92 protein-coding genes and 1 tRNA gene (1 of these 93 running past the window's edge) are annotated in these 115,343 nt (G+C 35.6%); 44 read left to right on the top strand and 49 right to left on the bottom strand.

What is annotated here, in order from left to right:
• From N2Z72_02325 to N2Z72_02310, 4 genes are all read right to left on the bottom strand, one after another.
• On the bottom strand, positions 1–1,231 hold the 5' portion of the coding sequence (locus N2Z72_02325; protein ID MCX7696513.1) for a hypothetical protein. Its footprint begins 674 nt before the window's first position; 1,231 of the gene's 1,905 nt are visible here — the first part of the coding sequence; its start codon is at positions 1,229–1,231; its stop codon lies off the left edge, out of view.
• Entirely contained in the window at positions 1,206–1,829 is a 624-nt protein-coding gene (locus N2Z72_02320; GenBank protein MCX7696512.1) for an RNA polymerase sigma factor, read from the bottom strand. The genes N2Z72_02325 and N2Z72_02320 overlap by 26 nt, the downstream gene beginning before the upstream one ends.
• A 143-nt stretch (positions 1,830–1,972) precedes the next feature.
• A complete protein-coding gene (gene gdhA / locus N2Z72_02315) occupies positions 1,973–3,313 on the bottom strand; it encodes an NADP-specific glutamate dehydrogenase (protein MCX7696511.1) in 1,341 nt (446 codons plus the stop codon).
• 71 nt (positions 3,314–3,384) lie between these two features.
• On the bottom strand, positions 3,385–4,416 hold the full coding sequence (locus tag N2Z72_02310) for a TIGR04133 family radical SAM/SPASM protein (protein MCX7696510.1): 1,032 nt from the start codon (positions 4,414–4,416) through the stop codon (positions 3,385–3,387).
• 97 nt (positions 4,417–4,513) lie between these two features.
• On the opposite strand from N2Z72_02310, the gene N2Z72_02305 reads away from it, so the two are divergent.
• From N2Z72_02305 to N2Z72_02240, 14 genes are all read left to right on the top strand, one after another.
• Positions 4,514–5,275 (top strand): polysaccharide biosynthesis/export family protein, encoded by a 762-nt coding sequence (locus N2Z72_02305; protein ID MCX7696509.1) that lies wholly within the window; start codon positions 4,514–4,516, stop codon positions 5,273–5,275.
• 3 nt (positions 5,276–5,278) lie between these two features.
• On the top strand, positions 5,279–7,660 hold the full coding sequence (locus tag N2Z72_02300; protein ID MCX7696508.1) for a polysaccharide biosynthesis tyrosine autokinase: 2,382 nt from the start codon (positions 5,279–5,281) through the stop codon (positions 7,658–7,660).
• Entirely contained in the window at positions 7,657–8,202 is a 546-nt protein-coding gene (gene rfbC / locus N2Z72_02295) for a dTDP-4-dehydrorhamnose 3,5-epimerase (GenBank protein MCX7696507.1), read from the top strand. Before N2Z72_02300 ends, rfbC begins: the two co-directional genes overlap by 4 nt.
• 11 nt (positions 8,203–8,213) lie before the next feature.
• Positions 8,214–9,275: an undecaprenyl/decaprenyl-phosphate alpha-N-acetylglucosaminyl 1-phosphate transferase gene (locus N2Z72_02290; GenBank protein ID MCX7696506.1), complete on the top strand. Its 1,062-nt coding sequence runs from the start codon at positions 8,214–8,216 to the stop codon at positions 9,273–9,275.
• Positions 9,262–10,254, top strand: a complete 993-nt coding sequence (locus N2Z72_02285; GenBank protein MCX7696505.1) for a transglycosylase SLT domain-containing protein — start codon at positions 9,262–9,264, stop codon at positions 10,252–10,254. Before N2Z72_02290 ends, N2Z72_02285 begins: the two co-directional genes overlap by 14 nt.
• A gap of 24 nt (positions 10,255–10,278) precedes the next feature.
• Entirely contained in the window at positions 10,279–13,137 is a 2,859-nt protein-coding gene (uvrA, locus tag N2Z72_02280; protein ID MCX7696504.1) for an excinuclease ABC subunit UvrA, read from the top strand.
• Positions 13,124–13,855, top strand: a complete 732-nt coding sequence (locus N2Z72_02275) for a TIGR00730 family Rossman fold protein (GenBank protein MCX7696503.1) — start codon at positions 13,124–13,126, stop codon at positions 13,853–13,855. The genes uvrA and N2Z72_02275 overlap by 14 nt, the downstream gene beginning before the upstream one ends.
• A complete protein-coding gene (locus N2Z72_02270) occupies positions 13,855–14,313 on the top strand; it encodes a retropepsin-like domain-containing protein (GenBank protein MCX7696502.1) in 459 nt (152 codons plus the stop codon). Before N2Z72_02275 ends, N2Z72_02270 begins: the two co-directional genes overlap by 1 nt.
• Positions 14,314–14,400: 87 nt before the next feature.
• A complete protein-coding gene (gene secDF, locus N2Z72_02265; protein MCX7696501.1) occupies positions 14,401–17,463 on the top strand; it encodes a protein translocase subunit SecDF in 3,063 nt (1,020 codons plus the stop codon).
• Positions 17,464–17,516: 53 nt separating this feature from the next.
• A complete protein-coding gene (locus tag N2Z72_02260) occupies positions 17,517–19,628 on the top strand; it encodes an OmpA family protein (protein ID MCX7696500.1) in 2,112 nt (703 codons plus the stop codon).
• 36 nt (positions 19,629–19,664) lie between these two features.
• Entirely contained in the window at positions 19,665–20,822 is a 1,158-nt protein-coding gene (locus N2Z72_02255) for an AIR synthase-related protein (GenBank protein ID MCX7696499.1), read from the top strand.
• A complete protein-coding gene (gene prfA / locus N2Z72_02250) occupies positions 20,819–21,901 on the top strand; it encodes a peptide chain release factor 1 (protein ID MCX7696498.1) in 1,083 nt (360 codons plus the stop codon). The genes N2Z72_02255 and prfA overlap by 4 nt, the downstream gene beginning before the upstream one ends.
• Positions 21,894–22,712 carry an orotidine-5'-phosphate decarboxylase gene (gene pyrF, locus N2Z72_02245; protein ID MCX7696497.1) on the top strand — a complete coding sequence of 273 codons (819 nt, stop codon included), beginning with the start codon at positions 21,894–21,896 and terminating at the stop codon, positions 22,710–22,712. The genes prfA and pyrF overlap by 8 nt, the downstream gene beginning before the upstream one ends.
• Positions 22,709–23,422 (top strand): hypothetical protein, encoded by a 714-nt coding sequence (locus N2Z72_02240; protein MCX7696496.1) that lies wholly within the window; start codon positions 22,709–22,711, stop codon positions 23,420–23,422. The genes pyrF and N2Z72_02240 overlap by 4 nt, the downstream gene beginning before the upstream one ends.
• On the opposite strand, the gene ispG is transcribed toward N2Z72_02240, so the two are convergent.
• Both ispG and N2Z72_02230 read right to left on the bottom strand, forming a co-directional pair.
• Complete coding sequence (ispG, locus tag N2Z72_02235; GenBank protein ID MCX7696495.1) at positions 23,395–24,867, bottom strand: (E)-4-hydroxy-3-methylbut-2-enyl-diphosphate synthase; 1,473 nt, start codon at positions 24,865–24,867, stop codon at positions 23,395–23,397. The genes N2Z72_02240 and ispG overlap by 28 nt on opposite strands.
• Positions 24,868–24,883: 16 nt before the next feature.
• Positions 24,884–25,345, bottom strand: a complete 462-nt coding sequence (locus N2Z72_02230) for a hypothetical protein (GenBank protein ID MCX7696494.1) — start codon at positions 25,343–25,345, stop codon at positions 24,884–24,886.
• A gap of 97 nt (positions 25,346–25,442) precedes the next feature.
• On the opposite strand from N2Z72_02230, the gene N2Z72_02225 reads away from it, so the two are divergent.
• Positions 25,443–25,634 carry a hypothetical protein gene (locus N2Z72_02225; protein ID MCX7696493.1) on the top strand — a complete coding sequence of 64 codons (192 nt, stop codon included), beginning with the start codon at positions 25,443–25,445 and terminating at the stop codon, positions 25,632–25,634.
• On the opposite strand, the gene N2Z72_02220 is transcribed toward N2Z72_02225, so the two are convergent.
• Positions 25,628–26,308 carry a hypothetical protein gene (locus N2Z72_02220; protein ID MCX7696492.1) on the bottom strand — a complete coding sequence of 227 codons (681 nt, stop codon included), beginning with the start codon at positions 26,306–26,308 and terminating at the stop codon, positions 25,628–25,630. The genes N2Z72_02225 and N2Z72_02220 overlap by 7 nt on opposite strands.
• Positions 26,309–26,419: 111 nt before the next feature.
• Here N2Z72_02220 and N2Z72_02215 point away from each other — a divergent pair, with 111 nt between their 5' ends.
• Positions 26,420–27,241 (top strand): T9SS type A sorting domain-containing protein, encoded by an 822-nt coding sequence (locus tag N2Z72_02215; protein ID MCX7696491.1) that lies wholly within the window; start codon positions 26,420–26,422, stop codon positions 27,239–27,241.
• A 76-nt stretch (positions 27,242–27,317) separates the two neighbouring features.
• Here the strand turns inward: N2Z72_02215 and trxA (N2Z72_02210) are convergent, their stop codons facing one another.
• Together trxA (N2Z72_02210) and trxA (N2Z72_02205) are read right to left on the bottom strand one after the other, a co-directional pair.
• Positions 27,318–27,692, bottom strand: a complete 375-nt coding sequence (gene trxA / locus N2Z72_02210; protein ID MCX7696490.1) for a thioredoxin — start codon at positions 27,690–27,692, stop codon at positions 27,318–27,320.
• A gap of 4 nt (positions 27,693–27,696) precedes the next feature.
• The gene (gene trxA, locus N2Z72_02205; GenBank protein MCX7696489.1) at positions 27,697–28,203 is read right to left on the bottom strand and encodes a thioredoxin; all 507 of its coding nucleotides are present in this window, start codon (positions 28,201–28,203) and stop codon (positions 27,697–27,699) included.
• A 126-nt stretch (positions 28,204–28,329) separates the two neighbouring features.
• Here trxA (N2Z72_02205) and N2Z72_02200 point away from each other — a divergent pair, with 126 nt between their 5' ends.
• From N2Z72_02200 to N2Z72_02190, 3 genes are read left to right on the top strand one after another with little or no spacing between them, the layout of a single operon-like run.
• On the top strand, positions 28,330–29,778 hold the full coding sequence (locus N2Z72_02200; GenBank protein MCX7696488.1) for a lyase family protein: 1,449 nt from the start codon (positions 28,330–28,332) through the stop codon (positions 29,776–29,778).
• Positions 29,765–30,985 carry a [FeFe] hydrogenase H-cluster maturation GTPase HydF gene (gene hydF, locus N2Z72_02195; protein MCX7696487.1) on the top strand — a complete coding sequence of 407 codons (1,221 nt, stop codon included), beginning with the start codon at positions 29,765–29,767 and terminating at the stop codon, positions 30,983–30,985. The genes N2Z72_02200 and hydF overlap by 14 nt, the downstream gene beginning before the upstream one ends.
• Before the next feature lie 4 nt (positions 30,986–30,989).
• Positions 30,990–32,354 carry an MATE family efflux transporter gene (locus N2Z72_02190; protein MCX7696486.1) on the top strand — a complete coding sequence of 455 codons (1,365 nt, stop codon included), beginning with the start codon at positions 30,990–30,992 and terminating at the stop codon, positions 32,352–32,354.
• Here the strand turns inward: N2Z72_02190 and N2Z72_02185 are convergent.
• From N2Z72_02185 to dnaE, 7 genes are read right to left on the bottom strand one after another with little or no spacing between them, the layout of a single operon-like run.
• The gene (locus tag N2Z72_02185) at positions 32,347–32,820 is read right to left on the bottom strand and encodes a hypothetical protein (GenBank protein MCX7696485.1); all 474 of its coding nucleotides are present in this window, start codon (positions 32,818–32,820) and stop codon (positions 32,347–32,349) included. The genes N2Z72_02190 and N2Z72_02185 overlap by 8 nt on opposite strands.
• Positions 32,817–33,992 carry a M20 family metallopeptidase gene (locus N2Z72_02180; GenBank protein ID MCX7696484.1) on the bottom strand — a complete coding sequence of 392 codons (1,176 nt, stop codon included), beginning with the start codon at positions 33,990–33,992 and terminating at the stop codon, positions 32,817–32,819. The genes N2Z72_02185 and N2Z72_02180 overlap by 4 nt, the downstream gene beginning before the upstream one ends.
• A 16-nt stretch (positions 33,993–34,008) precedes the next feature.
• Positions 34,009–37,206 carry a hypothetical protein gene (locus tag N2Z72_02175; protein MCX7696483.1) on the bottom strand — a complete coding sequence of 1,066 codons (3,198 nt, stop codon included), beginning with the start codon at positions 37,204–37,206 and terminating at the stop codon, positions 34,009–34,011.
• Positions 37,196–38,569, bottom strand: a complete 1,374-nt coding sequence (locus N2Z72_02170) for a dipeptidase (GenBank protein ID MCX7696482.1) — start codon at positions 38,567–38,569, stop codon at positions 37,196–37,198. Before N2Z72_02170 ends, N2Z72_02175 begins: the two co-directional genes overlap by 11 nt.
• Positions 38,570–38,620: 51 nt before the next feature.
• Positions 38,621–41,158, bottom strand: a complete 2,538-nt coding sequence (locus N2Z72_02165; GenBank protein ID MCX7696481.1) for an alkaline phosphatase family protein — start codon at positions 41,156–41,158, stop codon at positions 38,621–38,623.
• A complete protein-coding gene (locus tag N2Z72_02160; GenBank protein MCX7696480.1) occupies positions 41,145–41,357 on the bottom strand; it encodes a hypothetical protein in 213 nt (70 codons plus the stop codon). The genes N2Z72_02165 and N2Z72_02160 overlap by 14 nt, the downstream gene beginning before the upstream one ends.
• Before the next feature lie 8 nt (positions 41,358–41,365).
• Positions 41,366–44,869, bottom strand: coding sequence for a DNA polymerase III subunit alpha (gene dnaE / locus N2Z72_02155; protein ID MCX7696479.1), 3,504 nt, complete (start codon positions 44,867–44,869; stop codon positions 41,366–41,368).
• A gap of 45 nt (positions 44,870–44,914) precedes the next feature.
• Here dnaE and N2Z72_02150 point away from each other — a divergent pair, with 45 nt between their 5' ends.
• On the top strand, positions 44,915–45,838 hold the full coding sequence (locus N2Z72_02150) for an alpha/beta hydrolase-fold protein (GenBank protein MCX7696478.1): 924 nt from the start codon (positions 44,915–44,917) through the stop codon (positions 45,836–45,838).
• A 2-nt stretch (positions 45,839–45,840) separates the two neighbouring features.
• Here the strand turns inward: N2Z72_02150 and N2Z72_02145 are convergent, their stop codons facing one another.
• The 13 genes from N2Z72_02145 to N2Z72_02085 form a co-directional block, all read right to left on the bottom strand.
• Positions 45,841–46,920, bottom strand: coding sequence for an LptF/LptG family permease (locus tag N2Z72_02145; protein ID MCX7696477.1), 1,080 nt, complete (start codon positions 46,918–46,920; stop codon positions 45,841–45,843).
• Between the two features lie 2 nt (positions 46,921–46,922).
• On the bottom strand, positions 46,923–48,050 hold the full coding sequence (tgt, locus tag N2Z72_02140; GenBank protein MCX7696476.1) for a tRNA guanosine(34) transglycosylase Tgt: 1,128 nt from the start codon (positions 48,048–48,050) through the stop codon (positions 46,923–46,925).
• Positions 48,051–48,071: 21 nt separating this feature from the next.
• Positions 48,072–49,412: a tRNA (N6-isopentenyl adenosine(37)-C2)-methylthiotransferase MiaB gene (gene miaB, locus N2Z72_02135; GenBank protein MCX7696475.1), complete on the bottom strand. Its 1,341-nt coding sequence runs from the start codon at positions 49,410–49,412 to the stop codon at positions 48,072–48,074.
• A 438-nt stretch (positions 49,413–49,850) separates the two neighbouring features.
• Positions 49,851–50,435 carry an HD domain-containing protein gene (locus N2Z72_02130; protein MCX7696474.1) on the bottom strand — a complete coding sequence of 195 codons (585 nt, stop codon included), beginning with the start codon at positions 50,433–50,435 and terminating at the stop codon, positions 49,851–49,853.
• Between the two features lie 2 nt (positions 50,436–50,437).
• Positions 50,438–53,578, bottom strand: coding sequence for a hypothetical protein (locus tag N2Z72_02125; GenBank protein ID MCX7696473.1), 3,141 nt, complete (start codon positions 53,576–53,578; stop codon positions 50,438–50,440).
• Complete coding sequence (locus N2Z72_02120) at positions 53,575–54,513, bottom strand: hydroxyacid dehydrogenase (GenBank protein ID MCX7696472.1); 939 nt, start codon at positions 54,511–54,513, stop codon at positions 53,575–53,577. Before N2Z72_02120 ends, N2Z72_02125 begins: the two co-directional genes overlap by 4 nt.
• The gene (locus N2Z72_02115; protein MCX7696471.1) at positions 54,510–55,724 is read right to left on the bottom strand and encodes a glycosyltransferase; all 1,215 of its coding nucleotides are present in this window, start codon (positions 55,722–55,724) and stop codon (positions 54,510–54,512) included. Before N2Z72_02115 ends, N2Z72_02120 begins: the two co-directional genes overlap by 4 nt.
• Complete coding sequence (gene asnB / locus N2Z72_02110) at positions 55,711–57,570, bottom strand: asparagine synthase (glutamine-hydrolyzing) (protein ID MCX7696470.1); 1,860 nt, start codon at positions 57,568–57,570, stop codon at positions 55,711–55,713. Before asnB ends, N2Z72_02115 begins: the two co-directional genes overlap by 14 nt.
• A 4-nt stretch (positions 57,571–57,574) precedes the next feature.
• Positions 57,575–58,966 carry a dihydrolipoyl dehydrogenase gene (gene lpdA / locus N2Z72_02105; protein MCX7696469.1) on the bottom strand — a complete coding sequence of 464 codons (1,392 nt, stop codon included), beginning with the start codon at positions 58,964–58,966 and terminating at the stop codon, positions 57,575–57,577.
• Between the two features lie 36 nt (positions 58,967–59,002).
• On the bottom strand, positions 59,003–59,695 hold the full coding sequence (locus N2Z72_02100) for a hypothetical protein (protein ID MCX7696468.1): 693 nt from the start codon (positions 59,693–59,695) through the stop codon (positions 59,003–59,005).
• On the bottom strand, positions 59,664–60,677 hold the full coding sequence (locus tag N2Z72_02095) for a radical SAM protein (GenBank protein ID MCX7696467.1): 1,014 nt from the start codon (positions 60,675–60,677) through the stop codon (positions 59,664–59,666). The genes N2Z72_02100 and N2Z72_02095 overlap by 32 nt, the downstream gene beginning before the upstream one ends.
• 30 nt (positions 60,678–60,707) lie before the next feature.
• Positions 60,708–61,340: a peroxiredoxin gene (locus N2Z72_02090; GenBank protein ID MCX7696466.1), complete on the bottom strand. Its 633-nt coding sequence runs from the start codon at positions 61,338–61,340 to the stop codon at positions 60,708–60,710.
• Positions 61,341–61,397: 57 nt separating this feature from the next.
• On the bottom strand, positions 61,398–62,270 hold the full coding sequence (locus N2Z72_02085; GenBank protein MCX7696465.1) for a universal stress protein: 873 nt from the start codon (positions 62,268–62,270) through the stop codon (positions 61,398–61,400).
• 31 nt (positions 62,271–62,301) lie between these two features.
• On the opposite strand from N2Z72_02085, the gene N2Z72_02080 reads away from it, so the two are divergent.
• Together N2Z72_02080 and N2Z72_02075 are read left to right on the top strand one after the other, a co-directional pair.
• Positions 62,302–63,168 (top strand): nucleoside phosphorylase, encoded by an 867-nt coding sequence (locus N2Z72_02080; protein MCX7696464.1) that lies wholly within the window; start codon positions 62,302–62,304, stop codon positions 63,166–63,168.
• Positions 63,149–64,219, top strand: a complete 1,071-nt coding sequence (locus N2Z72_02075) for a T9SS type A sorting domain-containing protein (protein ID MCX7696463.1) — start codon at positions 63,149–63,151, stop codon at positions 64,217–64,219. The genes N2Z72_02080 and N2Z72_02075 overlap by 20 nt, the downstream gene beginning before the upstream one ends.
• Here N2Z72_02075 and kdsA read toward each other — a convergent pair.
• Both kdsA and N2Z72_02065 read right to left on the bottom strand, forming a co-directional pair.
• The gene (gene kdsA / locus N2Z72_02070; protein MCX7696462.1) at positions 64,206–64,991 is read right to left on the bottom strand and encodes a 3-deoxy-8-phosphooctulonate synthase; all 786 of its coding nucleotides are present in this window, start codon (positions 64,989–64,991) and stop codon (positions 64,206–64,208) included. The two genes, N2Z72_02075 and kdsA, sit on opposite strands and share 14 nt — an antisense overlap.
• Before the next feature lie 12 nt (positions 64,992–65,003).
• Positions 65,004–65,606, bottom strand: coding sequence for an SIS domain-containing protein (locus N2Z72_02065; protein ID MCX7696461.1), 603 nt, complete (start codon positions 65,604–65,606; stop codon positions 65,004–65,006).
• A gap of 177 nt (positions 65,607–65,783) precedes the next feature.
• Between N2Z72_02065 and N2Z72_02060 the strand changes: the two genes are divergently transcribed.
• The 3 genes from N2Z72_02060 to N2Z72_02050 are packed head-to-tail and all read left to right on the top strand — an operon-like array spanning position 65,784 to position 70,582.
• Positions 65,784–67,370, top strand: coding sequence for a T9SS type A sorting domain-containing protein (locus N2Z72_02060; protein MCX7696460.1), 1,587 nt, complete (start codon positions 65,784–65,786; stop codon positions 67,368–67,370).
• A 4-nt stretch (positions 67,371–67,374) separates the two neighbouring features.
• The gene (locus tag N2Z72_02055) at positions 67,375–68,976 is read left to right on the top strand and encodes a hypothetical protein (protein MCX7696459.1); all 1,602 of its coding nucleotides are present in this window, start codon (positions 67,375–67,377) and stop codon (positions 68,974–68,976) included.
• A gap of 4 nt (positions 68,977–68,980) precedes the next feature.
• Positions 68,981–70,582: a T9SS type A sorting domain-containing protein gene (locus N2Z72_02050; protein ID MCX7696458.1), complete on the top strand. Its 1,602-nt coding sequence runs from the start codon at positions 68,981–68,983 to the stop codon at positions 70,580–70,582.
• A 320-nt stretch (positions 70,583–70,902) separates the two neighbouring features.
• On the opposite strand, the gene N2Z72_02045 is transcribed toward N2Z72_02050, so the two are convergent.
• Both N2Z72_02045 and N2Z72_02040 read right to left on the bottom strand, forming a co-directional pair.
• Positions 70,903–71,754, bottom strand: a complete 852-nt coding sequence (locus tag N2Z72_02045) for a hypothetical protein (GenBank protein MCX7696457.1) — start codon at positions 71,752–71,754, stop codon at positions 70,903–70,905.
• On the bottom strand, positions 71,751–76,160 hold the full coding sequence (locus tag N2Z72_02040; protein ID MCX7696456.1) for a translocation/assembly module TamB: 4,410 nt from the start codon (positions 76,158–76,160) through the stop codon (positions 71,751–71,753). The genes N2Z72_02045 and N2Z72_02040 overlap by 4 nt, the downstream gene beginning before the upstream one ends.
• A 15-nt stretch (positions 76,161–76,175) precedes the next feature.
• Here N2Z72_02040 and tsaD point away from each other — a divergent pair, with 15 nt between their 5' ends.
• From tsaD to N2Z72_02010, 6 genes are all read left to right on the top strand, one after another.
• On the top strand, positions 76,176–77,195 hold the full coding sequence (gene tsaD, locus N2Z72_02035; protein MCX7696455.1) for a tRNA (adenosine(37)-N6)-threonylcarbamoyltransferase complex transferase subunit TsaD: 1,020 nt from the start codon (positions 76,176–76,178) through the stop codon (positions 77,193–77,195).
• A gap of 121 nt (positions 77,196–77,316) precedes the next feature.
• Complete coding sequence (locus N2Z72_02030; GenBank protein MCX7696454.1) at positions 77,317–78,777, top strand: GWxTD domain-containing protein; 1,461 nt, start codon at positions 77,317–77,319, stop codon at positions 78,775–78,777.
• 72 nt (positions 78,778–78,849) lie between these two features.
• Positions 78,850–79,602, top strand: coding sequence for an ABC transporter permease (locus N2Z72_02025; protein MCX7696453.1), 753 nt, complete (start codon positions 78,850–78,852; stop codon positions 79,600–79,602).
• Positions 79,599–80,357: an ATP-binding cassette domain-containing protein gene (locus N2Z72_02020; protein MCX7696452.1), complete on the top strand. Its 759-nt coding sequence runs from the start codon at positions 79,599–79,601 to the stop codon at positions 80,355–80,357. Before N2Z72_02025 ends, N2Z72_02020 begins: the two co-directional genes overlap by 4 nt.
• Positions 80,344–80,892 (top strand): CvpA family protein, encoded by a 549-nt coding sequence (locus N2Z72_02015; protein MCX7696451.1) that lies wholly within the window; start codon positions 80,344–80,346, stop codon positions 80,890–80,892. The genes N2Z72_02020 and N2Z72_02015 overlap by 14 nt, the downstream gene beginning before the upstream one ends.
• Positions 80,893–81,056: 164 nt before the next feature.
• Positions 81,057–81,683, top strand: coding sequence for a hypothetical protein (locus tag N2Z72_02010; protein MCX7696450.1), 627 nt, complete (start codon positions 81,057–81,059; stop codon positions 81,681–81,683).
• Here the strand turns inward: N2Z72_02010 and N2Z72_02005 are convergent, their stop codons facing one another.
• The 3 genes from N2Z72_02005 to N2Z72_01995 all read right to left on the bottom strand — a co-directional run bounded on the left by N2Z72_02005 (position 81,684) and on the right by N2Z72_01995 (position 85,544).
• On the bottom strand, positions 81,684–82,211 hold the full coding sequence (locus N2Z72_02005) for a DUF4468 domain-containing protein (GenBank protein ID MCX7696449.1): 528 nt from the start codon (positions 82,209–82,211) through the stop codon (positions 81,684–81,686).
• A gap of 33 nt (positions 82,212–82,244) precedes the next feature.
• Positions 82,245–83,465, bottom strand: coding sequence for an FprA family A-type flavoprotein (locus N2Z72_02000; GenBank protein ID MCX7696448.1), 1,221 nt, complete (start codon positions 83,463–83,465; stop codon positions 82,245–82,247).
• A 66-nt stretch (positions 83,466–83,531) separates the two neighbouring features.
• Positions 83,532–85,544, bottom strand: a complete 2,013-nt coding sequence (locus N2Z72_01995) for a BatA and WFA domain-containing protein (protein ID MCX7696447.1) — start codon at positions 85,542–85,544, stop codon at positions 83,532–83,534.
• Positions 85,545–85,687: 143 nt separating this feature from the next.
• Between N2Z72_01995 and N2Z72_01990 the strand changes: the two genes are divergently transcribed.
• The 9 genes from N2Z72_01990 to N2Z72_01950 all read left to right on the top strand — a co-directional run bounded on the left by N2Z72_01990 (position 85,688) and on the right by N2Z72_01950 (position 95,525).
• Positions 85,688–87,466 (top strand): TIM44-like domain-containing protein, encoded by a 1,779-nt coding sequence (locus tag N2Z72_01990; protein ID MCX7696446.1) that lies wholly within the window; start codon positions 85,688–85,690, stop codon positions 87,464–87,466.
• A 61-nt stretch (positions 87,467–87,527) separates the two neighbouring features.
• Positions 87,528–89,105, top strand: a complete 1,578-nt coding sequence (locus N2Z72_01985) for a hypothetical protein (GenBank protein MCX7696445.1) — start codon at positions 87,528–87,530, stop codon at positions 89,103–89,105.
• Between the two features lie 10 nt (positions 89,106–89,115).
• Positions 89,116–89,826, top strand: coding sequence for a 3-oxoacid CoA-transferase subunit A (locus N2Z72_01980; GenBank protein MCX7696444.1), 711 nt, complete (start codon positions 89,116–89,118; stop codon positions 89,824–89,826).
• A complete protein-coding gene (locus N2Z72_01975) occupies positions 89,823–90,464 on the top strand; it encodes a 3-oxoacid CoA-transferase subunit B (GenBank protein MCX7696443.1) in 642 nt (213 codons plus the stop codon). The genes N2Z72_01980 and N2Z72_01975 overlap by 4 nt, the downstream gene beginning before the upstream one ends.
• A gap of 3 nt (positions 90,465–90,467) precedes the next feature.
• The gene (locus tag N2Z72_01970; GenBank protein ID MCX7696442.1) at positions 90,468–91,787 is read left to right on the top strand and encodes an aspartate aminotransferase family protein; all 1,320 of its coding nucleotides are present in this window, start codon (positions 90,468–90,470) and stop codon (positions 91,785–91,787) included.
• Positions 91,784–92,986, top strand: a complete 1,203-nt coding sequence (gene pcaF / locus N2Z72_01965; protein ID MCX7696441.1) for a 3-oxoadipyl-CoA thiolase — start codon at positions 91,784–91,786, stop codon at positions 92,984–92,986. The genes N2Z72_01970 and pcaF overlap by 4 nt, the downstream gene beginning before the upstream one ends.
• 24 nt (positions 92,987–93,010) lie before the next feature.
• Entirely contained in the window at positions 93,011–93,334 is a 324-nt protein-coding gene (locus N2Z72_01960) for an integration host factor subunit beta (protein MCX7696440.1), read from the top strand.
• Positions 93,335–93,477: 143 nt separating this feature from the next.
• Positions 93,478–95,022 carry an Rne/Rng family ribonuclease gene (locus N2Z72_01955; protein MCX7696439.1) on the top strand — a complete coding sequence of 515 codons (1,545 nt, stop codon included), beginning with the start codon at positions 93,478–93,480 and terminating at the stop codon, positions 95,020–95,022.
• A complete protein-coding gene (locus N2Z72_01950; protein ID MCX7696438.1) occupies positions 95,022–95,525 on the top strand; it encodes a RecX family transcriptional regulator in 504 nt (167 codons plus the stop codon). Before N2Z72_01955 ends, N2Z72_01950 begins: the two co-directional genes overlap by 1 nt.
• Here the strand turns inward: N2Z72_01950 and N2Z72_01945 are convergent.
• The 7 genes from N2Z72_01945 to N2Z72_01915 all read right to left on the bottom strand — a co-directional run bounded on the left by N2Z72_01945 (position 95,494) and on the right by N2Z72_01915 (position 102,512).
• A complete protein-coding gene (locus tag N2Z72_01945; protein ID MCX7696437.1) occupies positions 95,494–96,390 on the bottom strand; it encodes a M28 family peptidase in 897 nt (298 codons plus the stop codon). The two genes, N2Z72_01950 and N2Z72_01945, sit on opposite strands and share 32 nt — an antisense overlap.
• Positions 96,391–96,398: 8 nt before the next feature.
• The gene (locus N2Z72_01940; GenBank protein ID MCX7696436.1) at positions 96,399–98,045 is read right to left on the bottom strand and encodes a hypothetical protein; all 1,647 of its coding nucleotides are present in this window, start codon (positions 98,043–98,045) and stop codon (positions 96,399–96,401) included.
• A 107-nt stretch (positions 98,046–98,152) separates the two neighbouring features.
• On the bottom strand, positions 98,153–98,821 hold the full coding sequence (locus N2Z72_01935) for an endonuclease III (protein ID MCX7696435.1): 669 nt from the start codon (positions 98,819–98,821) through the stop codon (positions 98,153–98,155).
• Positions 98,808–99,239 carry an Rrf2 family transcriptional regulator gene (locus N2Z72_01930; protein MCX7696434.1) on the bottom strand — a complete coding sequence of 144 codons (432 nt, stop codon included), beginning with the start codon at positions 99,237–99,239 and terminating at the stop codon, positions 98,808–98,810. Before N2Z72_01930 ends, N2Z72_01935 begins: the two co-directional genes overlap by 14 nt.
• A gap of 96 nt (positions 99,240–99,335) precedes the next feature.
• Entirely contained in the window at positions 99,336–99,773 is a 438-nt protein-coding gene (locus N2Z72_01925; protein ID MCX7696433.1) for a DUF4625 domain-containing protein, read from the bottom strand.
• A gap of 28 nt (positions 99,774–99,801) precedes the next feature.
• Complete coding sequence (locus tag N2Z72_01920; protein ID MCX7696432.1) at positions 99,802–102,048, bottom strand: TonB-dependent receptor; 2,247 nt, start codon at positions 102,046–102,048, stop codon at positions 99,802–99,804.
• Between the two features lie 50 nt (positions 102,049–102,098).
• Positions 102,099–102,512, bottom strand: a complete 414-nt coding sequence (locus N2Z72_01915; protein MCX7696431.1) for a transcriptional repressor — start codon at positions 102,510–102,512, stop codon at positions 102,099–102,101.
• 105 nt (positions 102,513–102,617) lie between these two features.
• On the opposite strand from N2Z72_01915, the gene N2Z72_01910 reads away from it, so the two are divergent.
• Positions 102,618–102,701 (top strand) — tRNA-Leu (locus N2Z72_01910).
• Position 102,702: 1 nt separating this feature from the next.
• Here the strand turns inward: N2Z72_01910 and N2Z72_01905 are convergent.
• Genes N2Z72_01905 through N2Z72_01895 form a run of 3 tightly spaced genes read right to left on the bottom strand, consistent with a single transcriptional unit; the run spans position 102,703 to position 104,576 of the window.
• The gene (locus N2Z72_01905; protein MCX7696430.1) at positions 102,703–103,227 is read right to left on the bottom strand and encodes a dihydrofolate reductase; all 525 of its coding nucleotides are present in this window, start codon (positions 103,225–103,227) and stop codon (positions 102,703–102,705) included.
• On the bottom strand, positions 103,214–104,008 hold the full coding sequence (locus N2Z72_01900; protein MCX7696429.1) for a thymidylate synthase: 795 nt from the start codon (positions 104,006–104,008) through the stop codon (positions 103,214–103,216). The genes N2Z72_01905 and N2Z72_01900 overlap by 14 nt, the downstream gene beginning before the upstream one ends.
• A 40-nt stretch (positions 104,009–104,048) precedes the next feature.
• On the bottom strand, positions 104,049–104,576 hold the full coding sequence (locus N2Z72_01895) for a class I SAM-dependent methyltransferase (GenBank protein MCX7696428.1): 528 nt from the start codon (positions 104,574–104,576) through the stop codon (positions 104,049–104,051).
• Positions 104,577–104,829: 253 nt separating this feature from the next.
• Between N2Z72_01895 and glgP the strand changes: the two genes are divergently transcribed.
• Genes glgP through recF form a run of 3 tightly spaced genes read left to right on the top strand, consistent with a single transcriptional unit; the run spans position 104,830 to position 111,378 of the window.
• Positions 104,830–109,044, top strand: a complete 4,215-nt coding sequence (gene glgP, locus N2Z72_01890) for an alpha-glucan family phosphorylase (protein ID MCX7696427.1) — start codon at positions 104,830–104,832, stop codon at positions 109,042–109,044.
• A 1-nt stretch (position 109,045) separates the two neighbouring features.
• Positions 109,046–110,275 (top strand): CinA family nicotinamide mononucleotide deamidase-related protein, encoded by a 1,230-nt coding sequence (locus tag N2Z72_01885; protein MCX7696426.1) that lies wholly within the window; start codon positions 109,046–109,048, stop codon positions 110,273–110,275.
• Complete coding sequence (gene recF, locus N2Z72_01880) at positions 110,272–111,378, top strand: DNA replication and repair protein RecF (GenBank protein ID MCX7696425.1); 1,107 nt, start codon at positions 110,272–110,274, stop codon at positions 111,376–111,378. Before N2Z72_01885 ends, recF begins: the two co-directional genes overlap by 4 nt.
• Before the next feature lie 52 nt (positions 111,379–111,430).
• Here the strand turns inward: recF and N2Z72_01875 are convergent, their stop codons facing one another.
• From N2Z72_01875 to N2Z72_01865, 3 genes are all read right to left on the bottom strand, one after another.
• Positions 111,431–113,233 (bottom strand): gliding motility-associated C-terminal domain-containing protein, encoded by a 1,803-nt coding sequence (locus tag N2Z72_01875; GenBank protein ID MCX7696424.1) that lies wholly within the window; start codon positions 113,231–113,233, stop codon positions 111,431–111,433.
• Positions 113,234–113,272: 39 nt separating this feature from the next.
• Positions 113,273–114,301, bottom strand: coding sequence for a PorP/SprF family type IX secretion system membrane protein (locus N2Z72_01870; GenBank protein MCX7696423.1), 1,029 nt, complete (start codon positions 114,299–114,301; stop codon positions 113,273–113,275).
• Between the two features lie 10 nt (positions 114,302–114,311).
• On the bottom strand, positions 114,312–115,343 hold a 1,032-nt coding region (locus N2Z72_01865; GenBank protein MCX7696422.1), incomplete at its 5' end, for a gliding motility-associated C-terminal domain-containing protein.

Genomic DNA, 115,343 nt, shown 5'->3' with positions numbered 1-115,343 from the left:
TTTGATATAAATGTACGTTCTGGCGAGAGGTACCGGTTGAAAAATATGCAGTTTTTTCATCTGGTAATAAAACAAAATAAACATCATCGCCTGCAGAATTGACCAATTTTCCCATATTGATAGGTGTTGACCATACGCCGTCATTGAAAAGAGTAAAATATACATCATAACCACCAAAACCTTGATGACCATCAGAATGAAAGAAAAGGATATTTTTAGTGGGATGAAACGATATACCTTCCTCGTTTTGTGGTGTATTGATTTTCGATCCCATGTTAATAGGTTCTGACCATTTTCCATTGGATTGTTTGATACTGTACCATAGATCCAATCCACCAGAACCACCAGGTCGATCACTCGTAAAAACAACTAGGTTGCCATCTGGTGATAGAGCAAGGGAGGTTTCAAGATATTTTGAATTAAACGGATATGGTAATTTTTCAATTTTTCCCCATTCTTGATTTATTCGTTCAACCATGTAAATATCACCTTTCCCATGGCCATCATCTTGATAAAAAAGTAAATGAGTATTATCCCAAAATCCGATAGCAGATGTGTTATATTTTTTGGAATAAACGGGGGGAGGTAAAAGCACGGGAGTAGTCCAAGAATGATTAAGACTATCCCATCGAGAAAGAAAAATATTTTCCTTTTCTATTGTTCCATCACTTGAAAAATCCCCTCTTCTGGAGGTAAAAAACAATTCCTTATTATTAGGGCTTATCACAGCGGCATAACTAGTTGCTTGGACGAATGTGGGAATCAACTTTGTTTTGCTTACTCTAAACAGGCTCCATATATCTTCCCACGACTGAATAACAGCACAAGACTGCATAAACGAAGGTTGTTTAATAACAAAACTATCTTCACTTTGAGCTACTTCGGTAATCTTTCCGGTAAACAAAAAAGACTTATGAGTAGAATCTAGACGAAAGCTATCTTTTCTGGAAAAAGAAAAAGTATCAATGAAAGTAAAAGTAAATTTGTGAGTAAGGGGAGTCGAAATTGATTTTTCTTGCAAACTCAAGTCCTTAGAAAAAAATAAATAAATTATTAAAGCTATAAGCATTATTAGGCTAAACCAACCTATCGTTTTTAACAGAAATAATTTTTTCCTTTTTCTCCTCCAATTCGAAAAAATGACTTTATAGATCGGTATGGAGAACGAATACTCGTACTCTAATAACCTTTCACGAAACAGTGAATCAATATCTTTTAAATTTTTTTTCATTTGTACTTAATTTATCATACACCCATTTTTCAACTTTCTGTCTCAAAATTCTCCTAGCATTGAATAAGTGCCATTTTGAAGTCGACTCAGAAATTCCCAACATTTGAGCAATCTGTTTGTGTGTGTATTCATCAATTGCATATAAGTTAAAGACCATACGAGACACAGTAGGCAATTCATTAAGCATTTTCATCAACTCAGGAATGGAAAGCTCACATGCAACTTCCCAAAAATCTGAAATATCACCATCATCTTCTACGGGTTCGCCGTACTCGGGAAAATCTTCCATTCGAACAAAAAGTTTTTTATATCGATGATTTTTTCGAAGGTAATCAATGACTGTGTTAACAACAATTCTTCTCATCCAACTTTCCAAAGAAATTTCAGGTTTGAACGTTTTAATTTTTTGAAAAATTTTAAGAAAAGCATCATTTAACAAATCAAAAGCAATTTCTTCGTCATGAACATAACGCATGCAAATAGCCATCATTTTCTTAGAATATAGATCAAATAGTTTCTTCTGAGCTTCGACATCGTGATTTTGACATTTCTCCACCAATTGTTGTTCATTATCAATATTAAAAGTAAGTAACTTCACTTGCTAAGTTTTATTAAAACTCCTTGATATTAAATAAGACGCACGTTTTTTAAAAGGTTTGGTAAAAAACAATCATTTTTTAAAAAAAAACTGCCTTCTTTGCGAAGGCAGCAATTAAAGAAAAATTTTATTCATGCACTTTTTTATACACAACCCTGAGCTAACATAGCTTCAGCTACTTTGACAAAACCACCAATGTTAGCACCATCTACGTAATTAATGAAGCCATTGTCTTTTTTGCCATATTTTACACAGGTATTGTGAATGTTGATCATGATCTGATGTAGTCGTGAATCAACTTCTTCGCGGCTCCAACTCATGTGAAGGCTGTTTTGACTCATTTCGAGACCAGAAGTAGCAACTCCACCAGCATTGGCAGCTTTACCAGGCCCGTACAAAATACCTTTTTCAATGAAATGTTCTACAGCTTCCGGAGTAGAAGGCATGTTGGCACCTTCTCCAACACATATGCAACCATTGGAAACAAGCATTTTTGCATCTTCGCCGTTGAGCTCATTTTGGGTAGCACATGGCAAAGCTATATCACATTTAATACCCCAAGGTGTTTTACCTTCATAATATTCTACACCATACTTTTCAGCATATTCATAAATGCGTCCACGCTTAACATTCTTAAGCCACATTACATAATTGAGTTTTTCGCGATCAATGCCATTAGGATCATAGATGAAACCGTTAGAATCAGAGAAAGTTACAACTTTTCCGCCCATTTCCAAAACCTTTTCGGCAGCATATTGAGATACATTTCCAGAGCCTGAGATTACAACTGTCTTACCTTTTATTGACTGCCCCCTTGTTTTTAGCATTTCTTCGACAAAATACACCAAACCGTAACCAGTAGCTTCAGGACGAATCAAAGAACCTCCATATTCAAGCCCTTTACCAGTAAGAACACCGGTAAATTCATTTTTAATACGTTTGTACTGACCAAACATAAAACCAATTTCCCTTGCACCAACGCCAATATCTCCTGCAGGAACATCGGTGTTGGGTCCAATGTGACGGAAAAGCTCTGTCATAAAACTCTGACAGAACATCATAACTTCAACGTCTGTTTTACCTTTAGGATCAAAATCACTTCCACCCTTACCACCGCCCATGGGTATAGTCGTCAAAGAATTTTTAAATACCTGTTCAAAAGCAAGAAACTTCAAAATACTTAGATTAACTGTAGGATGGAAACGCAAACCTCCCTTGTAGGGTCCAATAGCACTATTCATTTCAATGCGATAACCACGATTGATCTGAATATTTCCATTTCTGTCAATCCAAGGTACCCTGAACATAATAACTCTCTCAGGCTCAACGATTCGCTCTAGAATGCCCTCGTAACGGGGATTCTCCATAATAAACGGCATCAGAGATTCAGTGACTTCTCTGACTGCCTGGTGAAATTCTACTTCACTCGGATTTTTGGCGATAACCTTCGCCATAAATGCATCTACTCTTTCCTTTACTGACATAATTCTTTAATTTTAGGGTTGCACAAACTTAAAAAAAAAATCAATTGTGCAAATTTTTCTTAAAAAAAATTTCACATAAACAAATACCTAAAATAACAAAAAACAGGGTTTTCATGTCCTGGAACATGAAGATGCATCCCATCACCTCTGCACCATGTCCAAACAGAACAATCTTTACAAATACCCTTTTTTTTCCTATTTCTGTAAATATCAAATTTTTTTTGCCAAACCTCAATAAAATTATCTCGATAAATGTTGCCTTGGACAAAACCACGATCTATGTTTGGGCAAGCACCTATATCGCCATTAGACAAAACAGATCCTACATGAATACCTGCTCGGCAAAAAAAGAAATAATCACGCACTTTAGCTTCATACTTTCCTAAAAAACCGTCACAACCGAAACTCACGTGTATTTTGCCTTTGTTTCTCTCTTTCTCGATAAAATCCAACAAGGAATGCAATTGAGATCTAGTAAGAAACAATTCTTCTTGTTCTTTCGCCCTCCCAATAGGATCGATAGCAAACAATCGCCAATACCTTACACGGATGTCAAAAAGAAAATTTCTAAAATTGGTTAATGTTTTAATATTACGTTGATTCACGCATGTAACCACATCATAGGTAAGTTGTGATGCTTGAGTTACGAGTTTGACAGCTTCCACAGCATGATCAAACGAACCGTTCACCCCTCTTAGCCATTCATGCTCATCTTTAAAACCATCCAGACTGATAGTAATGGAATTCAAACCAACATTCAGCAAGGAATTTAATCTCTCTGGGGTAAGCAAAAGGCCATTCGTAACCATTCCCCATGAAAACCCCATGTCTGTTACTTCTCTTCCAAACTCCTCCAGGTCACTTCTAAGCAAAGGCTCGCCCCCTGTTAGAACTATCATAACTTTACTTGGATGATAGTAAGATGCTACCTGTTTACATACATGGAGAAAATCTTGCAAAGGCATATCAGGACATGATGCATCCATCTTACAATCCGATCCACAATGCAGGCAAGCCATATTACACCTATTTGTACATTCCCAGAATAAATACTGAAGTTCGTGTAATCTGGATTGTTTTTTAACATACCATGCATGAAACATGAAGGCTAATTTTTCATACCCTTTATAGAACTTCTTCGAATTAAACATCATGTAGTTAAAAATTTCAATAAAATTAAATTATTAATTTTGTTTCGTGATGACTAGAATTCTTAGTAAATTAATTTTATCACTTGCTTGGTTATTACTCTTGACAGGGTGTAAATCTCGTTTGGCACCAGCAAGGCTTTTTGAAAGTCGAAATACTGAAATTCATAGTTCAGAAGAACTTTTAAACGTTCCTGACTACATATTACAACCTAACGACGTGATTGGTATGGAAATTTATACCAACAAGGGTTTACCTTTATTGCCATCAGGTGAAACTATGCAGCAGAGTAAAATCCAAGAAACAGATTATATCATCAACAAAGATGGTTTTGCAAATTTTCCCATCTTAGGATGGATAAAGGCAAGTGGCAAAACCCTTGATCAACTTAGGGACACATTATCTATGTGTTATGCTCAGTTTTTTGTTGATCCCTACGTAAATGTTTTTTTAAAAAACCGGTACATTCTTGTATTTAATGGTGTAAAAGATCAAAAAGCCATAGTCATACCTTATAACTCATCTGCTCTTACTCTCCTTCAGACTATAGCACAAGCAGGTGGATTAAACAACGCACGATCCAATAGCATTCAACTTATTCGAAAGATTTCAAAACAAGAATCAGCAAAAATTTATAGCATCGACTTATCTACGTCAAAAAACCTACCATATGCTTACATTAAATTACTTCCGGGAGATATCATAGTACTTAACGACCATAGTTGGAAACTATATGACTTTGTAACTCAGTTATCTCCATGGCTCACTGTCATAACCACTACATTACTTATTATTAGCTACTTTAAACCATGAAAAATGGAATCAAAAAAGTATTTTCTCAACGATGAATTCGATATAAGGCTTTTTATATACATTCTTAAAAAAAATGCTATCGTACTTCTTGTCTTTTTACTTGTATTATTTATAGCTACCTTCTTGTATTTAAGGTATACTCAACCTGAGTTTGAATCATATGCAATTATCCAGATTAAAACTGACGATAAAGCCAGTAAAATTTTTGAAACGCAATCCACCCCTTACATTGATAACACATTAAGCAAAAAAATTGAGATTATTCGCTCCCCCATGTTCATGAAGCGTGTTGTTAAAAATTTGCCATTAGATCTCACGATTTATTCTATTGGAGAAATTGGAAAATATGAATTTTACAATAATGCACCCATAAAAATATTTTATGAAATTACGGATACGACCAAATTCTCAAAAACACTGTATTTACTTGTAAAAAAAACCTCGATCGAAATAGAAGACCCTTTCCATAACATTAATAGAGAAATTCCCATCAACGAACCCTTGATTCTTCCAGGAATAGTCCTTTCTGTGCATTCTTCCGAAAATTTAGACTCTTTAACATTCTTTCAGAACTATGCTGGAAGTAAATTTATGCTTAAATTTATGCTAACCGAAGAATTAGCTATTCATTATTCTAACAAAATTCAAATTCAAGTACTTAATGAACAAGCCAAAACTTTAAAAATCTCTATCAGAGAAACTAACCCCACCAAGGCATTTGATATTATTCGTAAAGTGGTTGAAGAATATGACCGATACGATGTTGAATCACAGCAACAAAGTGCTCAGAGCATTCTTGAATTCATTGATAACCAACTTGAAAAAGTCGACAGTACCTTGGCCATTTTTTTGAATCAAGGAGTTTCACCTACAGATACTATTTTCGATTGGGAAACCATCAATAAAAATATTCAAGAAACTGAAGACAGAATTAACCAAATTCAAAAAGAAATTCTTTTTCTTAATAAACTTATTCAGAAAATGGACGAACATGCAAGCATTGTAGATATGTATTCCATTGTTAGTGGTACTCAGAGTTACTCCACATTATCTAGTTTTTTTCATACACTTCAACAATTAGAAATGAAAAAAAATGATGCTTTGCAAGGCCTAACTCCAGAATCACCTAATATCATTCATCTCAATCAACAAATAGAATTTCAACGACAACTTATAAAGAAAATGGCTGAAGGACTTAAACAAAACTACAATAGTGAACTTAATATCTTAAAACATAAAAAACAAATTTGGGAAAATAAAGGAATGATGAAAGGGAAAAGCTCCTCTGCACAAGGACTGAGAAGCAAAAAGTTATACTATACGAATGAACAAATATTCGATCAATTAATTCAGAAAAAAGTTGAATATAGTATTGCACTAGCAGGTTACGTGAGCCAGGTTGTTGTACTTCGTCCTCCTCTTATTTATAAGAATCCTGTTAAACCTAGAAAAAATTATTTATGGTTTATAAGTTTTTTTACATATTTAGTATTATCTCTGTTTTATCTTGGAATGAGATATTTGTTCTATAATAAAATCATTAGCCCTTCTGATATTAAAAATTTGTCAAATATTCCTGTCATAGGTGTAGTACCACGTTACCACCATTTTGTACCAGCAAGTCAGCTGATTGTAGATTCGAGGCCTAATTCCGTTATTGCTGAATCCCTCCGAGCCATACGAACACAATTCCAGTTTATTTCTAACAAAGAAGGAGCAAAAGTCATTGCCATTACAAGTACCATTTCAGGAGAAGGTAAAACTTTTATTGCTATTAATTTAGCCGGCGTTATAGCCTTTAGCGAAAGCAAAGTCTTAGTAGTTGATTTTGACCTACGTCGCCCACGCATTCATATTGGTTTAGGTGCTCTTAATGATAAAGGAGTAACAACCATTCTAACAGGTCAGGCAAGCGTGGAAGAATGTATTAAACAAAGCTCTATACCTAACCTACATTTTATTACTGCTGGCAAGCCACTGTTATTTCCTTCAGAACTTATCATGAGCTCAAAAATGGATGAATTTGTCAATTTCCTTAAAACTAAATATGATTTCATCATTTTTGACACTCCTCCCATTGGACTCATAAGTGATGCTCTTAAACCTTTGATGATAGCGGATTATCCTATATACATCATGCGGGCTCATTACTCCTATAAAAGTTTTCTCTTGAACGCACAAAAATTATTTCAAGAAAATCAAATCAAAAACATCACGATTATCATCAACAATATTAACCCCAAACTCTCTGGTGCATCCAAATATGAAGGGTATGTCTACGGCTATGCTTACGGCTATGGGTATGTTAGACATTCATATTATCATGAAGAAGAACCTCTCATACCATGGTACAAAAGAATATTTAAAAGAAAAAATCCAGTATGATAGTAGAAAATCTATTCATTAAGGGTGTTATCCTTATAAAGCCTAGAATTTTCAGTGATCAACGAGGTTATTTTTTCGAAGCTTTTCATGTTGAAAGATATAAGGAAGCTGGTATTGATGTCGAATTCGTTCAGGACAACGAGAGTTTTTCCATAAAAAATGTTATCAGAGGGTTGCATTTTCAGAAAAAACCTTATAGTCAAGCTAAACTCGTAAGAGTTATTCAAGGAAAGATTCTTGATGTAGTTGTTGATTTACGTCGTAATTCCCCTACTTTTGGTAAATACATCATGGTGGAACTTTCAGCTGAAAATAATTATCAACTTTTCATACCTTCTGGGATGGCTCATGGATTTGTAACCCTGGATGAATTCAACCGTGTTCATTACAAATGCTCCGCCTATTACCATCCTGAAGCTGAACGAACCATTCTCTGGAATGATCCAGAACTGGCTATTCCATGGCCTGTTTCTAATCCTATTATAAGCGAAAAAGATGCTAAAGGAATTTTATTTAATCAAGCATTTGATGACTATTTTTAAAAAAATACCTAATGAACACTTATTCTATTTTAGTATTCGGAGGTGTTATATTTTTATTATCAATTGTTTTATTTTATGCACTTTACAAATTTTCTGGAACCCTACGGATTCAGAATGATTTATCTGAGCAAAGATGGTCCTTACAATCTAAACCTACCGTAGGTGGGATCGGTTTTTTTATTATGTTTACAATTATTTTATTTTATTCTTATCTTTTTAAGGATAATTTTACAGTCTTTAGTTCACTTTCTTTCAACGGCTTCTTATTGGCTGCTTTTTTATCATTCGTAACTGGACTTGTTGATGATGCCAAAAAAATTAAACCTATTGTTAAGTTTCTCATGCAAACACTTATAGCTTTTGTTTTAGTTTTTTCCGGTAATATGATTCATTTCTTCGAAATCTATATTCTTGATTTCCTACTAACATACTTTTGGATAGTTGGGCTTATGAATGCAATTAATTTTTTGGATAATATGGATGGTGTTGCTTCTTTATTGACCATTGGTATTGTGTTATCGATCATTATACTTTCTTTATTTTCAACTCTAAACGAGTCCACAATTTTTATTTTTACTGGTGTTATTGGCTTTTTACTTGCTTTTCTGCTTTTTAACTTTCCACCTGCTAAATATTATATGGGCGATAACGGAAGTTTATTTCTTGGTTTATTAGTAAGTTATGCTGGTATTGAATACGTTTGGAATAATTTTAATTTAAAACAACTAGGTTTTTTTCCTCATCTTTCCATCATATGGCTTGTGTATCTTTGGCCTATCACAGATATTTTTCTTGTCACTATTCGTCGTCTTTTTCTCGGAAAAATGCCCTGGCATGGCGGTAAAGATCATACTAATCATCACTTGATTTATTTGGGGCTGAACGAAAAACAAGTAAATATCTTCATCATCTTTTATTTAATTCTCATCAATTTAATTTTACTTTTAATTACTCAATTAAAGGGATGGAATGCTTTTATCTGGCTTGGAATTTTATCTTTTTCTGGTGCTTTTACCTTGTTTTTCTTTGTTTTATTGTTTTTCATCGTAAAAAACGATAATGAAAAAAAGTAATTTTATCTTTATTTTTTTCATCGGGATTCTAATACTTACGAATATATTTCTTATTTCTACCAGAATTTTACCAGAAAATAAAAACATCAATGATCGTTATTTTGATGTCCAAAAACAAACCTATAAAATCTTCCAGCCTTATATTCCAGATTCCATCAAGATTTTCGATGAAAAAGTTCCCATCGAACACATCATGGTTCGTGAAAATTTAGAAAGAGAGCTCATGGCTGTTATGTATTGGCACAGTAGAACCATGCTTATCATAAAACGAACTTTTCGTTTTTTCCCTATCATTGAACCTATCCTCAAGGAAAATGGAATCCCAGATGATTTTAAGTATCTAGCTGTCACCGAAAGCGAACTTTCCACTCCAGTTTCACCAGCCGGAGCTACTGGATACTGGCAATTCATGAAAGAAACAGCCAAACAATATGGTCTTGAAGTCAATTCCTATTTAGATGAACGAAATCACATAATTTTTTCCACGCGAGCTGCTTGTCAATATATAAAAGACTTAAAAAAACAATATGGAAGCTATACCTTAGCCGCTTCAGTTTACAATGCTGGACCTAAGAAAATTCAGGAATATATCAATACTCAACAAACCAACAATTATTATTTTCTTTCTATGAATGAAGAAACATCACGCTACATATATCGTATCATTGCATATAAGCTCATCTGTGAAAACCCTACACGTTATGGTTTTTTTCTTCGACAAAAGGATGTTTATCAACCATGGCAAGGTACGTGGATAGAAATAGATTCCGCCATTACTGATCTTGTAAAATGGGGTCATCGTTATCATTTGACTTATGCAGAACTTAAATATTTCAATCCATGGATAAAAGGTTTTTCCCTTCCTGCACCTACAAATAAAAAATATTCTTTCTTTATTCCGTCTAAGCTAAATTTTGATAGTTATATATCTGATCTAAAAGAACCTGAAAAAATTGTAGGCGATACAATCAAATTTTAAATTTGCAGAAACCTACTTGACGCTATGCAATTTGATGACTGGATCATCGTCGAAGGAGCTCGGGAAAATAATTTAAAGAATATTTATGTTCGTATTCCACGTTATGCTTTAACTGTCATTACAGGTATTAGTGGAAGTGGCAAATCTTCTCTTGCCTTCAACACGCTTTACCAAGAAGGACAAAGACGCTATTTCGAAACTTTTGGGCTCTACACAAGACAATTCATTGGCGACATGTACAAGCCAGATGTAGATACTATTCAAGGACTTTCTCCAGTCATTGCCATCGAACAGAAAAATGTCATCAATAATCCGCGTTCTACCGTGGGAACCATTACTGAAATATACGACTTTCTTCGTCTTCTTTATGCACGTATTGCCACAGCTTATTCTCCCTATACAGGTAAACCAATGATAAAATACTCGCAAGAAGAACTACTTGAAAAACTTTTTAAAATCTACAAACAACAGAAAATTCTTCTTCTCGTACCGCTCGTTCGAAGTCGAAAAGGTCATTATGCCGAACTATTCAAAAGTTTTTTCGAAAAAGGCTATGAATTATGTAGAGTAGACGGAGAAATTGTCGAAATCCATCCAAGATTAAAACTTGATAGGTACAAAATTCATGATATCGAATTGGTGATCGATCGATTCACTTTGGAAGAAAAAAATTTGGAAAGACTTAAAAATTCACTCTCCCAAGCTTTAAAATTGGGAAAGGGAACAATAGCCATTTTCCACGAAGAAAAACAAGAATTAAAATATTTTAGCAAAGATTACATGTGTGAAGATACTGGCTATTCCTGTCCTGCCCCTGAACCCAACAATTTTTCTTTTAATAGTCCGTATGGTGCATGCCCTCGCTGCAATGGTCTTGGCTACATATATGATGTGGATTTAAAAAAATTAATTCCCGATCCTAGCAAATCCATAAAAAAAGGAGGAATTTCTCCTTTGGGAAATTATCAAAACAACTATCTTTTTTATATCATTGACAAAATTTTATATTACTTTAATGCATCACTTGACGATCCCATTGGCGAATTACCCCAAGAAGCAATCAACAGTCTTCTTTACGGTTTTGAAGGGATGGTAAACTATTTTTCTCCCACATCACAAGTCAATCATACAATTCCTATTCAATTTGAGGGGATTATTAATATTTTAAAAGATGAATCTCTTAAAGCTGAAGAAGCAAGGGCAAAACGGTGGACAAACGAATACATACAGCAAATCCAATGCCCCGAGTGCCTTGGAAAACGTCTGAAATCTGAAAATCTTATTTTTAAAATTTCAGGTTACGAGATTACTGAAGTAAGTGCATGGTCTTTAAAAAAATTTTTCAATTGGATTCAAAATCTGACTCAGGACCTAAGTCATTCTCAAAAACTTATTGCTCAAGAAATACTCAATGAAGTCCATAAAAGAACTAAACTTTTGCTTGAGATCGGGCTGGGATATCTTTCACTCGATAGGCCTACGTCAACGCTCTCAGGTGGTGAATCTCAACGTATACGTTTGGCTTCCCAATTAGGAAGTGGTCTCACCAACGTGATATACATCCTTGATGAACCAAGTATTGGCCTTCATGCTGCAGATAATCACAAACTCATCAAAAGCTTACATAATCTAAGAGACTTAGGCAATACTATTATTGTTGTTGAACATGATGAAACAATGATGAGATCTGCTGATTACATTATTGACATGGGTCCCGGTGCAGGAATAAAAGGGGGAAAAATTGTTGGATCTGGTACACCGAAAGAAATGCTCGAATGCAACACACTTACATGTCAGTATTTATCTGGTAAAAAGTGCATTCCTATTCCAACTAAACGACGCAAACCTGGTAAGGATTGGCTTATCATAGAACAAGCACATGGGCATAACTTGAAAAACATTGATCTTGCCATACCACTTGGTTTGTTTGTTTGCGTAACTGGTGTTTCTGGAAGTGGAAAAAGTTCTTTAATCATGGAAACACTCGTACCAGCTCTCGAACAAAAATTAAATCATTCCTCTCGGAAACCTCTTCCTTTTAAGTCGATTAAGGGAATAGAAAAACTCAAAAAACTTATTACCATCGATCAAACACCCATTGGGAGAACCCCTCGTAGCAATCCTGCTACCTACACTGGTGTATTCGATGAAATCAGAAAACTCTTTGCACAATTACCAACATCTATGGCTTATGGCTATAAACCAGGTCGTTTTTCGTTTAATATCCCAGGAGGAAGATGTGAACACTGCAAAGGAGCTGGAGAACTTACTATTGAAATGAATTTCCTACCTGATGTACATATAATATGTCCTGTATGCAACGGCAAAAAATACAATGACATGACATTGTCTATTAGATTTAAAGGTAAAAATATATACGATATTCTCAATATGACGATAGAAGAAGCTACCCATTTTTTTGAAAATCAACCTAATATTTTTCCCATTGTAAAAACCCTCAACGACGTGGGTCTTGGATATTTACGTCTAGGGCAACCAAGTACAACCCTTTCAGGAGGTGAAGCTCAACGTGTTAAACTGGCTACAGAACTTGCCAGAAAAAATCATGGAAATGCTCTCTATGTTTTAGACGAGCCCACAACAGGGTTACATTTTGAGGATATTCGCGTATTGTTAAAGTTATTAAATTCGCTTGTTGAAAAGGGTAACACAATTATTGTGATCGAACATCAAATGGACGTTATCGCATACGCTGATTATATTATTGATCTTGGACCAGAAGGTGGTGAAAACGGTGGCTATCTTATAGCTCAAGGGACCCCAGAAGAAATATGCAAAAGGACGGAATCACTGACTGGTATTTTTCTTTCCGAACATCTTAAATCAAAAAAAGCAAAAACGTTTTGTTATGAACAATTATGAAGATGAATTGAATTTTTCAGAAGAAGAAAAAATCCGAAAAGCCCTCGAACCCCGCGATTGGACGGAAATTAGGAGTTTTGACTCGTGGCAGATTTTCAAAATTATGTCTGAATTCGTAGAAGGTTTTGAAAAATTAGCAGCCATTGGACCATGTGTTACAATCTTTGGTTCAGCACGTACTCCTGAGAATCACAAATATTACAAGATGGCAAGCAAAATAGCCTATCTGTTGGTGAAGCGTGGTTTTGGTGTGATCACCGGTGGTGGACCAGGTATTATGGAAGCTGCAAACAAAGGGGCTAAAAAAGCTGGTGGAAAATCCGTTGGTTTGAACATCACTCTTCCGCACGAACAAGCTCCAAATCCTTACATAGATCCGGATAAACTTATCACTTTTAAATATTTTTTTGTTAGAAAAACCATGTTTACTAAATACAGTCAAGGTTTTATAGTACTTCCTGGCGGATTTGGTACATGTGATGAGCTTTTCGAATCACTAACCCTGATTCAAACTGGAAAGATTGCTCACTTTCCTATTGTCCTTATTAGTAAGGATTACTGGAAAGGGATGATAGACTGGCTAAAAAACACCGTCCTCAAAGAAAAGAATATTCACGAAAAAGATTTGCATTTATTCCATGTAGTAGATGAAGAAACTGAAGCAGTTGATATCATCGAAAGGTTCTATGTCAAATATGCTCTCAAACCTAACTTTTAATGAAAATATTTACCAAATTACATCAGATTGTTGTTGAAAAGAAGTTCTTGCACGTAGGTATTTACTGTAAAATCAATCAACAAAATGCTTTTTTTTTGCTAGATACCGGAGCATCAAGATCTGTCATCGATAATAGTAAACTTACGTATTTTCATCTTGAATATCTGCCCATCAAAGAAGATGAAAAAGTCCTAGGAATTGGTACTACCCCTCTTGAAATATCTTTGGCTCAAGCTAAATCTTTCTCCATCGAAGACTGTGAATTGAAGAATATAGTTTTTGTTACACTCGATTTATCTCATATTAATAACCAACTTATAACTATGGAATTGCAACCCATTGATGGGATTATGGGTAACGACTTCCTCATGTCAACGAAAGCTATTATTAATTATCGTAAACTCATGCTTGAATTAACCATAACTCCCAGGATACTTCGTACACTTTCTCAATTATAGTAGTATGAATCGTATTTTACAATTAAATTTTTTCAATTCGTTTCCTTGTTCTATTTTTGCAAATCATTTTCAGAAAAATAATTATCTATGCGATTAAAAGGAACTATTATCTTTTTCACGGTCCTATTCATCCTTGTTAGCTTATTCTCCTTGTCTTTTACCTGGTGCACTAGAAAAGTTGAAAAAGCTGCATTTAGGTATGCACACAGCGAAGAAACAAAAAGACAAGCAGAAGAGCTGAGCAAAAATGATCCTATAAAATTTCAGCTAATTTACGATTCCCTTGCTTTAGCTAAAGAATCTAAATATTTAGACTCAATGTCGAGCGAGGTCATTTATAATCTCCTCGTACGAAAATTTACTTACCGTGAATGCAAAGAACGTGAAATTAGCTTGGGCCTCGACCTTAAGGGTGGTATGAACGTCGTACTTGAAGTATCCGAAATTGATATTCTTAAAGCACTATCAGGACATAACAAAGATCCCAAATTTAACCAAGCACTTGAAAAAACGCAAAGGGATAAAATCAATTCTTCCGAATCATTTGTGGATATTTTTGTTAGAAATATTAAAGAACTTGAACCTCAGAAGCCGTTAGCTGTTTATTTTGCAACAATAGAAAACAGCAGTAAGATAAAGCCTACCTCAACTGATGAAGAAGTAATTACTTTTTTGAAAGATGAAGTTGCAAGTGCTATTGATCGCACCTACATTGTCCTTCGAAAGCGTATAGACAAGTTTGGTGTAGCTCAACCTAACATTCAAAAGCTTAGTGCTCAAAATCGTATCCTCATCGAGTTACCTGGCGTAAAGGATCCTACACGTGTTAGAAAAATATTACAAGGAACAGCAAAACTTGAATTTTGGGAAACTTGGGAATTCGGCGCTGATAAAATATATGATAAATTCGTAGAAGCAGACAAAGAAATTAAAGCTATACTAAAAAAACAACTTAATATACAAGACACCACACCACAAACAGATACTACTCAGGTTTCAAAAGAACCAACTACTCTTGAAGAAGCTCTTACTCCCGTTCAAACACCTAAAACTGATACATCATTAAAATCAACCATCAGTGAAAACCCCCTTTTAAGTCTTTTCAAAGGAGGATTAAACATTATCACTGATGAAAAAGGGCAATATTACCCTGGTAAAGGACCTCTCGTGGGGTATGTCGAAGGAAAAGATACATCACAAGTTATACGTTACCTAAAAATGGTTTCTCACATCTTCCCCAATACTAGATTTTTATGGGAAGCTAAACCTTTAACTACAAAGGAAAATAAAGAATTTTATGGCCTCATAGCTATTAAAATCACTACTCCTGATGGCAGACCTAAGCTTGAAGGTGATAAAGTCGTTGATGCATGGCAAGACTACGATCAAACTGGTAAAGTAGAAGTAAGTATGCTCATGAACTCTGAAGGAGCCAGAATCTGGAAAGACATGACAGGCAAAAACATTGGTAAATCTATTGCTATTGTACTTGATAACATAGTTTATTCATATCCTGTTGTTCAAACAGAAATTGCTGGAGGTCGTTCTCAAATTACGGGCAATTTTACGGTAGCTGAAGCCCAAGATCTTGCAAACGTACTTAAATCAGGAAAACTACCAGCCCCAGCAAGAATTATACAAGAATCCATCGTTGGGCCATCACTTGGAGCAGAAAGTATTCATTCGAGTATCATATCATTTATCATAGCTTTTATTGTCGTCCTCATTTACATGATTTTCTTTTATAATAAAGCTGGTGTTGCAGCTAATATTGCACTGTTTTTTAATGTCTTTCTCATTTTTGGAGTATTGACTTCTCTAGGTGCCACTCTGACATTACCTGGCATTGCTGGTATTATTCTGACCTTGGGTATGGCTGTTGATGCTAATGTTATTATTTACGAACGAATCAAAGAAGAATTACGAATAGGTAAAGGTATTCGACTTGCCATTGAAGATGGTTACAAAAATGCATACAGCGCTATCATTGACGGAAATGTAACAACACTTATAACTGGTATTATTCTTGCATATTTTGGAACTGGTCCTATTCAGGGTTTTGCCGTAACTCTAATTATCGGGATTCTTACTTCACTCTTTACATCTATTTTTATTTCTCGTCTTTTCTTTGAATACCTATTAGATTACAATAAAAAAATCTCATTTGGTTTTCCGTTTACATTAAACATTTTAACCAACACTAAAATTGACTTTATCAAATTAAGAAAATTCGGATATGTTTTCTCAGCCGGATTGATTACTCTTAGTTTAATTTCTCTTTTCACCAAAGGACTCGAAACCGGTGTCGATTTCGCTGGTGGGAGAAGTTATGTGGTTCGTTTTGATCAACCTGTTAAGGTAAATGAAATTAGGCAATCTTTGTTAAAAGTCATAAAAGAGGGAGTTGAAGTTAAATCTTTTGGCTCCACTAACCAAGTACGTATAACTACCAAGTACCTCATTAACGATAATTCAACGAAGGCTGATTCTTTGGTCGAAAAAGTCTTATATGAAGGTCTTAAAGGTTTTTATAAAACTCCGATTAAATTTGAAGACTTTGTTTCAGATAATCCAGACAAGGTTATTGGTCGTCTAAGCAGTGAAAAAGTGGGACCTACCATAGCAGCTGATATCAAAAGGGCTGGTATTTATGCTCTTATTTTAGCATTAATTGGAATTTTCATCTACATTGCTATACGATTCAAGCGCTGGACATTTGGTCTTGGTGGTGTCATAGCACTAGCACACGATTCTTTAATAACAGCCGGTATGTATTCACTCTTTAGTGGTATACTTCCATTTACACTTGAAGTAGATCAAAGTTTTATCGCTGCAATTCTTACTATAATTGGATATTCTATTAATGATACGGTTATCATTTTCGACAGAATTCGTGAGTTTTTAAAACTCTTTCCAAAACGTAACATGACAGAGAACATTAACGGAGCCATTAATTCAACTCTCATGAGAACATTAAACACAGCAGGAAGTACCATCGTCGTACTATTAGCTCTTCTGATTTTTGGTGGTGATTCAATTCGCGGATTTACATTTGCTCTTTTAATTGGAGTTCTTATTGGTACCTACTCTTCAATTTTTGTTGCTACACCTCTAGCTTACGATATCTCGAAAAGAAAAAAACAGCAGTAATGCTTTTTTATGTCTTTCATTTTTTTTTAATTTAGCAAAAATTATTTGAAAAAATGAAAAAATTATTTCACATGAATACCAAAATTGTTGTAGTGTATATTATCGCATTATGGAGTTTATTTTTAGCTGGACAACGTTCGTTTACTCAAATGGCAGATGAAAAATTCCAACTAAAAAAATACTTCGAAGCCATAGAACTTTATAAAAAAGCATACACGAAAGTAAGTGATAAGGTTGAAAAAAATCGAATTCTATACCAAATTGGTGTGAGTTACTATATGATGGGAGACATGAAAAATGCAGCTCAATACTTTAAAAGAGTTGTTAAAGCGAATTACCCTGAACCTAATGCTTTCTTTTTGTATGGTGAAGCTCTCAAAAGCATCGAAAAATACGAAGAAGCATTAATTGCTTTTCAAGAAATGAAACAAAAATTTCCAGAAGATAAAAGAGCTGACCGAGGTATTGAATCCTGTAAGCTTGCTAAAGCATGGATGGATAATCCTACTCAATATGAGGTAAATCCTGATAAAAAAATTAATTCCAAATATCTCGATTTTGCCCCTGCTTGGTATGATAAAAAACACCGATCAATTGTTTTCACAACTTCACGAGAAGAAGTTATGGGTAAGGGGACAGATGCGTGGACAGGACAAGCATTCACTGATCTTTTTGTTACTACCCAAGACAAAAAAGGCAATTGGTCAACTCCAGTCCCCATAGATGAGGAGGGCATCATCAACACACCCGATAACGAAGGAGCATGTGTCTTAAACTCAAAATATAATACCATTTATTTCACTCGTTGTAAAAAGGAAAAGAAGAAAATCCTTGGATGCCAAATCTATATCTCAACCAAAAAAGGAAAAGCATGGAGTGAGCCAGAACTTCTCCAAGTCACAACCGATTCATCAGCTAGTGTGCGGCATCCAGCTATCAACGATGACGAAACAATGATTATTTTTTCTAGTGATATGCCCAATGGTCAAGGTGGTTATGACCTCTGGATGATGACCCGTTCAAAGAAAAACAAACCTTTTGAAAATCCTGTTAACCTGGGTCCAATTATTAATACACCTGGTGACGAAGTATTTCCGACACTTCGCGAAGTTAACGGAAGAACTTTTCTCTATTTCTCTTCTAATGGTCACTTAGGAATGGGCGGGCTGGATATTTTTGTGAGTGAATACGTGAATGGTACTTGGACTGAACCAGTCAACATGAAATATCCTATCAACTCATCTGGAGATGACTTCCACATCGTTTTCAACGATGATCCTAACGACTTAGCTGCAGCTAAAGCTAAGGAAATGGGCTGGTTTACCACGAATCGTCGAGGAGGTAAAGGAAGTGATGATCTATGGGAATTCAAATTGCCTCCCATTCTTTTTACTTTATCTGGTATTGTTTACGACGATAGCACTAAACAAATCATTCCCGAAGCCGAAGTTACCATAGAAGGTTCCAACGGTACCATTTACAAAACAAAAACCGATAAGGCAGGAAAGTATAGTTTCGATAATAAGCAAATTCTTGAAAATACCACTTATGATATTTTCGTAAGCAAAGACAATTATTTCAACGACAAGAGCCGGATTACTACCATTGGCCTACAACAAAGCAAAGATCTAGTTCAAGACTTTTATCTTGTTCCTATTCCTAAGAAACCTATTGTTTTACCTGAAATACGCTACGATTTTGACGATTGGAAACTATTGCCTCAATATGAAGATAGTCTGAGAGGATTAGTTCAACTGATGAAAGAAAATCCTAACATCGTAGTAGAACTAGGATCTCACACAGATGCCCGTGGTTCTGATACCTACAATGATACTCTTTCTTATAAACGAGCCAAAAGTTGTGTGGATTTTATTATTTCACAAGGCATTGAATCAGATCGACTCATACCTAAGGGATATGGCAAAAGAGTCCCACGTGTACTAGAAAAAGATATTACCATTACTTTCAACAATAAAACTTTTACCTTTAAGAAAGGTACAGTCCTGACTGAAACTTATATTAACAGTTTGAGCTCAAAAGATGAACAAGAAGCAGCTCATCAACTTAATCGCCGTACAACTTTTCAAATTGTTCGCACAGATTACGTACCAAAAGGCGAAAAAAATAAACCCGTTACACCTCAAATCCAGATTATTAAAGAGTAAGAATTTCGTAAATTCGCAACAAATTATGTTGCGTAGATGACTTTTAATAAATATAAAGCAAGAGGTGTTTCTTCTGAAAAGGAAGAGGTTGAAAATGCTGTTAAGAATCTTCAAATAGGAATTCCTCATACCTTTTGTAGACTTTATGAATACTCCAGCAATGTTTTACTTTCACTGCATGCCGATGGAGCAGGCACCAAATCTTCCCTAGCCTATGTTTATTGGAAAACAACTGGTGATATTTCAGTTTGGCAAGGCTTAGCTCAAGATGCTATTGTGATGAATACCGACGATTTGATCTGTGTTGGAATGGCAGATAGATTTTTTATTAGTTCTACCATTGGACGCAATAAAAATCTTATCCCCAGCGAAGTTATAGAACAAATTATAGAAGGAAACATTCGTTTCAAAGAAAAAATGGCCAAGTTCGGCATAGAGATTATTTTAACTGGTGGAGAAACTGCAGATATTGGAGATTTGGTTCGTACCATCGTAGTAGATGCTAATGCTCTTGGCTTTATTGAAAAAACAAATATTATACAAAATTCTAACATCCAGGTAGGTGATGTTATCGTCGGACTTTCATCTTTCGGAAAATCAGCCTGGGAAGATGAGTACAATAGCGGCATCGGCAGTAACGGTCTTACCTCGGCCAGACATGATTTATTAAACAAAAGCATTGGAGAAATGTTTCCTGAATCTTACGATCCTTCTATAACTCCTTATGCATACAATGGTCATTACTTTCTCACTGATCCATCTCCAATCCCTGGGCTCAACATAGGAAAACTACTCTTATCCCCTACTCGTACCTATCTTCCACTTTTCAAAACTATTTTCCGTTATCATAGAAAAGATATACATGGCATGGTGCATTGCACAGGAGGAGGCCAATTCAAAACACTTAAATACATCCCATCCCTTATGGTCATCAAAGACAATCTCTTTCCAATTCCACCTGTTTTCCAGTTAATCATGGAAAGCGGAACAACACTTGAAGAAATGTATTCCACCTTCAATATGGGACATCGACTCGAAATTTTCTGCCAAGAACAAACTGCTCAACGCATTATTTCCATCTCACAAGATGTAGGCATTGATGCTCAAATTATTGGGTATTGTAAACCATTTGACAAACCTGCCATTTTGCTGAAAACTTGCAAAGGTGAAATATTTAAAGAAAAAAATCTATGAATTTACTTGACAAATTAGAAGACTTATACAAAAAATATCTAGCACTACAGGAAAAATTAAACGATCCCGTCATAATTCAGGATATTAAAAAATTCATTTCCATTAACAAAGAATATAAGGAACTTGAACCTATAGCAAATGCCTACCTCAACTACAAAAAAATTTTATCAGATCTCGCTGCTAGCAAAGACATTCTTATCAATGAAAAAGATGAGGAGCTCAGAATGCTTGCTCGAGCAGAAATAGATGAGCTCAGTCGTAAAAAAGAGATACTGGAAAACGAAATCAAAATCTTACTTCTCCCAGCAGACCCTCAAGACAAGAAAAATGCCATCATTGAAATTCGTGCTGGTACAGGGGGCGATGAAGCTAGTCTTTTCGCAGGAGACCTTTTTAGAATGTATACCAGGTATGCAGAAAAGAACAAATGGAAATATGAAGTGGTTGACTTTACTGAAGGTACTAAAGGAGGATTCAAAGAAATTATATTTAATATCATAGGAGACCATGCCTACGGCACGTTGAAGTTTGAGTCAGGTGTTCATCGTGTGCAACGCGTGCCTGAGACAGAAGCTCAAGGTCGTATTCATACTTCTGCAGCATCTGTTGTTGTTTTTCCCGAAGCCGATGAATTCGATGTTGAAATTAAGGAAAATGAAATAAAAAAAGAGACTTTCTGCTCGTCAGGTCACGGAGGTCAATCTGTCAATACGACCTACTCAGCCGTAAGACTAACTCACATTCCTACCGGCATCGTTGTGAGCTGTCAGGACGAACGAAGTCAAATTCGAAATTTTGAAAAAGCTCTCAAAATTCTTCGAAGCAGAGTTTTTGAATTAGAATACAAAAAATATCTTGACAACATAGCAAAGCAAAGAAAAACTATGGTTTCCACCGGAGACCGATCAGCAAAGATCCGTACTTATAATTTTCCTCAAAACAGAGTTACAGATCATAGAATAGGACTTACGATTTATAATTTGCAATCCATCATGGATGGAAATCTTGACGAACTTATAGATGCTCTTCAAATTGCAGAAAATGCAGAAAAATTAAAAACATTCGAAATCTATGAATAGAGAAACTCTTATAAAAAACATTTTTAATAAAAGATCCGTCCTTTGCGTAGGACTTGACGCTGATGTAACCAAACTACCACTATCCCTCAAAGGTGATGTCCTCGAATTTAATCGTCAGATCATTGATGCAACCATAGACCTTTCAGTTGCTTACAAAATTAATACTGCTTTTTACGAAGCACTTGGCAGTAAAGGATGGGATATTATGCAAAAAACAGTTTCATATATTCGTTCTCTTTCTTCAGATGTATTTATCATTGCCGATGCAAAGCGAGCTGACATTGGCAATACCTCTCAACAATATGCCAAAGCTTTTTTTGATAAATTAGGTTTAAATGTTGATGCCGTCACGGTTTCTCCATATCTTGGAAAAGATTCCATTGATCCTTTTTTTTCATATCCAGGTAAATGGGTAATCATACTAGCACTTACTTCCAATTCTGGTGCAGAAGATTTTCAATTAATACCTCTACAAAATGGAAAATTGCTTTTTGAAGTAGTAACAGAAAAAGCAATTAGTTGGGGCAATATAGATAACACCATGTTGGTCGTTGGTGCCACGCAAATAGAATACTTAGCAAAGATTCGTAAAATTGCCCCACATCATTTTCTCCTTATCCCTGGTATTGGAGCACAAGGTGGTGATCTTCAGAAAGTATTAGAAAAAACTTTTCATCCTGAACACGCTAATATCTTGATTAATATTTCAAGAAGCATTATATTTGCAAGTAATGAAAGTTCTTTTGCACTATCAGCAAGAAATAATGCTATGAAAATTGTTCAAGAAATGCGAAAAATTATAGACATATGAAATTTTTTCCTTTTGTTATAGTGTTTTCTATTTTCTTCATAAGCACTGCTCAAGTAGATGATTGGTTTGAAAACGTAGAAGAATACGAATGGCATGTAGAAGCTCCTATTTTCGAATATGAAAAATTTAACATTTACACAATAAATGACTCTATTCGTTTATGTGATAAAAAACCATGTAAGGGATGGATAAAAGATTATTATTCAAATGGTCAATTAAAACATAAAGGATTCTATGAAAATGGTAAAATTACTATGGGGTATGAAAACTACTATGAAAACGGACAATTAGAAAGAAAGTTTACTGTCATCTCCCCAACACGTACTGAACTTATTACCTACTACAAAGACGGCACATTACGTTCAAAGATAGAATTTAAGAAAAATCAACCTTTTAAATCCATAGAATATTATCCTAATGGAAATGTTGAATACATCGAAGAATATGATAATTCTCTAAAATACTACATAAAATTTAATTTTTATTATTCCAATGGATCTCCCCAAAGCATATTAGAAATTGTTGATCACAAAAAAAGAATATACCTTTCTAAAAAGTTTTACAAAAACGGTCAAGTGAAAGAAGAAGGACTGCGAATGTATAATGCTGCTGAAGGAAACTATAAGCGAATTAAAGAGTGGAAATTTTACGATGAAAAAGGTAATATCATTAAAACTGTTAACTACGACGAAGCAGTTGAAGAAGAATGATATTTTGTTTCACGATCAACAATTTCTTTTAATAATTTAACTGCTTCACGTTCGGGTACGTTTTTTATGATTATCTTTCCATGAGCATATAAATGAACATAGCCTGATTTAGAACCTAATATTCCATAATCGGCTCGAGAAATTTCACCAGGTCCGTTTACCACACAACCCATTACAGCAAATGTTAATCCTTTATAAGAAAAAAAAGTGTTTTTTACTTGCTTTGTCATAGTTTCAATATCAAAAGTCGTACGGCCGCAAGATGGACAGGATATGAATTCAGCACCATTAATATTTCTTCCAGTGACTTGAAAAAGTAAACGATAATAATCTGTCAAATTCTCTCTTTCATCTACTATGCAAGCAAGTGGGAATTTCATCAATACTTCACCGAGAACAATAGAAATATCAACTTCATTTTTCAAATCATTACTAACTCGAACTCCTTCGAGTGATGGATTATTCACTAAAAGCATTCGGATATCTTTTAATGAGGATACAAGAGGGACTTGTTCGTAATTGCTGCACAAATTTAACTCAGGCAAAGACTGATATGAATTTAAATTGAGATACTTCTGATTTAAACTGCTATCGATATAATTTTTTTGTGAGCTGCGAATAATTTCATACGCCACAGGTATTTCTTTTACCGGAGAACCTGTCAAAGATACTCGTATAGTATTACCAATCCCTTCAGCCAATAAGGTGCCAATTCCTATAGCAGATCTTATAATACCTTCTAGATCACTTCCTGCTTCAGTCACACCCAAATGAATGGGATAATCATAACCTGCCTTTATGAACTCACGAACCAACAATCGATTGGCATCTATAGTCTTTATAACATTGGAGTCCTTTATAGAAACAACCACATGATGAAAATCTTCTTGATGAGCCATAGAAACAAACTCAAGCATAGCTTGTACCATGGCCTGAGGAGTATGTCCGTATCTTTGAAGTATCCTGTTGGGTAATGACCCACCATTTACACCGATCCGGATAGCAGTTCCATGTCTGCGGCATTCTTGAATCAAACGAACAAATCTTTCACCAATAGCTTCTAACTCATTTTTATAGTCAGATTCTGAATATAATTCATCCTTCGATTTCAGAATGAAAAAATTCCCTGGATTTACACGTACTTTTTGTACATATGGAGCGGAAAGAATAGCAAGCTCATGATTAAAATGAATGTCAGCTACTAGAGGTATTTTAACACCCTTTTGTTTTAACTGTTCATGAATTTTAGGAAGAGCTTGAACATCCTTGGTATTTCTGATAGAGAGACGAACGAGTTTAGAACCAACTTTAGCAAGATCAATAATTTGCCTCGTTGTGGAAATTGCATCATCAGTAAAAGTATTAGTCATGGATTGAACAACAATCGAACGATTACCACCAATGACTATATCACCTACCTGCACTTCACGTGCATAGTAAATCATAAAAAATAAATAAGTCTTATTGGACTTCGAGCTTTTCAGAAAGAGGTTTTTCTGAAAGTTCTTTGTCGGAAAGAACGGGATTTTGCTTTAAGAAAGTATTGGCTTCATCATCAAGCTCACGATTGGTATTTTCATCCATGGGAACTCTCTCATCTGGCAAAATTTCGTAGCCCTGAGGAATTTGTTCATTATTGGTTAAAATATGTCTAATAGCTAATTCTCTTGCCCGGATGCTATGTGCAATGGCTTTCCCGTACTTCTCTTCAGTATACATTTTTATAGCTATCTTCTGATGAAGAAGTGCCCGCTGAAGATTTCCTGTATAAACCTTATGAGCTACAGTGGCTTTGTGAGCAGTATATATAACAAATGCCGTTCGATTAATAACATTCTTGGCTTTATCCCTCATGACTGACTGGGAATAAATTTGATTAGCAAAAAGCAAAAACGAAAAAAACCAGATAAAAATATTTTTCATATCCAATATTTTTTACAAATATAATTAAAATTAAAAACACGCTAGGAACAAATATCGTAAGTAAGCATTGCAAAAAAAATTATATTTTTGAGAAAAAATGAATAGGATAAGATATCTCCTCCTTTTGTTTGTATGCATCTCCTTTTTTTCTTGCAATGAAAGGGAAAAAGAACAAAAAGAAATTAAATTTTTTGAAGATAGTATCAAAAAAGAAGAACAAGATCTTACCCACAGCAAAAAAGCTGCAACTGAATTTATCACTCAATCAGATTCAACAACTTCTCACTGATCCCAAGGATATCCTTTCTCTTTTATTTCAGAACGCACAGCTTTATAAAGTTTTTTGAAATATTCATCTTTCCGCAAAGTCTTTATTCTTTTAGAAATAATACTTCTATTAATTTCATCATGGGTAATAGCAAGATAATATTGGTAATTCAATATTTCCTCATAATACATATTTAACTTATTTACCCATATTGCTTTCTGCAAATAACAATAATCACATCTGGGGTTTATGTATAAAAGTTCATTGATAGTATGAACGGCATTTCTGTAATCTCCCATTTTAGCATAAACAAGTGACATGAAATAAAGATTTTTCTCGTTTTTTTCCAAATTACATGCTATAGTGATATTTTCTAATGCATTTTGGTAATAACCCTTGAAGTAATAAATCATGCTTTTAGCATAATAATAATCATCTGAATTGCTATTGAGGTTAATAGCCATGTTTATATCATTGAGTGCTTTTTCATATTCGTTAAGCGAGAGATATATAAGTGATCTTTTATGGTATAGTTGATCATCTGATGGTTTTTTTGATATTTCATCATCTAACTTAAACAGACAATCGTAAGTTGAATGTACATTGTTTTCAGCAATAGTATACTTGTCTCCCTGTCCATAGAAATAATGGGTTAAGAAAAAGGCAATCAATAATATTATTATGTTGTACTTCACAAATATTTAGATCACTCATCACTTCAGAGTTTATAGTAGAAAATGCGTATTTTAATATTGCAAAAACTAAAAAAATTTTTTTATTATATTTGTCTCATGAAAATGTAAAATATGAAAAATTCTACATTGAAAAAGATGGCTGCTTATTCTGCAGCCGCATTGGCAAGTGCAAGTCTTGCAAATGCACAAATTGTTTACCACGACGTTAATCCTGATGTAACTTTTAATCCAAATGACAGTTTAGCACTTGATCTTGATAACAATGGAACAATGGACTATTACATGATGTTTCTTCGTTTTAATGGTTATCAAAATGATCAACTCTTCATTGCTCCACTGAATATAGGTAATATGGCTATTGGAGAAGCGGGTTGGGCAGCATGGAATTGGTATGGTATAGCATTAAATGCCGGTGATTCTATCAATGCTTCAGCAAACTGGGTTTGTCCTGGTGGTGTAGATCCTAGAAGTCGTGTATTTTTCGCCTCTACTTATAATGGCACCGAATACGGAAATTTTGCTGACGGACAAGATCATTACTTGGGAATTAAATTCCAGATTGGTGCTAATATTCACTACGGCTGGATCAGAGTTAATGTGAACGATGACGTAAGTGGCATGACACTGAAAGACTGGGCTTATCGTCAAACCCCTAACACAGGATTAAAGGCAGGACAAACTACTGTTACTCAAACTGATGATCAAGTGTTGCAAAATTCTAAAATTTACGGTTCTATGGGCAAAATCTACGTTCACTTATCTCAAATGATCGAAGGAACCATAACAGTGTACAATAATCTTGGTGAAAAGGTCATGGAGGAAACTATTTCTCAATTATCAACTATTCTTGATGCTTCTTCTCTTGAAAAAGGAATTTACAATGTGATCATCAATACAGGCAATTCACAGATAATGAAAAAGGTAATCTTGTAACGTGACCTATATCCTTTCAAATAAAAAAGCTGCCACAGTGGCAGCTTTTTTATTTAATTTTAGCGTAACTTATAGTTCAATCTGCAGTTGATGGTTTACTATTTAAAAGAAAACTTTCTATGACTTCTATGAATGTTTGTTTTGGCAATGCACCTACTGCTATTTGAGGATCGCCATCCTTAGGACAAAATAGAAGAGAGGGAATACTTTGAATTCCAAAAACATAAGCTAGTTCTTGTTGTTCTTCAGTATTAACCTTGTAAATACGAATCTTTCCTTCGTATTCTTTTGCTAATTCTTCAAGTATGGGAGATACCATTCTACATGGTGCACACCAATCAGCATAGAAATCAACGATACATGGCAAGTCGCCTTCAAATTTCCATTCACTGTTGGAATCATAATTGAAAACTTTTTGTTTAAAAGTTTCTGCTGTCAAATATTCAACCATAAATTTATTTTTTTGAATAAAAAACTTCTTCGATCATGCGAACGTATTCCTCTTTGGGATAAGCTCCTATGGCCATGACAGGCTTATCGTTAAGAGGGCAAAATAGAATAGAAGGAATGCTTTGGATACCAAAAACAGCTGCTAGTTCTCTTTCTTTGTCTGTATTTACTTTATAAAAATCGATTTTTCCTGCATATTCTACTGCCAATTCCTGCATGATTGGGGCCACCATCTTACAAGGTCTGCACCAATCGGCATAAAAGTCAATGACACAAGGTCGACTACCTTTAAATTTCCATTGCTTGTTGGTTCGATAATCAAAAATTTTGTCAATAAAGTCCTGTGTGGTCAGGTATATCACTTCACCTCCTTGCTTAGGAGTAGAAGTTTTATTTGATGATTTGCTTTCAGACCTCTCGCCGGATGGTTGAGAACTTGAGTAAGTTTGAGATTTTCCGCCACACGCAACCATGAACATGATCGTGGCCCATAAAAGAACTACTATCTTCATATCATTGATTTCTGCAAATATACAAAATTTTATTTAAATCAAATATAGTTATTAAAATTCGCACCAATTTCCTTTTGTATTCATAGCTATGTATATTTGAAAATTGAGTAAGTTTGCTTAAAAAAAGTGCGTAGAGAGCAAGACATTTTAGGTGAAATTGAATTACCTGACGATGCTCTATATGGAATTCATGCTTGGAGAGCCAAAAATAATTTTGGTGTTAACAGGTCATTTCCGCAAGAATGGTACAAAGCCATGGGAATGGTCAAACTGGCTTATTATGAACTCTACATTCAATACTTTGATGCTGTTAAGAAAAAATATCCTGAATTCGTCCGCAACCTGCGTGATCCGAGCAAATTCCATTATCTTATTGAGGCAGCTAAAGAAGTTTCTGAAGGAAAATGGTTTGATCATTTTATCGTCCCTGCCATTCAAGGTGGGGCAGGTACAAGTATTAACATGAACATTAATGAAATTATCACCAATCGTGCACTAATTCTCCTTGGTCATCGGGCTGGAGAATATCACATCATAGATCCTATCGAAGATGCTAATATTTTTCAAAGTACGAACGATGTAGTTCCTACCGCATTGAAGATTGCGTTAATGTTACTTCTTGAAAAACTAGAAAAAGCTATAAATCAACTTCGAACTATTGGAGAAGAGAAAGAAAAGCAATATAGGCATGTATTACGTATAGGCTATACACAATTGCAGGAAGCCATTCCATCAACATGGGGGCTATATTTTAGTACTTTTAACGATGCTCTTTCCAGGGATTGGTGGCGTGTAAGTAAAGTTTTTGAACGGATTAAAGTTGTCAATGCTGGTGGTGGTGCTATTGGAACTGGAGCGACTATTCCAACTTATTTTATTATGCTTCTTCCAAGTAAACTTAGGGAAATAAGTGGTGTTCCTCTCGCTCGAGGTGAGAACCTAACAGATGTAACATCAAACTGGGACTCATTGGTAGAAGGTCATGCTATCCTTAAATCATTGGCTATTAATCTTGAAAAATATGCTAATGATCTTCGCTTTTTTGCTTCAGATTTTCATGGCAAAGAAGTCCTTACCATACCTGCTCGACAAGTAGGATCATCTATTATGCCAGGGAAAATTAATCCCGTCATTGCTGAATATGTCATACTCATTAGTCAAGTAGTTCAGACCAATGACGTGCTAATTGGTCAACTTGCTAGTCGTGGCCATGCAGACCTTAATCCTTTTTTACCCTTGATGGGTAGTGTGGCTATAGAATCCGTAAATCTTCTCTGTGATGCATGCCAAGCATTCGCACAATTACTATTAAAAGACCTTAAAATTGAAGAAGAAATCTCTCATCATCAAGTCTTACATTCACCCACCATTGTAACACTTCTTATTCCATTGCTTGGATATAAAAAAGCTGGAGAGCTAGCCAAAATAATGAAGAAAGAAAAAATTAACGTTATCGAAGCTAATAAAAAATTGAATTACATAGATGAAAAGAGGTTATTAAATTTGCTAAGCCCATCTCAAATTGTTAAGGCTGGTTATCGAATAAAAGACATATTACCAGATGAAGAAAGGTAAAGATGCACAGCCACATATTGGCATTTATGGAAAAAGAAATTATGGAAAAAGCACGTTGATCAATACTCTAACCGGTCAAAATCTTGCTATTGTAAGTGATGTCCCTGGAACAACCACCGATCCTGTAAAAAAAAGTGTTGAAATCCAAGGAATAGGACCCTGCGTTCTTATTGATACAGCAGGAATTGACGATATTGGAGAACTGGGGCAAAAAAGAGTACAGAAAACTCTCGAAACACTTTCACAGGTAGATTTAGCAATTCTTGTCATTACGAATAATACTTTTGAAGAAGTAGAAGAAAGTTTTATAAAAAAATGTCAAGAAGAAGAGTTACCCTACATAATTGTGCATAACAAATCCGATATATCTCCTTTGTCTCCACAACTTAGAACAACTCTTGAATCTCAATGGAAAACGATAGTTATTGAACACAGTTATCAAAAAAATTCTATTACTGAAATCACGGACGCTATTGCTAAATTTTTACCCGAAAGTGCATATCGTTCAAGATCCCTTGTGGGCGATCTCATTAATTATGGAGATGTTGTTTTACTGATTACACCCATTGACATTGAAGCTCCTGAAGGAAGACTCATTCTACCCCAAGTCCAAGTAATTAGAGATGTCTTAGATCACGACGGAATAGCAGTCGTTTGCAAAGAAAGAGAAGTCGATGCATATATTCAAAAAATGGATCCTAAGCCTGTACTTGCCATCACAGACAGCCAAGCATTTCTAAAAGCAGATGCAGCTATTCCTCCGTCAATTAAATTAACTTCTTTTAGCATACTTCTTGCTCGTCAAAAGGGTGATTTTCAAAATTATCTTAAAGGTACTCCCTATATTTCAAAATTAAAAGACGGAGATCGTGTGCTCCTTTTGGAAGGATGCACCCATCAAGTTTCATGCGACGACATAGGTCGCGTCAAGATTCCCCGATGGATTAGTCAATTCACCGGAAAAAAGCTCGAATTCGAAGTAGTAAGTGGTCTAGATAAGCTACCTAGAGATATATGTGAGTATGCGCTTGTTATCCAATGCGGCGGTTGTGTCCTAACTCGCAGACAAATTATTGCCAGACTTCGACCTGCTGTCAAAGCTGGCATCCCTGTCACCAATTACGGTATGGCTATTTCCTACGTCCAAGGAATATACAATAGAGCCATTCAGCCTTTTGTAGAAGATATTGCAGAAGATTACATCTAAGATGATGAATAGTAACATAGATTTAACAACAGATAAAGAAATTAAATCCATACTTAGATACTCATACCCTCTTTTCTGGAGCAATATTATACAGCAAATTTATTTTCTGGTCAACGGTTTTCTCGTAGGTAATTATTTAGGCAAATATGCCCTAGCAGCAATTGGTGTTACCTACCCCATCATTTTTTTCTTGGTTTCATTTCTCATAGGTCTTACCATCGGACTTTCCATTATTGTAGCACAATACTATGGAAAAAAAGATTTCATAAAAATTCAAGAAGTCACCTACACAATTTTGTCCTTTTTATTGCTTTTTTCTATTTTTCTCTCAGCATGTGGTTGGCTTTTTAGTCATAAATTGCTAGAATTATTGAACACTCCCAAAGATATTTTTTCTGACGCAATTTCCTACTTTGTTTTGTTCTGTTTAAGTCTTCCGGTTATGTTCTTGTTTAACGCATTATCTGCTATTTTGCGCGGAATGGGTGATAGCAAAACACCCATGTATTTTCTTATCAGTCAAATAGTTTTAAACATTAGTTTTGATGTGGTGTTTATTTTGATTTTGCAGCTTCCTGTATACTGGCTTTCTCTTTCCATATTTTTAAGTACTCTATTATCTTTATGTATGCTGATTTTTTACTTAAATAAGCATCATGAAATTCTAAATCGTCGTATTTTTAAACTTTCTTTCAGGTGGGACTTATTAAAGCTAAATCTTAAATTAGGCATCCCCAGTGGGCTTCAACAAAGTTTTGTAGCACTAGGAAACATTGCCTTGTTACATCTTATCAACACATACGGTTCAGCTTCCACAGCTGCATATATGATCACTTCACGGATTGATGGATTCATTACCATACCAGCTTTTGTCTTGTCGGGAGGCTTATCCATTTTCGTTGCTCAAAACGGTGCCATCGGACTTTTTCATCGCATTAGAAAAGGCTATGTGGGTATGACGATAATTTCAGCATCTATTGCTCTAGTCCTATCCCTTTTTTGCTTTATTTTCCGAAATGAAGTGATGTCTTTTTTTAACTCTGACATAGAAGTGGTAAAAGTTGGAAGTGGATATTTTCTTATTGTATTTTCATTTTATGCTATTTTCTTCTTAATGTTTATGAACATCGCCATCCTACGAGGAGCTGGAGATACGATGACACCCATGTACATCACTATGATTTCGCTCTTGTTCGGTAGAATTCCCTTTGCCTACCTACTTCATCCATGGTTAGGGTTAGATGGTGTTTGGTGGAGTATTCCTCTAGGGTGGATCCTTGGCTTTATGATTTCAAGTTATTTTGTTTGGTCGAAAAAGTGGAAGCGCAAATTTATCGTACGCCCTACACTTCCCATCGACATTAGTTGAGTTTTTCACACCATACTTCTACTTTCTCCATCACATCATCCAAGCTTAAAGGCAAGGTGTGATAAATCATGAGAATATGCTCCCCAACATAAAAAATTTTTACTGTAGGTATCAATTCCACGCTTAGTTTCCAAGAATTATTGTTGATTCTTTCTCCCCGAAACATTGCATTTTCGCGAACTACGAGAATAGCCTCCTGATATTTGGTTGAACCATCTGGTACTTGAAGAACTACAGCCAAAGGAATGCGATTAGGAATAAATAAATTTTTCACATAAAAATTTCCAATGAATTTAAAGACACCTGTATCACGAATGTCAAATTTTAGCGTTATTCGATCATATGGCTCCCAAGTGTTGCTCGTGAAAATATACTGAATCACCTTTCCATGAGAAGTACTTATTTTACTAGGATTTGAACATCCTACAAAAAAAACTATAGAGAAAATTATGAAAAGCTTTTTCATAACATCCGAAGTAAATGCAACACCAAACTTGACATACTTAACATCCCTACATATAAAGCTTTTTCATCTGGGTTAAACGTTGGCGTATGCAAAGGATCACAGGAATTCGAATCAGAAGACGCAACACCAAGGCGATAAAATAACGAAGGAACATGTTGAGAAAAATAGGCAAAGTCTTCAGCCGTCAGACGAGGAGGTATTTCCCTAACAACAAAATGATCTGAAAAAGTTTGCCAAAATTCGCTGGCAAGATCGACAAGATCTTTGTCGTTCACCAACACTGGATAACCCGGGATATTCTTAAATTCAGCTTCGACTCCATATGCTTTTGCGATGTTATCAACAAGTAAAGGTAATTCTTTCCGAATGGTTTGACGGACTTGTTCATCAAAACATCTGAAAGTACCCTCGATTGAGACTTCATTTGAAATAATGTTTGTTCTCCCGTTAGATGTAATTTTCCCAGGTGTTATAACTGCACTTTGAAGAGGATCAATTAATCTGTGTTTTAGCCCATGTATAGCAAGCAAAATTTGAGCTGCGGCAGGTAGCGGATCGACGGCCTGCTGAGGTTGTGCAGCATGAGCACTTTTCCCTCGTAGTGTCAAATACCATTCATCTGTAGCAGCCATGAATCGCCCAGCTCGTACACCTATCGTAGTATAGGAGAGTTCAGGTATGACATGCAAACCTATAGCGTAGTGTACCTGTGGATTGCTAAGAATACCAGCTTCTATCATTGCAATAGCTCCACCGGGTAAAGTCTCCTCTGAAGGTTGAAAAACCAATTTCACCGATCCATAGAGCTGATCCTTTAGCTCGTTCAAAATACTAGCAACACCTAAAAGATTAGCCATATGCATATCGTGTCCGCAAGCATGCATTGCCCCTTTAAATTTGGAAGCATAAGTTAATCCTGTTTGCTCTTCAATTGGCAGTGCATCCATATCAGCCCGAAGTAAAACGCAAGGAGTATCTGCCCTGCCTTTAATGAGGCCAACTACCCCGTGACCTGCCACATTTTTTTCATGAGGAATCCCAAGCCGATGAAGAATTTCTGAAATTTTTTCAGCCGTTTTTGCTTCCTTACCGGATAATTCAGGATACTGATGAAACCATCTCCTCCAACTAACTACTTCTTCGTATCTGTTCTTAACTAATTCAACGAGCATATTCTTATCCATACTGTTAAAAATCTGTACCTAATGAAAAAAGATAAGCAGGTTTGGTAAATTGAAAATTGTCCCACCCCCAAGCCATATCAAAACGAATGAAATACCCCCATATCATTGTTCTCAGACCACTACCAAAACCGGCTACGATAGGGAAACGAAAATTTTTTATTTCAATTGTAAAAGGTTTTTGAACAACATATTCATTCCTATAAGTATTTTTTTCACTGAAAGGATTTAATCCAACGTATGCACTTCCTAGATCGAAAAAAGTTACAATTTGCAGATTATTCAACATGTTCGAAGCTAAGGGCCTTCTTAACAATACGTTTAAAAAAGGGAACCTCCACTCGTTATTCAGCACGAAAAACGTATTACCATTACGACAATTCAATGGTAATCCTCTAAGATTAGTGATGAATGTCATGAATTCATACCGGTAAGTTGTATCAAACGGAGTTCTAGAATTGAACTTTGCAAATATATTCTGATCCGTTCCCCCTAAGAAATGCATGAGCCTGGTTGATCCGATCGATGTCCCCCAGGCAAAACGATGAGCCAAAATCATGGTCTTGTGTATTCTTAAGTACGTGCGAAAATCCACACCAAACGTAACTAAATTCAATAGCTTATTATGAATTCCTTGGTAATATTCGCTAAATATTTTCCACCTCCAACCCACGAGAACATTAGGCATTTCCTGAATAGTATTGTCATATACAAGTTCAGACCGAAGGCTTCCCCAATACACTTTTTTTGCTGTATCTAACAAACTGGCATCATCATAGCCTAATTTTACAACATTGTCATAGCGAAGCATAAAAAAAGAACGGAAAGTCAGCAAATTGTAAAATGGATAAGACGATCCTACACTAAAATGGCTTACTTGATGTCGTTCAACTCCCTGCTCTTCGCTTCTAAAAAAATAATTGTAATACAAGAACGAAAAATGATAATCCCATCGTTTTTTAAAATTTTCGTAAGCAAGCAAATATTCATTTCCTTTCAATGATGGTTTGATCTTAACTCCACCAATGATACGATAATCCTCAAGTAAATCACTAGCAACAAATTTGATGAATCCATTAGTTTGAGGCAGCTGAACATCCAAATATGCTGGCGAAAAAGGTAAATATCCTTGCCCCAAATAATCGGAAGCAATTTGAGTAGTAACTCTGTTAAGCGAATATTCTACATTATAATTTTGTATTCTAGAAACAATGAAAGTATCCTTGTAAGTTGATAGATTGTTAAATGACGGAGAATTATCGGAAGGTTTAACATTTTTAGCTAGTGTTTTAAATTTAAAATCATAAATATTTACTTTATTGGTATCACTTGCCTGAGAAGAATCGGAATTAAATGGAGAAATTTTCTCTTTTTGATACGATGGTTCTTGGATGTGAGATTTATTAGAAGATTCACCAAAACGTTTGGAATACACATCATGTGAAGGAGTTTCCAGAAAAGACTTTATTTGCTGATGAGAGATTATGCGCTGTTCTTTGTTTTTAGGGGTTTGGATCAAAAACAAATGCTGAGGCATTTTAAAAGTCCATTCTAGCACAGGATAATTCCACCTCGAGACTGGTTTCTGAACAAAAAAATAACGATAATGAAAGACAGTATCTACAAACAAAATAGCACTATCTAGACGAGCTGAAAAAATATTCTGAAAGCCATATTCATCATTAAAAAAATATAAGATTTCATTTCCATTCCAGTTAGGTAAGATTTCGTTTGTATCCTGCGTAGTAGTAATTCTGTACATTAATTTTGAAGCAGGATTAAGTAAAAATAGATCATAGTTTTGCATTTGTAATTGGTTTGAAAATGAATCCAAAACTATAGGTTTGTTAGATGCATAGCAAATCCACCGATCATCGGGTGAAAACATAGCATATCGTTCGTCATACTGGTCATTAGTAAGTCTTTTGATAGCATTACTGCCTAAATAAAAGAGAAACAGGTCAACTTGCCCATCCAACAATGCAGTCATGACCAAAGTTGTACCCGTGGACGAAAACGAAATGTCTAACACTTTCTGAAATTGTTCAATATTTATTTTTTCATAACTTTTCTCAACAAGATCGTATAAATACAAATATCGTTTTTGTTTTTCCTCATTAATCCAAGCAACAATTCGAGAAGTGGGATGCCATGCCAGAACAGGATAAGAATAATCTTGGTTTAACACCCATTTTTTACCAGTATTAAAAATTTTTTCTTTCTTCCGAGAATCCAAATCCATGAGCCATATTTTCTTTTTATCCCATTTATCAGTTACAAACAGCAATTTCTTTCCATCAGGACTTAAATGATGTTGATATACGTGAAATTTGGGTTTAAAAGCTAGTACCTTTTGACTCACAGGTAATTCGTTTTTTTCTTCTTTCCAACGAGTTTTGTAGAAGGACATGCAATCATTGAGAAGTTGTCTAAAATTCTTTCCATAAACATATAATAATGCTGTAGTGTAGCTTCTCGATACTACCAGAAAGGTAAGAACTTTTGAAATTGTATTTTTGCCATAAGTAGTTAGAAGAAAATTCCAAAAAGCATGTCCCATCAGGGAAGATTCTTCTTCTTTGAATTGATTAATGGAAAAATATTTTTTCCGATGCAAAAGATTCTTTAATCGAAAATCTAGATCCATGTTCCATCCATTAACTATGTAGCTTACAAGGCCTTCGATAAACCAACGAGGAACAAAAAGAGATTGAGAACGTCTTACATTCATGTTAGGATCGTCACCAAAAAGAAATTGAAAAATCAAAGAACGAGCTATTCCTTCTTTAATTTGTCTTCTTAAATCTTCATGATTCCCGTTAAAGAAAAGAGCAATTTTGTTGCTAACGATTTGGGTCTTGCCCCCTGTGTTAATGGATTCATGCGATGAATAACCTACATTACTAGAAAAATAGTCATTTTTGTTTGAAAAAATTATAAAAAAAAATTTTTTTTCAGGTAGGTAATCGAGAAAGAAAGAAATATCCTTAATTTCTTGATAAGCTACTTGAATAACGTATTGAGCAAGTGAGCGTTCGCCTTGATAAAAAAGAACGTCAAAATGGGATGTTCGCCATTGACTCCAGATATATTTTTGAGTGTATTGTGTCCGACTTCGTCCAAAAATCAAGTCATAGCCATTGTAGAACTGCGGCCATAGTTGGAAAAAAACAAAAAAACAGACGATGAAACATTTATTTTTCATGCATAATGCGGGGAAAATGCAAATAGAAAGCCACGATACTTTTTACTCCATTCCATAAATTGTTCAACGGAAAGTTTTCGTTTGGAGAATGTACAGCATCGCTTTCAAGTCCGAAACCCATAAGAAGAGATTTAATACCTAGTTTTTGTTCGATGGTAGCAATGATAGGTATGCTACCACCTGAACGAAGGTGAACAGGATCTTTCCCAAAAACATCTTTCAAAGCCAGTTCGGCTGCAAGATAAGCAGGATGATCCGAGGGCATCACGTAGGGTTGACCGCCATGTAAAATGTCAACTTTAACGGTCACAGATGAAGGTGCCAGTTTTTCGATGTATTCTTTAATGAGTTGAGCTATTTCTTTGTTATCCTGGTAAGGAACAAGACGTGCAGAAATCTTAGCATAGGCCTTGGACGGTATAATGGTTTTAGCACCTTCTCCGGTATATCCACCCCAGATGCCACAGACATCAAATGATGGACGAATACCTGTTCTTTCAAGTACGGTATATTCTTTTTCTCCAAACAATTCACGAACTCCAAGGGCCTGTTTGTAATTATCCTCAGAAAAAGCAACCTTGTTCAATTTTTTTCTATCCTCTTCGCTCACTTTCATCACTTTGTCATAAAAACCGGGAATGGTTATCGTCCCATTGAGATCAATCATCCGGCTTAAGATATGTGAAAGGATAACGATCGGATTTGCCACAGCTCCTCCAAAAAGACCACTATGGAGGTCGCGATTAGGCCCAGTTACTTCAACCTGCAAATAAGTCAACCCACGAAGCCCCATGGTAATGGTAGGAACATCGGGTGCTATCATTCCCGTATCACTCACAAGGACTACATCGCCTTTAATATTTTCTTTATGTTCATCTAGCCATGTAGAAAGAGAAGTACTGCCCACCTCTTCTTCACCTTCCAATATAAATTTAACATTACAGTTAAGTTTGTTCTCTTCGAGCAAATAACGTAATGCAATCCAATGAATAAAGCTTTGACCTTTATCGTCATCAGCTCCACGAGCATAAATTTTCCCATCTCTAATTTCGGGCTCGAAGGGAGGACTAACCCAAAGATCGATGGGATCCTCAGGCATAACATCATAATGCCCGTAAACAATGACTGTTGGATATGAAGTATTGATGATTTTTTCAGCATAAACAATGGGATTCCCAGAAGTTTGATGTATTTCTACTTTATCGGGATGTAATTCCCTTATAAGTTCGGCCCAATACTGAGCGGCTTCTTGCATTTTATGTTTTCTTGCAGGATCACTACTAACAGAATCTATCCGCAGAAGTTGAAATAATTTATTAAGAAAAAACTCTTGATTAATTTCAATATATTCCTGTATATTCATGATATCTAATTTTATGCAAATATGTGGTATTTTTTTGGATTATGCAACTTATTATATGGCTTTATTCCGGTAAAGGTTAGGATCTACTACTTTTATCATATTATACGTATCAAGAGAATAATCGAGGAACTCATTGATTTTACTAGCTACAGCAAACGGTTGCTTTATAACGTCTTGATGATTGACATGAAGAATCTCAAATTCGGGATGCTCTTTTATCCAGTTGTCGACCACCTGAAGTTGCTTTTGAAAGATATTGGCAAGACCTGAAGGAAAAATGGAAGGATCTCTACCTAGCATCTTTTGCTGAGATTGCAATATTTCGTTCATGTCTCGATGCATAAAAATTATTTTGTACTTATAATCAAGTGGAATATATGGCAATAATTGAGCAATTATTTTAACAGCTTTTCCGATGGCTTCTTTCATGAAAGAATTGTCTTTGTGAAGGTTTTTAACAGGTTCATATTCATAGTACCCACGAGGATTATGCTCATCAGGTTTTCTCAAATTATCTGTAAGGATTCGCATACCACCCGCTTCGAGCATTTGCATCATGAGACTGGTACCAGATCTAGGTAAGCCAGATACAACAACTATTCTACCCTTGAAAAAGCCTTCTACATATTTTTGATGCATTTCGCACATTTCTGGCTTGTGTAACAAGTCTCGATAAATTTTTATCAAGAATGAACGAGCCGAAACATGTGTTGGCAACATAGAAACAAATTTTTCTAAAGCCTTTGCTGCTTCTTCATACCTACCCAATTCCATCAATGATCTTCCCAGCAAATAATGTGCTTGGGGAAAATAATACAAAATCCCCAAAGCATCTAAACAATAATCAGAAGCTTCTTCATACCATCCAAGCATGAAATAATTTTGAGCTAAACCAAATAAGGCAAGAGGATCATCTGAATTAAGTTCCAAGGCATATTGATATGCTTTAATAGAGTCATTAAATCTTCCTGTTTGAAAGAGCAATTTACCCGATTCTCGTAAAGTAGAAGGTGTAAAGTTTTTATTTTTTATCATATCGAGCAAAATCGTTTCCGCAGCTATAAGATTATTTTGAGCCATATACACCTTGGCTTTCATTAGCGAAAAATTAAGCATAGACGCAGTCTCATCATCGACAATTTTGCTTATCCGTTCAAGAATATCATTGGCCTTGTTTGGATCAATTGAAAGGTAAACTTGAAAAAGAGTTAGATGAATATCAATAGTGGCTAATTCATCTTTGACAAGCTCTTCTAGGATTTGCTTAGCTTTGTCATATTCAAACTTACTGATATAGACACGTGCCAAATTAAATTGATTTTCTATCCAAATTTTTTTTCTTGCTTTGATGGCATCTTCATCAGGTTTTTCAATATAACCGAGAGCAACCAGTTGTTCTATGGCCTCGATAGGATTTTCATCAGTCCATCGAAAATGTTCAGGAAGTTCGGCAAAATCACCAGCAACTTGATCCCATGAATCTATGTAATCTACCCGTGGTGGATGTTCAAAAATTTCCATTAGAACACGTCCATCCATATCTTTCCCAATAGGAATTCCGGCATAAGCTAATAAAGTTGGCGCTATATCTAGCAATGTTGCTCCATAGACTCTTTCATCCCTTTTAATACCTTTACCATAAAAACACACCATACCAAGTGCACGATGTTCTAGAGCAGGAGCAGCCTTGAATTTAGGTAATCTCATGGGTCTTAGTATATCTGAATACATGCCATGATCTGAAACAATTACTAATAGAGTATTATTATCCACTCTTTTGAGGTATTGTTCAAGCATCATATCAAAAAAACGATATCCAGAACGTATGACATCTTTGTATATCTCAAAATCTTCAATACGAACAGATGGATGACGAGGTGGATGGAATCTCATGAAACCATGTCCCAAATGATCAATCAGATCAAAATATATGGCAACGAAATCCCATGGTTCCTTATCCATGAGGTAAGTGGCTATAGCATGTGTTGTAGAGTTTTCAGCAATTATTTTAGCTAAAGCATCGATGCTGTTAGTTTCTTCCTGATTAACTTTATGAGCCATAGGGATGAAAGGCAGGATGTGCTGATCAGATAATTCAGCAGGATGGATTCGAAGGGATGATAACTCAGCAACCATTTCACGAGGATGAACACTATGGGCAGGTACTTTCCATAACTCACCAGGTCGCATGATAGGTGTGTTAAAATGATGGGAAACCATATAACCTCGAATGGGCTCCACCGGATGACTAGGCCACCAATTGACGACAACTTGCCGATAGCCTGCATAATGAAGAATATTCCATATCGTACGAGTCTTTCGTGAGCCAGATGAAATGTTCCTCACAGAAGCACTGATTGGATCTAATTCAAGAAATCCAAGAATCCCATGTTTATCAGCTCGTTTGCCCGTAACAATAGAGGTCCATAGCATTGGTGAAAGAGGAGGATCCAACGTCATTATATTTCCGCTGGTTCCCTCTTCTATAATTTTCTGAAAAGTAGGCAGCAAGCCTTCATCTATCATGGGATTTAAGACTTTCCAGTCTGCAGCATCGACACCGATAAGAAGAATTTTATTTTTTTCCATTGTTGTTTTTTTTTCGGTCAATAGCATCAAAATGTAAAGGTGTTTCGGGATTGGCCATATCAGGCAAGCCATGAGCTCGTCTTACAGCTTTCCAAGCCAAAACGCCCTCATAACCCAAAGCTAGAAGCGCCAGATTACCTTCTGGCTTGACTTCCATTTCAATCATTGAACCGTTTTGTTCAAAATAAAATTTAACCATATGTTGATTTATTCACTGTTTTCATCTTCGAATTCGCTCATGTTTGGTTTTGTCTGAGTGTTTATTTCAATGGGTTTGGACAAAGCTAGCGTATAAATTTCACATTTTTGTGCCCAATCCATTTTTTTAAATTCCTCCATTCCCTTAAAAGAAATTTTATAAGTTGAAAGATATGTCCCTATTCCTTTTTTCCATTCATCATCATAGACAAAAATACCCCATTCGATGTTTCCTTGATATTCCTTAAGAATATTCAACATCTGATCAGCAAGTGATCTTCTAGCCCTACTTAGGGGTATATGGTAAATGACCTTTTTAATGCCAAACTGTATAAACTCATCTATGGTTGAGATATGCAAGATCTGTAAGTCATGTCCCTGTCGATTATTTTCAATGCTTGCAATAATAAGCAATTTAGCATCTTCCCTAACTAAATGCTGAAAACTTTCCATTTTTTCCTTGAACAATCTAAAGTTATATTGACCAGAAAAGTCACTTAATGAGAAACTCAAATAAGAGGCTCCATTTTTGTCAAATCTTTTTTGAACTTGTGTAACAAGCCCCATGATAATTAGCAATTTGCCAATTTCAATATCTTCTATGTTTTCAGATAAGTATTTTAGTGGATATTCCACCCATGAATGAATAAAAGACGCATATTCATCAAGGGGGTGTCCTGAAATGTAATAACCGGCTACTTCAAATTCTTTTTTCAGTATTTCCTCCTTTGACCAAGATGGACAAAGAGGTAGTTGTATATCTTCAGTCGAATGCTCATCAACGGTATCGAACAAAGAAAGCGTAGATTCGGTTTGTTTTTGCCCATATTTCATGAGTTTTTCGAGCAAAGTTGGCTCATTGCTAGATGACTGATAAAAAAATTGTGCTCTGTGAGCCCCGAAATTATCCAAACAACCAGTAAGCACGAGCGATTCAATGGTTCGTTTGTTGACAAGCTTTGATACTCTTTTGAAAAAATTTACCAAACTAGTAAACTTTCCATGTTCATTTCTTTCTTGGATAATTGCCATAGCAGCGGCTTCGCCTACATTTTTCAAAGCTTTCAAACCATAACGAATGGTTTTTTCCCGAACAACCGTAAAACCCAAATCACTTTCATTTACATCAGGACCTAATACAGTAATTCCCATTCTTTGGGCTTCCGATAAATATTTGATCATGGAATCTGAATCGGTAAGATTTTGATCAAGTAATGATGCCATAAAAGCTTCTGGGTAATGGGCTTTCAGGTATGCTGTCTGATAAGCGAGGACAGAATAGACAGTGGCATGTGAGCGATTAAATCCATATTCGCCAAATTTTGCCATATCTTGATATACTGTTCTAGCAATATCTTCCGAAATTCCGTTTTGCTTACAACCTTCAATAAAGTCTTTTTCCAGGTGCTCAATAATATCTTTTTTCTTCTTCCCCATAGCCTTCCGCAGTTCATCAGCCTTTCCTTTACTAAATCCGGCCATTTTTTGGGAAAGAAGCATGATTTGTTCCTGATACACCATGATGCCATACGTATCTTCAAGTATTTCTTTTGCAAATGGATGGGGATATACTACCTTTTCTTTTCCGTGTTTTCTATTGATGTAAGTTTGTATGTAGTTCATGGGCCCAGGACGATAGAGTGCATTCATAGCGATAAGGTCTTCCATTTGAGTTGGTTTTAATTCCCTGAGCCATGACCTCATTCCATCAGATTCAAACTGAAAAACACCTATGGTTTCTCCTCTCTGAAAGAGTTGCCAAGTTAACTGATCATCAAAAGAAATCTTGTCAATATCTATTTGTTGATGATACTTTTCATGGATAATTTCAAGAGTTCTTTTAATGATAGTCAAAGTTTTTAGTCCCAAAAAGTCCATTTTAAGTAATCCAACTTTTTCTATTATACTTCCCTCATACTGCACTACAGGAAGAATGGATTCCTTCGAGCGTGCAAGGGGTGCAAATTTCCATATGGGCTCTCGGCCAATAATCACACCACAAGCATGTACACCAGTGCCTCTTACATTACCCGTAAGAACTCGAGCTATGTCAACCATTTTTTTGATTCTTTCATCTTTCTCGTAGAGATCAACAAAGTCTTTGTTTTGAAATGCCATATCAATAGTGGCATTGGGGATCGAAGGAACAAGCTTAGCTACTTGATTAATAATACTTTGCTCGAGTTTTAATATTCTTCCAACGTCTCGTATGGACGAACGTGCAGCTAACTTATTGAAAGTAACAATCTGACAAACTTTATCATGACCATACTTTTCAGCAACATAACGTATCACATCATCTCTGCCAACATCATCGAAATCCACATCAATATCTGGCATAGAGATGCGTTCGACATTTAAAAAACGCTCGAAGAGTAACTTGTATTTAAGTGGATCAATGTTGGTAATGCCGAGACAGTAAGCCACAATAGAACCTGCTGCGCTACCACGCCCAGGACCTACGAGAATGCCATTACTCCGAGCATACGTAATAAAATCTTGAACTATCAAAAAGTAACCAGCAAATCCCATTTTCTTAATGATATCTAGCTCAAATTGTATTCTTTCTTCAATTTCAGGAGATAAATGCTGATATTTATTCCGTGCTCCTTTCCATGTAAGATAATCTAGATATTCATCATCGGATTTAAAAGATGAGGGACGTGGGAATTCTGGTAATTGTACTTCGTGCAAAATGCTATAATCCTCCACTTTTTCGGCAATTTCAAGCGTATTTTTTAAAGCTTCTGGAATATCCTTGAAAAGCTCATACATTTCTTCGTAAGTTTTGAGGTATTCTTGACCTGTATATTGAAGTTGTTCGTCGTCTTCTCTATTGGTGTTAATCTTAATCAACGCACTGTGAGCATTAAAATCGTCCTTGAAAATATAATGTACGTCATTGGTGGCTATCACTTTAATGTTTAATTTTTTTGAAATGTTAAGAATAGCACGATTTACCGTTTGCTGATCAGACAATCCATGATCCATTAATTCAAGGTAGAAATCATCCTGAAAAAGGTCCTTGTACTCTGTTGCAACTCTCATGGCTTCATCTTCGCCTTTGTGTAGTATTGACCATGCAATTTCACCACCCAAGCAAGCTGAAGTAGCAATGATACCTTCATGATATTTCTCCAACAACTCTTTATCTATACGTGGCGTATAATGAAAACCTTCAAGATTCGCAATGGTAATCAATTGTGATAGATTCTGATAGCCAGTGTAGTTTTTAGCTAGTAATATGAGATGAAATCCACTTCTATCTTCACGAGTAATTTTGTCATATATGGATTTTCTTGCTACATAAGTCTCAACTCCCAAAATAGGTTTAATTCCATATTCTTTAGCATGCAGGAAAAATTCTAGTATTCCGTACATGTTGCCGTGATCAGTTAGAGCCACAGCTGGCATTTTTAGTTCTTTTGCACGATTCAATAATCGTTTAATATCACAAGCGCCATCAAGAACTGAGTAAATGCTGTGTAGGTGAAGATGAACAAATGCCGACATTTTTGTTCTAAAATTAATAACTTTGTTTTTATTGAAACATGCTTTATGAAATTCAGGTTTTTTCCAATTTTTAGTGTCATTTTGTTGCTTTCAGCTTGTCATAAGTTGGGTACATTTGAAGGTTTGAAAGGAATTGAGTTTCAGCATACACGATTCTTCAAATCTCATGTTAATAAGCTCACGTTAAATATTTCTTGGAAACAAACCACAAGAAAAATTTATATATTTTTCCCTTCACATTTTGTAAAGAAAGGACAAGTTTTACTGCTACATGGCTGGAACCTTCCGCCCCTTCAATGGTTTGAGGAAACCTCTTTGGACGAAAAACTCCTTGATGCCGGCTTTATCTTAATAGTACCGGACATGGGTAAAAGTCTCTATGCAAAGGTTACTTACAAGGAAACACTTCCTGTTTTCAAGCATCAACCTCTGTTAAGTTGGCTTAAGGATACAGTGATTCCATATTTACAGGATACTATCAATTTATTTAAAAAAGGAGACAATAATTTTATTATTGGTCTTTCTACCGGTGCACGTGGAGCTTTTGCTCTTTTGCTTGAAGAACCCTTTCTCTTTTCAGGTGTAGGTCTTTTGTCGGGTGATTATGACCAAACCCTCAATCCAAACGACAATTTAATGATCTATCATTATGGCAATTATGAACATTTTCCCAATCGTTGGGAAGGTAAAGACAATCTCTTACGGGAATTCATAAGAAAAATGAGTTATTACAAGGATTGTTTTCTCCCTCCTCTTTATGTAGCTCACGGAATGGATGATCCTGTTGTTTCTGTTGTGCAATCAGATACCCTAGTGCGCATACTACTTCATTATGGCTGCAACATCCAATATCGCTTTGTCAAAGGTGAAAAACACAACTACCATTTTTGGGAAAATGAAACCCCATACTTGACAAATTTCATTCTTACTCAGGTAAGCAAAAATACCGCCAGTGCAAGCATAAAATAATTTTACTTCTGTGCAAATCTGACTGCTATCAAAGCAACTATAGCAAAAATAATGTTAGGCATCCATGTAGCTATCAATGGTGGCAAATCGCCACTAATCCCTAGGGAACTAAAAATCTGCATGAAAAGAATATAAGTAAAACTTAATCCTAGGCCAAGACCTATATGAAAACCAGTGCCTCCTCGAACTCTTCTGCTACCAATTGCGACACCAAGTATTGTTAAAATAATGGTAGCAAAAGGAAATGCTAACCTTCTATGTTTCTCGACAAGTAAAGCTGGAACTCGATCGGAAGCTCTTTCTCTTTGCCTTTCTATGAAATGTTCAAGTTGAAAAAAATTCATTACATCCGTGTTTTCAAAGTCCTTATGAAGCTCCCGAGGATGAAGTGGAAGAACGCTATCTTTTTTTTCAAATGAATATATATTCTCCTCTCGTGGTCCGATTGTTCTTTCATATCCATTCATCAGTATCCATTTTCCATCAGATGTGTCATAACTAATGGTTTGAGCAAAAACCATTCTATGCAATCCTTTTTCAAAATCCATCTGTATAATGTAACACATGTATCCGATATTACTTGAAAATGAATAGGTTTCAAGTGAAAAATACGTATTTTGACTTAATTGCATGTAAATATTAAAAGAACCAAAAGGTTTATTACGTTTAATATATTTCCATTCAAAATCAAAACGTTTTTTATTGGCGGGAGGAATGGCAAAGTTTTGGAGATAAAGTGAAAAAACAAAAAGTAGAAAAGCTACACATAAAAAGGGACGTAGATAGCGATTAAAACTTACCCCACTGGTAAATATGGCAACTGTTTCTCCATGCATAGCCATTCTTGACGTAACAAAAATTACGGTAATAAAGACAAATAAAGCAATAAAAAGATTTACGAAGTAAGGTATGAAATTGAAATAATATACCAATAAAATTTCAGAAAAAGGTGCTTTTTTTTCAATAAACCTGTCGATCTTTTCAGACAGATCAAATAAAACTATAATTAAAACCAATAAACTGATTGCAAGAACGAAAGAAAGGAAAAAGCGTCGAAAAATATACCAATCAAATTTTTTCATAATCACAACTTCTGCATGCAGCGTTGAGCAGCTTTTTCATACCACTGACTAAATGTACCCTCCATGATACGTCTTCTAGCTTCTCTAACTAATTCCATAAAAAAAGAAAGATTATGAATAGTAGCAATAATCGGACCGAGCATTTCACCAGCTACAAATAAATGCCTTAAAAAAGATTTCGAAGTCACACGATCAAGTTCAAGAGAACTATATGGATCTATTGGTTCATGAACAAATTGCCATTTTTTGTTTCGAATATGAAGAATGCCATTCCATGTATATAACCATCCGTTTCTTCCATTACGTGTCGGTATGACGCAATCAAACATATCTACCCCGAGAGCAATGGCATGAAGAATATTTGCAGGCGTGCCTACTCCCATCAAGTAACGAGGCTTATCCTTCGGTAAAACCGAACAAGAAAGCTCCGTCATTTCATACATGAGCTTTTCGGGTTCTCCAACACTTAAACCTCCTATGGCATAACCTGCCATCTCTTTCTGAGAAACATATTCGGCTGATTGCTTTCTTAAATCTTCGTAAGTACCACCTTGTACGATGGGAAACAAAACCTGCTCATGTCCATACAACGACTCAGTTTGGTTAAAACATATTATGCAACGATCAAGCCACGAATGAGTAAGCTTGAGACTTTTTTCAATATATTTTCGGTCGGAAGGATATGGCGGACATTCATCCAGTACCATCATAATGTCAGAACCCAAAACTCGTTGTATTTCGATAACCTTCTCGGGCGAAAAAAAATGTAACGATCCATCAATATGAGATGAAAACTTGATACCATCTTCAGTAATCTTACGAATTTTACTTAAAGAATATACTTGATACCCACCACTATCAGTTAAAATAGGATTATTCCAACCAGTAAACCTATGTAAGCCACCGACAGAGCGTATTACCTCAAGACCGGGTCTTAAATAGAGATGATAAGTATTTGAAAGTAATATTTGAGCCTTGATATCTTGCTCCAACTGACTGAACAAAACTCCTTTAACATTACCCAAAGTCCCTACAGGCATGAAGATAGGTGTTTCTACCCGGCCGTGATCTGTAGTTAAGACACCTGCACGGGCTTTATTATCGGTTGCATCTATAAAAAAGGAAAACATCGCGAGACAAAAGTAGTAAAATTACATCAGATTAGTTTCTGGCCATGGAATACCTCTCAACGTCGCCGATGTAACTTCTACAACTTTTACTTTAACTACGTCACCTGGCCTTTTACCTTGAAAAGGGAAAACGACTACTTTGTTCTGACCTGTTCTACCAAACCATTCATTCGGATTTTTATGCGAAGGTCCTTCAATTAATACATCAAATGTTTTATTAATGTCGCGCAGGTTATGTTCATAGGAAAGCTGTTGTTGAAGTTGAATGATCTCTTGCAAGCGACGAGTTTTGACATCATCAGCAACATCATCAACATATTTCTGAGCGGCGAGAGTTCCTGGACGTTCACTGTACTTGAACATGTAAGCATAGAAAAAATGAATATCTTTCATGGCCTCAAGGGTTTTCTGATGATCTTCTTCTGTCTCTCCACAAAAACCTGCAATGATATCCGTACTCACAGTGATGCCAGGAATTGTATCATAAAACCATTGTATTTTTTCTTTGTATTCTTCCAAAGTATAATTTCTGTTCATCCTTCTAAGAATTCGATTACTTCCAGATTGAAGTGGCAAGTGAATAGAAGGTGCAATGTTAGGGTATTGAGCCATAACTTCAACAAGCTCTCGCGATACATCTTTGGGGTGACTGGTAGCAAAGCGAATCCGTAGTGATGGAAAGTGAGTAGCAACGTGATCCAATAAATCAGGGAAAAACCATTTTCTACAACCATCATCCCATTTATATGAGTTAACGTTTTGCCCTAAAAAAGTAATTTCTTTAACGCCTTTCTCCATCAGATCGTGAACCTCATTCATAATCGAATGCAAGGGGCGAGATCGTTCTCTTCCTCTTGTGAAAGGTACAACACAGTAAGCACAGAAATTGTTACATCCTCGCATGATCGAAACAAAAGCAGTCACATAATTCTCAGGGTAATAAGGCAAAATATCTTCGTATGTCTCAGTATTTGAAAGAAGAATATCCATGAGATGAGTTTCTCCACTATAACTCTGCTTCAGAAGTAAAGGCAAATTTCGGTAGCTATCAGGTCCCGCTATGAGATCAAGTTGGGGAATTTTATCAAAGAGTTTTTGCTTATTCCACGTACTCATACATCCAACAATCCCTATCTTTAATCCTGGCTTTTTTTTCTTCAAAGAAATCAGCTCTTTTGCTCGAGAAATGATCTTTTCTTCAGCATGCTCGCGTATGCTACAAGTATTCATTAAAATTAGATCAGCATCAGCCGGTTGTTGACAAAATTCATATCCTTCCTTTGATAATATAGAGTAAATAACTTGAGTGTCTGAAACGTTCATCTGACAACCATACGTTTCAATATAAACGCGCTTTTTCATATGCAAATATATATTAAACAAATGTTATTTTTTAAAACGCCTTTGTTGATCTTTTTTCCAAAAAAAAGAACCTAGTTCCAATTAACTCAACCATTGTTCCATTGAGTTAATTCAATGAATGAATAAGATTAAATCCATGTAAGAAAGCATAAGAGAAGTATCGATCTGATGGCTAGAAAAAAAAGGAATAAACAAACAATAATTTACAATCGAAGACATAATCAATAATTTGAATAGTGGTTAGAGTGTTTAGTTTAACTAACTTTTCAAGCTGCTTGGTGATATCTTGATACTTATTTCGCTGTTGAAGATTTAGTAAAATAAAATCGAGAATGAAACTACATGCAAAATTATGCTATTTGCGTTTTTTAAAAGTCACCGAAACTAAATATAAGCAAACTAATCAATATGATGCAAGAAGTTAATAAAAAAGTTTAACTATATGGTTACTAATGATTCTTTAATCATTCTTAGGTGCTTAAGCTTTTTAGCTTCTCTAAGTACGTGAGCTGTATGAGTGAAATATTTATGAGAACTCAAAAACTTAATTTGCACATTAAACCATTCATCATGACTTAATTTTTTTCCATAAGCATCCCACTCTTTGCGTAAGTTGCAACTCATTTCGAAGTAATCATCTCTACCCAAGTAATCGAGATCTGCATCACATAAAATTTTGCTTAACTTATCAAAAGGTTTTTGAGGAACTGACGTAGCCTCAATAAGTTTTACAATGTATTGAATATCTTCATTTTTATACCCAAATTCAGGTAAAACTGTCCAACAAAGGCCAACTGAAATAGATTCGTTGTTTTCGTACCTCACAAGGTAGCCGGAATCGTGAAAAAGTGCCGCTGTTAACAAAATACTTCTTTCTTTTCCAAATATTGCTTCATTTTCAGCATAAAGTTCAGCTGCTTCCATCACGCTCAGTGTATGCTGTACACCATGGTAGTACAAATCTGGCGCTAAACAATAATGGAGCTTGTTTAAAAGGTACCTTTTTACTTCTTCGAATTTCATTGCTACAAATTTAAATATTGTATTTGTAATAATTTTACATATTTTTCTCTAAAGAGTTTATTAGGTCTCTTACCCTTACCATCTACACTGTACTTTGCTTTGATGCCATCGATGAAATACATGTGAATTTCTCCCTGATGTTTTACGGCAATTTTTCCTCTATAGGTCAAATCAAAAAATTCTTCAATTTGAAGAGCAGTTTCATGAGATATATTGATTTTATTTGGTTCACTCGATTCCTGTAAACGACTTGCCATATTGACCGTTGAACCCCATACATCAAAACCAAATTTTCTCTTTCCAACAACTCCTGCTATTAAATGTCCGGTATGAATACCAATCCGTAATTTCCATGGTTTGAAAGTTTCATCAACTTCATGCAAATATTCAATAAAATCAACCATTTCGACAGCAGCCAATGCAGCATCAATGGCATGAACTTGAGAAAAAACTGGAATTCCTCCTACACTCATATGTGAATCGCCAATGGTTTTTACCTTTTCCAAATTGTAGCGCGAGCAAATATCATCAAAACGTGAAAAAATTAAATCAAGCTTTTCTACCAATTCCTCTGAAGTATATTGTTCAGTTAGTACACTAAATCTAACAAAGTCAGTAAAAAGAACAGAAGCTTGATAAACCTTAATGGGTTTGAATTTTCCGCGTGTTTTTAATTCCTCTGCAACTTTAACAGGTAAAATGTTGTAAAGTAAAAAATCGGATTTTTCCTTTTCTAGCTCCAACTCCTTGTTGCGCAGCTCAATTTCTTTAGTTCGCTCCCTGACTTGTTTTTCAAGTCGTATCTTCGCATGTATAAGTCTTCGGTTTAAATAAAAAACAATAGAGGTTAACAAAATAAACAAAATCATGATGCCAAAGACAATTGCCCACCAACTCATATACCAAGGAGACAAAACTCTAAACTCAACAAGTTTAATATCTGTTTCAGTGCCAGAAGGAGAAATACTTTTGACCTGAAACGTATAATGTCCAGGCGATAAATTACTATACTCTTTTACATTTCGATTTTCGAGCACTTGCCAGTTATGATCATGATTATTGAGTTTGCATATAAAAATATTTTGACTCTCATCTTCATAATTTGATGACGAAAAAACAAAACGAATAAGTTTCTTAGAATATGATATATTTCCTAAATATATCCAATTTCCTTGATCACTGATTCCATGATAAAGAAGACTGTCATCTATTTGAACACTAATACTAGAAATGACATCTTTTTGTTTTTTGATGGAAAGAAATTCCAACCGTCTGTCATAACAAAACACCCCTTCATCAGTTGAAAACCAAATGAGACTGTCTCCGTCTAGGTAAATATTGTAAATTTCCAGAGGAGGAAAAAAGCTCAAAGTCCTTAAAACCCAATTGCTAAGTGGGTGATATGTCAATAAAATTTTTTTCCCTAATTCTTTTGAATCAAGCTGAACCCAGTAAACAGAATCATTTCCTTGAGCAATGTAAGATACACGAAAAGTAGGAAACAATTTATAGAGGGAATTTTGAGTACTGATCCAGGGCACTATAAAAGAACCTTGCAAATGATAAAGCCCATTGTTTGTCGAAAGCAATACTTTGTTGCTTGACAAAAAAAGAGTTTTTAATTCATTTTTGCTCACCTCGGGGGGAAGTATTAAACTATCTTTCTTCCAAATCAATTGGTCTTTAGCCTGAAAAAAAGTAATATGAAAAATACCTTTGTTCATTGTAGAAACATATAAATGATTTTCCCATCCAACCATGGAACGGATGTTATCACCTATGAAGATCGTCCATTTAGACCATCTTTTGTTCTGATACTGGTAAACAGAAATAGACATTCTTTGCGCACTTGCAATTAAGTCAGGATTCTTCAAAGTGGCAAGGTGAAAAAAGTTACCTTCGTCTATTTTTTTCAAATTCAGTAAACTATCCAAAAGGAAAACCCCAGAAGAGGTAATCATAACCTGATATAAATGATGGGAAAGTTTTATGGGCAAAAATTTCCAGACCTGAGTAGATATCTGAGGGTGAAGATGAAAATAATGATCAGTCAACTTTGTATCGAGAATAAATAATCCCTGCCAAGTCCCCGCAAGTATTTTACTTCCAATTCTAGTAACATCCAGCACACTACCGCGTATTCCTTTACTGTAATTGAACTGAAAAAGTGGAGCATTTAAATTGATTTTTGCGAGACCATAATCCATTGAAATCCACAAATTCCGATTCGGATCTTCGTACAAATAGTTATGAGTCTCGTTGATCAAACCAGTTTCTCTCGATAGATGTGTGATAAGATTAAACCGGTGATCCATTAAAAATGTTCCTTTTTTAAGTGTTGCAAAAGCATATCCCCCTAAACTTAATTTGATAAAATGAGAAACGCTATTCTCTTTTAAAATAGGTTCAATGGGTACTGGTATTTTTGTGACATGAAGCGAAATATTGTTTTTTTCTTTTCTACTTGAAACACATAGTAAACCATTGGTTTCATCCCATAACAATAAAGTATCAGAAGCGATGGCTGATGAAGCTAACACTCGAGTAATCAACCGTGAACTGTCAATTCTGTTAAGTTTGTGATCATCTAATACGTATATGTTGCCTTCAGAAAACAAAAAAGCCTGATCGTTCCACTGAGATAAATGAATTCCAGATGGAACAGAAATAACATGGACTCCTTTAAGTGAAAATTGAAAAATATGAGTTTTAGTATTAAAATATACCCCCGAAGACGTTACTGCCATTTCCTTAATAAAAGAAAAAACACGATGTTCTGAAGGAAGCAATGGTTTAAGAGAAACATACGTGTAACCTTCTTTAATGTTAGGGAAAAGATAGCCTAATTCGGAAAAGCCACTTACCCAAATAATCCCATTCTTGCCTTTTAAAAAACGCAGAGGGGTTGCGTAATTAGGAAGAATAATTTTTTCCCAAGTAAAACCATCATACATCAACACTCCATCACCGTTGGCAACCATTAAAATACGATTGTCGTTTTGAATAACAGACCAGTTTTGCGAATAACCTTTGTAGTCAGCAGGTCTATAATTTTTTATGATAGGTATCCCCCCTTGCCAGCTTTGAGCAAAAAATATTAAACAATGAATGCCAAAAAATACAATAAAAAAGCTCCTATTCATGAACTTTCTTCCTCCATTAACCAATTCAAAATGATATGTTTTAACATAGAGAAACGTCTACTGATAGCTTCTTGTGTAGCATAAGCAGTATGAGGGAATAAAATAACGTTCGGTAATTTAAGAAGAGGATAATCATTAGGTAATGGTGGTTCTATTTCATAAACATCCAAAGCTGCACCTGCCAAATGCCGATTAATCAATGCATCCCTAAGTGCTTCGTAATCTACCACTTTCCCACGTGCAACATTTATCAAATAGGATCCTTTTTTCATAGAAAAAATACGGTCTCGCGATAATAAATGATAATTTCCCTCTTTTAGAGGAACATGGAGAGTAACAATGTCAGAAGTTCTTAAAAGTTCATTAATACTTACGATAGGATAAGGGGAATCTATAATGGAAGGATGTTCTGCTATGAGTATGTTAGAACCAAAAGAGTCAAATAGCTCGGCCACTCTTCTCCCAATCTTGCCAAAACCAATAATTCCAACAGTTTTTCCTGCAAGTTCTTGTCCAAGAAAACCACCACGATCCCTGCTTGCCAATGTTAGTTCATGCATTTTTATTGCATTTCTAAGTAGCATCAATGTCATAAGTATGGTCTGCTCAGCAACTGCTTGAGTTGAATAACCAGGAGTATTTGAAACTCGAATTCCTTTTTCACGACAATAATTTAAGTCTATATGATCTAAGCCACTGAAAGCCACTCCAATATGTTCGAGATTCGTAAGACGTTCAAGTAATATCCTTTTCAGAGGATAATTACTCACAATTACCATATGAGCATCGAAACAACGATTAACTATATCCTCTTCTGACGAAGGTTTTTCAAGATAAAATTCCACAATATGACCTAACTCTTGGATATTTTTTTGTAAATCAAGAATTTCACTCTCTAAGTAATGAATAGGTTCAGCAAAAACAATTTTTTTCATATTTCTATGATGCCTTTTTTACGCAACAAATCAAAATACAATGACCTCATACGTTGAATAAGAAGTTCGTATGTAAAATTTTGCTTCACAAATTCCTGACCATATCTTCGCATTTCTTCTCGTAGCTGGCTGTTTTCTATCAAAGTTATAATATTTTTTACCATGGCAGGTATATTTCTTTTGGGAGATAGTAAAGCCGTTTTTTCTGAGATGACAATATCAGGAATGCCGCCAACGTCAGTTGTAATTACTGGGATTTGACAAGCCTGTGCTTCAATCAGAGAAACGGGTGTTCCTTCATTATCTGAAGTTAAAACAAGGGCATCTAACGCTGGTAAAACTGAAGTCATTTCCCTTTGCCAAGATAAAAAGTAAACAACAGCATCTTTATCAGTATGAAACGAGTAGGTAATTGCATGTTTGTTCAAATACAGTTCAAATGGTTTCATCATCATTCCATCACCCACAACAAAAGCTTTGATTTTTTTCCCTAGTTTAACTAGTTGATAAATGACTTCTGCAAACATCAAAGGATTTTTGACTGGCACTAACCTACCTACCCACCCAAGAACAAAATGATCATCATCGAGCCTAAACTGAGATCTGATTTCTGATCTTTTTAACTGAACATCACAATTAAAAAATTTCTCTAGATCAAAACCATTGGGAATGATATGAACTTTTTCTTCTGGGGCTATTTTAAACTTTTCAACCAGATCTTTTTTCTGTCGCTCACTTAAAGCAATAATTGCATCTGAAATTCTAGTAAGTCTTCGTTCTATCCAAGTAAAAAAAGAAGAAATAGATCGATTAAAGTACGCTTCGAATACATGACCATGAAATGTATGTACTATAATTGGTATCCCCATCTGATAAGCTGCTATTCTGCCAAGAACACCAGCTTTGGAAGCATGAGAATGAAAAATCAGAGGTTGATAGTCTCTCATCATATCGCGAAGTTTAAATAAAGCTCGAAGGTCATTCCATGGCAAAAGGCTGCGCTTCAAGCAAGGTAGTACTATTGGATCAAGACCCATACTATGAGGAATGTGTAATGAATGAGTTTCATAAACTTGATGAACTCCACCAACCAACATGGTTTCAAAAGGTTCACCTATGGAACGAGTTAAAATACTGACGTTATACGTTGGTCCACCTAGGTTGAATCTATTTAAAAGTCGAAAAATACGTATTTTGTTAGTCTTCTCCATACTTCAAATACCAATTTTGAAAAACTACATAGGCCCAAATCAAATATGCTTGCTCTTTAATTTTTCCCTGTCGTACCATATTTTTCAAACGCTCTACTCCTTTTTGCTTAAATATACCTTGCTTTTGCACAAAAGTCACATCAAAAATCTTAGAATCAACTTTCAGCATAGAACTTAAAAGTAAATCAAGCGGTATTTCGAATCCTCGTTTTCGCTGTTTTCTAACATGATCGGGCAATAAGTCGCTAAAAAACTCTCTAAGCAATTTTTTGCCATTCCGACCGTCTAATTTCCACTCTTCAGGTAAAGAAAAAACGTAGTCCACAAGCCGATAATCCAACAAAGGAGACCGAGCTTCAACACTGTTAAACATAGACACTGCATCAACTTTCCTCAACATGTCGGATGGGAGAACGAACTGAAAATCTCTTAATAAAAAATCATTTAAAGTATGTATATCAAGCGATTGAAGTTGAAGTAAGTCGTAACATTCAGAATGAATTATTAAATCTTTTAGCACATCATGCTGATGAAATGAAGCCAGAAAATCATAATACTCCGAAGTTTTGCATCGTATCAATTCGGAAAATTTTTTAATTTTTCTGAACCAATCAGCAAAAGGATTGTATCGATTGGCAGGTAATGGCATACTGCTTACTGCAAAAAAAAGTGGATAAAGGTAAAATGGAAAACGCATAGCTTTATACCATGCAACGTGTTTTCTGTACCCTGCAAACAATTCATCGCCACCATCCCCTGTAAGAACAACTTTGTATCGTCCTTTTACAGCTCGGAAAAGTGTATAAGCTGCAATAGCAGAAGAATCGGCAAATGGCTCATCTAAGCCATCTAAAAGTTCCATTGCATTATTATGCAACAAGTCTTTTGCAATTGGTACAATTTCATGTTTCAAATGATATACTTTAGCTGTTTCGGAAGCTATTTCAGCTTCGTTTAAGTACGGATATTCAGGAAAACTGATGGTAAAGGCCTGAATGTCAGGAACAATTTTCGACGCAAAATAAGACACCAATGTAGAATCAATGCCTCCACTTAAAAATACCGCTACAGGCACCTTGGCATGAAGTCGTAATTTTACGCTGTCTTCAAATAAATTTCTGATAACGATTCTACTTTCCTGTTGAGTTAGATGTTCCTTTGATTGAGATGAAAAAGTATAATAGCGATGCTGCTGAACATTACCATTATGAATAAAAAGATATGTGCCAGGAACTACTTTGGTAATTTCTTTGTAAATTGAATGAGGTTCAGGAATATATGTGTATTTAAAGTACAAACCTACTGATTTTTTATCGATGCTAAGGGGAAAATTCAATGCTTTAAAAGCACGTATTTCTGATGAGAAAGCAATATAGTGTGAGTTTCGGTATAAAACAAGTGGTTTTTCTCCATATCTATCTCGTGCCAAAACAAGTTCGTCTTTCTTCACATCATAAATTGCTATAGCAAAAAAACCGTTAAAAAGATTAAAACAATAAGGCCCCCAATGTTGGTAGGACCGCAAAACAACTTCAGTATCACCTGTGGTTCTAAAGATATACCCTTCTTTTTGAAGTATTAAACGCAATTCATTAAAATTAAATATTGCACCATTAAAAACAAGCACGTAATTTTTAGATTCGTCAAAAAAGGGTTGTGCGGATAGTTCCGATGTATCCATAATACAAAGTCTTCGATGGCCCAAAATGATCCGACCATTGGGAGAAATATACCATCCACTGCCATCGGGTCCGCGATGGTATAGACTTTGCAAACCATCTTTAAAGTCTAAAATTACATCATCTAAATTACCTTTGAGTGCTACAATACCAAGAATTCCACACATACAGTTATAAATGAATCACTTCGCCTTCAGCCACTGCAGCTGCTTCCATAATTGCTTCGGATAGTGTTGGATGGGGATGAATGGTTTTTACGATATCGTGAGCTTTAACTCTTTGTTTTAGAGCAAGAACGATTCCTGAAATCATTTCAGTAGCATGAGCTCCAACTAACGTGGCACCTAAAAGCTCAAGGCTTTCTTCATCAAAAACGAGTTTTGCAAAACCAGTGGTTTGCCCCGATGCCTTAGCTTTTCCATTGGCAATGAAGGGAAACTTACCCACTTTTATCCGAAGCCCTTTATCTAATGCATCTTTTTCTTTCAATCCAACAGAAGCTATTTCTGGGTGAGTGTAAATAGCAAAAGGTACATGTTGATAGTTAATTGGTTGAGGTGGTAGACCGGCTATTTTTTCGACACAGACTATACCTTCGTGAGAAGCAACATGAGCTAATGCAGGCCCGGGCACCACATCACCTATGGCACAAATACCTGGCACCGATGTACGATAAAATTCATCGACTAATATTTTTTCTCCATCCGTTTTCACGCCAACCTCAGCAAGTCCAATATTTTCAATATTAGCTTTTACTCCAATTGCTGAGAGCACCTGATCAACTTCAATTACCTCTTCACCTTTAGGCGTCTTGATGCAAACTTGGCATTTTTCATTATTTGAATTTATTTCTTTTACCTCGGAAGATGTGTAAATTCGAATTCCCATTCTTCTGAAAGTTCTTTCCAGTTCTTTAGAAGCTTCTTCATCCTCTAAAGGAATTATGCGTGGTAAAAACTCTACTAAATAAACCTCTGTTCCCATCATCCTATAAAAATAAGCAAATTCAACCCCAATCGCACCGCTGCCAATAACAAGCAATTTTTGAGGTTGATCTGACAAAGACATGGCTTCACGGTAGCTAATAACTTTCTTACCATCGATGGGTATATGAGGTAGTTCTTTTGCTCTAGCACCAGTTGCAATGATGATATGTTTAGCTTCGAGTAGTTCAGTTACACCATTGTTTCTTTGCACTAAAACTTTTTTGTCTGGAGTCAAACTACCATAGCCTTCGAATACGATAATGTTGTTTTTTTTGAATAAAAACTGGATTCCTTTACTCATGGTTTGAGCAACCTCACGACTTCGCTGGATAATGGATTGAAAATCGGGCTTAATTTCTCCAGAAATATGAATTCCAAAGTGCTTAGCCTCTTGAAAGTAAGAATAAACTTCAGCACTTTTGAGTAAAGCTTTGGTTGGTATACACCCCCAATTAAGACAAATGCCACCGAGTTCTGCTTTTTCCACCACAGCTACTTTCATTCCTAATTGAGAGGCGCGAATGGCAGCCACATAACCGCCCGGGCCACTGCCAATGATTATGACATCAAAATTCATATTCAAATTTTCCCAAAATTAAGTAAAATGAAAAATCTATATAAAAAAAATACCTCCAACATCAAGAGGTAAATGATGAGTTAAACAAGTGAGATTCAGATTATATTTCTTGCATAACTTTTTTATCAAAGGAAAAAAAACAAAGGATCTACTCCCTGTAAAGAAAACTTCAGAGTCCTTTCTTCCCAGACATCCTCCAATAAATCCGTGATTTACATTGAAAAGCCTAATCTCCGAAGGATTTACATAGTGAGATGCGAAGCCTCCTGATATCAAAGCATTATGGATATGAACATCAGAAGTTATAAATTCATTTCCTAATCGAAATACATTACATCTTACATACCCCTGAGTAACTTTCACTATCTTTTGGTCCGTCATAATTTCTTCGAAAATCTTATCAATATGAACATGAATGATGCTGACATCTTTATCTATGTAGATATTGTATCTTACTGTTTCAGGGTATTTTTTCCCAACAGGTTGATGACCAAATTTGAAGGCAACTTTTTTTTGTTCGAATATTCCAATAATTTCTTTAGGCGTATTGGGTGCTAAAATCCACTGAGATCCATCCGTAAAAAGAAAAATATCTGGATGACCTTCGATAGCAGGATAAACTAATCCTTTAGCAGAAAAAGGAAATACTTTGTAACCTAACTTGGTTAATGCTAATTGAATTTCATGAGCTCTATAATCAATGATAACATACGTACCATTCTGATTCATTTGCTATCGAATAATCTGGTAAAACTTTACACTTAAACCTGGAATGAATCCAACGTTTTATGTTTTTTCTTTCAAATCCGACTATGGAAGGTATCAACGATGGTGAAGAATAAATAATGTTCTCTAAATCTAGTTTTAAATAAGAAGTTATGTTACGATAATAATATTCCGTCATGACCAATTGATGAAAATTCGGATGAAATGGCCCTGCTACTAGGTTTTTTTCTAATTGCATTCCGGGATGAATGCCCATTTTATATATTTTGATATGTTGACTTCGAAAAAAATCGTACAGCCAACAACATTGTTCTATAGCCCTATCGAGTGTAAGAGGTTCATAAATCCCACGTTTGTACCAATTCTCAAGGGAAGTATTTTTTAACACAAGTGTCGGATAAATCCGTACTCCGTCTGGTTGCAAAGCAGAAACATCAAAAGCCGTTTGTCGTGTTTTTTCATCATTATCACCTGGTAACCCAATCATGATCTGTAAACCAAGCAAAAAACCAAAACTTTTAATAAGTTGGGCTGAATGAAATACATCGTCACGGTTATAAAGCCTACCAGAAAGCTTCAAAACATCGTCATCTGTGGACTGAACTCCCAATTCTATGTGCTTTATGTAAAAATTTGAAAGAAAGTCGAGTTTATCTTTGTTAATCAAATCAGGTCTTGTCGACAAACGAATCGAGATCACTTTGCCTTCCTCAATGAAAGGCTTAATAATTTTTAACAATTTTTCTTGTGTTTCAAAAGGTAAGCCCGAAAATGAACCTCCATAGAAAGCCACTTCTAAAGGTTCTTTGATGTGAACACTCAAAACACTGTTTACAAAGAACTTTATTTGTTCAAAGTCGATACTTACTTGTCTCCCAGTAATGATAAATTGATTGCAATAGACACAAGAACGTGAGCATCCAGCCTCAGGTATGAAAATAGGTAGAATTCTTTTTTTCATCCAAGCAAAAATAAAAAAAGCCACCCAATGGTGGCTCTTTCATGCATGGTTTCCTTAATTATTTATCAAGTATTCACTAATACTTTCAGGTGTTGCTTTTAGTGCCTTCTTTCCTGGTTGCCAATTTGCAGGACAGACTTCACCATACTTTTCATAATACTGCAACGCATCCACCAAGCGCAAAGCCTCTTCAGTACTACGACCCAAAAAGTTATCATTAATCAACATGTGTCGAATTATACCTTGTTTATCAATAAGAAATAAACCTCGATAGGCAACTCCACTACCATCGTAGATAAGTTCACCTTGATCGTTGAAAGAATATTCTCCATCTAGCACACCATAAGCAGCCGCTATAGTTTTTGTTGCGTCTGCTACCAAAGGATAAGTAACGCCCTGTATGCCACCCTTATTGCGCGGCGTATGAAGCCATGCATAATGAGAATAAATAGCATCAGTACTACAGGCCACCACTTGTACGTTTCTTTTTTCAAATTCAGGTAAATCTTTCTGGAAAGCTAAAATTTCAGTTGGGCAAACAAAAGTAAAATCCATCGGATAAAAGAAGAAAATTACATACTTTTCTCCCAAATACTGCTTTAGAGAAAAGTTTTCAATAATTTTCTCTCCGCCTACAATAGCGGGTGCATTAAAATAAGGAGCTGGTTTTCCAATCAAATTTCTCATAAAGTTTTTTTGAAAAATAAATATCTTAGAAAAAAGATACGACAATCATGACTTTTATCATAAAATTTGCACCAAACTAAACGAAGGTGTTATGGAAAGTACAGGAATTTTACTGTATCGTATTACGCCAGATGCCGTCGAACCTATAAACATGTCTTTGAAGTCAAATTCTTGTTGGGTCATCATCATAATTAAGTCACATTCGTTGTATTTCGCATAGTCAACAATTTTTTGTGGTATTTTAGAGGGATAATCAAAATCATAAACCAATTCGTAGGAACTGGCAATATTGTAGTCCGTGAGATAGTTTTTGATTTGAAGCAATTTTTCCTCATATTCTTGAACATTTGATCTATATTCAGGAGTTACAATATGGATGATTTTGAGAGGTGCACCGTATTGCCGGCTAAATAACATAGCAGCAAGCAATTTGTTCTGTACAGGTTTCTTTAAATCTAATGGAAGCAATATTTTTCTAAATGTTTGTTTGACAATCTGATCAATAACCAAAACAGGACTGGGAGATGAATACAAAATCTGAAAAGCATGCTTACCAATGGAATTCTGAAAAACGGATGAGTGGCCGGACTTCCCTATGACTATAAGTTGAATATCTTCTTTTTTTGCAAAATCAACTATGACATCCTTCACTGACCCGCTTGCCCAATTAGGAAGAAATTCATGTTTAAACTTATTTTGATAAAAAGAAGCTATTCTTCTCAATCTTTCTTCTAAACTTCGTGAAGCATCTTCATATCTTTTTTCAACTTTACCACCTTGAAATATCATGCTTTTTATTGAATGCACAACGTGCATGATGGTAACAGGTTTATTAAAAATTTTTGCCACGTAATAAGCCTGCAAAATCTGTAATTCACTTCGTTTTGTGAAATCAATAGGAACGAGAATGGAGTTATAGTACTCAGACATGAAAAACTAATTTTTATCTTTGTATAAAAAAATGTTAACTTTTGAAGCATCTGAATTGGTATTACAACCCGATGGTAGTGTATACCATCTTAAATTATTCCCCGATGAAATTGCCGACAAAATCATTTTAGTGGGAGATCCTTCCCGAGCAGACATGGTAGCTTCTTTCTTCGACAAAGTTACAGTTAAAAAAGAAAATCGAGAAATATTTACACGCACCGGTTTTTATAAAAATAAAACCATTAGCGTCCTCAGTACAGGGATGGGACCTGACAATATAGACATTGTCATTAACGAACTAGATGTACTTGCCAATTTTGATTTACAAAAATCTACGGTCAAAGACCACGTGAAATCACTTACGCTTGTTAGAATAGGTACCTCAGGTGCCTTACAACCCGACATATCCTTGGGAGCTTTTGTTTTTTCATCTTATGCTTTGGGACTGGATGGTCTTTTGCATTTTTATGCCGATAGTGAAAAAGTCAGAGACATAGCAATGGAGAAAGCTATTGAGAAGCATACTCGTTGGGATACTAATTGGCCATCACCATACGTCGTAAGTGCCGATTTAACATTATTTCAACAGCTCGTTGGAGATCATCCATCAGGAATTACAGTTACAGCTGGTGGTTTCTATGGGCCACAAGGAAGAAAATTAAGACTTCCCGTAAAACATCCAGAATTTAATGAACTTATTTCTTCTTTTTCATGGAACAACCTGCGGTGTACGAACTATGAAATGGAAACTAGTGCCCTTTATGGCCTCAGTAAGATGATGGGACACAAAGCCTGTACCGCTTGCGTGATCATCGCAAATCGAAAACGTGGAGAATTCCTTTCAGATTACAAACCTTATGTCGAAAAACTTATTCACCATGTATTGGAAAATATTTAAAATTGTTTATTTATTTTTGGGGGCATGTAGATTCATGATGGCCCAACCTGTTATAACTGAAAGTCACATGCCCAAACCAAATCAATATTTTTACATCAGCAAAAGTACGGATAACCTTGACCCTTCCTATTTTGCACCTGGTGAAAATTTAAGCTGGGATTTTTCATCACTAATCAGTTTATCTCGAGACACCATCAATTTTTATCATGTTATCTCTAGTGAAGTTCCTCTGGTATATGCCACTGTTTTCTATAACCCCCTGAATCCTTCACATAAAGCTACTGTTTGTAAGAGAGACGATGACTTTTCGATGGGTCCTTCTGTCGAAGCGACCGATGTTTTTTCGTTTTTCAAACTAACATCAAGTGCATTTATTCAAGTTGGAACTGGTGCTACTATTAATGGAGTTCCTACTGCTATCCAGTGGACACCAACAGATACTATTTACGATTTACCATTATCCTACCAAAGCAGTGGTAGCTCATATTCGTTTTATGATATCAATATTCCATCCATAGGTTATTTTAGCGAAAAAAGATGGCGTCAGTATGAAGTAAATGCCTATGGAAACGCAGTAACTCCTATGGGAACATTTAACACTCTAAGAGTTAGAACCAATATGCAATACCATGACTCCATTTACTACGAACAATTTGGTTTTGGTTTTCCTATTCAACGAAGTGAAACCATATACGAATGGTATACTCCCGATTTTTCAATCCCTCTCGTCAGAATTATTCAGAATTTTCAAATGAATCGTATAGAATTCATCGATACTTCAAACATCACAGGTCTTGCTTCCTATTTAGCCGTCCCTTTCACCATTTATCCTGTTCCTGCTTCAGATCAAATTAACATACTTACTTCATGCGAACCTCCATTTTTTTTGCAAGTGTTTGATCCTCTAGGTAAAATCATCTTATCTGAATATATCACTGAAAAGAAGTCAATATTTGTTTTTCCAGTTACCGATTTTAACGACGGAATATACTTCCTGCAACTAAAGAAATCTGAAAATGTTTATCAGCGAAAATTTATCATTCAACGGTGAGGGTTTTCATAAAATCATATAACTTTTTCACCCTTTCGATGAGCAATGGAAGTTCATCGAGTGGCAATTGAGTTGCTGCATCACTCAAGGCAGTGGGTGGAGAGGGATGTGTTTCTACAAAAATACCATCTGCTCCAGCTGCTATCCCAGCAAGCGCGATTGTTTGAATCATTTCACGTTTGCCACCAGTTACACCTGAATCCTGGTTTGGTCTTTGTAGAGAATGAGTTACATCGATTATAACGGGGACTTCATGTTTTTTCATTTCCGGTATGCCGGTCATATCGACCACGAGTCTTTCGTAACCAAAAGTGGTACCCCGCTCCGTTAACCATATCTGTTGATTCCCTGTGCTTCTGACTTTCTCGACAGCAAAAGCCATAGATTCAGGCGACATAAATTGGCCCTTTTTAATATTTACGGGTTTACCTGTCTTAGCAGCTGCTAGTAACAAATCGGTTTGCCTGCATAAAAAAGCAGGAATTTGTAACACATCTACATACTGGCTTACTTCTTCACACTCCCAACTTTCATGAACATCGGTCAGCACGGGAATTCGGAATTCCATTCGAATGTCTTGTAATAATTTCAAAGCTTGTTGTCTATCTATCCCTTGAAAACTACTATATTTTGTTCGATTGGCTTTCTTGTAGGAACTTTTAAAGTAAAATTGAATATCAGGAAAACGTTGTTGTAAAGAAACAATGACTTCGGCTACCCTAGAGAGAATCTTCTCATTTTCAACCACACAAGGTCCTGCAATACATATCATGGTAAATTATTTTTATTTGTTGATAAACTCTCTTGACTTTTGGCCAAGATATCCAGCATGATGACGTTTAGCGTAATCTTCAATAGTAAATTGTATTTTTTTCATCATCAATGTTATAAGAATATCTCCTATGACAGTCATCACAGTGGTTGATGTTGTCGGAGTCAGTCCAAGTGGACAAACTTCTTCAGGTGCACCGGTAAAAAGCAATACGTTTACCTGAGAAGCAAGTACACTTTGACGATTACCTGTTATGAGAATAGATGGAATGTCGGGATATAAGTTGCGTGCTAATTGTAGCAATTCAATAATTTCACGCGTCTTACCAGAATTTGACACAAGTAATAGAATATCGTTTTTCTGCAAAACTCCCAAATCGCCATGCTGAGCATCGGCTGGATGCAGAAAAACAGCAGGTGTACCTGTCGAAGAAAATGTCGTGGCAATATTTAAAGCAATCTGCCCTGCTTTGCCTACTCCGGATGCTACCACCTTTCCATTCTTTTGGTGTACGTGTTCGTAGATAAGCTCAACGGCAAGATCATATTCTTTCCCCACAGGAATGGATAAAATAGCACGAGACTCTTTTTCTAATATTGTTCGCACAAAATCCATTTTTTTAGCAAAAGTACTGGTTTTGACGAAATTTGATTGCTTGTTGATCTAAAATTAGTCACTATATTTTTTTTTTAATTATAAAAAATTTTTGTATGCAGGTAAATAAAATTAACCAATTTTCGATAAAAAAATTTTTCACTTTATGAAATAAATTAAATTTGTAGAAAATCATTCATGAGAAAATTTATTGTTCCTTTTTGTATTCTTCCATGGCTCATTCAAGCACAAATACCTGAAAGTTCGTACTTAAAAGAAAATCCGAATCTTAATCTTTTTCATCAGATTAAAACTATGGGGAATCTAACAATAGTGATTGATTCTGTGGTGAATTATTCATACTCAACCATGTGGGCTCCTATATTTAAAACATATGTCATCAGCAGACATAGTTCAGGAATGCCACATCAACTCATGGAAGATGTATACGATGTATCTACTCAATCATGGACTCACGATATATATATGCAAGAAAATTTTTTTCCTAATAATCATCGAAACGAATATTGTAAGAAAAGATACAATAAATTTATAGGCGTATTTAAAGATACAACGGAATATCTTAAACTTCTTCCCTACCTTAATCCCTTTGGTGACACCATGTCTTTAGTTAGCCTAAACGCTTATTACAACATAAACACACAGGCCATTGAAAACGGAAATTTAATGAAAGCTCAAGTTTATCATGATTCTTTATATCAAAATTTGACTGTTTATCAATATAATGCCGCAACATCAAAATATGACATGCCCCTTTATGATTTCGATTTTTCTTACAATAACTTAAATCAAATTCAATTGGTAACAAAAAAAATCTGGAATAGCTCAGCAAATCAGTTTGAAAATTATATACGTATTTACTATCAATACAACAGTAATCAAAAACTATGTAGCCAAATAATTCAAACATTTAATTCTTCCTGGAAAAATTACGAAAAATACGAATACGAATACGATCCATCAGGAAATAACATATGTAAGAAATATTATAAATCTAATAACGCTAATCAATTTATCGCTAATACCATGGACAGCACATATTACGATGGAAACCATAATGTCATAAAAAAAATTAAGCTTAAGTGGGACCAAGTTATAAATCAATGGATATATTTTGAAAGAACAACTATCTCTTACGCTCAGAATCTGATAACTCTTATTTTAAATGAAACATGGAATGGAACACAATGGATCCCATCTAATCGTTATACTTACACTTATAATCCTGCCAACAAAATATCTACGAATGAATTCGAATATTATTCCACTTCATGGAAAAAAAACTGGAAAGAAACTTATACGTACGATGTCACCGACACTAACCTATTGATGCACAATACTTTTTTCAGTTACGATTTTATTAATTATACACCAAATTCTAAGGAAATATATGTGTTAAATTCATTCAAAGAGGATTCTATCTACTATTATTTAATCTATAATTTGACAACTAATCAGTGGGATTCAATATCAAAAAAAGAGTATTATTGGTCAACGTGGAATGCGAATTCCGTCACCGAGATCTTTCCTGCACCTATTTCTATTTTTCCCAATCCTTGCAAAGATTGGTGTAATGTTATTACTTCGTTTCCTACTGATAGACTTGAAATTTATGATAGAACAGGTAAGGTATTATATTCTGAAGAAAAAACCAATGACCAATTTTATTCGATTCTCGTATCACAATATAAGTCAGGAATCTATTTTATGGTAGTTACTGACCTAAAGGGGAAAAGATTTTCTTGTCCAATCATAAAGTTATGACAATATGAAACAATTTTATTTAAGCATTTTCTTGACTCTTTTTTTATTTACATGTATGAGTCAGTCAACCAAAAAATTACTTGAAATCTCGCCTTACTCATTTTTCCCAATTAAGTCTTCTCAAGGAATGATTCGCGTACTTGATTCAACGATCTTATTTACTTACAATAGTTCAACTCTTGGATGGGATCCCATTCGTAAGACCTATGTTCTCAGTCGCCATTGGGGTACTGATGGATGGCCAAATGAAATGGTTCGATATGACTTTGAAGATAATACATGGAAATCTCGTTACCTTTTTACATGGCAGTTTTTCCCTAATCAAAAGATAGAAAAGCATGTCATTAAAGCATATAATTCTTTTTTGGAGAGTTTTAGAGACACGTTGGTTTTCGAACATTTTAATGGCTACAAAGACCAGTTTAATGACAGTATTTTGCTTTCAACAATTAGTAATTATTACGATTTTAATACCAACAGCATTTCTGGTGGAGAAAAAATAATCTCACATATGCTAACAAATTCTCAATACCATGAAATCATTTCCTACGGTTATAATACTGCTACTGGCAACTATGATTTAAATAACTATAAGATTTCATATGAATATACCAACAATCAACTTTTACAGACGAAAACTACTGCTTCATGGAATGCAAGCACAGCACAATATGAAAACAATCATCGTATTCTATATTCCTACTATTCTACTGGTAAAATTAAATCCCTTACATACCAATATATGTCATCTGGCGTGTGGCTTAATAATGGTAAAAATCACTATACATATAATTCTAATGGCTATCCGGAAACTATTACTAGCTACTCCATCAACTCGTTTAATGAATTTGTTCCATATTATAAAGACAGTTTTTGTTACAGTCCAACTGGCAAAGTAACTCTCAACTATATCTTTCGTTGGGACGATTTACAAAAATTGTGGGTTAATTACGCAAAAATGAGTAAAACATACAACGGTGACGATTCAATCAAAACAGTTCTATACGAAAACTGGAATGGAACAAATTGGATACCTAATTGCAGAGGTACTTACACCTACAACGCTCAAGGAAAATTAATTCAATATGTTGAAGAACAATATAATACAATCACTTCATCATGGGAGGATGTTCTCAAATTTACATGGCAATATCATGTCACAGGCCAAGTAGAAGAACACATTATTTACACAGGATCACCTTTAACACCTCAATTTAAAGAAACTTTTTCTTACGACTCATATAATAACCTCAACATTCATACAAATTTTTTTTGGGACAATATGAGCAGTTCTTGGATCCCCAATGATAAACTGGCTTACTATTGGTCCGATTGGAATGCCAATGCACTCTCTGAGGACCCGGATGTTGAAATTACCTTATCTCCTAACCCCGTTGAAGACATATGTTTCATTCGGAGTTCCTTACCTGTATGTAAAATTGACATATACAACTCAATGGGACAGATACTCCTCTCAAAAGGCACCGATAATTCTTTGTCTTTTTCTTTCGATCTTTCAGAACTGAAACCAGCCAATTATTTCGTCTGCTTTAGCTTCACGGATTCATCAAATAAGAAAATAATTCGTTCCATTATAAAACAATAATCGTATGAAAAAAGGTTTAACGTTTCTTTTTTTTGTTAGCGTCGCTTTTTCCTTCACGACAGCACAGGAAGAGACGCATTTTTTTAATGAAAACGCCAATAAATTGACTTTTTTGAACCCTGTAAAAACCAGCCATGGGACTATTAGAGTTCTTGACTCTATCGTAAAATTTGTTTATGATCTTGTTCTATCGGAATGGAAACCCAAGGATAAATTTGCCATCATCAGCCGTCATTGGGGAACAGATGGATGGCCAAATGAAATGCTATATTATTCATATAAGGATAACGCCTGGAAAGTCTATTATTATCAAAAATTTGATTATTTTCCCAATCATAGTTTGGAAAAAATTTTGGTCAAAGCTTACAATGATTTCCTCGAAGAATTTATAGACACAGTTTTTTTCGACCATCGAGCACCGTATAGAGATCAATTTAGCGATTCTCTTCGTATTATGGAAATTGAAGCAAATTATGATTTTAATGTCAACTCTCTCACCTATGGCTATAAGACTTACTCTGTTTTCTTAACGGACTCCCAATATCATGAAAGATATTCGTACGCATACAACCCCGCAACTGAAAAATACGATATTAAACAAGAAAAAGAAACTTATGAATATAATTCCCAAAATCTGCCTGCAATAAAAACATTCTATAACTGGAACACATCCACTGAAACATATGAAAACAGTGAACGATATATGTACGCATATTATAACAATGGTCTATTAAAAACTTATGTGCATCAATATTTTTCAACCATTTGGTTGAACAGTAACAAAGAAGAATATACATATTATCCTAATGGATTGAAGAAAACTTCTGTATCATATATCACCAATAGTATGAATCAATTTATTCCTGATTACAAAGACAGCATGGTCTACAATTCGAATGGATTGCTTATCAAGAAATATTACTATGGATGGAATAATGTTCAAAATCAATGGATCCCCTGGCAAAGGAGCACATATACATACAATGCACAAGAACTTTTATTACAAGAACTCTTCGAACAATGGAACGGTACAAACTGGGATCTGTACTTTAGGAACACTTATACATATAACGCCCAAGGGAAATTAACTCAGCTTCTTCAAGAAGGCTACGACAAAGTTACTTCCACATGGATTATTTATTATAAAACTACTTACCAATACGATCCAACAGGCTTATACGAAACGGAAAGGATTAATTATGTAGGTGACCCACCTACACCTTTTAGCAGATATTCTACTACTTATGATTCCTACAACAATCCAACCATGTATATATATTCAACCTGGGATAATGGAACAAGCTCATGGATTCCCGACTATAAATACATTTACTATTGGTCCGATTGGAATGCCAATGCCTTACCTGACCCCGAAAATTTCTCTTTAAACATTTACCCCAACCCCTCTCAAAATGAAATCCTTATTTCATCTGATTATTCCATTCAATACATTCAATTATACGACATAACTGGTAAAACTCTTAACATTTTAAATCCGAACTCTAGAAACTGTATTCTTTCCCTTACTCCCTATCCTCGTGGAACATACCTTCTTGACGTCATGACCTCACATGGAAAAATTAGAAAACTGGTTATAAAGAATTAGTACATTATTAGCACATTGTTTAAATTAAAACTTCCTATCAATTCCTGCCTTATGCTGTTTTTTAAAGGAGGTAATATAAAGTGATTATCACCTCAATCATCTATACCATCTAAATTTACATCAAGATCAAATGACATGTGAGAAATAACTCATAGACTGTCCAGCAATTATTCAAAAACGTGAAAAAAACTAAAAGCAATTAATTCAATTCTTATTTTTTCCTACATATAAAAAGCTTTAATGAAATTTCTATATGATGGTACACACAAATATCATAGATAAAATGTCGATTTCACAGAGATTATAAACTGTTTGTTTATTTATACTTTTCTCTGTTTATAGTATTTGTAACGATATTTATTTTTGACGGGTTTCATTTTTCCTGAAAAATTCCTATATTCGATGGTTTGTTTTTTGAGAATTCTTCCATCTTTTGAATATGAAAAAAATTCTTTATAAACTACATAGTTGTTTTGGCGGTGGATTTCTACAACGGGTCGATGCAAGCGCTTTTGATACTTCCATGAAATTGCCAATACTTCTCCAACACCAGGGATGAAGGTTGTTTGTTCTATTTTTCTACCCATTTTATCATAGCTATATTTTACCACGTGTAAAGTATCATTTCCTGATAAACAAAATTCATGTAAGATATTTCCGTTTGTGTCACGCAAATAATGGTAACTTTTTTGATAGCTCGATAGACTATCCATATAAATGATAAAATCCATTTGAGTTACATGCTGAGATGAATCATAAGTAAATATTTTTTCCCATTGAATTTGTTTGGGGCCATAATGTACACGCCTCTCTAGAAGATTTCCCTGATAAATAAAAACATCCTTTCCTTCATACCTGTTGTTTCCATACCATTTGATTCGCACCACTCGATTGTTTTCATCGTATAAATAAACATATTGCAAAACATCACTTGGACCGGTAGTAATTTTTTCGGACGCCAATAAACTGTCTTTGTATTCCCATTCGCGAACAACAACATCTTTTCCATTTGGGGTAAATATTTGTTGAATTTGTTTAACCAATTGTCCTCTTGAATTGAAGTAATATTGCTCAATTAAAGTATCATTACGATATTGTTCGATGCAATAAAAATATTGTGAAAAAGCATTGATTAAATGAATGATATTAAAAATAATGGTTAATTTTTTCATTTTTTTGTTTTTTTCTTTCTAAACCAGATATCACGGAAACGTTCGAAATCTTTCCTATAAAAAAAGGCAATGCCTTGGGTATATGGACTATTGGTAGAAATATCATACGTGTTCGATTTATTAAAAGCTTTAATACGAAAGTTTCCGTCTTTGGTCACTTTATATTCAACCACCACGTCTCCAGTAAGTGCAGATGCTTGATTTGCAGATATCATTTGAGTTTGTCCCCATCCATATTGTACGTTAGTTTCTAGAGATAATCTGTCGTTAAAAAGCTGAGTTCCTAAGGCTATATCGACTTGTGATGCACTTTGTTGATCTCCTTGATGATAACTTACGTCAATGTTGAAATCCTTGCTAATTTGGGATAGCCAGTGACTAAATTGAGACGAAAGCATTTCAAAAGAAGTAGAGCTAGCCCCCATTGCCAAACTCGTATTTGTAACTCCTATGCTCTTGGGGATGAACGTATTCAACGTAAGCAAAGCAAAAAACTGACGCGTGAGTTCGTCGTCGGTGTTGATGACAGATCTGAGAAGGTTTCTTGTATTCTCATCCGATTCGGGAAGAACAATATCAAAAGTAATATCAGGGTTAAGCAACTTGCCCTTTAAATACATCATGCAATGGACAGGTATTTTTTTCTTATATTGCTCGGACTCATCAGCAACTGAAAGGATTTGGTAAAGCGAAGTCTTCAGTGAATAACGAGCTGTAATATCCATCTGCCCTTCATAGGGGTCACCACTCCACGTAATGGTTCCTCCAGGTTCAATATAAAACTTCTTGTTAACTAAATTCTGCAAAGTAAAAAGATAGTCTCCTCTTGCTATCTGTAGATTTCCAAACATGTTCATGTCCCCTTTATCATTGACAAAAATGCGAATACGACCTTCGGCCGCACCCTTGATAATATCACCTACCCGGGGATCGAATAAAATCTGCATTTCTACATCGGGTGTAACTATCAAATCTAAATTAACATCGATTCCAGTGCTACTCATTGTTACCAACTCTGTTGTATCGATCGAGGATGTTCTAAAAACTATGAAATCATTGGTATAAACAGTAGCTGGATTGTTCAATGGCAAAAACAATTGGCTCTCCTTCTCGGCTTTCCCTACAACATCAATCGAAATTCTATCAAATGGTCCTTTAATCTTTACTACTCCTGTAAAAGCCCCTTTACCATAAAAATATTCATTATCCGAAGCCGTCGTATTTAATACCAAAAAATTACGAGGTTCGAGAAAAATATCAACCACAAAATCTTTAAAATGATTATGACGGATAACTATATTGCCATTAGCACCATTCCCCAATGCATCAAATATAACCATATTTTTTCCTTCGATCAAAGAATCATTAATTTGAAAAGTATGAGAAAATGAGTAAAAAGTGTTAAGGTAATCAATTTTAAAATGAGCCCTGCGTAACGTTAGACTTCCATTGAGGGTTGGATTCTTTATGTCACCGGATATATGTATATTACCTTCTGCATACCCCATAATCTTACTCATCACCCCTTGCAAAAATGGTTCAACAAAGGCTATGTTTAATCGGCTTATCTCAGCTTTTACGTCAATTTCTCCATTTCTTGGACCAAGAAAATAATATCCATCTAGATGTATTGGATTAATAGTTCCGCTACTTCCAGTGTAGGAAAGTACGACATTACCTTTAATAGCATTTTTCTCATAATCATAAAAACTTTTAACACTGAGGTTACCTAAGTGTTTTTTGTTTATTTTGAGCTCATTAATATTAACATCAGCCAAATATGAAGGTTGACTGCCTAAGAGATTAAATAATAAAACGTAACCATTTACTGATCCATCAAGAAGAAAAGGAAAAGATGGAATGAAAGAATTGATTTGCTTGACATCCACTTGAGAAAATGTCAACTGTAATGCATCGGTTATGGAGGAGGAAATGATCCCTTCAAGCTCTAATGATTGATTGGGTGTATATATTTTCATGTTTTTTACTCTTAATCCAGTAGAATCATAAACAAAAAGAGACCCGTTTTTTATGTAATATGTTGAATCAATGTATGAAATGTACGAATTTGTAAATAAAACAATGTACTCTTCGGGATTGGAAAATAACTCACCATTTAAATCTCCTTCAAATTTATCTCCTGTGTTTTGCCAGTGAAAAGAAAATTTACCTTGATTTCCTGTTTGAACCATCGAAAGATGAGTGTTTTGCATTTTTAAATCTTGGTAGCTGATTAATGAAGCCATAAGGGTTAAAAAAACTTTATTGTCGAACCCTTCAAGTGTTAAATCAGGGTCAGACGCTTCCAAACCAAAAAATTTTCCCGAAGAACCTGCAAGTTTAAAGTAAAATTTTTTCTCTTTTTCATTTATACTTCCTTTCAGATCTAACTCGGGAGCATGAATGTCCAGGTTAAAAAATGAAAACAAACTATCCACATGCTTAAAACTAGCATCAACGTTAAGAACAAACGATCCACTATCTTTCTCACTGTGAGCTAATGAGACTGGTTGAATAATAGCTGGAAAATATGAAGAAAAGAAATTTTGAAGCATTGGTATAGCTTCTGTAAGACTTTTTGTTCCAGCTGCACGAATGTGAGCAAAATCACTATTTACTTCAAATTGCCATTTGTTACTATCAATCCTATCTAATGAAATGTTCAATGCCTCAAAACAAATAAGACGCTTCCCTTCCCGATAAAACAAATTTTTTCCGTTAAACACTCCCTCCATGCTATCAGGAATAAACCCCCGCAAGCTTAAGGAAAAAATACCATTACATGTCGTTAATATGTTTTGTTCACGATTGAGTTTAAAAGCATTTAAGAGAAAATAATTCACAACCCCATTTGCATCGATGGATTTTTGCTTCAAATTTACTGTGCCGTCCAACGAAGCTTTAAGAAACGTATCAGTTATATTTATTTTGCCATCAATATATTCGGGAGTAAAAGCTACGTCAAAAGCAACACCGGAAAAATTATTTTGAAAAAGGTTAATATTCTCAATTTTTCCTTTTCCAACAACTCTAAACGAGTGAAGTAGATCAGTAAAATCAATGTCAAAATTTCCTGTAAGGTAATTAACAGGTGCGCCGGATATTAAAGAAGATAATGTAAAATTCTGAACTTGACATTGAGCAAAACCATTCAGCTTATCATTCAACATATTGGCATTAAAGTGTGCTTCAAGAGTCCCCAGAGATCCAGCTAAGAGCAACTTCCCATGCAAATTCTCAATTCCTCCATTTGCAGTTAACTGAAACTCAATTTTCTGTTTGGAGGTATCGGGGGAATGTAAATTAAGAATATCGCTTAATTTAGGTAAAGAAGCTAAAAATGCTAGCGATAATATTCCTTTTGCTTTGAATCTTTCTAAATGAATCTTTTCTATTTGAGTGATGTTCTTTACTATTCCTTTTAAAGTAAGTTCATTATGTATATCCGATTTAATTCGTAAGTCTTGCAAAACGATATCATTAATAGTTCCTTTTAATTGACCATTAATGTTAACTGATATGGGAAAAACTTTCAATTCGGAAATAAAATATCTCAAATCATTGAGGTGAATATAACTTTTTAGGATATCAGCACAAAGTTGAACACTATCCACAAAATCATTAAAGTTTTGCCAATCTTGAAAATGAAAAGAAAGACGCCCGATGAAATGGCTACTATCTGTAAGAAAACCAACGAAAGGTAAGGATATCAAAGTATCGCTAATCTTAAATTTCGAAGCAAAATGATGGAGGTGAAACCCACTTTCATTCTCAGAAAAAGAAAGTTTTTCAATAAAGCCACCAACCGTATTGTCTCGAAAGCAAAAATCATTGACTTTGAGTTGAATGTTTTGAACATCAAGATGATCGAAATCAATCCCGGGGCGATGCACATCTTTCTTCTGAGTTAAATCAGCTAATACAAAACGGCCATTTAAAACTTCCAATTCATTTATTTTGAGATCAAATGAAGAACTACTTTCCTGCGAAGAAGTAGTATCGGAAAGTCGCGACAACAGGATATTCAGATTAGTTTCTTTTTCGCCAGGATACGTAATCATAAAAAGCTGAGGGGATAAGAGTTTGATATAATCCACCGTAATTGTTGATACATCTAGCGAAAATGATTTCAAACTTATAGATAACCCATCAACTTGAAGCAAAGAATTATTGTGATGATCAAGAATTGTTGTTTTTTCCAATAATAAATTCGATGGAAACGCCAACCACACGTGACCAATATCAACCTGTGTTTTTAATGATGATTCAAGATAACTTTCAACTTCATTCTTTATTTTGTTCTGAAAAAAATCGATTTTAAGCATAAAGACGAAAAAAGCAGGAAAAAATCCAACAACTAACCAACTCCAAAACAAGATTTTGAGAATATTTCTAATTTTGCTCATCATCTTAACAAAAATATGTACATTTTAGGAATTGAAACATCATGTGATGAAACTTCAGCAGCTGTTTTACATAATAACGAATTACTTAGTCTTATTATTTCGAACCAAACTGTACATCAGCAATACGGTGGTGTAGTTCCAGAGTTAGCTTCTCGTGCACATCAACAAAATATTGTTCCCGTAGTTGAAATGGCCCTTAGGAAAGCTGGTATCTCAAAGCAACAATTAAATGCTATTGCATTCACATTAGGCCCCGGTCTACCAGGATCATTAATGGTCGGTGTTAGTTTTGCTAAATCATTAGCTTGGGCTCTTCAAATTCCAATCATTACGGTTGATCATCTACACGCACATATTTTGGTTCATTTTATTACCGAAAGTGGTAAAACGAAAGATCTTCCATCTTTTCCTCTTCTTGCATTAGTTGTATCAGGAGGTCATACACTTTTTGTCCGCATGGAAGACCATTTAACACTCAAAACTATCGGAAAAACTATCGACGACGCAGCAGGTGAGGTTTTCGACAAAGCTGCCAAGATGCTTAACCTTCCTTATCCTGGTGGTCCAGTGATTGACAAGCATGCATCTCAGGGAAACCCTTTTGCTTTCACTTTTGCAAAACCTAAAGTTAACAATTTTGATTTTAGTTTTTCAGGACTCAAAACCTCCATCCTCTACTTCTTACGCGATAAATTAAAAGAAGACCCAACATTCATTGACGATAATCTTGCAGATCTTTGTGCTTCGATACAACATACGATCGTTGAAATTTTGCTGGATAAAATTCACCTTGCTCTTCAGCAAACGAAACTTAAAACATTTCTTTTAGCTGGAGGTGTGGCAGCTAATTCTTATCTAAGAAAAAGACTCACAAATTACTGTGCTGAAAATAATATTAGATTGTATTTACCTGAACCAATTTTTACTACCGACAATGGTGCGATGATCGCCATAGCAGGTTATTACAAATACCTAAAAAATGATTTTGCACCTCTAGATGTTACACCCTATGCTAGTGGAAAATTGATTTTTTAGGTGAACTTCTATCTTACGACTTCTTCATGTAAATGTTTTTCCTATTTCAATATTTTCCATTATTTCAAATAACTAACATTTTAAATTTATTAAATTTGTTAATGATTTTTGAAGAATAAACATGAAGAAACAATTTTTGCTTTTTATTTATTTTTTATTCAGTGTGTTAAGCATTGCAGCTCAAAAGAAGCCTATTGTTAATGTTTCATATGCTTTGTTTTATTATCTATACAGACCAGTTATAGAATTTTATTTTGCTTTCGAGAGCAAATCCCTTTACTTCAAGCGTGATAGTTCAGGTTATTGGACTGGTGGCTTAGATGTCGTTATTCTCTTTCAACAGAAGGATACTGTGAAGTTTGCTGATAGAATAAACATTACCATGCCTCTTCTGTCAGATACTAATAACAATCAAGTTTTTTTGTACGTAAGTCAAATGGAAATCCTACCAGGCAATTACAACCTAGAAATAGGTATTAAAGATATCAATAGTAAGCAAATACCTGCCTATTTTAACGAAGATATTTACATTCCTGAATATCAACTAGATAAAATTATGGTATCAGGCATTGAACTGGCTTGGAATATTTCGCGTGGTGAAGATGCAAATAGTCCATTTTTCAAAAAAAATTATATCATTGTTCCTTATCCATCCAATGTTTTTCACGAAAACATGAATACCTTCTATTTTTATGCAGAAGTCTATAATTCGCAAATATTACCATCAGGTGAAGAATATCTTACACGTTATTACTTCGAGGAATTACCTATCAACATCGTTAAAAGTAATTTTGTTTTCACTAAAAAATTCACCCCTTCCTTTATTCAATCCTTAACCGATACGATAGATATAACTGATTTGCCAACGGGCTATTACTTATTTGTCATAGAAGTGAGAAACAAAAAGCAGGAATTGTTGGCAAAAAACAGCATATTCATCGAGCGTATTAATAACAAAATTGCGTCTGACACACAATATACCTTAACGTCTGTTCCTACCAAACATTTTGTGCAATCCATTAAAAGCAAAGATAGTCTCAAATATTTTATTGAATCATTGTATCCTATAGCTTCATTAAATGAAAGAATTTTCATCAATAAATTAAAGAAGATAAGTCTATCAGAGATGCAAAATTTCTTTTACAGTTTCTGGGTAAGGAGGGATCCGATTAAACCAGAAGAAGCATGGCTACGGTATAAAGCTCAAGTTGATTATGTTGAAAAGATGTATAGTACTCAAATTAAACATGGTTTTGAGACAGATCGTGGAAGAGTTTATTTACAATATGGGCCACCAAACTCGATAACTTCTGTTTCACATGAACCTTCGACCTATCCTTATGAAATATGGCATTATTATAAAATCAATAATCAAAGCAATCGCAAATTTGTTTTTTACAATCCTGATCTAGTTACCAATGATTATCAGCTTTTATATAGCGATGTAATTGGTGAATTACGTGATTATAACTGGCGTGCAAAATTGGTCAAAAGAAATTTTGCCTCAAGCAATATCGATGAACAAGATCCTGACTTTGGGTGGGGAAGTAAAATCAATGACTATTTTAAAAATCCGCATTAAAGGAAGTAATAACAAACGGGGAAGTTCATAAATAGTAATTTTTGCTTTATATTTGCAAAGATTCACTTAAAAATGAAATTCTTTACAAACTTATTTTCTATCATAGGTGAATATGTTTTGTTGATGAAAAAAGTATTTGCTGTACCTGATAATTTTAGTGAATTCAGAAAGCGTGTTTTGCTAGAATTTAAGTTGCTTGGCATTGATTCTTTAGGAATTATTGGCCTTATTAGTATATTTATGGGTGCGGTTGTCGCGATGCAAACAGCTTACTCCATTGAAAGTCCACTTATCCCCAAATACACTGTCGGTTACATCACAAGATCCACACTGGTACTTGAATTTTCAACTACCATCATGAGTCTCATACTTGCTGGTAAAGTAGGAAGTCGAATTGCAAGTGAAATAGGTACGATGAAAGTAACAGAGCAAATCGATGCATTGGAAGTAATGGGAATTAATTCTGCTAACTTTTTGATTTTACCTAAAATCGTAGCTTTTGTTTTGTATTTTCCTATACTGGTCATTTTTTCAATTTTTTTAGGTATTCTTGGCGGTTATCTCATTTGTCTTTTTGCTCACGTAACTTCCGTTGAAACTTATATGTATGGGGTCCGTTCTTTCTTTTCTCCTTTTGAGATCAGATATGCTTTGACTAAAGCTATTGTATTTGCTTATATCATTACATCTGTTAGTGGTTTTTTTGGTTACCGTGTCCACGGAGGTGCTCTTGAAGTAGGCACTGCCAGCACCAAAGCCATGGTACAAAGTAGTTTGCTTATTATTATCTTTAATCTTATTCTGACTCAAATCTTTATGACATGATCGAAGTTGAAGGCCTTTACAAAAGCTTTGAGGACAAAAATGTCCTTGAAAATGTGAATGCTACCTTCCAAAAAGGAATAGTTAATCTTATTATTGGTCAAAGTGGATCGGGTAAGACTGTTCTTATGAAACTTCTCTTGGGACTTTATATTCCTGACAAAGGCAAAATCTATTTCGATAATCGAGATTTTACTTCAATGAATGAAAAACAGCAAAAACTGATACGGCAAGAAATAGGTACAGTATTTCAAGGAGGAGCTCTTTTCGACTTCATGACCGTCGAAGAAAATGTTATGTTTCCTCTGAATATGTTTACCAACATGACTTATAGTGAAAAGAAAAGACGAGTTAATTTTTGCCTTGAACGAGTAAATCTCATTGACGTCAATCACCTATATCCAGCTGAACTCAGTGGTGGGATGAAAAAAAGAGTTGCCATAGCCCGAGCCATCGTCCTAAATCCTAAATATCTTTTCTGTGACGAACCCAACAGTGGACTGGATCCTGTTACTGCCAATGTGATCGATAAATTGTTATACGAGATTACTCATGAATTTGAAATTACAACCATAATCAATACTCATGATATGAACTCAGTGCTGGAAATTGGTGAAAATATTTTATTCATCTACAAAGGCAAGTCATGGTGGACCGGAACTGCAAAAGAAATTTTGCATACGAACAATCCAGAATTGAATTCGTTTATTTATGCAACCAAATTAACACAAACCTTAAAGAAAAATGAACCTGTTTGATATTATTGTTATCATTTTTGTTGGATGGAATATGGTACGAGGGTTTATGAAAGGCTTCGTACAAGAAATTTTCCAAATTGTAGGATATGGGCTGGGTATTTTCATAGCTTTTAAATTTTCTGACTGGCTTGCCCAATGGCTTAGAAATGAGTTTTCTATCGACGCAGCCTATACTTTTTTAATCGCTTTTGCTTTACTCTTTATAGGAACTGTTATATTGTGTTTTATGATTTCCAAAATGGTGGAATCTATATTTCATATCATGCAAATCAGTACAATCAACAAGCTGCTAGGACTTGCTTTCTCCACGCTTAAAGCTCTCATACTTATGTCATTTATTGCCGTTGCTATTTCTAAACTCGATAAAGCTAATATCATCATGAAGGAAGAACAAAGAGAAAGAAGCTTAACATTTTACCCACTTGTTCATTTGGGAGAAACTATTATCCCTATTTTGGATGAAAAATGGTCAGAATTATCGCGAAATCATGAAGATCTTGAATCATCAGCCAATATGAATGAAAAAATTCCATGAAATTTTGTTTTTTTTCAATTTTTTCTACTCTTATTTTCTTATTCATTTTTCCTCAAGTAAACGAATTTCAAAAAAAACACGAAATCCGCTTGCTACATCGGCCTCTTGACCTTAATCTTGACAGTGAAAACAACATTTATATAATTATGCAAAACGGGCAATTTATGAAATTAAGTTTTGATCAAAAGCTAACTTTTGCTTCATCTGATCTACCTCTAGCTATGGATTGGAAAATCTCAACCAATAATCCATTTAAAATAACTCTTTTCAGTAGTTCTCGACAAGAAATGATTGTCTTTGACAAACAACTTGCACTCATTGCTCAGTACAAGTTTCAGTTTCCGTTCCCATTGGACGTTGTTAAGTTATCTTCCCAAAATACTTTCCTGGCATGGTATTCTCAAGCAAGAGAATTTATTGAATTTCATTACCCTGATTATATTATTCGCAAAATAAGAATACCCGTTGAGGTATTAAAAAACAACCTTCTCAGAGACATCTTCGAATTAAATGGATCATTCTTGTTGGTCCAAATGGAACAAATACTTCAAGTTGATTTCACTGGAAATTTAAATACCTTTTTCATTACTCCCTCTGATCGGGTTTATGTTCAAGACAATACAATCATCATTACAACACCCTATCGCATCAATCACTTTGATAAAGCAAACGAAAAACTTACTTACGTAGTTGTGTTGCCGAATGGCAAAGAATGGATTTCCAATGGCAAGGTAGCTGCCAGTTACGATAATCAAATCTTAACGGTTTATACTATTCCTACCAAGGACTGATCACCATTCGTCCTTAACCTTCTTTTTAGGTTGCATTCCTTTTTTCAAGCTTTGAATTACTTCGCGGATATGTTCGTCAACTTGAGGTATATATGTTTCCCAGAGTGGCGAATAGGATGGATCTGCTTTATTAAGCCAGCGTTCCAATGGAAACTTGGATGTTGCCTTCATTTCGAAATCCGTGAAAGTATAACGATATTTTCCATCCTTGAGTTCAATTTTAAAAGTATACTCTACAACAGTATTGGAATTAATTTTAGATCCATCTTTTTGAGTATCGACCATACGAATACGATGATCGCCTATGATCAGTCCATTTTGAGGATCCCGAACTTTGGTAACTCCTTGAGGATTTTTAAAATAAGAATGAATCCATGCGATAGCTCGATTGTAAAGAGAATCCTTACTGCCTTCAACCTGGACTACTTCTTTGTAAGTAATTTTCTGGGTTATACTGTCAATCGGTAATTGGGCATATAACCCACATAACACACCTAATAATATAAAACCATATGGTTTCATTTCCATTTTTTTGCAATGATAACAAAAATTAAACCAAAATTATGCTGTTTCAATATTGAGTTGCAAAACTGCTTGGGCAATTTGTTTTCCGTATTCCTTAGCATCAGCAAAATCATCAGAGTTAGGTGAAAACTTAAAGAAAAGCCCATCACCGATGAATTTCCATTTCAAAGATTCAAGAATTGTTTTGACGATGGTTTTGTTCTCGCCGCTCCAACCATAAGAACCAAAAGCCCCAGCAATTTTACCTCTATCTCTAATGGGATTGACAGCAGCAAAAAGTTTATAAGTTGGCAATAGAATGTTTTGGTTGATCACAGGTGTTCCTACCACCAATCCTTTAGACAATATTAAATGCTGCTCAAGATCGCCAAGTGGTGCTTTCTCGATGTCCATTACAATGGGTTTGCAACCACCTTCCTCAACTCCCTGGGCAATGGCTTCAGCTATTTTGGCCGTGTTCTTGTACGCACTCACGTAGGAAATAAATACAAAATTTGGTTGTGGCTTGCTTAAATATTCTTCAGAGAGAGACTTCGTGCGATCCACGTAATATTTCCACTTATTCAAAAGCAATGGACCATGACCTGTTAAAACTGCCCTGATAGGAAGATTTTCAATTTTTTCTAGTGCTTTTAACATAAACTTGCTGTAAGGTTTGAGAATAACATCAAAATAATAGTCAAAAGCTTTATCAAAATCGCCAACCTTGGTGTCTATCATTTCTTCATGACAATAATGACAACCAAAACTATCACAGGTAAAAAGTAGTTGATCATTTTCGAGATAGGTGTACATAGAATCAGGCCAATGCAAGTTGGGAGCAGAGATAAACCTAAGCTGTGTATCACCCAAATCCAGTATATCGCCATCTTTAACAATGATATGTTTAAACTCACGATTCACCTGATCTTTTAAATAACGAATAGCATTACCTGAACCAACTACGGTAATGTCTGGAGCTTCTTCAAGAAGAAACTTTAAACTACCACTGTGATCTGGCTCAGTATGATTCAATACAACGTATTTGATGTCTTGCAAATGGGTTAGCTGTTCTAATTTTTTCCTATAAATAGGCCAAAAAGTTTCTTTTACGGTTTCTATAAGCGTTTTCTGTTTGCTCTGAATGAGATAGCTGTTGTAGGTTGTACCAAATTCAGTTTCCATGACGATATCGAAAGTTACAATATCGTAATCGAGAACTCCTACCCATTGAACTTTATCACTCACGGGAATAATCTTATCATCAATCGGTCTCATAAATTCATTTTTTGCTAAAGTACAACGTTTTAAGAAATGATTATATTGAATTGTTAAAAATCATTATTACTTCCACAACCTTAACATGAAAATCTCAAGCAACAAGAAAAAAAGAGAGGCAAGCAAAGACCACTTCCACCATGATATAGAGGGTGCAATAATTTCATTCATTCTTTCGACAGATATTTTTTCACCTTCACGGATCAAGCGCACATGAGATAAATTTCTAAAAAGGCTATCCAATTCGTGGAGAGAATAAGTTTCAGGATTACTTTCTCGTCGTGAATAATTAAGGCCGAAAGCAGAAACCATGGAATTTCCATACCAAACTTCAGCAAATCCAGGATTTTGTACGGATCTATTAAGAAAAATTTGAAGAGGATTACCTCTTGAAAAAGATAAATAATAGATTTGCTCATTCATCTTGAGGTAAGGTGGCTGTTCTTGCTGAACATACGGAACGTTAAGCGGAATTCCATTTTGATCTTCAAGTGAATATGCAATGGTAGGAATAGCTTCAGTTTTAAAGGCCATTTGAATAAAAAGAGGAACCACCAATGCATTGGATGGGAGACTACTATATCCTTCACTGAGAGGAACAGAGAGAACAAACACATGACCCTTTCCCATCGGAAAATCGATCAAAAAAGAGTGTTGGTTAGCCATCGATATTATAGGAATACCAGAATTCACAGGAAAGACATAATGTTTTTTTACGTGGATAATGCTTTGTTTGTCTGGGGGAGCTATAAAAACTCCCCTAAAAAGAAAATGTTGATATTGTAAATCAGTGACTTTTGTGACATTGGTATCTAAATACGTCCACATCGGAATCCGAAGATGATTAAAAAGCTGCTCGTAAGTTTTTTTTAATTCTTTTTTTTGAGGAGGTATAATGGCCACCACTCCACCATTAACTAAAAAATCACGAATTTTGTTAAGAAAATTTTCTGATATAAAGTCAATTTCCTCCAGGATGATCAATTTGGTAGTTCTCATCCATTCATAATCCAGTTGGGAAGGCAAATATGAGCGAAACTGAAAAATTTTTTCATCGGCGAAAATAGCGGGAATGACTTGCGTTCTTCCTTTTCCAGCAATATGCATAATAGAGATTGGAGGTCTACTACGAAAACCAAAATAAGAGCGATTGTCAAAAGGAACCATGGGATCATCTATTTCAACATAACCATTGTAAACTTCACGATGAGTTGAGTTTATATCAAACTTAATGTCTGCTTGCCCACGGGCAGGAATTTGCATCATCGAAGTTGAAACCAGTGTTTGGTTCAAAAAAACAGAAACAGGTAACTGTTCGATGTTTTCCTCCGAGAAATTTTTTATCCTTGCCATAAGAACAAATTTACCTCCTTCGTTGGAGGCTGTAAGATTTTCAAGCCATGTAGTATCAACACAAATGTTTTTTCTTTGAAAACCCCAAAATGGTATTAAAAAAATTTTTCCTTGAAAATTTTTTAGTGCATCTAGCTTTCCTTGAGAGCGTTGAAAATCGGTTAACAGAAAAAAATATATATGTTCTTGCTCGTGTTGAGCCAAATAGTCCTGTACTTTTTTTACTAACAGTTCGTACGAAAATGAAAAAGGCGCTACCTGTATACTTTTGATTTTATTTTTTGCTTCGTCGGGTAATAACCAGAGAGGGTAGGTCTCATCGTTGGTAAGAATGAGCCACAATGTCTGGGGTGGTAACTGATCGATCATTCGTAGTGCAAACTGTTTTGCTCGTTCAAAAAGGGACATTTTTTGATCAAAGGTCTGCATGGAAAAACTATTATCGATATATAAAATAGCTCTTGAAAATTGAAACATGGATTTTTCATCCGTACGAACTGGCTGTGCAAAAGCTAGACTAAGAAAAACAATGAACAAAATTCTAGAAAGTAAGACTAGCCATTGTTTGATTTTCTGTTGACGACGTTTCTTTTTCAATAAATCAATAAGAAAATAATTATCCGAAAAATATTGTTTACGAAATCGACGAAGCTCAAGAAAATGAATAACAATAGGAATAATTATCCCCATGATCCCCCAAAGAAAAGCTGGTTGTAAAAAAGCCATGAAAAGAATTTATGCAAAGTTAATGGTTTTAAAATGCAGAAATTGAAACAATACAAAATAATGAATTAATGTACGTACTAAAACTAAATTTTTATCACATGTATTTTTTTTCATCTGAATTAAATAAATATTTTTGTAAAAAAGTGAAAAAAGGCCATCTAAATTTTAGAGCAGTATTTTTTTTAATTCTTTCCTTAGGAACTATTCTCTTTCTTCTAGCTAGAGCCGGTGGTGGAGGTGGAGAGAGCAATGGTGGTGGAGGCTATAGTGGTAGTGGAGATAATCTTATTGGTGACCTTATTTTTTTTATTCTAGTGTACGTCCCATTTCCATGGAATCTGATAATTATTGGTGGCTTAATAGGTGCAATATATTTCTACAACAAAAAAACTAAACAAAAAACCATCCTAAATAAAATTCCTGCAACGACAGATGATTTTATCGATAAGTTTCAAGAAGTAAAAAACATTGATCCTGATTTTGATCTCATTTCTTTTTCTGAGAAAGTGAAACATGCTTTTATTAAAATACAAGAGGCTTGGAGTAAGCAATCTATACGATCAATACGTAAATTCATTAGCGATGGTTTATTTCAGCGATTCAATGCCCAATTTATTATGATGAAACAAATAGAACAAAAAAATATAATAACAGACATAAAAATTCAAAATATTAAAATCATTGATATAAAAATTGATGGAAATTACCTTGTAATGGATGTAGCCATCGCTGCTTCTATGACTGATCAATTTAGATCAAAAAAAATTCCCTCTCTTAAGGAAGTTTACACTGAGCCATTTGTAGAAATATGGACTTTTATAAGAAAAACTGGATTTAGGAAAGATGCCAATCTTTATCAAGGGCAACATTGCCCTCAGTGTGGAGCAATCTTGGAAGAACTTGAAAGTGAAGTATGTCAATGTCCCTATTGTAATACTATTCTTAACACAGGAGAGTTTGATTGGATTTTATCTGAAATTACTCAAATAGACGATTATCCCATTGCAAAAAAATTGTCAACTAAATTGAATACTTTCAAAACAGAACTTTCATCGTTATATTCGAGAGATCCTTATTTTTCTATTCAGTGGATGGAAGACAAAGCTAGCAACGCATTTATGCAAATTCTTATAGCTCATGCTCTCGATGATTCTATTCGAATTCGCAGGTTTTCAAGTGATGATTTTTTCGAAAGCTACATCCCCCAAGAAAAAACCATATATTCCAGGCTTTATTTGAATTTTGTTACGCTTACAAACATGTGGCAACAAAATAATATGGACTATCTATCTTTCCATATCAAAGTTTCATACCGGAGACTTCGTATTCTTAACGACTCAATCGATTGGATAGATTATGCTCTTACATCTGAGTCATACATACTCATTCTTAAAAGAGACGTCAACGCAGCTTTACCCAAGGGTTCAATCTACGTGCATCAATGCCCTTGCTGCGGTGGGACACTGGAAGATACTACTTTACTTACTTGCTCTTATTGCGGAGAACTCATTAACAGCGCTAAACATGAATGGATCGTTCACATCATGATGAAATCAGAAGAATATCAACAATACATACAAGACAAATATTTACTGAAAACTAAAAAAGATACACTAAACGAATTGTACAATATTCGTGATTATGTATTTAACAACATTTGTGTAATCCTTGCATCTGATGGTCAAATTGACGAAGCTGAAATGAATTACATCAATGAACTTGCTAAAAAATTAGGTTATTCTACCAAAAAAATAAACGGCTTTTTAAAAGCTGCACAGAAGGGTCGACTTAAATTGATGTACCCATCTCAAAAACAGAAGGAAAAAGTGTTAAAACAAATGAAAAAAGCAGCTGAAGCCAACCAAAATATTACTGAAGAAGAAAAAACTGTTTTGATAAGTTTCGAAAAAAATGCTGCTTAATTTTGCTTAACTTTTGGTTAAACAGACTAAATGATTTGCTTATTTTTGCAAAAAAAATCATATGAGCCAATTTAAGTCAATTACCCATGAGGATCTTGCATCCCTGATGGATCAATATTTTTTCACAGATGAAATGAAAGAAATCGCAGAGAGCGAAGATCTTTTACCACTTGGCGTTTTAAATAGGCTTCAAAGGGCTTATTCCCAATATTCTTTAATGCAAAAAAAGCCTCGAGTTTTGTTTAATGAAAAAAAACGATGGGTAGGTCTGGAAGGATTTCGCGAAATTGTCCAGAAATTATCTGACCATGGTATTGTTATCGATCGCATTCCTGAACGGGAAGTATTCATTCACGTATATCGATTCATGGTAACTCGCCATGTCTTAAATTTGATCGATTGGGATAACTACCAAAATGATCCTTTGTTCTATTTGACTTTTCCTCAACCAGATATGGTTAGAGAAGATGCTAGAAAACGCATTCTTGAAGCCACTTCGGACAATGAAAGAGACAAACTTATCAAAGAATATATCAAGGAAACAAATCCCCACGATGGAAAACAATTGCTTAATAAGCCTATATTTATCAACGAAAATGATGAAGTAGAAATTTTACACGGCGTACAACACAAATATCCCCCCATTGCTTTAATTCTTGACGAACAAACGCAAAGCTGTTTTGCTTTTTGTACATATTGTTTTCGTCATGCTCAAGTACGTGGTGATGAAGACATGTTTGTTCAGAAAAGTGTTGAACAAATAATCAATTATCTCAAAAAACATAAGGAGGTATCAGACATTCTGATCACGGGGGGTGATGGTGGTTACATACAACCTGAACGTTTTCGTCAATACATCGAGCCCATTATTAACGATCCTGAGTTATCGCATATCCGAACTGTACGTATAGGTTCTCGTGTTCTATCTTACTACCCTGAAATGATTCTTTCTCATTCCTACGATGATATGCTAAATCTTTTTAAGCTACTTTATGATAATGGTATCCAACCTTTCATGACCGCACATTTTTCAACACCCCGCGAACTGATGAATATTACTACCATTGCTGCCATACGCAGATTAAAAAAATATGGGGTAACACTTAAATCTCAAAGCCCTATCATGTTAAATATTAGCATGTGGACTAAGGAAAACGGCGAAATTGATGTTGACAGATCTGCCCAAAATTGGATTGATCTTGGTAATATGATGGCCATGTTGGGCGTAGGTTTTCACGCTATGTATGTGCCAAGACCTACTGGTGAAGTCCAATATTTCACACGTCCTCTTGTGGACATTATTAAAATTTTCAACAAAATTTATAAAGAACTTTCATCTATTAATCGTCCAAGTCGTTATATCACAATGACTGTATCTGCTGGTAAAATCAGCTTACTGGGTATTACAGAAATTGACGGTCAAAAAGTCATTGCTTTGAAAGTGAACGAGGGTCGTAATATGGATTGGATGGACACGGTCTTTTTTGCTGAATATGACGATAAAGTAACCAACATTATGCATCTGAAACCTTTCAGATCTGATAAATTTTTCTTTATTGACGAACTTCACGAAATTGAAGAAAAATTAGATTCGAATATTCGCGAAGCCATGAGAACTCACAAAGAGGCTATACACTAAATTATGATGTATGATCAACAAAATTTATCCAGATATACATCATGCTGTTGCAGATATCTTTGATGGGGCAATCATCATGATCAGTGGGTTTGGTGAGGCGGGTAGCCCAATCGAACTCATACACGCTCTTATTGATCAGGGTGCTAAAGATCTTACCATTATAAGCAATAATGCAGGAAGTGGTCATGTAGGTTTGGCTGCCTTGTTGGAACAAAGACGCGTGAAAAAAATTATTTGCTCTTACCCTAAAACTTCTCACTCTGAAGTATTTCCTGAACTCTATAGGAAAAAAGAAATAGAACTTGAACTTGTTCCTCAAGGAACTTTAGCTGAACGAATACGAGCTGGCGGCGCAGGTATTCCTGCCTTTTACACGCCTACCAGTGTCGGTACTCCTCTTGAGCTTGGCAAAGAAAAGAGAATTTTCGACAATAAAGAATACGTACTTGAATTTGCATTAAAAGCAGATTTTGCTTTAATTAAAGCTAAATGTGCTGATCGCTATGGAAATTTAACCTACAACAAAACTGCTCGCAATTTTGGCCCTATTATGTGTATGGCTGCACGAACAACCATTGTTCAAGTTGAGAAAATAGTAGAACCCGGAGAAATTGATCCCGAATGTGTCGTAACACCCGGCATATTTGTTCAACGAGTTGTTCATGTGCCAAACCCACAACATGAACATTATTTAATAGCTCAAAATGTTAGATATCCATGAATACCATTGGATGGTCAAATGAAGAAATAGCACGTAATGTAGCAGAAGATTTACCAGATGGGGCTTACGTCAATCTTGGAATTGGATTACCTGAACTTGTGGCCAATTATATACCAGAAGGAAGGGAAATTATTATCCATACAGAGAATGGATTGTTAGGAGTTGGTCCATCCCCCTCTCCTAATGAAGAAGACTATGAGTTGATCAATGCAGGAAAAAAACCTGTAACTGCTATCAAAGGTGCATCTTTTTTTCATCATGCTGATAGCTTTGCTATGATACGAGGGGGACACCTAGACTATACCATACTGGGAGCTTATCAGGTAAACGAAAAAGGTGATCTGGCCAATTGGTCGACTGGGAACGCTGATGATATTCCTGCTGTCGGTGGAGCAATGGATTTAGTACAAGGAGTAAAAAATGTGTTTGTCATGATGAGACACACCACTAAAGACGGGAAACCTAAAATCGTTAAAGAATGCACTTATCCTCTTACAGGTAAAGGTGTAGTAACCAGAATTTATACTGAACTTGCTATATTAGAAGTGACAAAAGCTGGACTTAAAGTTATTAGACTTGCCCCCCATGTTAACCTTGAGTATTTAATGCAACATACAGATGCTCATATAATTATATAACGTATGTCAAAAAGTAAGTTTTTATACGAAAGGGCTCTTCATGTTTTACCTGGTGGCATTAGCAGAAATTTAATTTTAAGAGATCCACATCCTGTTTATGTAGCAAAAGCATCAGGTTTTACTGTAACTGATGTTGATGGAAAAAATTACATTGACTTCTCTAACAATGTGGCATCCCTTATTCATGGTCACGCATACCCACCTATTGTAGAAGCAGTAACTGAACAATTAAAAAAAGGAACTGCCTACATGTTGGGTACAGAAATTGAGATTGAGTTTGCTGAACTTCTAACCAGCCGGGTGCCTCAATTTGAGCAAGTACGTTTTGTCAACTCAGGGACAGAAGCTGTCATGGCTATGGTTAAAGCTGCACGAGCTTTTACCAACAGACCTATGATCGCTAAAGCTGAGGGAGCTTATCACGGCAGTTATGATACAGCAGAAGTTAGTCAAGACCCTAATCCAGACAATTGGGGAAGCTATAACAATCCTAAATCCGTCCCTCATGTCGTCGGAACACCCGATGGGGTGCTTAACAATGTAGTAGTTTTTCCTTTCAACGATGCTCAAACTACTATTCAAATTTTGAATAACTACAAAGACAAATTAGCAGCCATTTTAATCGATCCAGTTCCACACCGTATTTCTATGGTTCCTGCCCAACGCGATTTTATATATGCTATTTACGATTGGTGTAAAGCACATAATGTTTTACTTTGTTTTGACGAAGTAGTTACTTTTCGATGCGATTTTCAAGGAGCTCAGGAAAATTATCCAGTTAAACCAGACCTGACAAGCTTAGGTAAGATTATCGGGGGTGGATTTCCTATAGGGGCATTGGCCGGTTCCAAGAAAATTATGGATATCCTCAATCCTCGTAGTACCAATTATAGATATGCTTTGTCAGGTACTTTTTCAGCTAATCCAATTTCTATGACAGCTGGAAAAATAGCAATGGAACATTACACCCAAGAAAAAGTTAACTACTTAAAAGCACTCACCGAACGTGCAAAAACTCAAATTTTAGATGCAGCAAAATCAGTAGGAATTCCCATAAGCCTAACAGGAATGGGGACATTCTTTCGTCTATTTTTTACACATCCCGCTCCTCAACATTACCGAGAGACTTATTTGTACGAACAAGCCAATAAACAAGCCATTAAAGCAGCCCTCGATTATCTATATGAAAATGGTATCATTGCCATTAATTCCCTTACATTCATGCCAAGCACTGTGATGACGGAAAAAGAAATTGATCGACTTTCAGAAGTTATCTTGGGTATGTTCAAACATGTTAAACCACTCATTAAAGAATGGAGATGAAGGAAGCATTTCTTTGCATAGGCCTTAGAACCCCCATTGGAAAATACGGGGGATCTTTAAGTACCATTCGTGCAGATGATTTAGCTGCTTATGTCATCAAGAAACTTGTTGAAAAACTACCTCAAATTCCACCTTCTGATTTTGACGAAGTGGTTTTAGGTTGTTCGAATCAAGCCGGAGAAGACAACAGAAACGTTGCTAGGATGGCTTTATTGTTAGCTGGTCTCCCCCACACCGTACCTGGTGTCACTGTTAATAGGCTCTGTGGTTCTGGTATGGAAGCTATCGATTATGCAGTCCGTAAGATCAAAATGGGAAGTGCCCATCTGATTATAGCTGGAGGTGTTGAAAATATGAGTCGCGCCCCATTTGTTTTTTCTAAAACTGAAGTTCCATTTTCTCGTGAAGTAAAGGTATATGATACCACTCTTGGTTGGCGCTTTCCGAATCCCATCATGGAAAAGCTATATGGCATCGAAAGCATGGCTGAAACAGCTGAGAACCTTGCCCGTGAAATGAACATATCTCGTGAGGACCAAGATAAGTTTGCTTTATGGAGTCAAGAAAAAGCCTGGTCTGCATGGGAAGCTGGCTATTTTAACGAAGAAGTAATTCCTTTCCCTCTCCCTCAACCAAAAGGTGACCCTATTTTATTTAATCGAGACGAACATATGCGGCAAACTTCGCTCGAGAAACTTGCTGCTCTTAAACCTGTTACTTTTCCTCATGGTACGATAACTGCAGGCAATGCTAGTGGTATTAACGATGGAGCAGCCGTAGTATTGGTAGCCTCCGAAGAAGCCATTAAGAAATATAACTTAACGCCTGTAGCTCGTTATATCGACTCAGCCGTTGCTGGTGTGCCACCTCGCATCATGGGCATAGGACCTGTACTTGCTACTGAAAAATTATTTTCCCGGCTTCGTATTGAATGGAAAGACATCGATCTTATCGAAATAAACGAAGCTTTTGCTGCTCAAGCCCTTGCATGCATAAGAAGTTGGAAACTAGACGATCAAGACCCACGCATCAATCCCCAAGGTGGAGCTATAGCTTTAGGACATCCCCTTGGTATGTCGGGAACTAGACTTGTGCTAACTGCTATGCTTCAACTTCAAAGAAAAAAACTCACATACGCTCTCTGTACCATGTGTATCGGAGTAGGCCAAGGAATTTCTTGCCTTATCGAAAAGCTTTAAAAGAATGCTTTTTTTCTGTTAAAAATTTCATATTTTTGCAAACATTTTTTTAATACAAAGACCATGAAAAAAGCTGATCTCATAGCAACTATATCCGAAGAAACCGGGATTGAAAAAAATATTGTCCGTAAAGTTATTGAAACTTACACTGAACTTATCAAAATAAATCTATCCAAAGGTGAACCCGTCCATTATAGAGGGTTTGGAAGTTTCATTCTAAAATACCGCCGCCCTAAAAAAGGAAGAATTATTTCCAGAAAAGAAACTATCCTCATACCCGGTCATTATATTCCTGCTTTTAAACCTGCCAATGAATTTTTAAATAAAATCAAGGAAAGCATTAAGTAAATCATATTTGTCTAACCTAAAATCAAGAATCTATGCCCTGTGGTAGGAAAAGGAAAAGAAAAAAAATGAACACTCACAAAAGAAAAAAAAGATTACGCAAAAACAGACATAAGAAAAAGAATCGTTAGCAGCCAAATTAGTCAATGAACAAAGAAATTATTATTTATGCCAAACCTCAAGAGGTTGAGATAGCTATTTTAGAAGATAAAGAACTTGTTGAACTTCACCATGAAATCGATGAGAAAGAATTCAGTTTAGGTGATTTTTACATTGGCAAAGTCAAAAGAATTAATGCTAGTTTAAATGGAGCATTCGTAGATATCGGCCACGAAAAGGATGCTTTTCTGCACTATACTGATCTTGGACCTCAAATTTTGTCATTACAAAAATTTCTCCAAGATGTTAAAAGTGGTAAACACGTAAGTCTAGAAACATTCCAACTCCTCCCAGATACAGATAAACACGGTAAGATTTCAGACGTTTTACAGGTTAATCAGGAAATTTTGGTTCAAATCACCAAAGAACCATATTTAAGTAAGGGTCCTACCATCACTACAGAACTAAGCCTCCCGGGAAGATATATCGTTTTGATCCCATTCTCAAATCGCATTTCCGTAAGTCAAAAAATCCAATCGAAGGTCGAAAAAAACAGATTAATAAAAATAGCTTCAAGCATCCAACCATCTAATTTTGGAATCATCGTACGAACAGCTGCAGAAGGCAAGTTGCTGGATGAAATCAAAACTGATTTAGATGAAACCTTAGCTAAATGGAAGAATTTAGTAAATAAATTTAAAACACTTTCACCACCTGCCAAAGTTATGAGCGAAATAAGTCCTTCCTTAGCCATCATCCGCGACATTGCTAATGCTTCCTTTAGTGGAATCTATGTCGACAATGCTAATTATTACAAAAAAATTACCGATTATCTATCTCATGTTTCTGCCGAATTGGTTCCTATTGTAAAATTATATACGGGGAAAAAACCAATTTTCGAACATTTTGGAGTTGATAAGCAAATCAAAACACTTTTTGGCCAAAAAGTACATATCAAATCCGGTGCATACTTAATTATCGAAAAAACAGAAGCTTTACACGTCATAGATGTTAATAGTGGCTTTAAAAACGATCAGAAAAAAAACCTCGAAGATATTGCCATTGAAACCAATCTGGATGCAGCCAAAGAAATAGCTAGACAAATCAAATTGCGTGACATGGGTGGTATCATCATCATTGACTTTATCGACATGAAAGATAAGAACAACCAAAAACTTTTATATCAAACTCTCAAAAAAGAAATGCAAAAAGATAGGGCCATTCACACCATTTTGCCACCTACGAAGTTCGGACTTGTTCAAATCACCCGACAACGACTAAGACCAGAAAAAAATATAGCAGTATCAGAAAAATGTCCTGCATGTCAAGGAACAGGTTACATCAGTAATCAAGTAGCTATCCTCCGCATGCTTGAGGATCGCATACAATACCTCCGTTACGAGCAAAATGAAAAAAAATTGACCATTAAAGCTTCCCCAATTCTTCATGCTTATTTAACCAAAGGATTTCCATCCCTTCGACTCAAATGGATGTTGAAATATCGTATTTTTTTGTCTATCAAATGCTCTAAACAATACGATTTATTAGAATATCATTTTTTTGACCGAAAAGGTAATAAAATCTACTTTTGATGAAAACTTGGACATATTCATCTGCTCTTGAACGAATGAAAAAATTTTGTTCGTTACACGAGCAATGCACTTACACAGTTCGACTTAAACTATTTCAATTACAGATTCCACCTCAGTGGCACGAACAGATCATACAAGAACTAATAAAGTTACAATATCTTGACGACGAAAGATATGCTCAACGTTATTTCGAACATAGATTATCCCGTCATGTTGCACCTAAACGTATAGCTCTAGAACTTCGATCCCTTCACCTGAAAGAGGAAATCATCAAACACTTGCTAGAAAAAAACCAAAACGTCGACGAAGATGAACACCTTAAAGAATTTTTACAAAAACAATTAGCTCAATATCACTACCTACCAAACGAGAAATTAACAACTCGTCTCTTCAGGTCAGCTACTCGAAAAGGTTATGATGTGGAAAAAATTATGGAAATGATAAGTCGTCTTACTAGCAAAGAAAATCAATCTAATGAGCCTCAAATTCATGGAGACGGGTAAGTAATGTAATGACAAAATCGTAAACCAATTGAATTCCAGGAAAATTGATTTTTTCAGGTGTGTCGGTCGTACGATGATAATCATCATGCCAACCTGTGGTAATATGTAAGACAGGAATGGCTATATTTTCAAAAACGTATGCATCTGTCAAAAACATTTCATTGTTTGAAAAACGGATCCGCACTTCTCGAGGCTTAAGCTTATCAATTAAAGAATCCTTCCACACAGTTCGATTTTTTACAATAATTTCATCTTTTAACCTACCCACCATGTCGAAATTGATGACAAGGTTTGGATATTTTTTTCTTTTCTCTAAGTCTGCTAGCAATTCTTTGGAACCAAACAATCCATCCTCATGACCCGAAATAAAAACTACAAGAAAAGCATATGAAGTCTGCTTCATTTCGAGATATGAAGTAAGCCAACCCGCTAGAGCAAGAAGCAGTGCTACCCCGCTAGCATTATCGTCAGCTCCTGGATGAATTTCATGTTTAAAAAAAGATCGTGATTTGATTTCACCATATCCAATGTGATCGTAATGAGCCATGAGAACAACAAACTTTCCTGCAGACGTGTCCCCTAACCATGCTTGGACATTCGCTGTTTTAACAAGCTGAGAATCTCTATGATAAGTAAAAAAACATTCTCTCAAATGAACTTTTTTAAGCTTTTTTAACTCTTTCTTAATAAACTCTCGTGTCAAGCTATCTCCCTTTGTTCCAGCAAGTCGACCTAAAAAAGAATGACTTGCAAGCGTATCAATCACCTTCTGTATGTAAAGAGTTACATCTTCTTTCGAACATAATTGCTCCTGTGATTTTACTATGAAAAAACACAGGAGCAAGCCACAGACAATTCCTTTCAAATCAAGTCTTACTGTTTACTTTCGAATTTCATTCTTGTTTCGACAAGAGTTGATCTTGTCTTTCTTACATGCGATTCTGGTTCTACGATAGGATCAAATCTAAGTTTTTTCCCATCCCACCACATCGGAGTAGCATCCCTGTCGGTTATGTTTTCATTAAAGAGAAAACCTTTCAATTTTTCATCCAAATCAGGATAATAGATAAACTCAGGTATGGTTTTATTTTTATCATCTACTCGATGAGCTATGATGACATAATTGAAAGTGACGTTACTTTGAGGATTGAGATGATCTCTGACTAAAAAACCATCATCTCGCACTTCGGCTACGTAGAGGGCAGCCCATTCTCCTACTGGCGTAACAACTATGGTAAGCTTTTCTTTGTTGGCAATTTTTTTGAAGTTCTTATCAAATGCGACGAATTTTTCACCTCCTTGTAATTGTTCTTTTCCATCAAAATAAACTTTCAGTTCATTGGTTACAGGAGTAAAAGCCACAATGCGATCTCCTTCAACATTGAGTATTTGAGCTTGAAAACCTGATGTAAATTCGTTCCCTAGGTTATAATGAGCCAAAGCTTCACCAGCTGAAATGGTTCCCATGAGCTCTCCTCGAGACCAACTTCCTAACAAATCTCCATAAAAGGCCCCACCAGCCCCACGATAAATCTGCGAACCCATGAAACCAGTACCAGAAGCATAAGTAGTTGTCCCGTACACAGCAGCGTTCGTGCCTCCACTGGTTAAATAACCTAAAACTCCCCAACTGTTGTATGTGTCATTATCTTCATGGGAGCCCAGCACACCACCACTTCTTCTGCCACCAGTAGTTCCTAAAACCCATGTTGAGCCATGTAAAGCAAAATAATAAATGTTATTTGCTGTAGGGGCATCCAGGTCTGCATGAACTGCATTTCTTGTTTGACTCCAATAATAACCAGTACCATTACCCGAAGATGTTGTATAATATCGACGTGCATACAATGCTCGACCTGGCCCGTTTCCAGAATAAATACCTACCAAAGCTCCACTGGTTCCACTGCCTAAATGTTCAGCTTGTACAGCTCCAAAATTGGTAGCGTTTCCGCTAAATATTGAACCATATACAGCGCAACCATCTTGACTTGTATAACCATTTACGGCATGAGGAAAAGTAGCAGTAGATATCACACTAAAAAGATCACCAGCTATGCCAGGATCTGTACCTCCAACGATAAAGTCACCTCCATTTCGCACTCGCATGCGCTCAAGATTGTTGGTTCTGATGATCAAATGCTGATTATCAGTGGTTCCTATGAAATCGGTAGTAGGATTGGTGCCACTATTGCCTGTAAGCAACCATGCATCACGATTGGTAACCATTCTCACCCAAATTGGTGCTGCAGGAGTTCCACTGTTGTAATAATAACCCGCTGGAGCTAAACCTCCAGTACCGGTATTGTAAACTATAAGCGATGTGGCTGGGCTCGGAATGGTGGTGTTGTCTGATACACTTGCCAAAGCAACTCTGGGTAATAAAACTCCTCGATTGCTAGATTGTACTTCCAAAATCGATGAAGCATCTGGTGTAAAAACGGAATTTCCAATGCCAATGCTTTGAGCATGAGCAAAAACAATGTTAAGTAAAAATACTAAAACAAATAATTGTTTTCCCATATGTTGGTATTTTAATATTAGACTTTTTTTTCTGCAAAAAGTTTAATGGCTATGATAAAGATCACTTATTTCTAACAATAAAGCAAAAACTCTACTTCATGTTTAAATCACGTATGATCTTTGCTCCTCAACAGTGTATGAAAAAAATGGCAACGAGATTTTAAAATGCAACTTGTGCATCTTGGCTTTCTAGACTTACAAACATATCTACCATGTAAAATAAGCCAATGATGTAATTTATACAAAGGGAAACTATCATCAGCTAATTCTCGAATTTGTTTCTCGACTGCTTCAGGTGTACGAGCATTGTAAACGAGCCCAAGACGATGAGCCACACGAAATACATGAGTATCCACAGCCAACACATTTTTCTGGGCCAGAATGGAAAGAAGAACATTAGCACTTTTACGTCCAATGCCAGGCAAAGCGAGAAGTTCTTTTTCCTCAAGTGGAAGTTTACCCTCATGCTTTTGCATAACCATCCGTGCTAGGGCCGTTAAGTGCCGTGCCTTATTATTGGGATAAGAACAAGAGGAAATATAAGCAACTACTTCATCAACAGTTGCCTTAGCTAACGATTTGAAATCGGGAAAACGTTCGAAAAAAAGAGGAGTAATCTTATTAACTCTTATATCCGTACATTGTGCACTTAGAATAACCGCTACCGTCAATTGATATGCATCCTTATAATGTAATTCGGTTTGAGGAAATGGATTCTCGCGCGAAAATACATCCAACAACCAAAAGAGTAAGTTTCTTCTTTCAGACTTCGTCATTTTTTAGACTATGGTAATCCTGTATTGTTTTCAAGGTGGTATTTTGTAGGAATTGAATGAGTTCGTGTGTAATTTTACCAAAAATATTGTTGACTAGGCAAATGTCAAAAGGGCAAATGGGTTTTTCGAACGGGCATGATTTAATAAGAATCTTACCTTCTGTCGCTTCGTAAATGTCCAAAAAAGTAATTTGCGAAGGATCTTTAGCAAGAGAGAAGCCTCCGTTTGGACCTCGGACGGATGATACCAGGCCTGCTTTGACGAGTAATTGCATGATTTTACTAATATGATTTCTGCTTGCCCCTGTTATATTAGCTATGGTATTGACATTTACAAAATTATTTTTACTGAGAGCTATGATGACCAAAGAATGTATCCCGATAAAAGCAGCCTCAGAAAAATGAACAGGCTTACTCATGATTGTTATCTTTATAGCAAAAATAAATTTTTTCCCCTTATATTATATACCAATGGAGCTGTCTCGTTAAATCATTGGATAAAATATCGTAGCTTACTATTTCGTTATTTCGAAAGTCCTAAATGTTGTCGTTTGGTTGCCAGCTTTGTCTAAGCAAAATACAAGAAGATGATACTGACCTGTATCTGAAAGAGGAAAATGGGGAATGAGAATGTGTTGATGTAAAACATATTGTCTTCCTGAAAGAGCTCCAGTTATCGAAGTATCGAAAGAAGAAATTAATAAGTTAGATTTATGAGAATGTCCTGCTGCACTATGTATGTCTATTTTATAGCTTCCCAGTTCTTCATCATCTGAAAAAGTTGCATTAAAATGAATCTCTACCTTTCCCAAAGAATCAATTTTAAAAATCTCATTTTCCTTTGGTTCAGAGATCGAAATCTGAGGTGGGATAGTGTCATTTTCTTTTTTGCAAGAGATAAGGAGGATTCCAATAAATGAAAAAAACACCAGGAGAAAACTCCTGGAAAACATTAGCATAATTTTTTTCTCCTTCATAGGTTTATGGTTTTAAAGAATAAATCAATTGAATTCTCAACTCACGACCTGGTTCTGGAATATTGAGAGTTCGGTAATAACTGAGATGATCATAATAAGTTTTATTAGTTAGATTAGCAAGAAGAAGCATGAATTGGATGACACCTGCATTTTTTAACATTTTCTCATAGTGGAAACGAAGATGAAAAGTTGTCCAGCCTGGCGTAGACTTTTCATTGCGATCTACCCATTTTTGAGCGAATTGATGAATCACATCTAAGCCACATAGTAAACGAGATTTAATTTTAAAATCCCATTCCGATAGAAACTTCATAGGTGGACTGAAAGGTAATGGATAGTGATCTTCTAGATTATAAGGATAACTAGCATCAAAAGTAAAACGCATGGTTAAAAATTTAAACCACGATTTAGTGACTTGACTCTCAAAACCAGGTTTAATGGCACGTGTGGACCTATAAACATACAACTGGCCCCCTTCAGGAAGAGGTGAAAATATTCCGGAAGGTGATAGATAAATGTAATCAAAATAATAAACAATATATGGATTGGTTTTAAATTTCCATTCAGCAAAATTCTTTTTGTATATCATCTCCCATAGAAAACTTAATTCGGGTTTCAGGAATGGATTCCCCATTTCATGTCGAAAAGCATTATGGTGTAAACCATTCATGGTAATTTCATGAGGAGATGGCACGCGTTGACCTGCTCCAAGAAAAAAAATGAGAGTATCTTCATCGTGACGAGGGGAAAGATAAACTGATCCTCCTGCATTAAAAGTGATGTAATTTCGTAGGAGGTCAGTAAAGAAAATTTGAAAAGCTGAATCCTTTATCCATGGGTTAAGTAGACTGCCTGTGGAAAAATGATGGTAATCAATACGAGAAGCTAAATCAATAGTAAGTCTTTGACTCCTAATTACACTCGTGCTGATACTCCAACCATTATGAAAAAGCCGGTAATCGGGTAGGATGTAAAAATATCCATCTCGATGGTGAGTTGTATATTCTGAGATCAATCTAGACTTAAAATTGAATTTTTCCGAATAATTCTCAACGCCAAGCTGAAATTGAATATTTCTGAGAAGAAGTCCTATTTCGCGATTATTTGTCAGTCCTGACAATGGGAGACCATGCGTATGAGGGTAACTAAATTCAGTTCGCCGATTGAACTGATAACCTGCCAAAGATTGAAAGTTCCATTTATTTGGAAGAGTAACAACATATTTAAAATAGGTTTTTACCAAAAAAACATCATGGTATGGTAAATTAAACTTATATCGAGGTGGGTCAGCTTGCTCATCGATGTTTACTGATGGCAGTCCGTGTGCATACGCAAAAAAGCCCATTCGATTACGATAATGCTCAAATACGTAGAAAAAAATGTGCTTATTTCTGTAGTATGTAGCATCTAATCGTATAATTGATCTAGTTCCAGAGGTATTTTTTAGAATACGATCCTCCAAAGGAAATCGATAACCTAGATAATAAAAACTGTCAGCAGGAACCCTAAGTGATGCATAACGAAGAAAAGATCCTGAACCTTGGATAAAAAAATTTTTCTTTTTTTGAGCTATTTGGATGCCTTGTTTAAAAGCCAAATTCGAAGAAAGAAATGATGTATAATACGTAACATTGAAACTAGAATGAGTTATGTTTAAAGATGGTAGTATTTCAATCAGTTCAAAAGATGCCCCACCTCCTCGGAGTATAGCCCCAACACCACGATGCAAGATGGTTTTTTGAAACATAATTGCATCCACTTCCAATTCATGATCGAGACCCCAATAATGACCGGTATACGTGAATTCTCTTTCTTGAACTTTAACCCTATCCAATCCCAATCCACGAATAACAATTCGAGAGTTCTCACTGCCTATCCTGGCACTGCTAATGCCTGCTTCCCTTGCAAGTGAGCTTGCCAGATCATCCCGTGTATTTTTCCATTGAATACCTTTGTGGACAATGACTTGTTTGTGATCTATTCTTGGGACACGCTCATCCTGAATTACAACCGGGGGTAGTGTTTTTACACGTGATTTTAAAAAGAAAAAAATAGTATCATTTGTAGGAATAGTAACATGAGCTATCATGGGTAAATAATCTTCGTGTTCAAATAAAATTTCAAAAACGCCGGGCTTGAGATATAAAACTAAATTTCCATTTTGATCCGAAATAAATTTTTCATGGGACGAAAACAACAAAACTGCCACGCCAGGAATACCTTTTCCTGAAGAATCTCGCAAAGCAATCACCGTAGGCTGTGCTAAGGAATTTAAAAAATAATTTTGCAGGAATAAAAAAATTAAGATTTGGCACAATTTGCACATAACCCAGATGCGGTGAAATTTATATGATGAATCAAAAAGCCATTTATTTCGGCAGGAATGTTCACCTCAATATTTGGTAAACAAAATAAATTTTGACAAAGGACACAGGTAAAATGCAGGTGATTGGTTTCCTCATTCCAAAGTTTTAAGAAATAAATTTCTGAGTTCTGATTTTTCTGCATTTCAATTACGCCAGCACGCACAAGGTGTTGTAATAGGCGATATAGGGTTACTCGGTGAATATGTGGAAAAGCTTTGGCTATTTCAGCTTTGGTAGCTGGTCTACCTACCCCAACCAAGTACTCAAGTAACTTTATTCGATGGTCAGTTACTGATACCCTTTTATCTTTTAAAATACGAACAGGATTGAAAATGACATGATTAGACATGTGGATTTTTTTATTTGTTACAATGTTGCAAAAATACCAATTTTTGTTAAATTGTAACAAAAAAATTATAAACGAGAAAAAAATTTTTTCTAATTTTGCAAACCAGCCCGAGTGGCGGAAATGGTAGACGCGTTGGTCTCAAAAACCAATGGAGGCAACTCCGTGCCGGTTCGAGTCCGGCCTCGGGCACTTAATGGTCTAATTCTTTATTACCTCTCGTGTTCTCGTAAGTGCAAAAACGGAAATAAACATCAGAGATTGGATCATAGAGAAACGAGCTTATTTCTTTTAGTTCCATAGTATCCGTAAGAGGAGGAAAAAATGTATCTACATCAAACAACTTAAAAACTCTGGTTAAATAAATTCTGGAACAAAAAGGTAACAACTCTCTATAAATGCTTTCACCCCCAACTACGAAAAACAATTGTTCTACGTGATCAGCAACAAAATCTAAAACTTTTTCAACGGAACCCAAAGACAAAACATCTTCCTTATAAATATATTGCCTAGTTAGCACGATATGTTTTCTTCCAGGTAAAGGTTTTCGAGGTAAAGACTCCCATGTCTTCCTTCCCATAATGATAAAATGGTTCAATGTAAGCGTTTTGAACTTTTTCAGATCTTGTGAAATATGCCAAGGTAAACGGTTGTCTTTACCAATTCCTCCTGCAATATCAGCAGCAACGATAGCAAACAAGTTTTCAAATGGCAACATCGGCTTTAATGTGGGGATGAGGATGATAATTCAACAATTGAATATCTTCATACGTAAAATCGAAAATATTTTTAATATCTGAATTCAATACTACAGTAGGGAGAGGCCTCGGTTCACGTGTAAGCTGCAATTTTGCTTGTTCAATATGATTGACATATAGATGAGTGTCGCCAAGAGTATGAATAAATTCTCCTACATCAAGACCTGTCACATGTGCAATCATGTGCGTGAGCAAAGCGTAAGAAGCAATGTTAAAGGGTACTCCTAGAAATACATCAGCACTCCGTTGATAAAGCTGGCACGATAATTTCCCTTCAGCCACATAAAACTGAAAAAGAATATGGCAAGGTGGAAGCTTCATATAAGGCAATTCACCAACATTCCAAGCACTAACAACAAGACGCCTGCTATTTGGATTTGACTTGATTTCTTTTATAACTTCGGTAATTTGATCTATCGTTCGACCATCATGAGATTTCCAACTACGCCATTGAACCCCATAAATAGGTCCCAGATCTCCATTTTCATCGGCCCATTCATCCCAAATAGTTACACCATTTTCATGTAAAAAACGTATGTTGCTATCGCCACGCAAAAACCAAAGAAGTTCATAGACAATACTCTTCCAATGAAGTTTTTTAGTTGTAAGCAAAGGAAAACCATTCTGTAAATTAAAACGCATCTGATAACCAAAAACACTCAAGGTATCTATGCCAGTTCTGTTGGATTTTCTAATTCCATTCTTTAATACATAATCTAAAAGTTCTAGATACTGACGCATTTTTTTACAAAAATAAGCAAAAAGACCTCAAAATTCGAATTCACTTTTTTAGCCAGATGATGATGTTTTCTGCAGGAAAAATTCGCAGAAATGAAAATTCGTATACATGACGCATGGTATTACTTAAATTAATCAACCACTCTATGAAATAATTATATAGGTGCTTTCCCTTGGGGAAAGTTATACGTCTGTACACTATTTGAGTAAAATGAAAATCAAAATAGTAATCTCGTTCCGAGGCTCCTCCAACAAAAAATTTGAACGTTTGAATAGAAAACATATGCTTATGCGTAGGATCTATAAAATTGTTAGCTGATGTAAAGTGCGGAACTATAATCTTTAAAATCCCACCTTTTTTAAGGATACGGTAGAGTTCTTTCATCAAAGGAATGTAATTTACATGCTCAAGAATACTGTTGCAAAGTATTTCGTCAAACTCTTCATCGTGAAAAGGAAGTGGTAATTGTTCGATATCGTAAACTACATCCACCCCATCAAGAGGATATCTATCAAGATTTATATATCCTTCACGAATATCCTTACCACATCCTAGATTTAATTTTTTCATATATCGTAGTATTTTGAAAATTTCTTTTGTCAAAAGTAAAACTTTAACTATTCATGGCTTTCTCTGTTGCATATCGAGCATGTTGAAAAAATACGAAAGTATTAAAAGATTTTGCCCAATTGGACAAATTACGTTTAAACAGATCTTTAAAATTTTTCACCAAACTAACAATGCTTCAAAATCGTATGAGCAATGGTATTGAATTAGAATCAACGTAATTATTTTCATTCCCTAATTTTGTAAAAAAGTATTTATGAAAATTCACTATCTTTTCGAGGTAAGCTGGGAAGTATGCAACAAAGTTGGTGGAATCAATACCGTCATTTCAACCAAAGCTCAAGAATTGCTTTCTCATCTCGAGGGAACATATTTTGCCATAGGACCTGATATTGCAGGCAAATCATTGGACAGAAGTATCTTCGTAGAAGATAACAATCTTTTTCGTGCATGGCACGAACAATTACAAGCAGATGGTTTTCAGTGTAAAATTGGCAGATGGAACATTCCAGGGAATCCTATAGCCATTCTTGTTAACTTTTCGCGACTCTATACACAGAAGGACGAGATTTTATATGAATTATGGACAGAACATGGTTTAGATTCATTAGCTGGTGGGTGGGACTACATTGAACCTGTATTGTTTGGCTATGAGGCAGGTAAACTTATTGAACACTTTTACAAATATTTTGTTAGTGCCGAGGAAAGACTTGTAGTACAAATACATGAATGGCTTACTGGGTCTACACTTCTTTACCTAAAAAAAGCTGTACCACAAGCTTGTACTGTATTTACTACTCATGCTACCGTTATGGGTAGAAGCATGGCAGGAAACAAACAGCCATTATATGCTTTGCTCGATGCCGTAAAGTCCGACGAAAAATCCAAAGAACTGCACATAGAAGCCAAATTCAACCTCGAAAAACTGTCTGCTCAAACTGCTGACGTCTTCACTACAGTGTCAGAAATCACCTCTCATGAATGCAAATATTTCCTCCAAAAAAAACCCGATTTTATCACGCCCAATGGATTCAATTCGGACCAAATTCATTCACTTGATGATCTTGATAAAAAAAGAAAAAACGTGCGTGCCTTGCTTCCTCGTTTTGTGGGTGCAGTCACTGGTAAAAAAGTTTCAGACCACGCCTTCTACATTTTAACTTCTGGTAGATATGAGTTTCACAACAAAGGTCTCGATCTTTTCATCGATGCTTTAGCTGAATTAAGACAAGAGCTAAAATCCAATGACGAAGTCGTTGCTATCATAGCTGTGCCAGCACATCAAGCAGGTCCTAACATTCAGATATTAAAAAACTACCAAAATAGTTTCTTAGCTCAAATACCCCACTATGCAACTCATTATCTTTTTGATGAAAATAACGATCCAATTATTCAGAAACTCAAGTACCATCAAATCAATAATAATCCTGAGGACCCTCTCCAAGTCATTTTTATTCCCTCATATTTGGACGGACAAGATGGTCTACTTAACATTCCATATTACGAGCTCCTTTCGGGCATGGACCTCACAGCTTTCCCTTCATACTATGAGCCATGGGGCTATACACCTATGGAAAGCATTGCTTACGGCATCCCCACCATTACCACCAGCTTGGCTGGCTTTGGAAGCTGGATATTAAAAAATCATCCTAACCAAACTGCTGTTACTGTACTTAACCGTAACGATTACAACTACGACGAAGTTAAGAATTTGCTTGCAAATAAAATTCTAGAATATTTAAATTCTTCAGAAGAAAAACGTCAGAACGATCGTCTTAAAGCTATAGAAATAGCCAAAGAATGCAGCTGGAAAAACTTCATCACTCACTACCTTACTGCCTATGAGACAGGACTTAAACTTGTACTACAACGTTCCGAGAATTTTAAGACTAAAATACCTTTACCTCTACAACAAATTAAAACTTCATTTCAGGAACCCATTTGGAGAAAAATACTCATCAAGCCCAAATACCCTCCACAACTTGAACCTTTGCTGGAGCTAATGCGAAACCTTTGGTGGACATGGCATCCTGAGGTAGAGGAATTTTTTGCTTCCATCCATCCAGAAAATTGGGAACTTTCTGCGCATAACCCTCTCAAAATGCTTGAAATGATACCATACCAGCAACTTATTCAATTAACTCACGATCAAAATTTTATGGACGAACTCAGTCAAATCTACCATCGTTTTAAATCATACATGGAAGAAGGGTTGGATTATTCGAAACCATCAGTTGCATACTTCTGTATGGAGTATGGTTTTCATTCTTCCCTTAAGCTTTATGCAGGTGGTCTCGGCATACTTGCTGGCGATTACCTTAAAGAAGCTTCGGACCAACGTTTACCTTTAACTGGCATTGGATTACTATTTCGATATGGTTACTTCCATCAAACCCTAAGTCATGATGGCATGCAAGTCAACCAATATCTACCTCAGAAATTTTCTGTGCTTCCCTTAATACCGGTTCGCGACAAAGACGGAAAATGGATTACCATACAGCTTACCTTTCCTGGGCGAGAAATACATGCTAAAGTATGGAAAATTCAAGTAGGACGTGTAGAACTATTTTTACTTGATACGGATCTTGATGAAAATGCACCTGAAGATAGAAGCATTACTTACCAACTCTATGGCGGTGATAGTGAAGTAAGATTAAAACAAGAAATATTATTAGGCATCGGTGGTGTAATGGTGCTTGAAAAACTCGGCAAAAAAATTGATGTTTACCATATCAACGAAGGACATGCAGCTTTCTCGATCCTCAAACGTATTGAACAGGCCATGCAGCAATATGTACTTAATTTTCATCAGGCATTAGAATTAGTTAGAAATAACACACTTTTTACCACCCATACACCAGTTCCAGCAGGACATGATGTTTTCAGTCAAGAATTATTACGTATCTACTTTGCTGACTATTGCGAAAAACTCAATATAAATTGGCAGGATTTTGTTTCCCTAGGACTTATTGGTCCTTATAATAAAGACGAAAAATTTAGTATGAGCATCCTTGCACTCAAAGGATCTGTTCAAACTAATGGAGTTAGTAAAATTCATGGAACGGTTACTCGTGAAATGTTTGCCCCACTCTACCCAGGTTTTTTTACCGACGAACTATTCATTCAACACATTACCAATGCCGTTCATCTTCCCACATGGATGGACCCTATGTGGCAACAATTGTTACAAAAAAAATATATCAACATCTTAGAATTAGACATGAGCGATCCTGACAATTGGAAAATCTTCAACGAACTCAACGAAGATGAAATTTGGAACGTTAGAAAACAACTTAAAAGCCGTCTTGTTGAAAAAATTAAAATAAGATTGTCCGAAGAACTCGTTCGTCGCCAGGAAGCACCAAGGCATATAGTGGAAATTCTCAATACTATATCTGATAATGCCCTTTGGTTTGGCTTTGCTAGAAGGTTTGCTACCTACAAAAGAGCACATCTAATTTTAAACAACACAGAAAGGTTAAAAAGACTTGTAAGTAATTCCGATCGACCGGTTTTCTTTGTGTTTGCCGGTAAAGCTCATCCTGCTGATGTAGAAGGACAAAAACTTATTCAGAACATCATTCAAATTAGTCGAATGCCAGAATTTAGAGGAAAAATCCTCTTCCTTGAAAATTATGACATGGAACTTGCTCATTTGCTCGTCAGCGGTGTAGACGTGTGGGTAAACACTCCAACACGTCCCCTTGAAGCTAGCGGTACTAGTGGTATGAAAGCTGTTATGAATGGAGTTCTTAACCTTAGTGTATCAGATGGATGGTGGGCTGAAGGATACAAACCCAAAGCCGGATGGGCTCTCGAAGAAAAACGAACCTACTTAGATCAACGCTTGCAAGACGAACTTGATGCTGAAACTCTTTATGAAATCATCGAAGATGAAATCGTACCTTCTTTTTTCTACCGAAATCCAAATGACATACCATGTAAATGGATTGGATTTATTCGAAACGCCTTTACACGAATTGCTCCTTATTACGTCACGAAGCGAATGATAAATGAATATCTTCAGAAATATTATTTCCCTCTTATGAAACGCTATCATCAACTCACAGAAAAAGATCTCGAACTCTTTCTGGAATGGATGAAATGGAAAAGAAAAGTGGAAGAAAATTTCAATGAAATTTATGAAAGAAAACTTGAATTACCCGACAGTACCATTAAACCTCTTGTTTTAGGAGAGGACTTTATAGCTGCTATTGAGCTCTACCTAGCAGATCTCAGTCCAAGAGATATCAAAGTTGAGCTCATCTTTGGACAAAAAATTCATGATCGTATTGATCAGTTTCTTTTTATTGAAGAAATGAAACCTACTAGTTTTAAAAATAATATTGCACGATTCGAGGCCGTATTATCTAACAAAAAGGCTGGTGTTTTCGATTATGCTATTCGTGTAACTCCTTACAACGACCTCATGCCTCATCGTCAAGATTTCCCACTTGTTAAATGGTTTTGACATGAAAGCCAGTGTAATCTCAGTAGGAAACGAGTTACTTATTGGGCAAACACTTAATACTAATGCCCACTGGTTAAGCGATCAGCTTACCATGTTGGGTTTTAATGTCGTCTCTGCCATGACTACTGGAGATAATATAGATGACATTATTGAATCCCTAAATTTTTCGAGTCGTAAATCCCAAATTATTTGTTTGACTGGCGGACTCGGTCCCACGAAAGACGACTTAACTCGTCAAGCACTTGCTTCTTTTATGGGAACAGAATTGGAATTAAATCATAGCATCCTTTCTGAAATATGTCAAAAGTTCGATGAAAGAAAACGCCCATTTACTGAAAATAACATTCAACAAGCTATGTTTCCACGGGGCTCGAGACCTCTGCCAAATTTTGTTGGCATAGCTCCTGGCATTTATGCTCAGAAAGATGAAAAGCACATATTTGCTTTTCCTGGTGTCCCAACTGAACTTCATGAAATCTTTCAACATCAAGCTACTCCTATCCTTCAACAGTTAAAAGAGAACCCTATTTTTCATTTTCATTTTCTTGTCGCAGGCACATACGAATCTTTTCTAAGCAGTCAACTTCAGGACTTCGAACAAAGTCTTCCTCCCACTTTCACATGGGCATATCTGCCTTCGCCTGGATATATCAGACTACGACTTTCTTGCCCAGAGAATGAAAAAGCTCTGGCTGAACTATTAATTCAAGAAAAATTATTGCCAGTTATTCAACCATATCTCGTAAGCAATACTCAATCCTCTCTGGAAGAAATCCTTCTAACAGAACTGAAAAATCGTTATTTTACCCTTGGCACATGCGAAAGCTGCACGGGCGGTTATCTTGCCCACAAAATTACCTCTATCCCAGGCTCATCTCAAGTCTACAAAGGAAGTATCGTTTCATACGCTAATGAAATTAAAGAAAAAATTTTGCACGTTCCTACGGAAATCATTCAATCTTATGGAGCTGTTAGCCATGAAACAGTTAAAATCATGGCTCGTGAAGGAAAATCTCTCCTCAATGTTGACGTCTGTATAGCTATTAGCGGAATTGCCGGTCCCGATGGTGGTACCCCACAAAAACCTGTCGGCTACGTTTGGGGTGCAATTGCTTTCCAAGATCAGATTAAAACATATCAGTTTCAATTTGGGAACCATCGCCTTTATAACATACAATGGGCTGCTTATTCCATGATGTTTGAAACAATTAAACTTCTCCGATCAACATGAAAATCCCTTCCCTCCAATTGTTAAATTTTAAAAATTACGATTCTCTCCACCTCTCGCTTAATGCTCAATGTATTGCTTTTTGTGGAAAAAACGGCGTCGGAAAAACCACCATATTAGATGCCATACATTACGTAAGCTTCACAAAAAGTTTTCTTCAAAACAGCGATAAAGAATGTATTAAGCATAACGAAGCTTTTTTCCATATCCAAGCAGCTGTTAATGATGAATACGACGATTTACCACATTTGATTTCTATCTATGTCGATCGGGAGAAAGGCAAAAAAATTAAAGTTAATGATAAAATCATTGAACGTTTATCAGAGCATATTGGTTTTGTTCCGATTATTCTCATAGCTCCTTCCGATATGTCTATTGTTAGTGAATCTGCAGAACACCGTCGTAAATATTTTGATGCTTTCATTTCTCAATTAGATAAAAATTACCTTGAATTACTGATTCAACATCAAAAACTTCTTATGCAACGAAATGCCTTACTCAAACAATCCCATAGCCCTCATTTTCTTCAACAACTCGCTTTTTTCGACGAAAGGCTAATAACTGTTTCAATAGACATTTTTAAAATTAGGAAAAATTTTATCAATCACCTTAACACGATACTTCCTTTTTTCCATCATAAAATCGTTGATAACAACTCTTCTATTTCCATCGAATACTTTTCTCAGCTTTTGAATGAAGATTATGAACTTATTTTAAAAAATAACCTCAAACGCGACATCGAACTTGGCTTTACTGAAAAAGGAATTCATCGTGACGAATTCCTTTTCCTTTCAGATGGCCATAACATGAGAAAATTTGGAAGTCAAGGACAACAAAAATCTTTTCTTCTCGCTCTCAAAGTTAGCCAGTATCAGATTACTTACCAGCATTTAAGTAAAAAACCTATTATTTTGATCGATGATATATTTGATAAACTCGATGAGAGCCGAGCAGAACGTCTTCTTATCACTATTTCGCAACTGGAAACAGATCAGATTTTTATTACAGATACGCATTTCACTAGGTTAAAATCAATCATACCGTCCTTTTTCACATCTTCATCCATTCACCTCATACATTCTCCAACGCATATCACGTTGATATAAAAAAACCCCACCACATGGGTGGGGTATGACTTGCGTGAAAATAAGTTTTTATTTATCTAATTAAAGTAACCGAACCACGTATCTGCTTCTTTTCAGGTTTTCCGGTAGCGGGATCAAAAGCTTTGTATTTAGCCACATAGAAGTAAACACCTTCAGGAACATCTTTACCTTTGTATTTCCCATCCCAAGGTTGATTGACGTCTGATGTTTTGAACACTAGGTTACCCCATCGGTTATATATGTAAAGTTCGTAATCTTCAATGTTAGCGCCAATGGGGGAAAAGTATTGGTTAAATGCATCTCCATTAGGTGTAAAAACATTTGGAAAGAAGAGATCACCTCCACAATCAATAAACTGTACATGTATAGTTGCCATATCACCGCCACATGTATTAGATACCGTCACGGTATAATAACCAGAATCATTGACCGTACGAGCAAGGGTATTTATTCCATCACTCCATTGCACTACATTATAACTACCAACTACAATTGGAACCAACGTAAGAGACTGACCAATACAAGCTGCCGTATCACTTGGGAGTATGACATTGGGCACTGATCCGGCATTAATTTGTATGGTTGTAATACTGTCGCATCCACCCACACTGAGGGTTGTATCTTTATAAGTGCCCGGAGAATTGTAGATCTGCCCTCCAATGACTATACTCCCACCTGGACAAAGCGTAGTATCAATTTGGACTTGAATTTCATTGGTAACAACAATATTTATGCTCGCCGATCCAGTGCAATTGTTATTATCAGTTCCCGTGACACTATAAGTAGTAGTACTTGGAGGTGATACTGTCACGGGATTACTATTTCCAAGCCCTTGATTCCAACTATAGGTACTTGCTCCACCAGCTGTAAGTGTTACTTGCTGACCGGGGCAAATTTGTGTTTGCGAGGCAGTAATGGTTACATTCGGAGCTGGATTAACTGTTATATATGCAGTCTTTGTTTCAGTATCTTGACTGCTACCATTAGAAACAGTCAAGGTTACTGTATATTGACCTGGCGTATTGTAGCAGATATTTGTAGGATTTTGTTGAGTACTTGTTCCCGGCGTAGCACCGGCAAACGTCCAACTCCATGAAGTAGGATTACCAGAACTCTGATCTGTAAAATTAATACACTGACCAACACAAATGTTGGTTTGGCTAGCTGTAAAATTAGCATTTAATTGCGATTGAGTGGGAACATAAACTTTAATCTCATCAACACAGAAAGGTGGATCCTGTTGAGTGCCCTGCGTATCATCAAAATAAAAGGCAAATCTCAAATCAGGTTTGTTGTCAAAAGCAGCATTGGTAATTGTTTTAAGTGTCCAGTTGGATGCATACGATAAATTTGTTCCGGCCTGGGTCCATGTATTTCCTCCATCCGTACTATAATACACTTTGTTTACACCACCTCTTGTTAAATAATAAAACTCAAGAGTAACTCCAGTAAAACCTGTAGTATTGATTCCCGTAGTCATTTTAGCAAAATGTGCACCTTCAGTATAGCCAAAAGCACTACCACCCGCCAAGTAATTTGCATTCAATATACCTGATTCTGGAAAAGTAATATGTAAATAATTCGAAGTAGGACCGTTGGTAAAAGTCCCTGGTTGTTGAGGAGTATTTTGAATGTTTACAGGAAAAAATCCACCCAACATCCAAGTTCCCCCTTGATACACATTGTTAATAATCCACTGATTGGCCATGGGGTCGTTTCCTACAGTTCCCATGTCGCCAGAATTCAAGGCCCAACCCGCACCTCCACCTTCAAAATTTTCAGTATACAACGTTTGCGCTCCTAAGGGCAAAATAATTTGACTAACTACTATCGCCAGTAAACTTCTTTTCAACATATGATAATTTGTTTTCATATCTTTTACTTTTACTTTTTTTCAATACAGTGGGCTGTTCCTGCGGCTCATTTTTTCAGGGGAAGGTGTAATAAAACGAACGAAAAACTCCATAGCACCATTTCCTTTACTAACTTTACTCAAACCAGAAATATTTACATCATAAGAAAAACCCAACATATAATTGGCAAATTCAAAACCTGTAATAATATTGACTGCATCACGAGTTCGTAGATATACCCCCAACGTCATAGCTGAACTTTTAATAAAGCCCGTATAGCGAGACTGTTCTTTGAGCATATATCGAACCGCCAAACCCGGAAGGATTTCTACGTGAGGACCTTGCATAGCAAATAAAAAACCTGGTTGAATAGCAGTATTGGTTCCGGGAATTCCCACGCTTGCATCTCCATGTAAGTGAAATTTCATATATTTTTTGTCTTCTTGGTTTATGGAAAGTTGTTTAGGACGATTTATGTGAAAAAATGCAAATCCTATTTTTGCACGAATACCATCATTATTAAAGGGATTGCTAGCATTGCGGAAATAATGAAAAAGTATACCTCCACCCACATCCATCTTGGTAGCACTCAATGATGAAAGATTTTCATTACTTGGAAGATTTGGGTTGTAATGCAAGCCATCATATTGTGAAGACCAGCTCCATTCCTCAGGATTAAAATACATATGATATAATCCTGTCATCAAACCTGCGCCAACTAAAAAACCATCTGACAACTTTACCTGGGATGAAACGACTATGCCAGCCAGATTATGCTTAAGCGATGGAATGCCTGCCTTGTCAAAAACTCCATATGCACCAGCGTTGAATTGTGCCGTCATGGATTGCTTTACGACTCCATCGGCAGACACATAAAAAGTAGTATACGGTGTTCCTATGCTTCGCCATTGATCTCTGAACCCAGCTACACCCCTAAAAGAACCATAAAAAAGTCCAGCTTGAGCAGGATTTATCCACAAAGCTGTCTGAGAAAACTGAGTAAAATGCATGTCCTGTGCATCCATGAACCAACAAGTAATGACAGCCGCAAAAATACTTATTTTCTTCATAACCTATGTTTTATTTTATTAACACTACAACTCCTTTTTTCACAAAACTTTCACCTGTGACCAACGTACCAGTCACTACATAAGTGTATGTTCCGCCATTGACTTCTTTACCGTTGAATTCACCATTCCAACTCTGGTTCGGATCGGTAGTTTCAAAAATCTTATTTCCCCAACGATCAAAGATTTTCACTTGTATAGTTTCAATACAATTGCCATGAACTTTAAATACATCGTTATTTCCATCTCCGTTTGGTGAAAAAGCTTGAGGAACAAAAACATCTCCACAATTGAGCTCAACCTTTACTAATACATCATCTGTACTGCTGCAACCATACTCGTTGGTTACGGTCACTGTGTAAAGTGTTGTTGCAGATGGTGAAGCCACAGGATTAGGGCATGTCGTACAACTAAGACCAGTGGCAGGACTCCATTGATAGACTACTCCACCCGAAGCTTGTAGTTGAACAGAATTACCCAGAACTATGGTGGTATCGTTCCCTGCATTAGCCACTGGCAAAGGATGAACATTTACCCATATGGTAGCTGTTGCCGAACAACTTCCCTGTGTTACTGTTACGGTATATTGACCTGTTGAGGAAGGTGTTACAGTCTGTGGATTAGCTGCTGGATTGGTAATTCCTGGACCACTCCACTGGTAAGAAGTACCACCCATGGCATTAAGAATGGTAGTTTCACCGATGCATAACGAAGTATCTCCACTTATGCTAGCTTGAATGGGCGGATCAACTATAACTGTTACCTGAGCAGTATTAGTGCAACCATTATTGTCCGTACCTGTAACAGAATAAACGGTAGTTGTATTGGGTGAAACTTGATGAGATTGGCCTGAACCTAAACCTTGATTCCATGTATAAGAGACTGCACCGCCCCCAGAAAGTGTTGTTTGTTGACCTTGACAAATGGGATTAGGAGAAGCCGAAGCAGTAACTACAGGTAAGGCATTAACTGTCACGGTTACCTGAGCTGTATTAGTACAGTTATTGGCATCCGTCCCGGTCACTCGGTATACGGTCTGTCTCTT

The sequence above is a fragment of the Bacteroidales bacterium genome, assembly GCA_026418905.1.
Lineage (GTDB): Bacteria > Bacteroidota > Bacteroidia > Bacteroidales > DTU049 > JAOAAK01.
The sequence above is the reverse complement of the archived record's forward strand: the minus strand, read 5'-3'. Positions and strand labels throughout refer to the sequence as shown.

What these genes read in the sequence shown, in the direction of transcription:
- gdhA (MCX7696511.1), bottom strand. Translation starts at nt 3,313, where the DNA reads ATGTCAGTAAAGGAAAGAGTAGATGCATTTATGGCGAAGGTTATCGCC.
- N2Z72_02310 (MCX7696510.1), bottom strand. Translation starts at nt 4,416, where the DNA reads ATGTTTCATGCATGGTATGTTAAAAAACAATCCAGATTACACGAACTT.
- N2Z72_02305 (MCX7696509.1), top strand. Translation starts at nt 4,514, where the DNA reads ATGACTAGAATTCTTAGTAAATTAATTTTATCACTTGCTTGGTTATTA.
- N2Z72_02300 (MCX7696508.1), top strand. Translation starts at nt 5,279, where the DNA reads ATGGAATCAAAAAAGTATTTTCTCAACGATGAATTCGATATAAGGCTT.
- rfbC (MCX7696507.1), top strand. Translation starts at nt 7,657, where the DNA reads ATGATAGTAGAAAATCTATTCATTAAGGGTGTTATCCTTATAAAGCCT.
- N2Z72_02290 (MCX7696506.1), top strand. Translation starts at nt 8,214, where the DNA reads ATGAACACTTATTCTATTTTAGTATTCGGAGGTGTTATATTTTTATTA.
- N2Z72_02285 (MCX7696505.1), top strand. Translation starts at nt 9,262, where the DNA reads ATGAAAAAAAGTAATTTTATCTTTATTTTTTTCATCGGGATTCTAATA.
- uvrA (MCX7696504.1), top strand. Translation starts at nt 10,279, where the DNA reads ATGCAATTTGATGACTGGATCATCGTCGAAGGAGCTCGGGAAAATAAT.
- N2Z72_02275 (MCX7696503.1), top strand. Translation starts at nt 13,124, where the DNA reads ATGAACAATTATGAAGATGAATTGAATTTTTCAGAAGAAGAAAAAATC.
- N2Z72_02270 (MCX7696502.1), top strand. Translation starts at nt 13,855, where the DNA reads ATGAAAATATTTACCAAATTACATCAGATTGTTGTTGAAAAGAAGTTC.
- secDF (MCX7696501.1), top strand. Translation starts at nt 14,401, where the DNA reads ATGCGATTAAAAGGAACTATTATCTTTTTCACGGTCCTATTCATCCTT.
- N2Z72_02260 (MCX7696500.1), top strand. Translation starts at nt 17,517, where the DNA reads ATGAAAAAATTATTTCACATGAATACCAAAATTGTTGTAGTGTATATT.
- N2Z72_02255 (MCX7696499.1), top strand. Translation starts at nt 19,665, where the DNA reads ATGACTTTTAATAAATATAAAGCAAGAGGTGTTTCTTCTGAAAAGGAA.
- prfA (MCX7696498.1), top strand. Translation starts at nt 20,819, where the DNA reads ATGAATTTACTTGACAAATTAGAAGACTTATACAAAAAATATCTAGCA.
- pyrF (MCX7696497.1), top strand. Translation starts at nt 21,894, where the DNA reads ATGAATAGAGAAACTCTTATAAAAAACATTTTTAATAAAAGATCCGTC.
- N2Z72_02240 (MCX7696496.1), top strand. Translation starts at nt 22,709, where the DNA reads ATGAAATTTTTTCCTTTTGTTATAGTGTTTTCTATTTTCTTCATAAGC.
- ispG (MCX7696495.1), bottom strand. Translation starts at nt 24,867, where the DNA reads ATGATTTACTATGCACGTGAAGTGCAGGTAGGTGATATAGTCATTGGT.
- N2Z72_02230 (MCX7696494.1), bottom strand. Translation starts at nt 25,345, where the DNA reads ATGAAAAATATTTTTATCTGGTTTTTTTCGTTTTTGCTTTTTGCTAAT.
- N2Z72_02225 (MCX7696493.1), top strand. Translation starts at nt 25,443, where the DNA reads ATGAATAGGATAAGATATCTCCTCCTTTTGTTTGTATGCATCTCCTTT.
- N2Z72_02215 (MCX7696491.1), top strand. Translation starts at nt 26,420, where the DNA reads ATGAAAAATTCTACATTGAAAAAGATGGCTGCTTATTCTGCAGCCGCA.
- trxA (MCX7696490.1), bottom strand. Translation starts at nt 27,692, where the DNA reads ATGGTTGAATATTTGACAGCAGAAACTTTTAAACAAAAAGTTTTCAAT.
- trxA (MCX7696489.1), bottom strand. Translation starts at nt 28,203, where the DNA reads ATGAAGATAGTAGTTCTTTTATGGGCCACGATCATGTTCATGGTTGCG.
- hydF (MCX7696487.1), top strand. Translation starts at nt 29,765, where the DNA reads ATGAAGAAAGGTAAAGATGCACAGCCACATATTGGCATTTATGGAAAA.
- N2Z72_02190 (MCX7696486.1), top strand. Translation starts at nt 30,990, where the DNA reads ATGAATAGTAACATAGATTTAACAACAGATAAAGAAATTAAATCCATA.
- N2Z72_02185 (MCX7696485.1), bottom strand. Translation starts at nt 32,820, where the DNA reads ATGAAAAAGCTTTTCATAATTTTCTCTATAGTTTTTTTTGTAGGATGT.
- N2Z72_02180 (MCX7696484.1), bottom strand. Translation starts at nt 33,992, where the DNA reads ATGCTCGTTGAATTAGTTAAGAACAGATACGAAGAAGTAGTTAGTTGG.
- N2Z72_02175 (MCX7696483.1), bottom strand. Translation starts at nt 37,206, where the DNA reads ATGAAAAATAAATGTTTCATCGTCTGTTTTTTTGTTTTTTTCCAACTA.
- N2Z72_02170 (MCX7696482.1), bottom strand. Translation starts at nt 38,569, where the DNA reads ATGAATATACAGGAATATATTGAAATTAATCAAGAGTTTTTTCTTAAT.
- N2Z72_02165 (MCX7696481.1), bottom strand. Translation starts at nt 41,158, where the DNA reads ATGGAAAAAAATAAAATTCTTCTTATCGGTGTCGATGCTGCAGACTGG.
- N2Z72_02160 (MCX7696480.1), bottom strand. Translation starts at nt 41,357, where the DNA reads ATGGTTAAATTTTATTTTGAACAAAACGGTTCAATGATTGAAATGGAA.
- dnaE (MCX7696479.1), bottom strand. Translation starts at nt 44,869, where the DNA reads ATGTCGGCATTTGTTCATCTTCACCTACACAGCATTTACTCAGTTCTT.
- N2Z72_02150 (MCX7696478.1), top strand. Translation starts at nt 44,915, where the DNA reads ATGAAATTCAGGTTTTTTCCAATTTTTAGTGTCATTTTGTTGCTTTCA.
- N2Z72_02145 (MCX7696477.1), bottom strand. Translation starts at nt 46,920, where the DNA reads ATGAAAAAATTTGATTGGTATATTTTTCGACGCTTTTTCCTTTCTTTC.
- tgt (MCX7696476.1), bottom strand. Translation starts at nt 48,050, where the DNA reads ATGTTTTCCTTTTTTATAGATGCAACCGATAATAAAGCCCGTGCAGGT.
- miaB (MCX7696475.1), bottom strand. Translation starts at nt 49,412, where the DNA reads ATGAAAAAGCGCGTTTATATTGAAACGTATGGTTGTCAGATGAACGTT.
- N2Z72_02130 (MCX7696474.1), bottom strand. Translation starts at nt 50,435, where the DNA reads ATGAAATTCGAAGAAGTAAAAAGGTACCTTTTAAACAAGCTCCATTAT.
- N2Z72_02125 (MCX7696473.1), bottom strand. Translation starts at nt 53,578, where the DNA reads ATGAATAGGAGCTTTTTTATTGTATTTTTTGGCATTCATTGTTTAATA.
- N2Z72_02120 (MCX7696472.1), bottom strand. Translation starts at nt 54,513, where the DNA reads ATGAAAAAAATTGTTTTTGCTGAACCTATTCATTACTTAGAGAGTGAA.
- N2Z72_02115 (MCX7696471.1), bottom strand. Translation starts at nt 55,724, where the DNA reads ATGGAGAAGACTAACAAAATACGTATTTTTCGACTTTTAAATAGATTC.
- asnB (MCX7696470.1), bottom strand. Translation starts at nt 57,570, where the DNA reads ATGTGTGGAATTCTTGGTATTGTAGCACTCAAAGGTAATTTAGATGAT.
- lpdA (MCX7696469.1), bottom strand. Translation starts at nt 58,966, where the DNA reads ATGAATTTTGATGTCATAATCATTGGCAGTGGCCCGGGCGGTTATGTG.
- N2Z72_02100 (MCX7696468.1), bottom strand. Translation starts at nt 59,695, where the DNA reads ATGAATCAGAATGGTACGTATGTTATCATTGATTATAGAGCTCATGAA.
- N2Z72_02090 (MCX7696466.1), bottom strand. Translation starts at nt 61,340, where the DNA reads ATGAGAAATTTGATTGGAAAACCAGCTCCTTATTTTAATGCACCCGCT.
- N2Z72_02085 (MCX7696465.1), bottom strand. Translation starts at nt 62,270, where the DNA reads ATGTCTGAGTACTATAACTCCATTCTCGTTCCTATTGATTTCACAAAA.
- N2Z72_02080 (MCX7696464.1), top strand. Translation starts at nt 62,302, where the DNA reads ATGTTAACTTTTGAAGCATCTGAATTGGTATTACAACCCGATGGTAGT.
- N2Z72_02075 (MCX7696463.1), top strand. Translation starts at nt 63,149, where the DNA reads ATGTATTGGAAAATATTTAAAATTGTTTATTTATTTTTGGGGGCATGT.
- kdsA (MCX7696462.1), bottom strand. Translation starts at nt 64,991, where the DNA reads ATGATATGTATTGCAGGACCTTGTGTGGTTGAAAATGAGAAGATTCTC.
- N2Z72_02065 (MCX7696461.1), bottom strand. Translation starts at nt 65,606, where the DNA reads ATGGATTTTGTGCGAACAATATTAGAAAAAGAGTCTCGTGCTATTTTA.
- N2Z72_02060 (MCX7696460.1), top strand. Translation starts at nt 65,784, where the DNA reads ATGAGAAAATTTATTGTTCCTTTTTGTATTCTTCCATGGCTCATTCAA.
- N2Z72_02055 (MCX7696459.1), top strand. Translation starts at nt 67,375, where the DNA reads ATGAAACAATTTTATTTAAGCATTTTCTTGACTCTTTTTTTATTTACA.
- N2Z72_02050 (MCX7696458.1), top strand. Translation starts at nt 68,981, where the DNA reads ATGAAAAAAGGTTTAACGTTTCTTTTTTTTGTTAGCGTCGCTTTTTCC.
- N2Z72_02045 (MCX7696457.1), bottom strand. Translation starts at nt 71,754, where the DNA reads ATGAAAAAATTAACCATTATTTTTAATATCATTCATTTAATCAATGCT.
- N2Z72_02040 (MCX7696456.1), bottom strand. Translation starts at nt 76,160, where the DNA reads ATGAGCAAAATTAGAAATATTCTCAAAATCTTGTTTTGGAGTTGGTTA.
- tsaD (MCX7696455.1), top strand. Translation starts at nt 76,176, where the DNA reads ATGTACATTTTAGGAATTGAAACATCATGTGATGAAACTTCAGCAGCT.
- N2Z72_02030 (MCX7696454.1), top strand. Translation starts at nt 77,317, where the DNA reads ATGAAGAAACAATTTTTGCTTTTTATTTATTTTTTATTCAGTGTGTTA.
- N2Z72_02025 (MCX7696453.1), top strand. Translation starts at nt 78,850, where the DNA reads ATGAAATTCTTTACAAACTTATTTTCTATCATAGGTGAATATGTTTTG.
- N2Z72_02020 (MCX7696452.1), top strand. Translation starts at nt 79,599, where the DNA reads ATGATCGAAGTTGAAGGCCTTTACAAAAGCTTTGAGGACAAAAATGTC.
- N2Z72_02015 (MCX7696451.1), top strand. Translation starts at nt 80,344, where the DNA reads ATGAACCTGTTTGATATTATTGTTATCATTTTTGTTGGATGGAATATG.
- N2Z72_02010 (MCX7696450.1), top strand. Translation starts at nt 81,057, where the DNA reads ATGAAATTAAGTTTTGATCAAAAGCTAACTTTTGCTTCATCTGATCTA.
- N2Z72_02005 (MCX7696449.1), bottom strand. Translation starts at nt 82,211, where the DNA reads ATGGAAATGAAACCATATGGTTTTATATTATTAGGTGTGTTATGTGGG.
- N2Z72_02000 (MCX7696448.1), bottom strand. Translation starts at nt 83,465, where the DNA reads ATGAGACCGATTGATGATAAGATTATTCCCGTGAGTGATAAAGTTCAA.
- N2Z72_01995 (MCX7696447.1), bottom strand. Translation starts at nt 85,544, where the DNA reads ATGGCTTTTTTACAACCAGCTTTTCTTTGGGGGATCATGGGGATAATT.
- N2Z72_01985 (MCX7696445.1), top strand. Translation starts at nt 87,528, where the DNA reads ATGAGCCAATTTAAGTCAATTACCCATGAGGATCTTGCATCCCTGATG.
- N2Z72_01980 (MCX7696444.1), top strand. Translation starts at nt 89,116, where the DNA reads ATGATCAACAAAATTTATCCAGATATACATCATGCTGTTGCAGATATC.
- N2Z72_01975 (MCX7696443.1), top strand. Translation starts at nt 89,823, where the DNA reads ATGAATACCATTGGATGGTCAAATGAAGAAATAGCACGTAATGTAGCA.
- N2Z72_01970 (MCX7696442.1), top strand. Translation starts at nt 90,468, where the DNA reads ATGTCAAAAAGTAAGTTTTTATACGAAAGGGCTCTTCATGTTTTACCT.
- pcaF (MCX7696441.1), top strand. Translation starts at nt 91,784, where the DNA reads ATGAAGGAAGCATTTCTTTGCATAGGCCTTAGAACCCCCATTGGAAAA.
- N2Z72_01955 (MCX7696439.1), top strand. Translation starts at nt 93,478, where the DNA reads ATGAACAAAGAAATTATTATTTATGCCAAACCTCAAGAGGTTGAGATA.
- N2Z72_01950 (MCX7696438.1), top strand. Translation starts at nt 95,022, where the DNA reads ATGAAAACTTGGACATATTCATCTGCTCTTGAACGAATGAAAAAATTT.
- N2Z72_01940 (MCX7696436.1), bottom strand. Translation starts at nt 98,045, where the DNA reads ATGGGAAAACAATTATTTGTTTTAGTATTTTTACTTAACATTGTTTTT.
- N2Z72_01935 (MCX7696435.1), bottom strand. Translation starts at nt 98,821, where the DNA reads ATGACGAAGTCTGAAAGAAGAAACTTACTCTTTTGGTTGTTGGATGTA.
- N2Z72_01930 (MCX7696434.1), bottom strand. Translation starts at nt 99,239, where the DNA reads ATGAGTAAGCCTGTTCATTTTTCTGAGGCTGCTTTTATCGGGATACAT.
- N2Z72_01925 (MCX7696433.1), bottom strand. Translation starts at nt 99,773, where the DNA reads ATGTTTTCCAGGAGTTTTCTCCTGGTGTTTTTTTCATTTATTGGAATC.
- N2Z72_01915 (MCX7696431.1), bottom strand. Translation starts at nt 102,512, where the DNA reads ATGTCTAATCATGTCATTTTCAATCCTGTTCGTATTTTAAAAGATAAA.
- N2Z72_01905 (MCX7696430.1), bottom strand. Translation starts at nt 103,227, where the DNA reads ATGTTGCCATTTGAAAACTTGTTTGCTATCGTTGCTGCTGATATTGCA.
- N2Z72_01900 (MCX7696429.1), bottom strand. Translation starts at nt 104,008, where the DNA reads ATGCGTCAGTATCTAGAACTTTTAGATTATGTATTAAAGAATGGAATT.
- N2Z72_01895 (MCX7696428.1), bottom strand. Translation starts at nt 104,576, where the DNA reads ATGAAAAAATTAAATCTAGGATGTGGTAAGGATATTCGTGAAGGATAT.
- glgP (MCX7696427.1), top strand. Translation starts at nt 104,830, where the DNA reads ATGAAAATTCACTATCTTTTCGAGGTAAGCTGGGAAGTATGCAACAAA.
- N2Z72_01885 (MCX7696426.1), top strand. Translation starts at nt 109,046, where the DNA reads ATGAAAGCCAGTGTAATCTCAGTAGGAAACGAGTTACTTATTGGGCAA.
- recF (MCX7696425.1), top strand. Translation starts at nt 110,272, where the DNA reads ATGAAAATCCCTTCCCTCCAATTGTTAAATTTTAAAAATTACGATTCT.
- N2Z72_01875 (MCX7696424.1), bottom strand. Translation starts at nt 113,233, where the DNA reads ATGTTGAAAAGAAGTTTACTGGCGATAGTAGTTAGTCAAATTATTTTG.
- N2Z72_01870 (MCX7696423.1), bottom strand. Translation starts at nt 114,301, where the DNA reads ATGAAGAAAATAAGTATTTTTGCGGCTGTCATTACTTGTTGGTTCATG.